General features: G+C 56.1%; 126 protein-coding genes, 1 tRNA gene and 3 riboswitches (2 of these 130 running past the window's edge). Of the genes, 118 read left to right on the top strand and 9 right to left on the bottom strand.

Features of this window, described 5'->3' with window-relative positions; all coding sequences use genetic code 11:
- The 25 genes from accC to E5161_RS03345 all read left to right on the top strand — a co-directional run.
- Positions 1 to 450: the 3' end of an acetyl-CoA carboxylase biotin carboxylase subunit gene (gene accC / locus E5161_RS03465; protein ID WP_136776258.1), read on the top strand. 918 nt of this gene lie to the left of the window's left edge; the window shows 450 of its 1,368 coding nt (coding positions 919–1,368); its start codon lies beyond the left edge, outside the window; its stop codon occupies positions 448 to 450.
- 115 nt (positions 451 to 565) lie between these two features.
- Positions 566 to 964: an Asp23/Gls24 family envelope stress response protein gene (locus E5161_RS03460; RefSeq protein WP_425456443.1), complete on the top strand. Its 399-nt coding sequence runs from the start codon at positions 566 to 568 to the stop codon at positions 962 to 964.
- A gap of 151 nt (positions 965 to 1,115) precedes the next feature.
- Positions 1,116 to 1,676: an alkaline shock response membrane anchor protein AmaP gene (amaP, locus tag E5161_RS03455; RefSeq protein ID WP_136776256.1), complete on the top strand. Its 561-nt coding sequence runs from the start codon at positions 1,116 to 1,118 to the stop codon at positions 1,674 to 1,676.
- A 13-nt stretch (positions 1,677 to 1,689) separates the two neighbouring features.
- Positions 1,690 to 1,920: a DUF2273 domain-containing protein gene (locus tag E5161_RS03450; protein ID WP_136776255.1), complete on the top strand. Its 231-nt coding sequence runs from the start codon at positions 1,690 to 1,692 to the stop codon at positions 1,918 to 1,920.
- A 156-nt stretch (positions 1,921 to 2,076) separates the two neighbouring features.
- Positions 2,077 to 2,538 (top strand): transcription antitermination factor NusB, encoded by a 462-nt coding sequence (nusB, locus tag E5161_RS03445; protein ID WP_136776254.1) that lies wholly within the window; start codon positions 2,077 to 2,079, stop codon positions 2,536 to 2,538.
- Positions 2,535 to 3,392 (top strand): bifunctional methylenetetrahydrofolate dehydrogenase/methenyltetrahydrofolate cyclohydrolase FolD, encoded by an 858-nt coding sequence (folD, locus tag E5161_RS03440; protein WP_136776253.1) that lies wholly within the window; start codon positions 2,535 to 2,537, stop codon positions 3,390 to 3,392. The genes nusB and folD overlap by 4 nt, the downstream gene beginning before the upstream one ends.
- Positions 3,393 to 3,428: 36 nt before the next feature.
- On the top strand, positions 3,429 to 4,772 hold the full coding sequence (xseA, locus tag E5161_RS03435; RefSeq protein WP_169306568.1) for an exodeoxyribonuclease VII large subunit: 1,344 nt from the start codon (positions 3,429 to 3,431) through the stop codon (positions 4,770 to 4,772).
- Positions 4,765 to 5,049 (top strand): exodeoxyribonuclease VII small subunit, encoded by a 285-nt coding sequence (gene xseB, locus E5161_RS03430; protein ID WP_246042079.1) that lies wholly within the window; start codon positions 4,765 to 4,767, stop codon positions 5,047 to 5,049. The genes xseA and xseB overlap by 8 nt, the downstream gene beginning before the upstream one ends.
- Positions 5,050 to 5,051: 2 nt before the next feature.
- Complete coding sequence (locus E5161_RS03425) at positions 5,052 to 5,966, top strand: polyprenyl synthetase family protein (RefSeq protein WP_136776251.1); 915 nt, start codon at positions 5,052 to 5,054, stop codon at positions 5,964 to 5,966.
- Between the two features lie 96 nt (positions 5,967 to 6,062).
- Positions 6,063 to 7,958 carry a 1-deoxy-D-xylulose-5-phosphate synthase gene (gene dxs / locus E5161_RS03420; RefSeq protein ID WP_136776250.1) on the top strand — a complete coding sequence of 632 codons (1,896 nt, stop codon included), beginning with the start codon at positions 6,063 to 6,065 and terminating at the stop codon, positions 7,956 to 7,958.
- Positions 7,955 to 8,800, top strand: a complete 846-nt coding sequence (locus E5161_RS03415; protein WP_136776249.1) for a TlyA family RNA methyltransferase — start codon at positions 7,955 to 7,957, stop codon at positions 8,798 to 8,800. Before dxs ends, E5161_RS03415 begins: the two co-directional genes overlap by 4 nt.
- Before the next feature lie 258 nt (positions 8,801 to 9,058).
- A complete protein-coding gene (locus E5161_RS03410) occupies positions 9,059 to 9,526 on the top strand; it encodes a hypothetical protein (RefSeq protein WP_136776248.1) in 468 nt (155 codons plus the stop codon).
- Positions 9,523 to 9,972, top strand: a complete 450-nt coding sequence (ahrC, locus tag E5161_RS03405; protein WP_136776247.1) for a transcriptional regulator AhrC/ArgR — start codon at positions 9,523 to 9,525, stop codon at positions 9,970 to 9,972. Before E5161_RS03410 ends, ahrC begins: the two co-directional genes overlap by 4 nt.
- 30 nt (positions 9,973 to 10,002) lie before the next feature.
- Entirely contained in the window at positions 10,003 to 11,688 is a 1,686-nt protein-coding gene (gene recN, locus E5161_RS03400; RefSeq protein WP_136776246.1) for a DNA repair protein RecN, read from the top strand.
- A 127-nt stretch (positions 11,689 to 11,815) separates the two neighbouring features.
- Positions 11,816 to 13,141: a SpoIVB peptidase gene (gene spoIVB, locus E5161_RS03395; RefSeq protein ID WP_246042078.1), complete on the top strand. Its 1,326-nt coding sequence runs from the start codon at positions 11,816 to 11,818 to the stop codon at positions 13,139 to 13,141.
- 233 nt (positions 13,142 to 13,374) lie between these two features.
- Positions 13,375 to 14,190 (top strand): sporulation transcription factor Spo0A, encoded by an 816-nt coding sequence (spo0A, locus tag E5161_RS03390; RefSeq protein WP_136776244.1) that lies wholly within the window; start codon positions 13,375 to 13,377, stop codon positions 14,188 to 14,190.
- Positions 14,191 to 14,673: 483 nt separating this feature from the next.
- Positions 14,674 to 15,762 (top strand): peptidylprolyl isomerase, encoded by a 1,089-nt coding sequence (locus tag E5161_RS03385; protein ID WP_136776243.1) that lies wholly within the window; start codon positions 14,674 to 14,676, stop codon positions 15,760 to 15,762.
- Positions 15,763 to 15,885: 123 nt separating this feature from the next.
- Positions 15,886 to 15,983, top strand: a riboswitch (glycine riboswitch).
- Between the two features lie 3 nt (positions 15,984 to 15,986).
- Positions 15,987 to 16,087, top strand: a riboswitch (glycine riboswitch).
- A gap of 99 nt (positions 16,088 to 16,186) precedes the next feature.
- Complete coding sequence (gcvT, locus tag E5161_RS03380; RefSeq protein ID WP_425456439.1) at positions 16,187 to 17,320, top strand: glycine cleavage system aminomethyltransferase GcvT; 1,134 nt, start codon at positions 16,187 to 16,189, stop codon at positions 17,318 to 17,320.
- Entirely contained in the window at positions 17,317 to 18,663 is a 1,347-nt protein-coding gene (gene gcvPA, locus E5161_RS03375) for an aminomethyl-transferring glycine dehydrogenase subunit GcvPA (RefSeq protein ID WP_136776242.1), read from the top strand. Before gcvT ends, gcvPA begins: the two co-directional genes overlap by 4 nt.
- Positions 18,660 to 20,114, top strand: a complete 1,455-nt coding sequence (gcvPB, locus tag E5161_RS03370; protein WP_136776241.1) for an aminomethyl-transferring glycine dehydrogenase subunit GcvPB — start codon at positions 18,660 to 18,662, stop codon at positions 20,112 to 20,114. Before gcvPA ends, gcvPB begins: the two co-directional genes overlap by 4 nt.
- Positions 20,115 to 20,178: 64 nt before the next feature.
- Positions 20,179 to 20,568, top strand: coding sequence for a glycine cleavage system protein GcvH (gene gcvH, locus E5161_RS03365; protein ID WP_136776240.1), 390 nt, complete (start codon positions 20,179 to 20,181; stop codon positions 20,566 to 20,568).
- A gap of 188 nt (positions 20,569 to 20,756) precedes the next feature.
- A complete protein-coding gene (locus E5161_RS03360; protein ID WP_136776239.1) occupies positions 20,757 to 21,950 on the top strand; it encodes a glycine C-acetyltransferase in 1,194 nt (397 codons plus the stop codon).
- Between the two features lie 16 nt (positions 21,951 to 21,966).
- Positions 21,967 to 22,938: an NAD-dependent epimerase/dehydratase family protein gene (locus E5161_RS03355; RefSeq protein ID WP_136776238.1), complete on the top strand. Its 972-nt coding sequence runs from the start codon at positions 21,967 to 21,969 to the stop codon at positions 22,936 to 22,938.
- Between the two features lie 205 nt (positions 22,939 to 23,143).
- The gene (locus E5161_RS03350) at positions 23,144 to 23,842 is read left to right on the top strand and encodes a response regulator transcription factor (RefSeq protein WP_136776237.1); all 699 of its coding nucleotides are present in this window, start codon (positions 23,144 to 23,146) and stop codon (positions 23,840 to 23,842) included.
- Entirely contained in the window at positions 23,832 to 24,938 is a 1,107-nt protein-coding gene (locus E5161_RS03345) for a sensor histidine kinase (RefSeq protein ID WP_246042077.1), read from the top strand. The genes E5161_RS03350 and E5161_RS03345 overlap by 11 nt, the downstream gene beginning before the upstream one ends.
- A 564-nt stretch (positions 24,939 to 25,502) precedes the next feature.
- On the opposite strand, the gene E5161_RS03340 is transcribed toward E5161_RS03345, so the two are convergent.
- The gene (locus tag E5161_RS03340; protein WP_136776236.1) at positions 25,503 to 25,871 is read right to left on the bottom strand and encodes a VOC family protein; all 369 of its coding nucleotides are present in this window, start codon (positions 25,869 to 25,871) and stop codon (positions 25,503 to 25,505) included.
- Positions 25,872 to 26,059: 188 nt separating this feature from the next.
- Between E5161_RS03340 and E5161_RS03335 the strand changes: the two genes are divergently transcribed.
- Both E5161_RS03335 and E5161_RS03330 read left to right on the top strand, forming a co-directional pair.
- A complete protein-coding gene (locus tag E5161_RS03335; RefSeq protein WP_246042076.1) occupies positions 26,060 to 26,947 on the top strand; it encodes a D-alanyl-D-alanine carboxypeptidase family protein in 888 nt (295 codons plus the stop codon).
- Complete coding sequence (locus E5161_RS03330) at positions 26,944 to 27,165, top strand: hypothetical protein (RefSeq protein WP_136776235.1); 222 nt, start codon at positions 26,944 to 26,946, stop codon at positions 27,163 to 27,165. Before E5161_RS03335 ends, E5161_RS03330 begins: the two co-directional genes overlap by 4 nt.
- Positions 27,166 to 27,606: 441 nt before the next feature.
- Here E5161_RS03330 and E5161_RS03325 read toward each other — a convergent pair whose 3' ends face one another.
- A complete protein-coding gene (locus E5161_RS03325) occupies positions 27,607 to 27,936 on the bottom strand; it encodes a DUF2627 domain-containing protein (RefSeq protein WP_136776234.1) in 330 nt (109 codons plus the stop codon).
- A gap of 176 nt (positions 27,937 to 28,112) precedes the next feature.
- Here E5161_RS03325 and lpdA point away from each other — a divergent pair, with 176 nt between their 5' ends.
- The 5 genes from lpdA (at position 28,113) to lipB (ending at position 33,934) form a co-directional block, all read left to right on the top strand.
- A complete protein-coding gene (gene lpdA / locus E5161_RS03320; RefSeq protein ID WP_136776233.1) occupies positions 28,113 to 29,543 on the top strand; it encodes a dihydrolipoyl dehydrogenase in 1,431 nt (476 codons plus the stop codon).
- A 164-nt stretch (positions 29,544 to 29,707) separates the two neighbouring features.
- A complete protein-coding gene (locus tag E5161_RS03315) occupies positions 29,708 to 30,736 on the top strand; it encodes a thiamine pyrophosphate-dependent dehydrogenase E1 component subunit alpha (protein WP_136776232.1) in 1,029 nt (342 codons plus the stop codon).
- Between the two features lie 2 nt (positions 30,737 to 30,738).
- Positions 30,739 to 31,725: an alpha-ketoacid dehydrogenase subunit beta gene (locus E5161_RS03310; protein WP_136776231.1), complete on the top strand. Its 987-nt coding sequence runs from the start codon at positions 30,739 to 30,741 to the stop codon at positions 31,723 to 31,725.
- 35 nt (positions 31,726 to 31,760) lie between these two features.
- Entirely contained in the window at positions 31,761 to 33,083 is a 1,323-nt protein-coding gene (locus E5161_RS03305; RefSeq protein WP_136776230.1) for a dihydrolipoamide acetyltransferase family protein, read from the top strand.
- 155 nt (positions 33,084 to 33,238) lie between these two features.
- Positions 33,239 to 33,934 (top strand): lipoyl(octanoyl) transferase LipB, encoded by a 696-nt coding sequence (gene lipB, locus E5161_RS03300; RefSeq protein ID WP_136776229.1) that lies wholly within the window; start codon positions 33,239 to 33,241, stop codon positions 33,932 to 33,934.
- Here the strand turns inward: lipB and prli42 are convergent.
- Positions 33,906 to 34,001 (bottom strand): stressosome-associated protein Prli42, encoded by a 96-nt coding sequence (gene prli42, locus E5161_RS20665; RefSeq protein WP_169306564.1) that lies wholly within the window; start codon positions 33,999 to 34,001, stop codon positions 33,906 to 33,908. The two genes, lipB and prli42, sit on opposite strands and share 29 nt — an antisense overlap.
- Before the next feature lie 73 nt (positions 34,002 to 34,074).
- Here prli42 and E5161_RS03295 point away from each other — a divergent pair, with 73 nt between their 5' ends.
- On the top strand, positions 34,075 to 35,211 hold the full coding sequence (locus E5161_RS03295; protein ID WP_136776228.1) for a M20/M25/M40 family metallo-hydrolase: 1,137 nt from the start codon (positions 34,075 to 34,077) through the stop codon (positions 35,209 to 35,211).
- A 59-nt stretch (positions 35,212 to 35,270) separates the two neighbouring features.
- Here the strand turns inward: E5161_RS03295 and E5161_RS03290 are convergent, their stop codons facing one another.
- Both E5161_RS03290 and mciZ read right to left on the bottom strand, forming a co-directional pair.
- Positions 35,271 to 36,794, bottom strand: a complete 1,524-nt coding sequence (locus tag E5161_RS03290) for a DHA2 family efflux MFS transporter permease subunit (RefSeq protein ID WP_136776227.1) — start codon at positions 36,792 to 36,794, stop codon at positions 35,271 to 35,273.
- A gap of 289 nt (positions 36,795 to 37,083) precedes the next feature.
- Positions 37,084 to 37,233, bottom strand: a complete 150-nt coding sequence (mciZ, locus tag E5161_RS03285) for a Z-ring formation inhibitor MciZ (RefSeq protein WP_136776226.1) — start codon at positions 37,231 to 37,233, stop codon at positions 37,084 to 37,086.
- Positions 37,234 to 37,389: 156 nt separating this feature from the next.
- Between mciZ and E5161_RS03280 the strand changes: the two genes are divergently transcribed.
- The 4 genes from E5161_RS03280 to fur all read left to right on the top strand — a co-directional run bounded on the left by E5161_RS03280 (position 37,390) and on the right by fur (position 40,417).
- A complete protein-coding gene (locus tag E5161_RS03280; protein ID WP_246042075.1) occupies positions 37,390 to 37,962 on the top strand; it encodes an NUDIX domain-containing protein in 573 nt (190 codons plus the stop codon).
- Positions 37,959 to 39,149: an endonuclease Q family protein gene (locus tag E5161_RS03275; protein WP_136776224.1), complete on the top strand. Its 1,191-nt coding sequence runs from the start codon at positions 37,959 to 37,961 to the stop codon at positions 39,147 to 39,149. The genes E5161_RS03280 and E5161_RS03275 overlap by 4 nt, the downstream gene beginning before the upstream one ends.
- A gap of 62 nt (positions 39,150 to 39,211) precedes the next feature.
- Positions 39,212 to 39,871: a stage II sporulation protein M gene (spoIIM, locus tag E5161_RS03270; RefSeq protein ID WP_136776223.1), complete on the top strand. Its 660-nt coding sequence runs from the start codon at positions 39,212 to 39,214 to the stop codon at positions 39,869 to 39,871.
- Positions 39,872 to 39,946: 75 nt separating this feature from the next.
- Positions 39,947 to 40,417, top strand: coding sequence for a ferric iron uptake transcriptional regulator (fur, locus tag E5161_RS03265; RefSeq protein ID WP_136776222.1), 471 nt, complete (start codon positions 39,947 to 39,949; stop codon positions 40,415 to 40,417).
- 41 nt (positions 40,418 to 40,458) lie between these two features.
- On the opposite strand, the gene E5161_RS03260 is transcribed toward fur, so the two are convergent.
- Positions 40,459 to 40,938 (bottom strand): glutathione peroxidase, encoded by a 480-nt coding sequence (locus E5161_RS03260; RefSeq protein ID WP_136776221.1) that lies wholly within the window; start codon positions 40,936 to 40,938, stop codon positions 40,459 to 40,461.
- 83 nt (positions 40,939 to 41,021) lie between these two features.
- Between E5161_RS03260 and E5161_RS03255 the strand changes: the two genes are divergently transcribed.
- From E5161_RS03255 to E5161_RS03075, 37 genes are all read left to right on the top strand, one after another.
- Positions 41,022 to 41,504, top strand: a complete 483-nt coding sequence (locus E5161_RS03255) for a glutathione peroxidase (protein WP_136776420.1) — start codon at positions 41,022 to 41,024, stop codon at positions 41,502 to 41,504.
- A 123-nt stretch (positions 41,505 to 41,627) separates the two neighbouring features.
- The gene (ald, locus tag E5161_RS03250; protein WP_136776220.1) at positions 41,628 to 42,743 is read left to right on the top strand and encodes an alanine dehydrogenase; all 1,116 of its coding nucleotides are present in this window, start codon (positions 41,628 to 41,630) and stop codon (positions 42,741 to 42,743) included.
- Between the two features lie 64 nt (positions 42,744 to 42,807).
- A complete protein-coding gene (locus E5161_RS03245; RefSeq protein WP_136776219.1) occupies positions 42,808 to 43,041 on the top strand; it encodes a DUF4227 family protein in 234 nt (77 codons plus the stop codon).
- A gap of 31 nt (positions 43,042 to 43,072) precedes the next feature.
- Positions 43,073 to 43,969: a site-specific tyrosine recombinase gene (locus E5161_RS03240; RefSeq protein ID WP_136776218.1), complete on the top strand. Its 897-nt coding sequence runs from the start codon at positions 43,073 to 43,075 to the stop codon at positions 43,967 to 43,969.
- Between the two features lie 42 nt (positions 43,970 to 44,011).
- Positions 44,012 to 45,187: a phosphopentomutase gene (locus E5161_RS03235; RefSeq protein WP_136776217.1), complete on the top strand. Its 1,176-nt coding sequence runs from the start codon at positions 44,012 to 44,014 to the stop codon at positions 45,185 to 45,187.
- Between the two features lie 22 nt (positions 45,188 to 45,209).
- Positions 45,210 to 46,034, top strand: coding sequence for a purine-nucleoside phosphorylase (locus E5161_RS03230; protein WP_136776216.1), 825 nt, complete (start codon positions 45,210 to 45,212; stop codon positions 46,032 to 46,034).
- Between the two features lie 127 nt (positions 46,035 to 46,161).
- Positions 46,162 to 49,401 (top strand): DEAD/DEAH box helicase, encoded by a 3,240-nt coding sequence (locus E5161_RS03225; RefSeq protein WP_136776215.1) that lies wholly within the window; start codon positions 46,162 to 46,164, stop codon positions 49,399 to 49,401.
- Between the two features lie 580 nt (positions 49,402 to 49,981).
- The gene (locus E5161_RS03220) at positions 49,982 to 50,902 is read left to right on the top strand and encodes an ABC transporter ATP-binding protein (protein WP_136776214.1); all 921 of its coding nucleotides are present in this window, start codon (positions 49,982 to 49,984) and stop codon (positions 50,900 to 50,902) included.
- Between the two features lie 2 nt (positions 50,903 to 50,904).
- The gene (locus tag E5161_RS03215; RefSeq protein WP_136776213.1) at positions 50,905 to 51,696 is read left to right on the top strand and encodes an ABC transporter permease subunit; all 792 of its coding nucleotides are present in this window, start codon (positions 50,905 to 50,907) and stop codon (positions 51,694 to 51,696) included.
- Between the two features lie 24 nt (positions 51,697 to 51,720).
- Positions 51,721 to 52,305 (top strand): TetR/AcrR family transcriptional regulator, encoded by a 585-nt coding sequence (locus tag E5161_RS03210; RefSeq protein ID WP_136776212.1) that lies wholly within the window; start codon positions 51,721 to 51,723, stop codon positions 52,303 to 52,305.
- A gap of 78 nt (positions 52,306 to 52,383) precedes the next feature.
- Positions 52,384 to 53,625, top strand: a complete 1,242-nt coding sequence (locus E5161_RS03205) for a D-alanyl-D-alanine carboxypeptidase family protein (RefSeq protein WP_136776211.1) — start codon at positions 52,384 to 52,386, stop codon at positions 53,623 to 53,625.
- Between the two features lie 155 nt (positions 53,626 to 53,780).
- Positions 53,781 to 54,134, top strand: coding sequence for an anti-sigma F factor antagonist (spoIIAA, locus tag E5161_RS03200; RefSeq protein ID WP_136776210.1), 354 nt, complete (start codon positions 53,781 to 53,783; stop codon positions 54,132 to 54,134).
- Positions 54,131 to 54,577, top strand: a complete 447-nt coding sequence (spoIIAB, locus tag E5161_RS03195; protein ID WP_136776209.1) for an anti-sigma F factor — start codon at positions 54,131 to 54,133, stop codon at positions 54,575 to 54,577. Before spoIIAA ends, spoIIAB begins: the two co-directional genes overlap by 4 nt.
- A gap of 26 nt (positions 54,578 to 54,603) precedes the next feature.
- Positions 54,604 to 55,365, top strand: a complete 762-nt coding sequence (gene sigF / locus E5161_RS03190; protein WP_136776208.1) for an RNA polymerase sporulation sigma factor SigF — start codon at positions 54,604 to 54,606, stop codon at positions 55,363 to 55,365.
- Positions 55,366 to 55,811: 446 nt separating this feature from the next.
- The gene (locus E5161_RS03185) at positions 55,812 to 56,321 is read left to right on the top strand and encodes a hypothetical protein (RefSeq protein WP_136776207.1); all 510 of its coding nucleotides are present in this window, start codon (positions 55,812 to 55,814) and stop codon (positions 56,319 to 56,321) included.
- A gap of 376 nt (positions 56,322 to 56,697) precedes the next feature.
- Positions 56,698 to 57,339, top strand: a complete 642-nt coding sequence (locus tag E5161_RS03180) for a stage V sporulation protein AA (protein WP_136776206.1) — start codon at positions 56,698 to 56,700, stop codon at positions 57,337 to 57,339.
- Entirely contained in the window at positions 57,332 to 57,757 is a 426-nt protein-coding gene (locus E5161_RS03175; protein WP_136776205.1) for a stage V sporulation protein AB, read from the top strand. The genes E5161_RS03180 and E5161_RS03175 overlap by 8 nt, the downstream gene beginning before the upstream one ends.
- A 137-nt stretch (positions 57,758 to 57,894) precedes the next feature.
- The gene (gene lysA / locus E5161_RS03170; RefSeq protein WP_136776204.1) at positions 57,895 to 59,226 is read left to right on the top strand and encodes a diaminopimelate decarboxylase; all 1,332 of its coding nucleotides are present in this window, start codon (positions 57,895 to 57,897) and stop codon (positions 59,224 to 59,226) included.
- A gap of 68 nt (positions 59,227 to 59,294) precedes the next feature.
- Complete coding sequence (locus tag E5161_RS03165; RefSeq protein ID WP_136776203.1) at positions 59,295 to 59,720, top strand: peptidylprolyl isomerase; 426 nt, start codon at positions 59,295 to 59,297, stop codon at positions 59,718 to 59,720.
- 110 nt (positions 59,721 to 59,830) lie between these two features.
- Positions 59,831 to 60,003: riboswitch (FMN riboswitch) on the top strand.
- Positions 60,004 to 60,292: 289 nt separating this feature from the next.
- Complete coding sequence (gene ribD, locus E5161_RS03160; RefSeq protein ID WP_246042074.1) at positions 60,293 to 61,414, top strand: bifunctional diaminohydroxyphosphoribosylaminopyrimidine deaminase/5-amino-6-(5-phosphoribosylamino)uracil reductase RibD; 1,122 nt, start codon at positions 60,293 to 60,295, stop codon at positions 61,412 to 61,414.
- A 4-nt stretch (positions 61,415 to 61,418) separates the two neighbouring features.
- Positions 61,419 to 62,087, top strand: a complete 669-nt coding sequence (locus E5161_RS03155; RefSeq protein ID WP_136776202.1) for a riboflavin synthase — start codon at positions 61,419 to 61,421, stop codon at positions 62,085 to 62,087.
- 19 nt (positions 62,088 to 62,106) lie between these two features.
- Positions 62,107 to 63,390, top strand: a complete 1,284-nt coding sequence (locus tag E5161_RS03150; protein WP_136776201.1) for a bifunctional 3,4-dihydroxy-2-butanone-4-phosphate synthase/GTP cyclohydrolase II — start codon at positions 62,107 to 62,109, stop codon at positions 63,388 to 63,390.
- Positions 63,391 to 63,395: 5 nt separating this feature from the next.
- Entirely contained in the window at positions 63,396 to 63,866 is a 471-nt protein-coding gene (ribH, locus tag E5161_RS03145; RefSeq protein ID WP_136776200.1) for a 6,7-dimethyl-8-ribityllumazine synthase, read from the top strand.
- A 25-nt stretch (positions 63,867 to 63,891) separates the two neighbouring features.
- Entirely contained in the window at positions 63,892 to 64,683 is a 792-nt protein-coding gene (locus tag E5161_RS03140; protein WP_136776199.1) for a segregation and condensation protein A, read from the top strand.
- Positions 64,652 to 65,269, top strand: coding sequence for an SMC-Scp complex subunit ScpB (scpB, locus tag E5161_RS03135; RefSeq protein WP_136776198.1), 618 nt, complete (start codon positions 64,652 to 64,654; stop codon positions 65,267 to 65,269). Before E5161_RS03140 ends, scpB begins: the two co-directional genes overlap by 32 nt.
- 66 nt (positions 65,270 to 65,335) lie before the next feature.
- On the top strand, positions 65,336 to 66,025 hold the full coding sequence (locus E5161_RS03130) for a DUF2953 domain-containing protein (protein ID WP_169306563.1): 690 nt from the start codon (positions 65,336 to 65,338) through the stop codon (positions 66,023 to 66,025).
- Positions 66,026 to 66,117: 92 nt separating this feature from the next.
- Complete coding sequence (gene ytfJ, locus E5161_RS03125) at positions 66,118 to 66,675, top strand: GerW family sporulation protein (RefSeq protein WP_136776196.1); 558 nt, start codon at positions 66,118 to 66,120, stop codon at positions 66,673 to 66,675.
- A gap of 119 nt (positions 66,676 to 66,794) precedes the next feature.
- A complete protein-coding gene (locus E5161_RS03120; protein WP_425456437.1) occupies positions 66,795 to 67,979 on the top strand; it encodes a D-alanyl-D-alanine carboxypeptidase family protein in 1,185 nt (394 codons plus the stop codon).
- Positions 67,980 to 68,021: 42 nt separating this feature from the next.
- Positions 68,022 to 68,606, top strand: a complete 585-nt coding sequence (locus E5161_RS03115; protein ID WP_136776194.1) for a nucleoside recognition domain-containing protein — start codon at positions 68,022 to 68,024, stop codon at positions 68,604 to 68,606.
- Positions 68,607 to 68,612: 6 nt separating this feature from the next.
- A complete protein-coding gene (locus E5161_RS03110; protein WP_136776193.1) occupies positions 68,613 to 69,152 on the top strand; it encodes a spore maturation protein in 540 nt (179 codons plus the stop codon).
- 59 nt (positions 69,153 to 69,211) lie between these two features.
- Positions 69,212 to 69,976, top strand: a complete 765-nt coding sequence (locus tag E5161_RS03105; protein WP_136776192.1) for a pseudouridine synthase — start codon at positions 69,212 to 69,214, stop codon at positions 69,974 to 69,976.
- Positions 69,977 to 70,100: 124 nt separating this feature from the next.
- Complete coding sequence (locus E5161_RS03100) at positions 70,101 to 70,646, top strand: redoxin domain-containing protein (RefSeq protein WP_425456436.1); 546 nt, start codon at positions 70,101 to 70,103, stop codon at positions 70,644 to 70,646.
- Between the two features lie 21 nt (positions 70,647 to 70,667).
- Entirely contained in the window at positions 70,668 to 72,329 is a 1,662-nt protein-coding gene (resB, locus tag E5161_RS03095) for a cytochrome c biogenesis protein ResB (RefSeq protein WP_136776190.1), read from the top strand.
- Positions 72,326 to 73,588, top strand: coding sequence for a cytochrome c biogenesis protein CcsA (gene ccsA, locus E5161_RS03090; RefSeq protein WP_281279836.1), 1,263 nt, complete (start codon positions 72,326 to 72,328; stop codon positions 73,586 to 73,588). The genes resB and ccsA overlap by 4 nt, the downstream gene beginning before the upstream one ends.
- 23 nt (positions 73,589 to 73,611) lie before the next feature.
- Positions 73,612 to 74,325, top strand: coding sequence for a response regulator transcription factor (locus tag E5161_RS03085; RefSeq protein ID WP_136776189.1), 714 nt, complete (start codon positions 73,612 to 73,614; stop codon positions 74,323 to 74,325).
- 3 nt (positions 74,326 to 74,328) lie between these two features.
- The gene (locus E5161_RS03080) at positions 74,329 to 75,786 is read left to right on the top strand and encodes a HAMP domain-containing sensor histidine kinase (RefSeq protein ID WP_136776188.1); all 1,458 of its coding nucleotides are present in this window, start codon (positions 74,329 to 74,331) and stop codon (positions 75,784 to 75,786) included.
- A gap of 38 nt (positions 75,787 to 75,824) precedes the next feature.
- On the top strand, positions 75,825 to 77,099 hold the full coding sequence (locus E5161_RS03075) for an MFS transporter (protein ID WP_136776187.1): 1,275 nt from the start codon (positions 75,825 to 75,827) through the stop codon (positions 77,097 to 77,099).
- A gap of 31 nt (positions 77,100 to 77,130) precedes the next feature.
- On the opposite strand, the gene serA is transcribed toward E5161_RS03075, so the two are convergent.
- Both serA and E5161_RS03065 read right to left on the bottom strand, forming a co-directional pair.
- On the bottom strand, positions 77,131 to 78,723 hold the full coding sequence (gene serA, locus E5161_RS03070) for a phosphoglycerate dehydrogenase (protein WP_136776186.1): 1,593 nt from the start codon (positions 78,721 to 78,723) through the stop codon (positions 77,131 to 77,133).
- A 205-nt stretch (positions 78,724 to 78,928) separates the two neighbouring features.
- Positions 78,929 to 79,852, bottom strand: a complete 924-nt coding sequence (locus E5161_RS03065; protein WP_136776185.1) for a hypothetical protein — start codon at positions 79,850 to 79,852, stop codon at positions 78,929 to 78,931.
- Between the two features lie 105 nt (positions 79,853 to 79,957).
- Here E5161_RS03065 and E5161_RS03060 point away from each other — a divergent pair, with 105 nt between their 5' ends.
- Together E5161_RS03060 and E5161_RS03055 are read left to right on the top strand one after the other, a co-directional pair.
- On the top strand, positions 79,958 to 80,554 hold the full coding sequence (locus E5161_RS03060; protein ID WP_136776184.1) for a CPBP family intramembrane glutamic endopeptidase: 597 nt from the start codon (positions 79,958 to 79,960) through the stop codon (positions 80,552 to 80,554).
- Positions 80,551 to 80,847: a hypothetical protein gene (locus tag E5161_RS03055; protein WP_136776183.1), complete on the top strand. Its 297-nt coding sequence runs from the start codon at positions 80,551 to 80,553 to the stop codon at positions 80,845 to 80,847. Before E5161_RS03060 ends, E5161_RS03055 begins: the two co-directional genes overlap by 4 nt.
- 56 nt (positions 80,848 to 80,903) lie before the next feature.
- On the opposite strand, the gene E5161_RS03050 is transcribed toward E5161_RS03055, so the two are convergent.
- Positions 80,904 to 81,536, bottom strand: a complete 633-nt coding sequence (locus tag E5161_RS03050; RefSeq protein ID WP_342773807.1) for a polysaccharide deacetylase family protein — start codon at positions 81,534 to 81,536, stop codon at positions 80,904 to 80,906.
- 31 nt (positions 81,537 to 81,567) lie between these two features.
- Here E5161_RS03050 and E5161_RS21325 point away from each other — a divergent pair, with 31 nt between their 5' ends.
- From E5161_RS21325 to trpD, 42 genes are all read left to right on the top strand, one after another.
- Complete coding sequence (locus E5161_RS21325; protein ID WP_342773806.1) at positions 81,568 to 81,864, top strand: hypothetical protein; 297 nt, start codon at positions 81,568 to 81,570, stop codon at positions 81,862 to 81,864.
- A 119-nt stretch (positions 81,865 to 81,983) separates the two neighbouring features.
- A complete protein-coding gene (locus tag E5161_RS03045) occupies positions 81,984 to 82,340 on the top strand; it encodes a hypothetical protein (RefSeq protein ID WP_136776181.1) in 357 nt (118 codons plus the stop codon).
- 192 nt (positions 82,341 to 82,532) lie between these two features.
- Entirely contained in the window at positions 82,533 to 83,129 is a 597-nt protein-coding gene (locus E5161_RS03040; protein WP_136776180.1) for a genetic competence negative regulator, read from the top strand.
- Between the two features lie 172 nt (positions 83,130 to 83,301).
- Positions 83,302 to 83,994 carry a glutamic-type intramembrane protease PrsW gene (gene prsW / locus E5161_RS03035; RefSeq protein WP_136776179.1) on the top strand — a complete coding sequence of 231 codons (693 nt, stop codon included), beginning with the start codon at positions 83,302 to 83,304 and terminating at the stop codon, positions 83,992 to 83,994.
- Between the two features lie 55 nt (positions 83,995 to 84,049).
- A complete protein-coding gene (locus tag E5161_RS20660; protein WP_169306562.1) occupies positions 84,050 to 84,211 on the top strand; it encodes a hypothetical protein in 162 nt (53 codons plus the stop codon).
- A 105-nt stretch (positions 84,212 to 84,316) separates the two neighbouring features.
- On the top strand, positions 84,317 to 85,681 hold the full coding sequence (gene ypeB, locus E5161_RS03030; RefSeq protein WP_136776178.1) for a germination protein YpeB: 1,365 nt from the start codon (positions 84,317 to 84,319) through the stop codon (positions 85,679 to 85,681).
- A 75-nt stretch (positions 85,682 to 85,756) separates the two neighbouring features.
- Positions 85,757 to 86,410 (top strand): flagellar brake protein, encoded by a 654-nt coding sequence (locus E5161_RS03025; RefSeq protein ID WP_169306561.1) that lies wholly within the window; start codon positions 85,757 to 85,759, stop codon positions 86,408 to 86,410.
- A 360-nt stretch (positions 86,411 to 86,770) separates the two neighbouring features.
- Positions 86,771 to 87,478 (top strand): (d)CMP kinase, encoded by a 708-nt coding sequence (cmk, locus tag E5161_RS03020; protein ID WP_136776176.1) that lies wholly within the window; start codon positions 86,771 to 86,773, stop codon positions 87,476 to 87,478.
- 3 nt (positions 87,479 to 87,481) lie between these two features.
- Positions 87,482 to 88,069: a lysophospholipid acyltransferase family protein gene (locus E5161_RS03015; protein ID WP_136776175.1), complete on the top strand. Its 588-nt coding sequence runs from the start codon at positions 87,482 to 87,484 to the stop codon at positions 88,067 to 88,069.
- A gap of 155 nt (positions 88,070 to 88,224) precedes the next feature.
- The gene (gene rpsA / locus E5161_RS03010) at positions 88,225 to 89,457 is read left to right on the top strand and encodes a 30S ribosomal protein S1 (protein WP_136776174.1); all 1,233 of its coding nucleotides are present in this window, start codon (positions 88,225 to 88,227) and stop codon (positions 89,455 to 89,457) included.
- A 261-nt stretch (positions 89,458 to 89,718) separates the two neighbouring features.
- Positions 89,719 to 91,074, top strand: coding sequence for an Nramp family divalent metal transporter (locus E5161_RS03005; protein WP_136776173.1), 1,356 nt, complete (start codon positions 89,719 to 89,721; stop codon positions 91,072 to 91,074).
- A 129-nt stretch (positions 91,075 to 91,203) separates the two neighbouring features.
- A complete protein-coding gene (locus E5161_RS03000) occupies positions 91,204 to 91,821 on the top strand; it encodes a hypothetical protein (protein WP_136776172.1) in 618 nt (205 codons plus the stop codon).
- Positions 91,821 to 92,738, top strand: coding sequence for a YIEGIA family protein (locus E5161_RS02995; protein WP_425456442.1), 918 nt, complete (start codon positions 91,821 to 91,823; stop codon positions 92,736 to 92,738). The genes E5161_RS03000 and E5161_RS02995 overlap by 1 nt, the downstream gene beginning before the upstream one ends.
- The gene (locus E5161_RS02990; RefSeq protein ID WP_211246673.1) at positions 92,731 to 92,922 is read left to right on the top strand and encodes a capping complex subunit for YIEGIA; all 192 of its coding nucleotides are present in this window, start codon (positions 92,731 to 92,733) and stop codon (positions 92,920 to 92,922) included. The genes E5161_RS02995 and E5161_RS02990 overlap by 8 nt, the downstream gene beginning before the upstream one ends.
- A gap of 73 nt (positions 92,923 to 92,995) precedes the next feature.
- Positions 92,996 to 94,318, top strand: a complete 1,323-nt coding sequence (gene der, locus E5161_RS02985; RefSeq protein ID WP_136776171.1) for a ribosome biogenesis GTPase Der — start codon at positions 92,996 to 92,998, stop codon at positions 94,316 to 94,318.
- 11 nt (positions 94,319 to 94,329) lie between these two features.
- Positions 94,330 to 94,944 carry a glycerol-3-phosphate 1-O-acyltransferase PlsY gene (plsY, locus tag E5161_RS02980; RefSeq protein ID WP_136776170.1) on the top strand — a complete coding sequence of 205 codons (615 nt, stop codon included), beginning with the start codon at positions 94,330 to 94,332 and terminating at the stop codon, positions 94,942 to 94,944.
- On the top strand, positions 94,934 to 95,980 hold the full coding sequence (locus E5161_RS02975; RefSeq protein WP_136776169.1) for an NAD(P)H-dependent glycerol-3-phosphate dehydrogenase: 1,047 nt from the start codon (positions 94,934 to 94,936) through the stop codon (positions 95,978 to 95,980). Before plsY ends, E5161_RS02975 begins: the two co-directional genes overlap by 11 nt.
- 103 nt (positions 95,981 to 96,083) lie before the next feature.
- Complete coding sequence (locus tag E5161_RS02970) at positions 96,084 to 96,359, top strand: stage VI sporulation protein F (RefSeq protein WP_136776168.1); 276 nt, start codon at positions 96,084 to 96,086, stop codon at positions 96,357 to 96,359.
- Positions 96,360 to 96,465: 106 nt separating this feature from the next.
- Positions 96,466 to 96,645, top strand: a complete 180-nt coding sequence (locus E5161_RS02965; protein WP_136776167.1) for a DUF2768 family protein — start codon at positions 96,466 to 96,468, stop codon at positions 96,643 to 96,645.
- A 16-nt stretch (positions 96,646 to 96,661) separates the two neighbouring features.
- Positions 96,662 to 96,955, top strand: a complete 294-nt coding sequence (locus E5161_RS02960; RefSeq protein ID WP_211246672.1) for a 2Fe-2S iron-sulfur cluster-binding protein — start codon at positions 96,662 to 96,664, stop codon at positions 96,953 to 96,955.
- A 93-nt stretch (positions 96,956 to 97,048) separates the two neighbouring features.
- A complete protein-coding gene (locus E5161_RS02955; protein WP_136776166.1) occupies positions 97,049 to 97,654 on the top strand; it encodes a nucleotidyltransferase domain-containing protein in 606 nt (201 codons plus the stop codon).
- Positions 97,651 to 98,010 carry a 2Fe-2S iron-sulfur cluster-binding protein gene (locus E5161_RS02950; protein WP_136776165.1) on the top strand — a complete coding sequence of 120 codons (360 nt, stop codon included), beginning with the start codon at positions 97,651 to 97,653 and terminating at the stop codon, positions 98,008 to 98,010. Before E5161_RS02955 ends, E5161_RS02950 begins: the two co-directional genes overlap by 4 nt.
- Before the next feature lie 23 nt (positions 98,011 to 98,033).
- Positions 98,034 to 98,756 (top strand): hypothetical protein, encoded by a 723-nt coding sequence (locus E5161_RS02945; RefSeq protein ID WP_136776164.1) that lies wholly within the window; start codon positions 98,034 to 98,036, stop codon positions 98,754 to 98,756.
- A 280-nt stretch (positions 98,757 to 99,036) separates the two neighbouring features.
- The gene (spoIVA, locus tag E5161_RS02940) at positions 99,037 to 100,515 is read left to right on the top strand and encodes a stage IV sporulation protein A (RefSeq protein ID WP_136776163.1); all 1,479 of its coding nucleotides are present in this window, start codon (positions 99,037 to 99,039) and stop codon (positions 100,513 to 100,515) included.
- Positions 100,516 to 100,676: 161 nt separating this feature from the next.
- Positions 100,677 to 100,949, top strand: coding sequence for an HU family DNA-binding protein (locus tag E5161_RS02935; RefSeq protein ID WP_136776162.1), 273 nt, complete (start codon positions 100,677 to 100,679; stop codon positions 100,947 to 100,949).
- An 88-nt stretch (positions 100,950 to 101,037) separates the two neighbouring features.
- Positions 101,038 to 101,114, top strand: a tRNA-Pro gene (locus tag E5161_RS02930).
- Between the two features lie 115 nt (positions 101,115 to 101,229).
- Positions 101,230 to 101,451, top strand: a complete 222-nt coding sequence (gene mtrB, locus E5161_RS02925) for a trp RNA-binding attenuation protein MtrB (protein WP_136776161.1) — start codon at positions 101,230 to 101,232, stop codon at positions 101,449 to 101,451.
- 88 nt (positions 101,452 to 101,539) lie between these two features.
- Positions 101,540 to 102,073 carry a hypothetical protein gene (locus E5161_RS02920; RefSeq protein ID WP_136776160.1) on the top strand — a complete coding sequence of 178 codons (534 nt, stop codon included), beginning with the start codon at positions 101,540 to 101,542 and terminating at the stop codon, positions 102,071 to 102,073.
- A gap of 102 nt (positions 102,074 to 102,175) precedes the next feature.
- Positions 102,176 to 103,054, top strand: a complete 879-nt coding sequence (locus E5161_RS02915; protein ID WP_136776159.1) for a heptaprenyl diphosphate synthase component 1 — start codon at positions 102,176 to 102,178, stop codon at positions 103,052 to 103,054.
- A gap of 5 nt (positions 103,055 to 103,059) precedes the next feature.
- Positions 103,060 to 103,782 (top strand): demethylmenaquinone methyltransferase, encoded by a 723-nt coding sequence (locus E5161_RS02910; protein ID WP_246042093.1) that lies wholly within the window; start codon positions 103,060 to 103,062, stop codon positions 103,780 to 103,782.
- On the top strand, positions 103,779 to 104,654 hold the full coding sequence (locus E5161_RS02905) for a UbiA-like polyprenyltransferase (protein ID WP_136776158.1): 876 nt from the start codon (positions 103,779 to 103,781) through the stop codon (positions 104,652 to 104,654). Before E5161_RS02910 ends, E5161_RS02905 begins: the two co-directional genes overlap by 4 nt.
- Positions 104,648 to 105,286 (top strand): UbiX family flavin prenyltransferase, encoded by a 639-nt coding sequence (locus tag E5161_RS02900; RefSeq protein ID WP_246042073.1) that lies wholly within the window; start codon positions 104,648 to 104,650, stop codon positions 105,284 to 105,286. Before E5161_RS02905 ends, E5161_RS02900 begins: the two co-directional genes overlap by 7 nt.
- Positions 105,279 to 106,160: a menaquinone biosynthetic enzyme MqnA/MqnD family protein gene (locus E5161_RS02895; RefSeq protein ID WP_136776157.1), complete on the top strand. Its 882-nt coding sequence runs from the start codon at positions 105,279 to 105,281 to the stop codon at positions 106,158 to 106,160. Before E5161_RS02900 ends, E5161_RS02895 begins: the two co-directional genes overlap by 8 nt.
- Positions 106,157 to 107,131, top strand: coding sequence for a polyprenyl synthetase family protein (locus tag E5161_RS02890; RefSeq protein WP_136776156.1), 975 nt, complete (start codon positions 106,157 to 106,159; stop codon positions 107,129 to 107,131). Before E5161_RS02895 ends, E5161_RS02890 begins: the two co-directional genes overlap by 4 nt.
- A 71-nt stretch (positions 107,132 to 107,202) precedes the next feature.
- Positions 107,203 to 107,646, top strand: coding sequence for a nucleoside-diphosphate kinase (gene ndk / locus E5161_RS02885; RefSeq protein WP_136776155.1), 444 nt, complete (start codon positions 107,203 to 107,205; stop codon positions 107,644 to 107,646).
- 26 nt (positions 107,647 to 107,672) lie between these two features.
- Positions 107,673 to 108,491, top strand: a complete 819-nt coding sequence (locus tag E5161_RS02880; RefSeq protein WP_136776154.1) for a CheR family methyltransferase — start codon at positions 107,673 to 107,675, stop codon at positions 108,489 to 108,491.
- 52 nt (positions 108,492 to 108,543) lie between these two features.
- Entirely contained in the window at positions 108,544 to 108,702 is a 159-nt protein-coding gene (locus E5161_RS20655) for a hypothetical protein (protein ID WP_169306560.1), read from the top strand.
- Between the two features lie 88 nt (positions 108,703 to 108,790).
- A complete protein-coding gene (gene aroC, locus E5161_RS02875) occupies positions 108,791 to 109,960 on the top strand; it encodes a chorismate synthase (protein WP_136776153.1) in 1,170 nt (389 codons plus the stop codon).
- The gene (gene aroB, locus E5161_RS02870; RefSeq protein WP_136776152.1) at positions 109,960 to 111,075 is read left to right on the top strand and encodes a 3-dehydroquinate synthase; all 1,116 of its coding nucleotides are present in this window, start codon (positions 109,960 to 109,962) and stop codon (positions 111,073 to 111,075) included. The genes aroC and aroB overlap by 1 nt, the downstream gene beginning before the upstream one ends.
- The gene (gene aroH, locus E5161_RS02865; RefSeq protein WP_136776151.1) at positions 111,072 to 111,440 is read left to right on the top strand and encodes a chorismate mutase; all 369 of its coding nucleotides are present in this window, start codon (positions 111,072 to 111,074) and stop codon (positions 111,438 to 111,440) included. Before aroB ends, aroH begins: the two co-directional genes overlap by 4 nt.
- A 289-nt stretch (positions 111,441 to 111,729) precedes the next feature.
- Positions 111,730 to 113,274, top strand: coding sequence for an anthranilate synthase component I (trpE, locus tag E5161_RS02860; protein WP_136776150.1), 1,545 nt, complete (start codon positions 111,730 to 111,732; stop codon positions 113,272 to 113,274).
- A 25-nt stretch (positions 113,275 to 113,299) separates the two neighbouring features.
- On the top strand, positions 113,300 to 114,083 hold the 5' portion of the coding sequence (gene trpD, locus E5161_RS02855) for an anthranilate phosphoribosyltransferase (RefSeq protein WP_136776149.1). The gene runs 281 nt beyond the window's last position; 784 of the gene's 1,065 nt are visible here — the first part of the coding sequence; the start codon lies at positions 113,300 to 113,302; its stop codon lies beyond the right edge, outside the window.

Below are 114,083 nucleotides of genomic sequence, written 5' to 3'. Positions count from 1 at the left end.
GTCGATCTTATCAAAGAAATGATCGCCGTTGCCGAAGGGGAACCGCTTTCTTTCCGGCAAGAGGACGTGCGGTTCGACGGCTGGGCCATTGAGTGCCGCATCAACGCCGAAGATCCGGATCGCAATTTTATGCCTTCTCCGGGCCGGATCGCTTTCTATCTTCCTCCGGGAGGACCGGGCGTCAGGGTCGACAGCGGTGCTTATACGAACTATATGATCTCGCCGCATTATGATTCGATGATCGCCAAGCTCATCGTATGGGCGCCTACGCGCGAAGAAGCGATTGCAAGAGCGCGGCGCGCGCTTGGCGAATTTATGGTGGACGGCGTGAAAACGACGATTCCGTTCCATATGAAATTGCTGGCGCATCCGGTATTTGCCAAAGGTACTTTCGACATCAAATTCCTGGAAGAATACGATCTGAACGCGGAGCCCGCCGAGACGGTCTGAGAGCAGGCCAAGCGTTTGTCATAATTATCCGGGAATGCTATAGTTATAGTAACGAGGGCGAACGGCCCGGCTTGCAAGTTTTGTAAGATGGGGGGTGCAGCGGCGCGTGGAAACGATGATCCCGGAGTACGAACGAACGGACATGGGTACGATCCAAATCGCTCCGGAAGTGATTGAAGTCATTGCCGGACTGGCGACGGTGGAAGTCGAAGGCGTAGCGGGCATGAGCGGAGGCATTTCCTCCGGCATTGCCGAGCTGCTTGGCCGGAGAAACTTGTCCAAAGGTGTCAAGGTCGAAGTGGGACAGCGGGAAGCTGCGGTGGACGTATCCATCATCGTCCAATACGGACGGCGAATTCCGGAAATATCCGCGGAAATTCAACGAAATGTCAAACGCTCCATCGAAATGATGACCGGACTGAGCGTGGTCGAAGTCAACGTACATATTCACGACGTCCACTTCAAAACGGCAGATAAGCCGGAAGAGGACGATTCGCACACGCGTGTCCGATAAGGCGGCGGCCGTCCGCGGAAGCCGGCGCGGCGCTGATATCACCGGTCCGCATTGAACCAGTCCTCCGGCGGGGAATTCCTGGCGAATTCCCCGAAGAGGACTTTCCGCGGGTCGGGGCATTTTTTCGTATCGGGAACAGGGGGACGCTCACTTGATCAAAATGTTGGACAGGCTGCTTCTGTTTTTATACAGCATCGCCATCGGAGCCGCTTCGATTTTCGCGATTTACGCGGTCAGCGGCGCCGCTTCGGTCTCCAGACTGCGGGATTGGATCAGCTACTTAAGAGAAGTGCCTTCCGCGCAAGGTACGGTTATCGGGATTTCCGTCATCCTCTTTTTGATCAGCCTGCGTTTTTTCATCGTCTCGATTCGCCGCAGCGGCTCTTCGGCGCCTTCGATCAATCAACGGACGGATTTCGGAGACATCCGGATTTCCGTGGAGACCGTTGAGAATTTGACGCTCAAAGCGGCTTCGCGCACGCGCGGCGTCAAGGACTTGAAAGCACGGGTCCGCGTGGCGGAATCCGGTCTGCAGATTTTGATCCGGGCGTTCATCGACGGCGAAGGGGCGATTCCCGTATTGTCGGAAGAGATCCAGCGCACCGTTTCCCAGCAGGTAGAGGAAGCGACCGGCATACCGGTGGCGGAAGTCTCGGTATTTATCGCCAATGTGACACAGGCGCCGACAACGTTTAAGAGCCGCGTGGAATAGGGGGGACCGCCCAATGTGGAAAGACTGGTGGGACACCTATGGGGGGCGCGCTAGCGGTGTTGCGTTCGGTTTGTTGTTCGGCCTCATTTATTTAATCAGCGGTTTTTGGGACATGCTGTTTTTCGCGCTGCTGGTCGGAGTGGGATTTTGGATCGGCAAACAGAAGGATCAGCATCAAGCACCGCTTTTTCCTTGGGAACGTATGACGGACTGGCTTTCGGACCGTTGGCGTTGGCCGCGATAACCCTGTGAAGCGTTCTTGCTTCCGGGCGGATGGAACCGCGAGTTGTGCGGCTTCCGCGAACCCCGCGTAAGAACGGGTCATAGGTTTTTTTGTTTTCGGCAAGTCCCATACTATGAAGATAGAAGGCACGTCGCACATCGCGATACGGGAGGACGCATGAAACGCAGATTGGCTAGGGAAATTGCGGTACAAAGCCTGTACCAGATGGAAATGAACGGAGTTGACGGCAACCAGGCCGTCGACATGGTGATGGAAGAAGCCAGGCAGGACAACGAAATCGGAGCCGAAGTCGCGGAGCTTGCCGCGGTGGACGGGCTTACCCGTGAGCTTGTGGAAGGCGTTTTTGCGCGTCGGGAGTCGCTGGACCGGATGTTGGCCGAATTTTTGACCGGTTGGCAGGTGGAGCGGCTTTCTCGTGTGGACCGGCAAATTTTGCGGCTTGCCGCATATGAAATGACCGAGCGCGACGTGCCGCCGAAGGTCGTGGTGAACGAAGCGATCGAATTGGCCAAACATTTTGGAACCGATGAGTCCGGCAAGTTCGTGAACGGCGTGCTCGGACGAATGATCCGTGAGCGGTCCGCGCAGAAGGCGGACGGACAGGAGGCACCGGAATGAGCGCGAACCTCATCGACGGTAAAAAAATTTCCGAGTCGATTCGGGAGGAAATTCTCGCCGAAGTGCAGCGTTTAAGCGAAAAAGGCATTCGCCCCGGACTAGTGGTCATTCTCGTGGGGGACGATCCCGCCTCGCAAGTCTATGTCCGCAACAAAGCCAAAACATGCGAGAAGCTCGGTTACCATTCGGAGGTCATGCGGCTTCCCGCCGAGACCGGCGAAGCGGAGCTGTTGACGGTCATCGAGCGCTATAACGCCGACCCGGCGTTTCACGGCATTCTCGTTCAATTCCCTTTGCCTAAGCATATACGAGAAAAAGCCGTAATAGACGCGATTTCGGTGGACAAAGATGTAGACGGCTTTCATCCGGTCAGCGTGGGCAATCTTGTCATCGGTGACGATGCCCTATTGCCCTGCACGCCGTCCGGTGTGATCGAGCTGCTGAAGCGCTCCGGTGTGTCGCCGGCCGGCAAACATGCGGTCGTAATCGGCCGCAGCAACTTGGTCGGCAAACCTTTGGCGATGCTGCTGCTCCGGGAGAACGCCACGGTCACCGTTTGCCATTCCCGCACCGCAAATTTGCCGGAAATGGCGAGACAGGCCGATATTTTAGTTGCTGCCGTGGGCGTGCCAAATATGGTCAAGCGGGATTGGGTGAAACCAGGCGCGGTCGTGATCGACGTGGGCATCAACCGCCTGCCGGACGGCAAGCTGTGCGGCGACGTCGATTTCGGGGAAGCGGCGCCGGTTGCCGGGGCGATTACGCCGGTGCCGGGCGGTGTCGGGCCGATGACGATCACGATGCTGATGGCCAATACGCTCAAAGCTTGTAAACTCGCACACGGACTCGGGTGATAGATTGGAGGGGAATTCGTGGATCAGCAAAAAGTGATGAGCATCCGGGACTTGAACCGGTACATTAAAGTGAGGCTTGAAGGGGATCCGGGGCTGCAGGACATATGGCTGAGAGGCGAAATCTCCAACTTCACCCACCATTCGAGCGGACATATGTACTTTACGCTGAAGGACGAAAGCGGCCGGCTCAAATGCATCATGTTCGCCTCGTATAACCAGCGGCTGCCTTTCGCTCCCAAGGACGGCATGAAGGTGCTGGCCCGCGGAGGCGTTTCTGTTTACGAGCGGGACGGCGCTTACCAGTTTTACGCCACGGCGATGCAGCCGGACGGTATCGGCAGTCTGTACCTCGCCTTCGAACAGCTGAAGAAGAAGCTGGAAGCCGAAGGCTTGTTCGCGCCGCATGTGAAACGGCCGATTCCCCGGTTTCCCCGGGCGATCGGCGTCATCACCTCTCCGACTGGGGCGGCGGTGCGCGATATTATCATTACCTTACAGCGGCGGCATCCGTCCGTACCCATCCTTCTGCACCCGGTGTCCGTTCAAGGCACCGCTGCGGCCCCTTCGATCGTGAAGGCGATCGAAACGATGAACAGGCTCGCCGAAGTCGATGTGCTGATCGTGGGCAGAGGCGGGGGCTCGCTGGAAGAGCTATGGGCCTTTAATGAAGAAGCGGTGGCCCGGGCCATCCGGGCTTCACTTATCCCGGTCATTTCGGCGGTCGGGCACGAAACGGATTTCACGATCGCCGACTTCGTGGCCGATTTGCGGGCCGCGACGCCGACAGCGGCGGCCGAGCTGGCGGTGCCGCATGCAGCCGAGCTGAGGCAGCATCTCAGCCATTTGGAGCAGCGGATGGGCAAGTCTCTCCGTCTTCTGGCGGGCAAATCGAGGGAACGTTGGCAGCATGCTGCCCGTTCCCCTTATTTCACAGATCCGCGTCGGATGCTGCTCGCTCAGGCGGAGAGACTTGACCGCCTGCGCGACCGGCTGACCTTCCGCGCCCAGTCGCAGCTCGGCCGGGCGGCCGAGAGAGCGGCCAGGCTGAATGGCAGACTGGCCGCTTCGAGTCCGACGGAGCAGGCCGCGTTTGCCCGCAAACGGATGACAGGCGCCGCCCGTGCGCTGGAATTGGCCATGTCGGGCACGCTGCGGTCATCGCGGAATGCGTACGTCTCGCTTGTGCGTCACTTGGATGCGCTCAGTCCGCTGAAAGTAATGGGCAGGGGATACAGTCTCGTTTATGACGAGAAAGAGAAAAATTTGATTCGAACGATCGGCGAAGTGCAGCCTGGCGATTTGGTGCGGGTGAGGCTCGCTGACGGCCGGCTTGATTGTCAAGTATGGGGGATTCAGGGGGAGGAGATTTCGAATGGCTGAAGACAAGAAGGCAGCGGCCGAAGAAGCCGCGGGCATGACGTTCGAGCAGGCGATGGAACGATTGGAGACGATCGTGACCAAGCTCGAAAGCGGCGACGTTCCTCTCGAAACGGCCATCGAGCTGTTCCAGGAAGGAATGTCTCTTTCCCGGTTGTGCGGGCAAAAGCTCGAGCAAGTGGAACACCGGATCGAAATGCTGGTGGAAGGGGAAGCGGGTATCGGCCGTAAACCGTTCGCACCGACCCGCGAAGAGACTAACGGGGACAAAGGGGAATAAGCGTGTCGACATCCGAAGAACTGCATCCATATTTGCACGAGCGGCGGGCGCTTGTCGAGTCCGCGCTACGGGACGCCATTCCTTCCGATTGGAGCATCCCGGCCAAGCTGCGGGAAGCGGCGGAGTACTCGCTTCATGCCGGGGGCAAACGCCTCCGGCCTATTTTGGTTCTGGCGTCCGCCGAAAGTGTCGCCGGGCATGCGGACGACATGCTGATGCGCGCGATGCCTTTTGCTGTTGCCGTAGAATTGGTACACACCTATTCGCTCATCCACGACGATCTGCCGGCTATGGACAATGACGATTTCCGCCGGGGACGTCCGACCAACCACAAGGTGTATGGAGAGGCCATGGCGATTTTGGCGGGCGACGGGCTGCTTACGCATGCCTTTTACGCGGCGTCCCGTGCGGTGGAAGCGGGCGTGCCGGCGGCGAGAGCGGTCAAGGTGATGGGAGAACTCGCACGGTTGGCCGGCTTGCCCGGCATGGTCGGAGGACAAGCCGACGACATGCTGGGAGAGCAGGGGATCACGACGCTGGAGCAGCTGGAGAACATCCACCTGCACAAAACAAGCGATCTTATCGTGTTCTCCCTGCTCGCCGGAGCTCATGCCGCGGAAGCGTCCGACAGCCAAGTGGAAGCGCTGGGTCTGTTCGGCCGGAATGTGGGTCTTGCGTTCCAAATTCAAGACGATATTCTCGATGTGACCGGCGACGAAGCGAAGCTCGGCAAATCCGTCAAAAGCGATGAAAAACAGTCCAAGGTCACTTATCCGTATTTGATCGGACTCGAGGAAAGCCGCCGCCGCGTGAAGAGGCTGACCGAGGAAGCGAAGGAAGCGGTCGCCTCGGCAGGCTTGGCCGATCCGAGGATGCTTCTGGAGATTGCCGACTATATGGTGGGACGCGACCACTGAGCCAGGTGGCGCCAATGTCGGTTGGGTAAAGAAAAGGGAATATGGTATAATAGCGTCACTACGTAAGACCCGTAAGGGAGAAAGCGGGGAAAACCCTTGTTGCTCGAACAGATCGGCAGTCCGGCGGATCTCAAACGGCTTTCGCCGTCCGAGCTTCCGCAGCTGGCAGAGGAAATCCGGCATTTTCTCATCGAGAAGCTTTCCGCGACCGGCGGTCATCTCGCGCCCAATTTGGGTGTGGTGGAACTGACGCTGGCGCTTCACTATTTATATGACAGCCCTTCCGATAAAATTATTTTTGACGTGGGGCATCAGGCATACGTTCATAAAATGTTGACCGGACGGAAAGACCGGTTCGATACGCTGCGGCAAAAGGACGGGTTATGCGGTTTCGTCAAGCGCAGCGAGAGCGAACACGACGTTTGGGAAGCCGGCCACAGCAGTACATCGCTGTCCGCTGCCATGGGGATGGCCATAGCCCGCGATTTGAAGGGCGGTTCCAACAAGGTGATCGCCGTAATCGGAGACGGTGCGTTAACGGGAGGAATGGCTCTCGAAGCGCTGAATCATATCGGACATGAGAAACGCAACCTGACCGTGGTGCTCAACGACAACGAGATGTCTATTGCTCCGAACGTCGGGGCGATCCACAATTACCTCGGTAAAGTTCGTTCGGATAAATCGTATCGGAAAGCGAAAGACGAGCTGGAATGGCTGCTTCGGAAAATTCCGGCCATCGGCGGGAAGCTTGCCAATACAGCTGAGCGGGTAAAGGACAGCCTTAAATACTTGATCACACCGGACGGTATGTTGTTCGAGGAATTCGGTCTCAAATATTTCGGACCGGTCGACGGCCACGACACGGCCAAGCTGATTGAGGCGTTCCGGCAAGCGGATAAGGTGAAAGGGCCTGTACTGGTTCATGTGCTCACGGTCAAAGGCAAAGGCTATGCCCACGCCGAGGCCGATTCTCATAAGTGGCACGGCATTACCGGCAGCTACAAGATCGAATCCGGTCAAGTGGTCAAACCGGTCGGACCGCCGATGTATACCGAGGTGTTCGGCAATACGCTGATCGAGCTTGCGGAGCGGGACGAGAGGATCGTCGCCGTTACGCCGGCCATGCCGGGCGGTTCGGGACTCCTAGGATTTGCGTCTAAATTCCCTGGACGGATGTTCGATGTCGGCATCGCCGAGCAGCATGCGGCGACCATGTCGGCCGCGCTTGCGATGGAAGGCATGAAGCCGGTTTTCGCCGTGTACTCGACATTCCTTCAGCGAGCGTACGACCAGGTCGTACACGATATTTGCCGGCAAAATTTGAACGTCGTCTTCGCCATCGACCGGGCGGGCTTTGTGGGAGCGGACGGCGAAACCCACCAAGGCGTATACGATATTGCGTTTTTGCGGCACATCCCGAACATGGTGCTCATGATGCCCAAAGACGAGAACGAACTTCGGAACATGTTATACACCGCAGTTGAATACAATGACGGCCCGATCGCCGTGCGTTATCCCCGCGAACCGGGCATCGGTGCGGTGTTCGACGCCGAGCCTTCACGGATTCCGATCGGCAAATGGGAAACGGTTCGGGAAGGCGATTCCGCTGCGATTCTGGCGCTTGGCCCGATGGTGAAGGTCGCGGAAGAAGCGGCCGAACTGCTCAAGCGTGAAGGATTGAGCATCCGGGTGGTCAACGCCCGTTTCGTGAAGCCGCTCGATGAGGCGATGCTGCTGGAGCTGGCGGAGGGGCGGATCCCGATGCTGGTGTTGGAAGAGGGCTCGGAAATGGGCGGTTTGGGCAGTGCCGTTCTCGAATATTACGCGAATCGTGAAATTCGCAACGTCCCGGTTCAAATTGCCGGCATTCCGGACGTGTTCGTCGAACACGCTTCTATTAAGGAGCAGCGCGAGGAAGTGGGCCTGACCGCTGAAAATGTGGCGCATCTGCTCCGGCGGGCAGCGGTGCGCAAAAGGCAGAAGGCGACATGACGGAGAAATCTGCGGCTAAAGAACGGCTGGATGTGCTGCTCGTGGAGCAGGGGTACTTCGAGAGCCGGGAAAAAGCGAAAGCCGCCATCATGGCGGGACTCGTCCTCATCGGTTCGGAACGCGTGGAGAAAGCGGGGACCAAAATTCCCCGCGATACCGAGCTGGTGGTGAAGGGAGCGCCTCATCCTTACGTGAGCCGGGGCGGTCTGAAGCTGGAGAAAGCGATCCGGCAATTCGGCATCGAACTTCGGGACGCCGTGATGCTCGACATCGGCGCCTCCACCGGAGGATTTACCGATTGCGCTCTCCAGCACGGCGCTTCTTATGTATACGCCATCGACGTCGGATACAATCAGTTGGACTGGTCGCTTCGCCAAGATGACCGCGTTCAGGTGATGGAGCGCACCAACTTCCGGCACATGACGCCGGATCAGCTGCAAGGGCCGAAGCCGGCATTCGCGACCATCGATGTATCCTTCATTTCGCTTAAGTTGATTTTGCCGACGTTGGCGACGCTTCTTGAACCAGAAGGAAGCACGGTCGCGCTCATCAAGCCGCAATTCGAGGCCGGGCGTGAGCAGGTTGGAAAATCGGGCGTCGTACGGGATCCCGATGTCCATGTCAGTGTGTTGAATGAAGTGCTCACTTTTGCCGACGGACTCGGGTTCACGCTTCAAGATCTCACTTTCTCACCGATTACCGGGGGAGAGGGGAATATCGAGTTTCTCGCCTACTGGGTTCTAACGGGCAAGCCGGCTTTGTCGGACACGTCCTTGAGGCAGTTGGAGCAACAGATCGAATCCGTGGTTCATGAAGCGGGCGCTTCGTTTCGACGAACTTGAACAACTGGAATCACCTCCGAAGCGTACCGTCACTTTTGGGGGATTATCACCTTCGAAGATTTCTTCACTTTTGGGGGGAATGAAGCCGGAGATGCCGAAGAACGGCCGGATCCACGGTACGTCCTGCGCGTCTTTCGGTTTTTTTGTCGTAAATGCCGAAAAAGGAAAAACGCGTGTCGAGCGAGAAAAAAGAATAGACGGGTCACGCAGCGTCGAATGAACCTCCAAGAGTTGGAAGACCCATAGGAGGCTGCGGTAGTGTCTCGGTTCGGGGATTGGCTTTTGATGCTCACGGCAGCAGGTGTGATGGTATGGTGGCTCATCCGGTGGTTCGACCGCTGGCTGCACGAACCGCCCGGCGCGAAGCTTCGGCGCTTGGCGCAAGCCGGGGGAGTCGAGCCGGACGAAGCGGTCTCGCTGCTGCAAGAGCACGGTTACGAGGTGCTGTCCGGCAAACACCGGGTGCCGCTCGGCGTCGTCGTGGATGAAGGTCCGGTCCAGCCGACCCGGTTATATTTTGATTATTTGGCGTCCAAAGACGACAAGTATTATTTGGTCAAGCTGGAGCGGGCAAGACAGCCGATGGACTGGACGGCCAGCGGGCTGCGGGAGAGGCTGCTCGTCTACGCGCTTCTGTTCCCGGATTGCGAAGGACTCATCGTGGCGAATCCGAAGGACAAGCTTCTCAGGACGGTACGATTCCAATTGGAGGATGGCGACGAATGAAAGGTCAGCGTCAGCGGAAAATCCGGGAACTGATCGGTACCCGGGAAATCGAAACCCAGGAAGAACTGGTCGAGGCATTAAGCGAGGCGGGCATGCAGGTGACACAGGCCACTGTGTCGAGGGATATCAAGGAACTGCAGCTCATCAAAGTGCCGTTGGAAGGCGGCCGCTACAAATATTCGATGCCGCAGGATCAGCGGTACAATCCGGCACACAAGCTGAAGCGAGCGCTGCTGGACCATTTTGTGAGCGTGGAAGCGGCTGAAAATCTCGTTGTACTCAAATGTCTGCCCGGTACGTCCGGCACCATTTGCTCGCTCATCGACGGGATGGACTGGTCGGAAATCATGGGCACGATCGGCGGGGACGACACGATCTTGCTCATATGCCGAACTAAGGAACACGGTGCGGTGTTGGTCGAACGGATTCACGAAATGCTTCGCTGACTTCCATTCATGAGGCAGAGGAGGGTTCCCATGCTGCGGGAATTGACCATACGAAATTTGGCGGTAATTGAGCATGTTTCGGTATCTTTTCATGACGGCTTCCACGTGCTGACCGGCGAAACGGGAGCCGGAAAATCGATCGTCATCGACGCGCTGGCGCTCGCAGCCGGCGGCAGAGGTTCCTCGGAAATGATTCGGCATGGCAGCGACCGCGCGGATGTAGAAGCGGTATTCGACTTGCCGTCCGGTCATCCGGTGTGGGAGACACTCGGGCGGCTCGGCGTGGAGGCGGATGCCGAGGAATCGCTCATCATCCGAAGAGAAATTCAGGTACATGGCAAATCGACCGCCCGGATTAACGGACAGAACATCACGCTGTCCATGCTGCGCGAAGTCGGAGAGCATTTGGTGAATTTGCACGGACAGCATGAGCATCAGTCGCTCCTTCGAACGGAACGGCATCTGGAATGGCTGGATCAGTTCGCGAACGAATCGATTCTGAAGGATAAAGCCGAATACCGCGAATGGTTCCGTCGTTATCAGGATGTGCTGCAGGAGCGCAAAGAATTAGAGGACAAGTCCCGTCAAGGGATCCAAATGCTGGATTTGTATCGTTTTCAGATCGAGGAAATCGAGAATGCCCGGTTGAAACCGGGGGAAGACGATTCTTTGGAGGAGGAGCGGCGCAAGCTTGCGCACGCGGAGAAGCTCGCCGAGGCCGTTTCGGAATCGTACGATTTATTATATGGCTCGAAGGGGTTGGCGGCAGTGTCGCGGGCACTGTCGAGGCTGCAGGATATCGTGAAGGTCGATCCGGCCACCCTGGAACCGCTTGTGGAACAATTGCAGTCTGCTTATTATGCCGTGGAAGACGCTTCGTTTCAGCTGCGGGATTACCGGGAAACGATCGAATTCAATCCACAAAGATTGGCGCAAATCGAACAGCGGCTGGACTTGCTTTTCGGTTTAAAGCGCAAATACGGCGAAACGGTGGAAGAAATTTTGTCGTATCAAGAGAAAATCTGTTCTGAAGCCGAGCGTTTCGAGAACCGCGACGAACGGCTGCGCGAGCTGGAGGCGCAAGAGCAAAGCCTGTTACAGGAGCTGACGGCCAAAGCGGCGAAATTGAGCGCCATCCGGCGAGAAGCGGGTCAAGTACTCTCCCGCGCCATCGTGCAAGAGCTCGAAGATCTGCAAATGAACCGCTCGGTATTTGAAGTGAAGCTCGACCAAGGCCCGCTCACCGCGAGCGGATCGGATAATGCGGAATTTTTGCTGTCCACCAATCCCGGAGAACCGCCGAAACCGCTGGCCAAGATTGCGTCAGGCGGTGAAATGTCCCGCGTCATGCTCGCGCTGAAAGCCATTTTCGCCCGGATCGATCAGGTGCCGGTGCTGGTGTTCGACGAAGTGGATACCGGTGTCAGCGGACGCGCGGCTCAGGCAGTAGCCGACAAGCTGTCCAAACTGTCGCGTCATTGTCAGGTTTTCGCTATTACACATTTGCCGCAAGTGGCATGTATGGCGGATCATCAGTACGAAATCAGCAAAGCAGTTAGCGGCGAAGGACGTACGGTCACCTCGGTCCGCGAGCTCTCCGGCGAGGAGCGCGTGGAGGAGCTGGCAAGGCTGCTCGGCGGAGTGGAAGTGACGGAAAAAACACGTCATCATGCACAAGAAATGCTTACGCTGGCGCAGCGCCAAAAAAACGCGTAATGACGCGAAAAATCGGGGTTTGAGGAAGCTTTTCGGGAACATAAAAGGGTGGGGGCACGGTTACCTTATAGGTACGCCATCGGCGGTTAGCGCAACGCCGGTCAAGACTGTAAGGGAGCGTGAGAACTTGTACCGTAAATCCCCCAGACGACGCCTCATCGGTCTCACATTCGTTCTCATCCTGTTCGTCGCCGTCTGCTCCGCCCCGATCCGTCATTTCGCATCCTTTCCCGAACAACTGCGGATGTTTGAGGGGCAAAGCAAAAAGCTCAATTACGCCATGCCGGTTCATGCCCAAGCGAGCGTCAATCCGATGGTGGCCAGCATCAATGGCCGAACGGACGCCTCATTTCCGGTCGATCTGAACCAGCCCTTATCCATTCACACGAAACAAAGCGGAACCACGGAACTGAAGCTTCGGCTTTTCGGTAAAATCCCCTTCAAGACGGTTAAGCTGCATGTATTGCCAGATTTGCACGTGATTCCGGGAGGTCAGACGATCGGTGTCAAAGTGAAAGCCGCGGGCATCATGGTCGTCGGGCATCATCAGGTCAAAACAGGTCCGGAAACGAGATCCTCACCCGGTGAAGATGCGAAGCTCAAGCTTGGAGACCTGATCGTTGAAATTAACGGGCAGCCGCTGAACGATGTCAGTAAAGTGGCACCTTTGGCCGACGCGGCCGGACAGCGTGGACATCCCCTGAAATTGCTCGTACAGCGCGGCAAGGAACGTTTTCGAACCGATTTGAAGCCGGTTTACGACCATGAAGACAAAGCGTGGCGCCTCGGCTTATATATCCGGGATTCCGCGGCGGGTGTCGGAACGCTGACTTTTTACGCGCCGGATCAGGGAGTGTACGGAGCCCTCGGACATATTATTACCGATATGGACACGCAAACCCCGATTGTTGTCGGAGGCGGTGAAATTTTGCACTCCAGCGTCACTTCGATTTCCAAAAGTCAGAACGGAGAACCTGGCGAGAAACGGGCAAGATTTATGGAAGGCCGCACACTGGGCAATGTAGAGCGGAATACCTCGTTCGGCATATTCGGTAAGATGAAGGAGATGCCCGCTCACTCGTTTCGTGCGGAGCCCGTCCCAGTGGCGTTCGCGGAAGAGGTCGAGGAAGGTCCGGCGGAGATGTGGACCGTTGTCGGAGGGCAGAAAGTCGAACGATTCGCCATTCGCATCGTGCACGTATCGAAACAGTCGGCGCCAGCAACGAAGGGACTGGTGATCAAGATCACCGACCCGAAACTGTTGGAGCGCACAGGCGGAATCGTCCAAGGAATGAGCGGAAGTCCGATTTTGCAAAAAGGGAAATTGGTCGGTGCGGTGACACACGTCTTCGTGAACGATCCAACGTCCGGATATGGCTGCTTCATCGAGTGGATGCTCAAGGACGCCGGAATCATCCTGAACCCTGAGCAAACGATATCTAAGGCGGTTTAACGCCTTAGATTTTGCTCATTTTCACGGTGGTCTAAATCCGAACATTTGTCGAAAATAAGTGAAAAATCACGCTAATTGACGTAAATTATTTATTATATGCGATTCGAACAAAAAAATAAAGAAAAAAATTTAATCCGGAAGGAATTTATTTCGGCAATGTCGAATTCGATTTAGCAGAGAAACGGTGAGCGTTCCTCGAGAAAATTTTCCCACTAGAAAGGGAGGACCTGACATTGCAACGGATCGAAGTTTTTCTTGCAGACGACAACCGAGAATTCACGAACCTTTTATCTGAGTATATCCAAGAACAGGATGATATGACGGTCATCGGAGTCGCTTATAACGGGGAAGAGGTCATACGTCAGCTCGAGGATTCCCGTCGTGTACCGGACGTCATGATCCTTGATATCATAATGCCGCATTTGGACGGCTTGGGCGTTCTCGAGAAGCTTCGGGACTTGAACTTGTCCCCGATGCCTAAGATCATCATGCTCACGGCGTTCGGCCAAGAAAACATCACGCAGCGCGCGGTTCAATTAGGTGCCTCCTATTACATACTGAAGCCGTTCGACATGGACGTGCTGGCGAACCGGATCCGACAGCTGGCCGGCGCAGCAGCACCGGCTTCCGTGTCGAGCTCCGTGAGCAACGGCGGCGGTATGCGCTCCAACAATGTGGTGGCCATCGGCAAACCGAAAAACTTGGACGCCAACATTACGAGCATCATCCACGAGATCGGTGTTCCTGCGCACATCAAGGGCTATCAGTACTTGCGCGAAGCGATCACGATGGTCTACAACAACATCGAGATCCTCGGCGCCATCACGAAGACTCTCTACCCAGCTATAGCTGAAAAGTTCAAAACGACTCCTTCCCGCGTCGAGCGCGCGATTCGCCATGCAATTGAAGTCGCCTGGACGCGCGGCAACATCGACAGCATCAGCCATCTGTTCGGCTACACGATCAACATCGCCAAGTCGAAGCCGACCAACAGCGAGTTTATCGCGATGGTGGCCGACAAGCTGCGCATCGAGCATAAGGTGAGCTAAACGGGCGACGTGTTAATGCACATTTACCAAGATTATTGCAGACTAAGATCGGGCGTATTTGCTCGATCTTTTTCCGTTTGTCGGCAGACAGAAGGAATTGTGGCAGTGGGGAGGCCTGACTACCGGGTAACATATAGACCGTGAAACTGCGCACCCTATCCCTTAACCTGGCAACCAGGAGGGAGACATAAAACCAATGGGATCTAAGCAGCAAGGACACGGAAGAAAGAACACCACAACGAGGACTTCGGACAAAAAAGGCAACTCATCCGGCAACAATCACTAACCAACACGAGGGGCGCCCCCAAGCGGGTGCCCTTTGGTTCATTTTTGGCTAGAAAATAAGGCCTTGCTGTAACGACATACTGCGAATTCGAACGTGAAGAAATTTTAATCCCTTTTTTACCTGCCTTTAAGGTACAGCGAGACCGGCGTTTGATATAGTGGACAAGTCGGTAGTCAATATGAGGAGGAAACCAGGGAATGAACGAAAATGATAACAAGCCGGTGGAACCGCAAAATGATGCGGGATTGCCGGAAAATCCGATAAACGAAGCAACAGAGGGAATGCGTCAAGCAGCTGCTGCCGCGGAGGCGGTGGAGCTGAAAAGCTTGCGCGCAGAACCGGAACGTAAATTCCCGCTCAACTGGCTGTGGATTGGCATAGCGCTGTTGGCTCTGGCTGCGCTCATTCTGGTCGTGGTGCTCAATCCCAAGAACACCGCCATGAACGAAGTCCTCGCCAAAATGGACGGGGCCACGATCACCAAAGCCGATTTGTACGACGACTTGTTGAAGCAGATGGGAGCTGAACAAGCCGGTTCGAGAGTGGACAATTTGATGGCCCTGAAGTTGATCGACCTTGAGGCGCAAAAGGTGAATGCAAAAGTGAGCGACGCGGACATTCAAGGCGAAATCGACAACTACAAGAAGGGGTTCCCTTCCGAGGATGAATTCAATTCCGCCTTGCAGCAAAGTAACATGACGCTGGATAACTTGAAAGAGCAAATTGCGATTCAAGTGAAGCTGCGGAAAATTTTCGAGCCCGAAATCAAGCCGACCGAAGATCAGTTGAAGAAATATTACGAGGACAACAAAGCCGACTTCGGCACAGCCGAGAAGGTCCGCGCTTCGCATATTTTGCTCGCGACTAAGGCGGAAGCGGATGCCGTGCTGGCCGAACTCAAGAAGGGTGCGGATTTCGCCACGCTCGCGAAGCAAAAATCTACCGATCCCGGGAGCAAGGACGACGGGGGCGACTTGAATTACTTCGGCCATGGCGAAATGAACGAACAGTTTGAGACGGCCGCGTTCAAGCTGAATGTGGGAGAAATCAGCGGTGTCGTCGAGTCGCCGAACGGTTTTCATATCATCAAACTGACCGATAAAAAACCGGCCGTGACACCTTCGTACGACCAAGTAAAGGAGCAAGTGAAAAACCGATATTTGGACGAACATCTGCAAAGTTTGATCGGCGATTGGCTGGACAAGCAGAAGAAAGCTTACCATTACGAAAACCTGCTTGCCCCCGCGTCCGCTCCGGCGCCGACCGCAGCCGCATCAGGCCAGTAAGAATGAACGCGCCCGCTGTCGCAATCCGTCATGATTTATAGATTTCATAAATTATTCGTTGACCGCGTCTGGATATTATTGTTTATAATGGAAGTACGACTGGCGTGACAATCGAATAAGCGGATGAAGGCAGCGGGAGAGATTACCGCTTGTAATCAGGTAACGCCGAAGGAGTAAGCCCTCGGGGTGAATCTCTCAGGCAAAAGGACCTCTGCCGGACGCAACTCTGGAGAGAATCCCGATATTCGGGATCACCAACGGGGAAACTTGCAGCCGAACAACGCCACGGCAGATGCAAGGCAACTCTCAGGTACCCAGGACAGAGCGAAAGGATCGAATACGCGCGTCCACGCGCGTGTATTCGGCTATCCTTTTGACCTGTCCTTTTTTTTGTTTCCTTCATCCAAGGTGAGAGGTGATCCGAGTGAGTCTGCAAAGAACGCCGCTGTTTCCTTACTATCAAGGTGAAGACATGCCGGCCGTACGCTGCATTGATTTCGGCGGCTGGGAAATGCCGGTGCAATTTTACAGCATTCAGCGTGAACATGATGCGGTTCGGAGCGGGGCGGGATTGTTCGACGTCTCCCATATGGGCGAGTTCGAAGTAACCGGACCGGTAGCCGAAGCTTTCCTGCAGCGAATGACCACCAACGATGTAAGCCGGCTGTTGCCCAATCAGGCGCAGTACACGCTTATGTGTTATCCGAATGGCGGAGTCGTGGACGATCTGTTGGTGTATAAGTTGTCGGAGGATCGTTTTCTGATTGTTGTAAACGCCTCCAATATCGCCAAAGATTTTGCATGGCTGCACGAACGGCTGCCGAAAGGCGTCACCTTGCGCGACCGGTCGGCGGATATGGCGCTGCTCGCGTTGCAGGGTCCGGCGGCGGAAAACATTTTGAGCCGCGTCACGGAGTCCGATTTGAAAAGGATTCAGCCTTTTCATTTTCAGGACGGTGTTCTCGTGTGCGGACGGAAAGCGCTGGTTTCCCGTACCGGATACACCGGGGAAGACGGATTCGAGATTTATTGCGAGGCGGCGGACGCGCCGGTTCTCTGGCAAGGTCTGCTGGCTGCCGGCGTCTCCGACGGGCTCATCCCCGCCGGTCTCGGAGCGCGGGATACGCTGCGGTTTGAAGCCCGGCTTCCTTTGTACGGGCAAGAGCTCTCGGACACGATTTCTCCTCTGGAAGCGGGACTCGGCATGTTCGTGAAACCGGGCAAAGGCGATTTTATCGGCCGGGATGCCTTGGTCGCCCAGAAAACCGCGGGACTGCAGCGAAAACTCGTCGGCATCGAAATGATCGATCGCGGCATTCCTCGCGCCCATTATACGGTGCATGCGGAAGACGGCCGTCAAATCGGAGAAGTGACCACCGGCACACAGTCTCCAACCCTGAAGCGGAATCTGGGATTGGCGCTGCTTGAGATTTCCCACACCGCGTTGCACACGGAAGTGTGGGTCGATATCAGAGGGAAAAAGCTCAAAGCCGAAGTGGTGCCGACGCCATTCTACAAACGGACGAAACCGAAAGATGAAGGAGCGGAAAACGGATGAAACACCGATATTTGCCGATGACCGACCGCGATCGCGCCGAAATGCTGGCAACCGTCGGCGTAAACTCCGTCGAAGAGCTGTTTGCGGATATTCCGGCTTCCGTGCGGTATAACGGCGTTTTGCCGATATCACCCGCACTCGACGAACCCGGCATGCTGAAGCATATGCGCCGCCTCTCCGACCGAAATGCCGATTCCGATCGCTTCACGAGTTTTCTCGGTGCAGGCATTTATGACCACCATATTCCCGTCGTGATTCAGCATGTCATCTCCCGATCGGAATTTTATACCGCCTACACCCCTTACCAGCCGGAAATCAGCCAGGGCGAGCTGCAGGCTATTTTCGAATTTCAATCCTATATTTGTGAACTGACCGGAATGAAGGTGGCGAACGCCAGTATGTACGACGGCGCCACCGCACTCGCGGAAGCCGCCGCGCTGGCACACGGGGCCACGAAGCGCAACAAGATCGTCATTAGCCGGACCGTTCATCCGGAAGCCCGGGAAATTGTGCGGACGACGGCGCGAGGCTTGGATTTGGAAGTGGTAGAGGTCGGCTTCCGTAACGGCGTCACGGATTTGCAACAGCTGGAGAACGCCGTCGACGATCAGACAGCCGCCGTACTCGTGCAGACGCCGAATTTCTTCGGATGCCTGGAAGATATCCGGGCGATCGAACCGCTGATTCACGCGCAAAAAGGACTGCTGGTCATGAGCGTGAATCCGATGTCGCTCGGACTGCTGGAGTCTCCCGGCAAGCTCGGAGCCGACGTGGTGGTCGGGGACGCCCAGCCGCTCGGCATTCCGACCTCCCTCGGTGGGCCGACGTGCGGTTTCTTCGCGGTATCGGAACCGCTCATGCGCAGAATTCCCGGCCGTATTGTCGGTCAGACGACGGACCGCGACGGCAAGAGAGGTTATGTGCTCACCCTCCAGGCGAGAGAACAGCACATCCGCCGGGAAAAAGCGACTTCGAACATTTGCTCGAACCAAGCGCTGCTTGCCCTGTGCGCATCGGTATATATGTCGGTGATGGGCAAATCCGGCATGCAGGAAGTGTCGCTGCAAAACATGCGCAAAGCGCATTATGCCGCAAGCCAATTCCCGGCCGGATCGCAGGCATTCTCGGCGCCGTTCTTTAATGAATTCGTCGTGAAATTACCTGCGAACGCCGACGTCAAAGCCGTCAACGCGAAGCTGCTCGAAGCCGGCTATATCGGCGGTTATGACTTGGGCGTCCACTACCCGGAACTGAAAGGCCATATGCTGGTTGCGGTTACGGAACGCAGAACGAAGAAAGAAATCGAAGAATTTGTCCGCGAATGGGAGGCATGTGCCGTATGAAGCCGGAAAAAGCGCTGATCTTCGAACTCAGTCAACCGGGCCGTGTGGCGTACTCGCTGCCGGAGTGCGACGTTCCGGATATCGAACCAGCCTCCGTCATTCCGCAAAGCATGCTTCGAGAGACACCGGCGTCGCTGCCTGAGGTGTATGAGGTGGATGTCATTCGTCACTACACCGAGCTGTCCCGGAGAAATTTCGGTATCGACAACGGGTTTTATCCGCTCGGCTCCTGCACGATGAAATACAATCCGAAAATTAACGAGGACGTCGCCCGGCTGCCCGGTTTCGCCAAAATCCATCCTTATCAGCCGGAAGAGAGCATTCAAGGCGCACTCGAGCTGCTATATACGCTTCAGAACGACTTGGCGGCCCTGTCCGGGATGGATCAGGTCACGTTGCAGCCAGCAGCGGGCGCGCATGGGGAATGGTCGGGATTGATGCTCATCCGGGCTTATCATGAAAGCCGCGGCGAGAAACGCACCAAGGTCATCGTGCCAGACTCCTCGCACGGAACGAACCCGGCGAGCGCGACCGTCGCCGGCTACGAAACGGTTACGATTCCGTCCAACGCCCGCGGATTGGTAGATCTGGATCAGCTGCGCGCGGCGGTCGGAAGCGACACGGCGGCGCTGATGCTGACGAATCCGAATACGCTGGGACTGTTCGAACAGCAGATCGAGGAAATCGCCCAAATCATTCACGATGCCGGCGGCTTGCTGTACTACGACGGAGCGAATTCGAACGCCATTATGGGCATTACCCGACCGGGCGACATGGGCTTCGACGTCGTGCATTTGAATTTGCACAAAACGATGAGCACGCCGCACGGAGGCGGAGGTCCGGGCGCCGGACCGGTCGGGGTGAAGAGCCGGCTGATCCCGTTCCTGCCGAAACCGGTCGTAGGCCGCAGAGAAGACGGAACCTACTATTGGGACACGGATCGTCCCGATTCGATCGGCCGCGTCAAAGCGTATTACGGAAACTTCGGCATTCTCGTGCGCGCCTATACTTATATTCGCACATACGGCCCCGAAGGTCTCCGGCAAGTGTCCGAAAATGCCGTTCTGAACGCCAACTACATGTTGAAGCGTCTGGCGCCGCATTTTGAAGTTCCGTACCCCGGCGTCTGCAAACATGAATTCGTGTTGTCGGGCAAACGGCTGAAGGAATACGGCGTGCGTACCCTTGACGTCGCCAAACGGCTGCTGGATTTCGGCTATCATCCGCCAACCGTTTACTTTCCGCTGAACGTAGAGGAATGTATCATGATCGAACCGACCGAAACGGAAAGCAAGGAGACGCTGGATGCTTTCATCGATACGATGATTCAAATCGCCCGGGAGGCGGAGTCCGATCCCCAGCTCGTGCTGAACGCGCCATATACGACAATTGTGAAGCGGCTGGACGAAGCGACGGCCGCCCGCAAGCCGGTGCTCAACTGCTCTTGCTGACTTGACCGTTACAAACGACTTTTTCGTGGTTTCATTTCCCATTCCAAGAAAAGAGGCGTAACCGATGAGCGAGGTAAGAGATCATTTGTTTTATAGCGAAGAACATGAGTGGGCGCTGCCCGCCGGAGGCCAAATCGTACGCGTAGGCATTACCGATCACGCGCAATGCCAGCTCGGCGACATCGTATTCGTCGAGCTGCCGGAGGTCGGATCCACCGTCGTGGCGGGCGACAGCGCCGGTTCGATCGAATCGGTCAAAACCGTATCCGAGCTTTACTCTCCGGTCAGCGGGAAAGTGGTCGGTGTGAACGACAAGCTGGTCGACGCCCCGGAAATCGTCAATACCTCCCCGTATGAAGACGGTTGGATTTTGGAAGTGGAGATCGACGGAAGCTTGGACGAAGCACTGAGCAAGCTGCTCACACCGGATCAGTACCGGGCCATCGCGGACTGACGTGGAGCAATATCCGGCAAACTGGCAAGCGCCCTTACCGCACGCAGCGTGAAGGGCGCTGTTCGTCGCATTTTGGGGTAAGGGTTAGCATAGAAGGCGTACGGATTGGAGACGGTCCGGAATATATTTCAAGAGTCAGGCGATCATCTCCGTTTTCATGAGACGCCTACCGCTGGGAGGAAGGTAATATGGCGAGCAAATCATTGGAAGCTTTTCTGGAGAAAAATATCGCCGAATTGAAAGCACAGGGTCTATATAACACGATTGAACCTTTAGAGAGCTCTAACGGACCTGTCATTCATATCAAGGGCAAAGAGTTTGTGAATCTTTCGTCCAACAACTATTTGGGGTTGTCGACCGATGCGAGACTTGAAAACGCGGCCATTCAGGCGACCCTCAAATTCGGTGCCGGAAGCGGGGCCGTACGCACCATTAACGGTACGCTGTCGCTGCATGATGAACTGGAGGAGAAGCTGGCCGCTTTCAAACATACGGAAGCCGCCATCTCGTACCAATCCGGCTTTAACTGCAACATGGCGGCGATTTCCGCGGTCATGGGAGACAAGGACGCCATTCTCTCGGACGAATTGAATCACGCGTCGATCATCGACGGGTGCCGGCTGACGAAGTCGGCGGTTATTCGCTACGCCCATTCGGATATGGACGATTTACGGCGCAAAGCTCGTGAGGCGAGAGAGTCGGGTAAATACGAAAAAATGATGGTAATCACGGACGGCGTGTTCTCGATGGATGGCGATATCGCCAAGCTGCCCGACATTGCGGAGATTGCCGAAACGTATGATCTCATCACTTACGTCGATGATGCGCATGGAACGGGTGTGCTCGGCGGCGGCGCAGGAACCGTGAAACATTTTAGCCTGTCGGACCGGATCGACTTTCAAATCGGCACGCTGTCGAAGGCGGTCGGCGTCGTCGGAGGTTACGTGGCGGGCAGACAAAGCTTGATTGACTGGCTGAAGGTGCGCAGCCGTCCGTTCTTGTTCTCTACGGCGGCGACTCCAGGGGCTGTGGCGGCATGTATCGCAGCAATCGAAGTGATCCAGAGCAGCCAAGAGCTGCAGGATCGGTTATGGGAGCATGCGGCTTATTTGCAAAAAGGATTGAAGCAGCTCGGATTTTCCGTCGGCCGTACGGAAACGCCGATTACCCCTTGCATCATCGGCGACGAGGAAACGACCCAGAAGTTCAGCCGCAGGCTGTATGAGGAAGGCGTTTACGCCAAAGCCATTGTTTTTCCGACTGTTCCGAAAGGCACCGGCCGTGTGCGCAACATGCCGACCGCCGCGCATACGACGGAGATGTTGGACCGGGCGCTGACGGCGTACGAAAAAGTGGGGCGCGAGCTCGGATTGATCGGCTAAGGGGCGGAGGCAGACGATGAAGAGAATTATGATCACAGGCGCGCTCGGTCAGATCGGTTCTGAGTTGACTGTTCGGCTGCGCCAAGTTTATGGAACGGACGCCGTCCTTGCGACGGATATTCGCCAAAATGACAGCGAAGCCGCGTTAGGCGGTCCGTTCCGGCTGCTCGACGTCTCGGACGCCGCCGCGTTCGGGGAGACGGTCAAGGAGTTCGGGGCCGACGCCGTTCTTCACCTTGCCGCGCTGTTGTCGGCCACTGCGGAATACAAGCCTCTCCTCGCCTGGAATCTGAACATGGGCGGGGTGCTCAACGCGCTGGAAGCTGCGAGAGAGCTGCGCTGCCAGCTTTTTACACCCAGCTCGATCGCGGCGTTCGGAACGGGTGCCCCGACAATCGCTACACCTCAAGACACGATTCAGCGGCCGCTGACGATGTATGGCATCAACAAGGTGTCGGGAGAGTTACTCTGCGACTACTATTTTCATAAATACAGCGTCGACACGCGGGGACTCCGCTTCCCGGGACTCATTTCTCATTCGGCTCCTCCGGGCGGCGGAACGACCGATTACGCGGTGGAAATGTACGAGGAAGCCGTTCGGACCGGCCGGTACACCTCCTATATCGACAAAGGAACGTTCCTCGACATGATGTATATGCCGGATGCGATCGAGGCGGTCATCCAACTGATGGAAGCCGACGCCTCACGGCTCAAGCATCGGAACGCCTTTAACGTCACGGCGATGAGCGTCGATCCGGAAACGATCGCGGCCAGCATCCGCGCGCATTTGCCGAATTTTGAACTGACCTATCGGATCGATCCCGTCCGTCAGGCGATTGCCGAAGGCTGGCCGGATGCCATCGATTCCACGGCCGCCCGCGAAGAGTGGAATTTCCGGCCGGTGTACGATTTGGACCGGATGACGGAAGACATGCTGGTTCACCTGCAAGCGAAAGCCGCTCCAGGCCAGCAAGTAAATTTCGGATGATGCAGGATCCGTTGAATGCGCGAGCGTTCGGCGGTTAGGTCTTCGATAAAAACGACTTCTATGTGCCGCGAGGACGACGAAGTCGTTTTTACTTTTTTCTAAAGAATACCTTAGGATTTGTGAAGATTGCGCCTGGCCCGGAGACAAAGCCGGGTCGATCGGGTAAAGTGGAGACAAGATCAAGCGGCAGGGAGAGGGACATCGGGTGGATCACCGTATTTTGATCGTGGACGACGACAAAGAAATCGCCGGTCTTGTGGCCATCTATTTGAAAAACGAAGGTTATGAAACCGAACTGGCGCATGACGGCCAAGAAGCGCTGGACAAGCTGGCGGCTTCTGAATTCCATCTCGTGGTGCTCGACGTCATGATGCCGCGAATGGACGGCTTAGAAGCATGCCGGCGTATACGGGAAAAAGCGGAAATTCCGATTCTCATGCTGAGCGCCAAGGCGGAGGACATGGATAAAATTTTGGGTCTGATGACGGGCGCAGACGATTACTTAGTCAAACCCTTTCATCCTCTGGAGCTGACGGCGAGGGTCAAATCGCTGCTTAGAAGGGCGTACCGATACAGCCCGGTTTCACCGGAATCGGCCGATGGGTCCGCCGTACTCAGGATCCATGGGCTGACGATTAATAAGGCCACTCACACCGCGGAGTTCGACGGGCGGACGATCAAGCTGACCTCGACGGAATTCGGGATTTTACATTTGCTCGCGGGCCATCCCGGCCGGGTGTTCAGTGCGGAAGATATTTTCCAGCAAGTGTGGAAAGAGAAATATTTCGAATCCAACAACACGGTGATGGTGCATATCAGCAAGCTTCGGGACAAGCTGGAGCAGGAAACAGGCAACAAGCTGATCACTACGGTTTGGGGGGTCGGCTACAAAATTGACGTCTAGCATCGCATGGAAATTGGTGCGGCGGTTGATCGGGCAAATTTTGCTGAGCATTGTGCTTGGCATTCTAAGCTTCGGACTGCTGATTGTCGTCCTGGAGCAGGTCTCTCAAGGCTTTTACGGTTTCCGGAGTATGGCACACAGTCTGCTTCGCACATTCGGTACGGTTCCTGTTTACGTGATGGGCAGCTTCTGTTTTTTTCTGCTGTTTATGGTGTTGTTGAACTGGCGCCGCTTCCGGTATATCCAGGAAATAAGCGAATCGGTGGAGCATATTGCCCAAGGAAATTTCAACGATGAAATACCAGTCCGGCAAAACAACGAAGTGAAGCTGCTCGCGGAAAATATGAACCTGCTGGTCGGCCGGCTCAAGTGGTCGATGGAGGAGGAGCGGAAAGCGGAACGATCCAAAAACGAGCTCGTTACGAACGTGTCGCACGATTTGCGTACGCCGCTGACCTCTATCATCGGATACTTGGGGCTGATCGATCAGGACCGGTACCGCGACGAAATCGAGCTCCGCCATTATGTGCAAATCGCTCACGCGAAGGCGCAGCGCCTCAATTCGCTGATTAACGATTTGTTTGAATACACGCGGATGAGCGGCGGCAACCTGCCTTTGCGAAACACACACGTCAATCTCGTCGAACTGATGAACCAGTTGCTTGAACATTATCGGCTGCCGCTTGAGGAGGCCGGCATGCAAGGACATCTGCATACGGATACTGGAGCGATCCGCGTATGGGCCGATCCCGACAAACTCGTGCGCATCTTCGAAAACTTGCTGGCGAATGCCATGACCTACGGACGGGATGGCGGCAAAGTCGACATCCGGCTGCGCGTCGAAGCCGGCCACGCAGTGTCGGAAGTGATCAACTATGGCGAACCGATTCCGGCAGGGGATCTTCCGTATTTGTTCGATCGGTTTTACCGGGTCGACAAATCCCGTACCGGCAACGAGCGCGGCTCCGGCCTCGGGCTGGCGATCGCGAAGGGTCTGGTCGAAAAACACGGAGGCTCGATTCGCGCGGCCAGCGACGACCGCTGTACGTTGTTCGAAGTCCGGTTTCCGTTGATGTCGGAGATTCGTCGAGAATAAGCAGCACAGAGCTGCAATGTACCGTGCAAACCCGGATGATTGAGCGGAATAAGTAGCAGCGTGCTACTATGCATCGAGCAAACCCAGCCGAACGAAGAGAATAAGTAGCAGCGTGCTACTATGCATCGAGCAAACCCAGCCGAACGAAGAGAATAAGTAGCAGCGTGCTACTATGCATCGAGCAAACCGAGCCGATCGAGGAGAATAAGTAGCAGCGTGCTACTACGCACCGAGTAAACCCAGCCAAACGAGGGAAATAGGTAGCAGAGAGCTACTACGTACCGTGCAAAACCATCCAATCGAGGGAAATAGGTAGCAGAGAGCTACTACGTACCGTTCAAACCCATCCGATCGAGGGAAATAGGTAGCAGAGAGCACTATGTGCCGTAAAACAAAGCTCTCGCTTTGCGGGTTTTTGGCGTTTAAGCGGGCCACACCCGCTTAAACCTACCGCCACCTCAGCTTCGGAGAGACTTAAGCGGGCCACACCCGCTTAAACCTACCGCCACCTCAGCTTCGGAGAGACTTAAGCGGGCCACACCCGCTTAAACATACTCTGCCATCTTACTGCCACTCCAAAAATTCCAATCGGTTGCCGAATGGGTCGTCCACATAGAACCGGTCGGCACCTTCCAAGGCGTCGTCGTCCTGGAGCCTCACGTCTTGCCCGAGCAAATGTTTGCGGAAATCCGCCAGGTTTTGCACGTGGAACGCCGGATGCGCTTTGCGCGCCGCGACAAAATCCTCCTGCACCCCGATATGCACCTGATGCGTGCCGCATTGAAACCATACGCCTCCGCGGACTCTCAGCGTTTCGGGCTTCGGAATCTCATCCATCCCCAGCGTTTCGCCGTAAAATTTTCTCGCTAGCTCTTCGGATCCTTTTGGTGCCGCCAACTGCACGTGATCGATTCCGAGAAACTGATAGAGCATCCCATCCACACCCCTCAAGGACGTTTATACGCCATCCCAAGAACGGCGTCATTTGTCTACTCGCATTATTACCTCGTTAGAACTCCTTCATCTCATATTAAGGAAATATTATGAAATGGTTGCGGTTCCCTTAAACAAACTCCTCTACACTGACAAACAGGAAAGCGAATGGTTGGAGGGAATGGAAAATGAAACGTGTATGGCTGCTGCTGCCGCTTATTATGCTTCTCGGCTGGACAACCGTACATTTTGCGAAAAAGGATGTAGGCGGAACGGCGGGTTTGCATATGGAGGCCGAATCCGCGGTGATGCTGGACGCCGGAACCGGCGAGTGGTTGTTCGTACATAACGGGGACGAACCGCTTCCGCCAGCCAGCATGTCCAAAATGATGACCGAGCTTATGGTACTGGATGCCGTACAAGCCCGTAAAATGAAATGGAGCGACGAAGTACGGATTAGTGAATATGCCGCCGGAGTGGCGGGAGCGGGAATGGGTTTGCAGGCCGGTCAAAAGGCGACTGTCCGCGAATTGTTCGAAGCGATGGCGATTCACTCCTGCAACGATGCGGCTGTGGCGTTGGCCGAGAAGATTGCGGGAACGGAAACTGCCTTCGTGAAACGCATGAACAAGAAAGCCCGGGACATCGGCTTGTCCCGCGGCACGCGGTTTGCGAATGCGACGGGCCTGTCGAGCGGTGATCTGAAAGGATTCGCCACGGCGGCAGCCGAAGAAGATACGGTCATGACGGCGAAGGATGTCGCGTTGCTGGCGGAACATTTGATCCGGTCCTATCCGGAAGTGCTCGACACGACGCGCAAGCCGGAAACATTGTGGAGAGGCTCTTCCACGGCCCTGCGCACGACGAATGAAATGCTGCCCGGACAACGATTCGGCACGAAAGGAAATGACGGGCTCAAAACGGGATACACGAAGCGTGCAGGCTACTGTTTTGCAGGAACAACGGAGCGCGGCGGCAGGCGTCTGATCACGGTGGTCATGGGCACGGCAACGCCGGAGGCAAGGTTCGAGGAGACGAAAAAGCTGCTGGATTACGGATGGAGGGTCAAAGCTTGAATCATGAGCGGATAGCGGAGCTGCGCGCTTTGGAAGCGGACTGTTACGGCGTGTGCTTCTACATGCTGCAGGAAGAAAAAAGCGCTCTGCAAGCGGCGCAGGCGGCTTTGGCCGATCTTTATCGGGATGGAGAGTTTTGGAGACTCCAGGTACAGGAGCGGGAGCGGCAGTTGTTTCGTGTTGCTGTATCACGGGCTCTGAAGCAATGCGGACAATGAAATAGCGCTTTTATATCCAGCTATTCTGTAAAATGTGCCAGGCTAAATAAATACATAAAACCGCGAGTGCAAAAAAGATAACAGAAGTTTGCAGATTTCTCCGCATCTTGATCCCATAAGCACAAAAGAAGATAGCCGCAGCTAACTTGGCAATACTTTGATAGAACGGATTGTCTGAAAAAATTGAACTGCTAAATAGGATGGAGAGGAGTAAAGACGTAGAAATTAAAATTTTAAACCACAGCGGTTCCCTTAAAAATTGTCTATACATAAATTTAATCCATTGCATGTCAGCAGCTGCTCCATCCTTAGTTTCTTTTTATATCCATATTAGCATACTAAGACCAATTGAACATCATCATTATTGAGCCAAATAAAATGGCGGCCAATACGGCCGCCATTTTAAGCAAAACACTTTATTCTCTTTTTCTTCCATACGCTTCAATCCGCGCGGCGCTCGCTCGCTTGGCTTTCAGTATCGCTTGCGCGGGGCGGCCGGGGCCGCTTGGGGCGAAAGCGAGGTGCCAAGTAGTTGTGCTTGCGGTCGCGGAAAAAAATCCAGCCGCCGATAAACCCCACACCAACCAAAAACAATATAAAGCCGAGCACAAAACCCCACCAATCAAAATGGGGAGTTTGCACATGTACGTCGCCCATATCGGCGAAATAGCGGAAAATCGCGTCTTTCATCTTCAAGAATCCGTAAGCGGCGCCAATTCCGGGAATGACCAGAAGCAGGATGGCGATCAGGCGCGAAAGGATGAGTTTCACGGAAAAGGCCCTCCTTTGTTCTCTCTCATCATACCTTTTTCCTAGAGGGTTGTCCACGCAAGGTCGAACAGTGACGATCATTTTGGTTTGTTCCCGGCTGAAAAAAAGGTACAATAGGGGGAAATGAACCAGTTTTCATGGGGTTTACGAGGATAATCGATCGCGGAGGGACTATCATGCCAATTGAAACCGACGTCGCCGTATTGGGCGGCGGACCGGGCGGCTATACGGCAGCCGTGCGCGCGGCACAAGCCGGCAAGAGCGTCGTCATTATCGAAAAAGATAAGCTCGGCGGAACATGTCTTCATCGAGGATGCATTCCAAGCAAAGCGCTTCTTCGGAGTGCGGAAGTATTCTCCACGCTGCGAAATGCAACCGATTACGGCATCGCCGTCAACCCATCGGAATTTTCCGTCGACTGGACCGCGGTGACGGCCCGCAAAAACAACATCGTGGAACAACTGTATAAGGGCGTACAGGCCTTGATGAAGCAAAATCGCATCCAAGTTCTGAACGGAAACGGCAGAATTATCGGCCCTTCTATTTTCTCGCCGAAGAGCGGCGCCGTGGCGGTGGAACTCGCGGACGGCGAATCCGAGACAGTCGTGCCGAAACACGTGATTATCGCGACGGGATCCCGTCCCCGGCGGCTGGAAGGCTTGCCGTACGACGGACACACGGTCGTCACAAGCGACGAAGCGCTGGAGTGGAGCGACAGGCCGACATCCGTACTGATTGTCGGCGGCGGTGTGATCGGTGTGGAATGGGCGTCCATGTTGGGTGACTTCGGAACGGAAGTGACGCTGCTCGAGACGGCGGACCGGCTGCTGCCGGCGGAAGACAAAGATGTGTCCCGCGAAATCGCCAAGGCGCTTACGAAGCGCGGCGTGCGCGTGATCACGGGCGCCAAGCTGCAGGCCGCGACCTGCTCCGTCTCGGAAAACGGGGTGACCGTGGAGGCGGAAACGACCGGCGGAACCGTGACGTTGTCGGCGCAGCGAATGATGGTATCCGTGGGACGCCAGGGCAATGTGGAAGGCATCGGTCTGGAAAATACCGACGTGAAGAGTTTGGGCGGATTCATCTCGGTCAATCCGGATACGCTGCAGACTGGCGAACCGCATATTTATGCGATCGGCGATGCGATCGGCGGCGTCCAGCTCGCCCACGCGGCGATGCACGAAGCGGCGGTTGCGGTGGAGCATTTGACCGGCGGAACACCGGTGCGTTGTGCGGATAGAGACATTCCGCGATGCATTTATTCCCGGCCGGAAGCGGCATCCATCGGGTGGACCGAAGAGGCGGCCAAAGCAGCGGGCTTGAAGGTCAAATCGGCGCGCGTTCCGTATCGGGTATCCGGCAAAGCGCTGGTATACGGGGAGAGCGAGGGCTTCGCGAAAGCGGTGGCGGATTCGGAAACCGGCGATTTGCTGGGCGTTCACCTCGTAGGCGCTCACGCGACGGAACTCATTGCGGAAGCCTCGCTCGCGAAGCTGCTGGATGCGGTGCCGTGGGAAATCGGCCGGACGATTCATCCGCATCCGACTTTATCGGAATTGATGCAGGAAACAATGCTCGGCTTGTCCAGTATCGGCGGTCACGTCTGACGGGCGTGCTTCAAAAGTTTGGCTTTCTTACGGCCAACAGGAGATGATGAGGCACACTTCTCCCGTTGGGCGTTTCTTTTTGTGCGCCGGGGGAGTATAATAGGTTTTAGATTCAAGTATTAAGACCAGGTTATAAACTATCCGAAAGCCAGGAGGGACGAGCCATGAACCAGACAGGCACCGTCCGGCAAACGATGCGGCACACCCAGCTCGGCATCACGGACGAGCAAGCGGTAGCGATGTACGAAATGATGATGCTGGCCCGTCGTTACGATGAGCGGTCGCAATTGCTGCAAAGAGCAGGCAAAATCAACTTCCACATTTCCGGAATTACACAGGAGCCTTCACAGGTGGCCATGACGTTCGCCATGGATCGCGAGCGGGATTGGTTCCTTCCTTATTACCGCGACTATGGAGTCGTGTTGTCCGTGGGCATGACCGTCAAGGAGCTCATGCTTTCCTTGTTTGCGAAAGCCGAAGATCCGAATAGCGCGGGCCGCCAAATGCCGGGGCATTTCGGCTCGAAAAGATTGCGCATCGTGACCGGTTCGAGTCCGGTGACGACGCAGGTTCCTCACGCGGTGGGATTTGCGCTCGCCGCCAAAATGCGCGGAGAGAAGTCGGTGTCGATCGTCTCGTTCGGCGAAGGCTCGAGCAACCAGGGAGACTTTCACGAAGGATGCAACTTTGCGGGCGTGCATAAGCTTCCGGTTATTTTCATTTGTCAAAACAACCAGTATGCCATTTCCATCCCGTTCTCCAAACAATCGGCCGGCCGTATCGCCGACCGGGCGATCGGATACGGTTTTCCGGGATTCCGGGTGGACGGCAACGATCCGCTCGAGGTGTACCGGGTCGTCAAAGAAGCGCGCGAGCGTGCCGAAGCCGGAGAGGGACCGACCCTGATCGAAATCATGACGTACCGGGTCACTCCGCACTCCACATCCGACAATGATTTGGCTTATCGGACGAAGGAAGAAGTCGAGGAGCACAAACGGAAAGACGCCATTCCGGCTTTCCGTCAATATTTAACCGAAGCCGGTCTTTGGTCGGATGAGAAGGAAGCGGAACTGCAGGCGCGTCAGCGCGCCATCATCGACGAAGCGACCGAGTATGCGGAGCGTGCGCCGTTCCAGCCGGCAGAAGAATCTTGGCGTTACGTATACGCGGAAGAAGACGGGGGGAGTCGCTGATCATGCCCGTAATCGAATATATTGAAGCCATTCGCACGGCGATGAAGGAAGAGATGGAGCGGGATCCGTCCGTATTCGTACTGGGTGAGGATATCGGCTTGAAAGGCGGCGTTTTCGGCACGACCAAAGGGCTGCAGCAGCAGTTCGGCGAGGACCGTGCGCTCGATACCCCGCTGGCCGAATCGGCCATTGCCGGCGTCGCCATCGGGGCGGCCATGGCCGGGATGAAGCCGATCGCGGAAATGCAGTATTCCGACTTCATGTTTCCGGCAACGAACCAAATCATCAGTGAAGCCGCGAAAATCCGGTACCGCTCGAACAATGATTGGGATTGCCCAGTGGTGATCCGCGCGCCGATCGGCGGCGGTATTTTCGGAGGCTTGTATCACTCGCAGTGTCCGGAATCGGTATTTTTCGGAACGCCTGGCCTCAAGATTGTAGCCCCGTCCACGGCTTACGACGCGAAAGGCTTGCTGAAAGCGGCCATCCGCGACCCGGATCCGGTCATCTTTTTCGAAAATAAAAAATGCTACCGCCTGATCACGGACGAGGTGCCGGAGGACGATTATGTCGTGCCGATCGGCAAATCCAAAGTCATGCGCGAAGGCAGCGATATCACGGTAATCGGCTACAGCATGCCGCTGCATTTTGCCATGCAGGCCGCGGAAGAGCTGTCCCGCGAGGAAGGCGTCGAAGCGCACATCCTCGACTTGCGCACGCTGCAGCCGCTGGACCGCGAAGGGATTTTGGAAGCCGCGGCGAAAACCGGCAAAGTGCTGATCGTCCATGAAGATAACAAAACCGGCGGTGTCGGAGCGGAAGTGTCCGCGATCATCGCGGAAGAGCTGCTGTACGACCTTGATGCTCCGATTCGCCGTCTATGTGCGCCCGATGTGCCGGCTATGCCGATCAACCCTCCGGGCGAGAAGCATTTTCTGCTCAACAAGGACAAGCTTAAAGCGGCGATGCTGGAGCTTGCCCGCTACTAATCGCTCGAAACCGTGCTGGGGAAGGGTTGGAATCGATGCCGAAACAAATTGTGGAAATCATCATGCCGCAGCTTGCCGAATCGCTCGTGAACGCGACCATCGACCGCTGGCTGAAGCAGCCCGGCGATATGGTGGACATGTACGAGCCAATTTGTGAACTGATAACCGATAAAGTAAACGCCGAGTTGCCTTCCACCGCCCGCGGAAAATTGGTGAAAATTTTGGCGGGCGCCGGCGAGTTGGTGGATGTGGGCACTCCAATCGCGCTCGTGGAGACGGAAGGCGCCGCTTCACCGGCAGCCGAAATGCCGACTGCTCCCGCCGAGCCCATGCCTGCTTCGGAGCCGGTGAATCGTCCGGCCGCCGTACAGGCTTCACCGGCTGCAGCATTCGATCCGGACGCGCCGATGCGTGCCCGCTATTCGCCGGCCGTACAGAAGCTCGCTGCGGACAACGGCGTGGACTTGTCCCGGATCGCGGGCAGCGGGATGGGCGGGCGCATTACGCGTAAAGACGTGCTGGACGCCGTAACTGCGGGGAACCGCGGCAACGCATTTTCCGCTGCCGCGCCGGCCGCTCCTGTTGAGGCAATGGCCAGGATGCCGGAGCCGCCCCGGATTCCCATCGTCGAGGTCGACGAAGGACAAGCGGCGCCGGGCAGCCGCGAATATGCGATCGATGTCACGCCGATCCGCAATACGATCGCGAAAAATATGCGCCAAAGCGTCAACGAGATTCCGCATGCCTGGACGATGGTTGAAGTCGATTTAACCAACCTCGTCGAGCTGCGCAACCGGCTGAAAGACGGTTTCAAAAAACAGGAAGGCATCAACCTCACGTTCATGCCGTTCCTGCTGAAAGCCGTCGTCGGCGCGATCAAGGAATATCCGCTCATGAACTCGGTGTGGGCGGTGGACAAAATCATCGTGAAACGTGATATCAACTTGTCGCTGGCGGTCGGTACGGAGGACTCCGTGCTGACGCCGGTCATCCGGAACGCGGACCAGAAAACGATCACGGGCCTCGCGCACGAGATCCACGAGCTGGCCCGCAAGACGAGAGAAGGCAAGCTGAAGCTGTCGGACATGCAGGGCGGCACGTTCACCGTGAACAATACGGGGACGTTCGGATCCGTGCTTTCGTATCCGATCATCAACTATCCGCAGGCCGCGATTCTGACGTTCGAAGCGATCGTGAAACGCCCCGTCGTCATCGGCGATATGCTCGGCATCCGCTCGATGGTCAACCTGTGCTTGTCCTTCGACCACCGGATCCTGGACGGGATCATTTGCGGTCGTTTCCACCAGAAGGTCAAGGAAATTCTCGAAGGCTTCGGTCCCGACACGAAACTTTACTAACTACTCACCCCCAAAAAGTGACGTTTATCTTCGAAGCGTAGTCCGATTACTTTTTGGGGACCCCTGACAATCTCTGTGTAATGAAGAGCGCTGTTTGCGGACAGCGCTTTTTAACTCTACAATAGACGGGAAAGCAGCATGCGAGGAGGGGCGGGATGAAACCTTTACATACGGAGTGGCTGTCTCGAATCGGATACCAAGAGGCTTGGGATTTGCAAAAACGGCTGGTGGGGGAAATTGACCGCGAGGAGCGCGAGGACACACTGCTGCTGCTCGAGCATCCGCCGACCTACACGATCGGTTCCGATCGTCATCCCGAACATTTGCTGTTCGGCACGGACGAATTGAAGCGCAGAGGAATCGAAGTTTTTGAAATCGACCGCGGCGGAGATATTACGTACCATGGTCCCGGACAGTTGGTCGGCTATCCGCTGCTTTACCTGGATGCGGTCGGGCTTGATTTGCACCGTTATTTGCGGGATCTTGAGGAATCAATCATCGGATTGCTGGCGGATTTCGGGCTGCAGGCCGGTCGAAAACCGCAATACACCGGCGTATGGGTCGGGGACGAGAAAATTGCCGCGATCGGCGTCAAATTCAACAAAGCCCGCACGAGACGCGGTTTCGTGACCAGTCACGGCTTTGCGTTCAATGTGAAACGCGGCGTAGAGCGGGAAGGTTTCCAGGGAATTGTACCCTGCGGAATTTCGGAATACGGTGTAACCTCGCTCGAGGCGCTCACTGGGCAATCGTACGGCACGGAAGAAATCGGACGGCTGATCGTGTCGCATTTCAGCCGCGTTTTCGGTTACGAGCCGGTTGTTACTGAAACAGCGAGCCCACACTCATGAGAAGCGTGGAGAGCAGCATGGCTAAAAGCGTGACGATGACAATGATTTTGAACCAGCGGGTATTCAAGGAAAGGTCTTCCTTTCTGCAGTAAGCTTGTATACCATTATTGTAACGAAGATATCGTCGGGAGGAAAGCGCTATGGTACAACGCGAACGGCTATTGTCGGAGTTTATGGAATTGGTCAAAATCGACAGCGAAACGAAGCACGAGCAAGAGATCAGCAAGGTGCTGAAGGACAAGTTCGGACAACTGGGACTGGAAGTCACCGAGGACGATACGGCCGCCAAAACGGGCCACGGCTCCGGCAACTTGTTTGCTTGGTTACCGGCATCGTCCGGCTCGGAGAATGCGCCGGGGTTGTTGTTCACCTCACATATGGATACTGTCGCACCGGGCAAAAGCATCAAGCCGCGGCTCGATGACGACGGATATATCCGCAGCGACGGGACGACGATTCTCGGCAGCGACGACAAGGCCGGACTCGCCGCGATTTTCGAAGCGATCCGTGTGCTGAAGGAGAAAAATCTTCCTCACGGCTCCATTCAAGTCGTCATTACGGCGGGCGAAGAGTCGGGGTTGATCGGGTCCCGCGCGATGGACGGCTCGCTGCTCCGCGCGAAATACGGCTATGCGCTTGACTCCAACGGGGAGATTGGGGCTATTGCCGTGGCGGCTCCGACGAACTCCCGTCAGTATATCACCATCCAGGGAAAAGCGGCACACGCCGGCGTCAATCCGGAAGACGGCATCAGTGCCATCCAAGTGGCGTCCAAAGCGGTGTCCCGTATGAAGCTCGGGCGCATCGACCATGAGACGACCGCCAACATCGGCAGGTTCGAGGGCGGCGGGGAAGTGAACATTGTCGTTGATAAAGTGACGATATACGCGGAAGCCCGCAGCCGTGACGATTCTAAAATGGAACGTGTGGTCGACTCCATGCGCGAAGCGGTGGACAGCGCGGCCAAAGAACACGGGGCCAAAGTGGATTTCCGGCATGAAGTGATTTATCCGGCTTATCGTTTCGGAGACGGTGATGAGGTCGTTGAGATTGCCAAGGCGGCGATTCGTGAGATCGGATGCGAGCCTCGCCAGTTCGAATCGGGCGGCGGCAGCGACGCCAATATGTTCAACGGCAACGGCGTGCCGACCGTCAACCTTGCTGTAGGTTACGAGGACATTCACACGACCAACGAGCGGATTAAAGCCGACGACATCGTCAAAGTGACCGAGCTCGTGCTCGCTATTGTGGCGGAGACGGTAAAGCGGGGAGCATAACCCTTAAAGAATAAAAAAACGGAGTGCAGACTGGTAACAGTCGGCACTCCGTTTTTGCATCAAGCCACGTGCTGTACGGAGGCTTCTTCCCCTTTTTTCTTTGTGTCCAATTTGGCCGGCCTGACCAGCAGGGCGATGACGGCGCCCGCAGCCATGAAGCACAAGGATACGATAAAACCGTGGCTGATGGCATGCCCCATCTCCGTGCTGTAATACTGAACAAGGTCCGGGCTGAATTGATTCGCGGCGCGGAACACTTGATCCGGATTGGTGGCTGCGGCAACCTGGTCGGGCGGAATTTGAAACCTGGAAATCGCTTGAGCGGCGGCAGAGGTCATGTCGCGATTCACGATCACGGCCATAATCGAGGCACCCAAGACGCCGCCGATGCTGCGCCAGAAGCCTACGACTGAGGAGGACACGCCGATATACCGCTGCTCCACGCTGCCGGCGATGGAGTTTTGCGCAACGCTCATCAGCGGGCCAACGACCCCGAGGCCTAGCACGACGACAAGGGTGATGATCTGCCAAAACGGATCGGTGTTCGACATGTTCATGAATAGCGCCGATACGGCCACACCGATCGACATGTTTGCGACCATGATCGTGCGGAATTTGAAGAACGCCTGCAGAAATCCGAACGAGATGGCGCCAACAATGACGGAGGCCATCATCGGGGTCAGGAGAGCGTTCGAGTTGGATTTGCCCAGCACGAAGGTGGCGTAATACGGCATGTAAGCAACCGCAGAAAACATGATCGCGCCTTGGCAGAACACAACGAAGCTCGTTCCCGACACCATCCGGCTTTTGAAGATGCTCAAAGGCAGCATCGGTTCCTCCGCTTTGCGTTCCACCATAATAAACAGAGCGGTTGCGACCGCCGCGAGCGCGAACAAGCCGATGATTGGCCAGGAAGCCCAAGCATAATCTTTGCCGCCCAGCTCCAAAGCGAGCATGACCGATACCGTGGACACCACTAGGAGGAAGGCACCGAGAAAGTCGATTTTCGGTTTATTTTCTGCCTTCGACTCACGCAAAGAGAAGAGCAGCACGAGGAAGGACAAGATGCCGATCGGCAAATTCACGTAAAAGCACCAGCGCCAGCCCAGCGTATCCGCGATCCAGGTGCCGAGCTGGGGCCCTGCCACGGAGGACAAGCCGAATACGGCTCCGAATACCCCGGACATTTTGGCCGCGTCTTTTTGGTTGTTAAACAGCGTGTAAATAATCGAAAAAGAAATCGGGAAAATCGAACCGGAACCGATGCCTTGAATGACCCGGTAACAAATGAGCTGGTAGATGTCAGTCGCGGTTCCGCAAAGCGCGGATCCGATCAAGAACAGTCCGATCCCGATCAAATAAAATTTTTTGCGCCCGAACATGTCTGAAAGCTTGCCGAAAATAAGCATGGTGCTGGTCGCCGCGAGCATGTAGGAAGTAAACACCCACGTGTTCTTGTCGATCCCGCCGATGTCGTTCACCACTTTATTGATACATGCCGATACGATCGTATTGTCCAATGAGGACATTAACAGGCCGAGCGCCATCGATAAAATGATCAGTCCTTTGGACTGTTTGGCCATTGGTTACTTCTCCTCCACTCTCTCTTTGTTAGGTGCCGAGCGCGTCGTGCTTGCCCAGCCCTTCTTCTAATACTTTGATCTTGATGCGGTATCGCTCGATGCCCAAGCGGGCCCGGATTGGAAAATAATACCGAGTGACTTTGAGATTATATCGATTCGGTAGATATCGAGTCAATACATTTCCAAGGTAAAATTTACCTAAAAAATTCCTTCCCCGGTGCGGGGAAGGACCTGTTGAGAGGTTTCTTGGTGTCTGATTGCGTGGCGGCGGTCGAGATGAAGAACTGTGTCATTTCCCTTGCTTGGCACGCGCAGCCGCGATATCCGTTACACGGGCGTTAGCGCCTCTGCGTTTCATTTCCTGACGCAATGCGCGGCGGATTTCCCAAGCTTTGCCGACCCAACGAATATGATCGCGCGCTTCGTAACGTTTCAGCATCACAGTTCCTCCTCAGCATCCGACGCAGCCGGTACCGTGAGCCGATGATCACCGGCGCTTGCTTTCGCACGGACAAGCCTTTATTTTGAAGGTATGAAGCTGAACGCTTTTCCATACCGCCGGTTATCGGGGTTAGAAGAAGGAGGAGAATGCGCCGTGACAGAAAAAAAACCGACGAAACATCCTTTTTACGAAGAAACGCTGGAGACGAAACCGATATTTCAAGGGCGCATCATCTCTTTGCAGGTCGATACGGTCCGGCTGCCGAACGGCGGCACGGCCACCCGTGAGATTGTAAGGCATCCCGGCGCGGTGGCGGTGCTGGCGCTGCTCGACGGCAAAATGCTGGTCGTCGAACAGTTCCGCAAAGCGCTGGAGAAGGTGCAGGTCGAAATTCCGGCCGGCAAGCTCGAACCCGGCGAAGATCCGATGGCAGCGGCCGGGCGCGAATTGGAAGAGGAGACGGGCTACCGGACGAACAAGCTGAAGCTGCTTCAGTCCTTCTCCACTTCTCCGGGCTTCGCGGAGGAGATCATTCATCTGTACTATACGGATGAGTTAACGAAAAGCGAAGTCAGTCTCGACGAGGATGAGTTCCTCACCTGTGAAGCGATTACGCTCGATGAGGCTTGGCAATATATCCGCGAGGGCCGGATCTGCGACGCCAAAACGCTGTTGGCCGTTTACGCCTGGCAGCTTAAGCAAAATACGGGATCGCTTCCAGCATGAGCGGTCTTCAGCCATTCTTCGCAGACCTGCATGTGCATATCGGCCGTTCCGACAGCGGCCAGCCGGTGAAAATCAGCGCGAGCAAAGATTTGACGTTCCGCTCGATCGCCAAGGAAGCCTCGGAACGCAAAGGCATTGGGCTGATCGGCGTGATCGACTGTCATTCTCCGGCGGTTCAGGCCGACATCGAACGCTGTCTGGACTCGGGTGAAATGGAAGAGGCCGAGGGCGGCGGGATCCGTTACGGAAACACCGTGATTTTGCTGGGCGCCGAGATGGAAGTGCGGGAGCCGGGCGGCGGTCCGTTTCATCTGCTGGGTTATTTGCCCGATTTGCGCGCGATGAAGCAGTGGACGGAGTGGATGAAGCCGCGGATGAAAAATGTGCTGCTCAGCTCCCAGCGCATCCGCGTAACCGCGCGCGAGCTGCAAGCGGAGCTGCTGGCACGAGGAGGATTGCTCGTCCCGGCGCATGTGTTCACGCCGCACAGAGGCCTGCTGGGCTGCTCGGCCGACAGGCTGTCGGACCGGCTGGAACCGGATGGCATCTCAGCGGTGGAGCTGGGACTCAGCGCCGACACCGACATGGCGGACCGGATATCGGAACTGTCCGTTTACCCGTTCCTCACCAACTCGGACGCCCATTCCACCGGCATGATCGGCCGGGAGTGCAACGAACTGCGGCTGTTACAGCCGTCGTTCGCCGAATTCGCCAAAGCGCTCAGTAAACAAGAGGGCCGGGAGGTGACGGCCAATTACGGCTTGCATCCCCAACTCGGCAAATACCACTCCACTTTCTGCTCCGCCTGCAAGAAAGCGGTCAACAGCCGTACCCGGGAGGAGACGGCGGAAGCTTGTCCTTCCTGCGGGAGCCGCAAGCTTATCCGCGGCGTTGCCGGACGGATCGACCAGCTCGCGGACCGCGAAGAGCCGCTGCATCCTGCAGGCCGCGCTCCGTACCGTCAGCAAGTGCCGCTCACCTTTTTTCCCGGTGTCGGCAAAAAAATGCTCGAACGTCTCCTGACCGAGGCGGGGACGGAAATGGACATCCTGCACCGCATACCGCGAGAGCAGATCGCCGCTGTTGCCGGCGAACGGATCGCCGCCGCCATTATCGCGGCCAGAGAAGGGAAGCTCTCCTTCCGGGCGGGAAGCGGAGGCGCCTACGGCACCTTGGAGCCATTCTAAAATCCCCTTGTCCGGCATACAGATAGGCACAAGACGTGCCGTCGGACGAGGGGGAGGGTTCCGTGCGCTTTCGATTTTGGAATTTGTCGGCTCGGGACAACGTGAATTTGTATTTGTTTATCGGCGTGCTGTTCGTTGTGGGGGCCGTATTCGGAGGATTGCTCGTTCGGGCGCTTACCTTCGAACAGCAGCAGGATTTGGCGGAGACGCTCGGGTTATATATGCAAAATGTCGGAGGCGGTACGGGGCTGCATCCGGCAGCGGTTTTTTGGGACGGGTTTGTTTTTTATGCAAAATGGATTCTGCTCATCTGGCTGCTGGGCATGTCGGTGATCGGAGTTCCGCTTGTGCTGGTGCTGGATTTTTTAAAAGGGGTGCTGGTCGGTTTTACGGCCGGTCTGCTCGTTCACGAGTTCGCCTGGAAAGGACTGTTATTCTTCCTTGCTACGGTGGCTCCCCCGAACGCCTTGGCAGTTCCCGCGCTCATGATTGCCAGCGCGTCGGCCGCACGCTTTGCCTATTTTATTGTGAGAGAAAGGTTGTTTCGCCGCAAAGGGCGGATGATGCCGCCGTTCCTCGCGCATACCGCGGTGGCGGCTCTGATGCTGATCATGGTCGGGCTCGCCTCTATATATGAAGCCTATGTTTCACCGCTTCTTCTGGAGCGCGTCACGCCGCATACGACGCCGGCGAGTCACTCTAGCGCGGCCGTCCGACTCTAGCAGGAACGTTTGACTTCCGGAATCGCCTCCCCCTATAATGGAACCAAGTGTACACACGACCGGAGGGGGAAACGAATGGAAGCCCGCATTGAAAAAGTTAAGCAGCAGCTGCAATCCCAGGGCTACAAACTCACCCCCCAACGGGAAGCGACGGTCCGCGTCCTGCTTGAGAACGAGGAAGACCATCTGAGCGCGGAAGACGTGTTCATGCTCGTCAAAGAAAAATCGCCCGAAATCGGGCTGGCTACCGTGTATCGGACGCTGGAGCTTTTAAGCGAAATGCATGTCGTCGAGAAAATGAACTTCGGTGACGGCGTGGCCCGGTACGACTTGCGGGCGGACAGCAACAAGCATCATCACCATCACTTGATCTGCGTACAATGCGGATCGATGTCGGAGATTATGGAAGACTGGCTTCTCCCGCTGGAAGAACGGTTGGAGAAGGAATACGGCTTCACGGTGCTGGATCACCGTCTCGATTTCCAAGGCATTTGCGCCAAATGCAAAAACGCCGGGAAATCTCCGGAGCCCGGTTCCGAAAGCTGAATAAGCCTAAACGCACATCGAGCGGCCTTCGGGTCGCTTTTTTATTTCAGGTATTTGCGAATATACGGTTCGATTTTTTCCGGCGCCACGTTCGGGGCAAAGCGCTTTACGACGCGCCCGCGGCGGTCGACGAGAAACTTGGTAAAATTCCACTTAATGACTTTGGTGCCGAGAAAGCCGCGCGCTTCCGAGGTCAGGTGACGGAACAGCGGGTGAGCGTTCGGCCCTTTGACCTCCGTTTTGGCGTGCAGCGGGAAGGTCACGCCGTGATGGAGCAAGCAATTCCGCTCAATCGTCCCTTCGTCGTCGGGCTCTTGCCCTGCAAACTGATTGCTCGGAAAGCCGAGTACTTGTAAGCCTTGATCGGCATACTTTTCATGGAGCTGCTGCAAACCTTTGTACTGGGGGGTGAACCCGCACTTGCTTGCGGTGTTGACGATGAGCATCACTTTTCCTTCATATTCGGCCATCCGTTTCGTTTCTCCCCGAATGGTCGTCACCTCGAAGTCATAGAGAGACACGCGACATTCCTCCGCTCGGCAAATATTGGTATAATTGAGGTATAACACGAGTACCAACGGAATTACAAGGAGGATCACTTGTGATGACTTCGATCTACGAATTCAAAACCCGCACGCTGAGCGGGAAAGAAACGGACTTGTCCGCTTATCGGGGCAAGGTGCTGGTCATCGTCAACACGGCGAGCCAATGCGGTTTAACGCCGCAGTACGCGGACTTGCAAAAGCTGTACGAGCAATATCATGCTCAGGGACTGGAAATACTGGGCTTCCCCTGCAATCAATTCGGCGGGCAAGAGCCGGGCAGCAACGAGGAAGTGGCGGAGTTTTGCCAGGTCAATTACGGCGTCACGTTCCCGATGTTCGAGAAGATTGACGTGAACGGACCGGAGGCTCATCCGCTGTACCGGTATTTGAAGCAGCAAGCTCCCTTGGAGGGTTCCGAGGATAACGGCATTCAGTGGAACTTCACCAAATTTGTGGTCGACCGGGAAGGCCGTGTCGTGAAACGGTTCGAGCCCGGTGTGCAGCCGATGGAAATGGAGTCCGAAATCCGGCGTCTGCTATAATGCGGGAGACTTTATTCCTGCAACGCGGAAACTTGCCATAATATTCCATGCCACATCTTCCCATTCGTCGACGCGCAATATACAATGGCAAGGTATGGAACAAATAGAGGGGGAAGTTACGTCGTGATCGTAGGCATTCCGAAGGAAGTCAAAAAACAGGAAAATCGCGTCGCCATGACGCCGGCCGGCGCCGGCATGCTTCGCCAGCAAGGGCATGAGGTGATCGTGCAGACAGGAGCCGGGGCGGGAAGCGGGTTTACGGACGAAGAATATACGGCGGCGGGTGCTGTTGTGGTCGGACAAGCCGAGGAAGTATGGCGGCGTGCCGAGATGATCGTGAAAGTGAAGGAGCCGATTCCGGAAGAATTCGGATTTTTCCGCTCCGGCCAAATTTTGTTTACCTACTTGCACCTGGCCGCGGCACCCCAATTGGCCAAAGCGCTCGCAGACGCCGGTGTGACGGCGATCGCCTATGAGACGATCCAGCTGCCGAACCGCACGCTGCCGCTGCTCACGCCGATGAGCGAAGTGGCGGGACGCATGTCCGTTCAGGAGGGAGCCAAGTACCTCGAGTCTTTCTTCGGAGGACGCGGCGTATTGCTTGGCGGCGTACCCGGCGTACCGCCGGCGGAAGTCATCATTATCGGCGGGGGCATCGTCGGCACCAACGCCGCGAAAATGGCGCTCGGTCTTGGAGCGGATGTGGTGGTGCTGGAGAAAAGCGCGGAACGCATGCGGTATTTGGACGACGTGTTCCAAGGCCGTCTGCGGACGCTGACCAGCAATCCGCATAACATTGCCAGCGCCGTCCGGAAAGCGGATCTGCTCATCGGAGCCGTACTCGTGCCCGGCGCGCGCGCTCCGCGGCTCGTGACCGAAGAAATGGTGAAGACCATGAAAAAAGGCGCCGTGATCGTGGACGTGGCGGTCGACCAAGGCGGTTCGATCGAGACGGTGGACCATGCGACGACGCACGAAAATCCGGTATATGAGAAACACGGCGTCATCCACTATGCGGTGGCCAACATGCCGGGAGGCGTTCCTCGCACTTCTACGCTTGCGCTGACCAATGTGACGATCGACTATGTGATGCAGCTCGCGTCCAAAGGTTTCGGCCCGGCAGTCGCCAAAGATGCCGCGCTGGCGCTCGGGGTCAATGTACATAAAGGTGCGATCACGCATCCGCAAGTCGCCGAGGCGATCGACCTGCCGTTTACCGCATTGGAATCACTGCTGTGACATGAATCGTCCCCCGTCCACATACGGTGTAACGACAAGCCTTTAACGGACGGGGGAATATCGCATGAAACAAACGTACGATAAGGGGTGGGGGCGTCTTCAATTTACGCTCCTTTTTTTGGTGCTTGCCGTTGTGGTCCACAGCTTGTTCGGCTGGTTCCACAACTGGCTCCGGCCGGAAGATCCCTACAAGGTGCCGGACGGCCGGGCCGCCAAAGTGTTTCTTTCCGGTGAAGGCGGCGATCCGGCGGCTTCGCCGGGCGACCGGCTCCGGTTGTTTTTTTGGTATGGCGAGTGATCAGGTGCGAAAAGAGGGATGCGGCAACATCATGGAAAAATGGGTACAAGCCTATGAGCGGTATTTGTCGGAAGACCGTTCGGTCAGCGGGAATACGCGTCTCGGCTATTCGCGTGATTTGCGCCACTTTTCGGATGCCATGGAAGCCCAAGGACTGAAGACGCCGCAGGACTTGCAGCCGTTTCACATACAAGCCTATTTGAACCGGCTACGGCAGGAGGGCAAGTCGGCGGCCACGTTGGCGCGGCGGCTCGTGTCGGTCCGCGGGCTGTGCAAGTTCGGCATCATCGAGCGGTACATCGACCGGGATCCGACGCTGCAGCTGGAAATCCCCAAGCCGGAACGCAAAGCTCCCCGGGTTTTAACGCTCGCGGAAGTGGAAAAGCTTCTTGATGCTCCCGAGGCGTCGACGCCCCAAGGGCTTCGAGACAAAGCGATGCTGGAACTGTTGTATGGAACGGGTCTGCGGGTATCCGAGCTGATGGCGCTGGATGTTGCAGATGTGCATTTGGAGATGGGATTTTTGCAATGTTCGGCAGGAAGCGGCCGGGAACGGATCGTGCCGGTAGGCGGAGCATCCGTTCACTGGCTTCGGGAGTATTTAAAGCAGGCGAGACCGGTTTTGGCGAAAAACGAGCGTTCCGGTTCCATCCTGTTTCCGAACCACCTCGGAACCCGGATGACCCGGCAAGGATTTTGGAAAATCGTTAAAAAATATGCATCCGAATCGGGGATTTCCTCCGAGTTGACACCGCACAGTCTGAGGCATTCTTTTGCGGTACATTTGTTGGACAACGGCGCGGACGTACGGGCCGTCCAGGAAATGCTCGGCCATGCGAGCCCGCAAACGACGCAGAAATATGAGCCTTCGGTGCGTTCGAAAGTGAAGGAAGTGTATGACCGCACACATCCGCGGGCTCGTTCTTGATGGACCCCGGGTGGATTTTGCCGCAGAAAAGAGGAACCGAAAATGAACTTTGAAAGAGTCGCCGTCATTGTGCTCGACAGCGTCGGCATCGGCGAATTGCCGGACGCCGCAGAATATGGAGATAAAGGCGCGCATACGCTCGGCCACATTGCCGAGACCGTGCCGTCCGTGTCTCTTCCGAACATGCGGCGCCTGGGGCTTGCCAATATCGCCCCAATCGGCGATTGGCAGCCCGAGTCTAAGCCGACGGCCCATTTTGGCAAAATGACTGAGGTTTCCGCCGGCAAAGACACGATGACCGGCCATTGGGAACTCATGGGGCTTCGCATCGAGACACCGTTCCGCACGTTCCCTGACGGATTTCCCGCGGAGTTGATTTCCGCTTTCGAACGGGAGACGGGCCGCAAGGTGATCGGCAACAAGCCTGCGTCCGGCACGGAAATATTGGACGAGCTGGGCGAAGAGCAAATGAACACCGGCGCGTGGATCGTCTATACGTCCGCGGACAGCGTGTTTCAGCTTGCGGCTCATGAAGAGATTATTCCGCTGGACGAACTGTACGAAGCTTGCCGGATCGCACGCCGTCTCACGATGAAGGATGAATGGTCGGTCGGCCGGGTGATCGCCAGACCGTACGTCGGGAAGCCGGGTGCTTTTCAGCGAACGCCGAACCGGCACGACTATGCGTTAAAACCGCCGAAGCCTACCGTGCTCAATGCGCTGAAAGAGGAAGGATTCGATGTCATTGCCGTCGGCAAAATCAACGATATTTTCGATGGTGAAGGCGTCACGCAAGCGCTGCCGACCAAGAGCAACGCGTACGGGATCGAGACGACGCTGGAGCAGCTGAAAACGCCTTTCCGCGGACTTTTGTTCACGAACCTTGTCGACTTCGATTCGCTGTACGGGCATCGGCGCGATCCTGACGGTTACGCGCGTGCGCTGGAGGAGTTCGACCGTGCGGTTCCGGCGCTGCTGGACACGCTCGGCGAGCGTGATGTGCTGGTCATTACCGCGGATCACGGCAACGATCCTACGCATGCCGGTACCGATCATACGAGGGAGTATGTGCCCGTATTGGCGTATAGTCCCGCTTTCCGGCAGCCTGGCGACTTGGGCACCATGAGCACCTATGCGGATTTGGCGGCGACCATCGCGGACAATTTCCGTGTCTCCATCTCGACCCATGGCCACAGCTTTCTTGCGAAACTACTATGAAAGTCAAAGGGGAAAACATGCGATGACACACGTTACGAAAGCGATTATTGAAGAAACGGCGGACTACATCGCCTCCCGCACGAATATCCGCCCGGAGATCGGGCTTATTCTCGGATCCGGTCTCGGCGTGCTCGGTGACGATCTCGACGATTCGGTGACCATCCCGTACGCCGATATTCCGCATTTTCCGGTGTCCACGGTGGAAGGCCATGCGGGCGAGCTCGTGCTCGGACGCCTGCAGGGGCGCCAGGTCGCTTTGATGCGCGGACGGTTTCATATGTACGAAGGCTATGAAGCCGAGCGCACCGCGCTGCCGATCCGCGTCATGAAGGCGCTCGGCGTGAAGACGCTGCTCGTCACGAACGCGGCCGGAGGGGTGAACCTCGATTACGAGCCGGGTGACCTGATGGTCATCTCCGACCATCTGAACCTGACCGGCCGGAACCCGCTCGTGGGTCCGAACGACAATGCGCTGGGCGTCCGTTTTCCCGATATGTCCGAGGCCTACAGCAAGCGGCTCCGGGAAGTGACCCGGACAGCGGCGTCCGAGCTCGGCTTCCAAACGAAGGAAGGCGTGTACGCCGGCCTGCTCGGACCGAATTACGAGACGCCGGCGGAAATCCGCATGCTGCGCACGCTGGGAGCCGATGCAGTCGGGATGTCCACCGTCGCGGAAGTGATCGCGGCCCGTCATTCCGGCTTGGAGGTGCTGGGCATCTCGTGCATCAGCAACATGGCGGCGGGCATTCTCGACCAGCCGCTCTCGCACGAAGAAGTGATGGAAACTTCGGAAAAAGTGAAGGAACGTTTTATTTCGCTGGTGCTGGCCGTACTCCCGCAAATGTAACGCGTTATTTCCGCTGCATAGGACAGTACCGGAATCCGTTCCGGCCGCTGTCCTTTGTTTTTGTTCGTATATGCTATAATGAAGGGATATTGAATGGCCGGATGGCCATCGGAAAAGCGGGGCGTTTATGATCCATCCGATCACCTTGGAAGATATCCGCAATTGGTGCGGTGACGATATTTTTCAGCGGGGCCAAAATTATTTCAAGCAAAAAAGGGTGATTCGCTTCGAGCGGGATCCGGACGGCCGGCTTTTTGACGCGGTCGTCAGCGGCACTCGGCGTTATCCGGTGCACATCGAGCTGCAGGACGGCGGCGTCGCGTCCGCGGTATGCGAATGTGCTTTTTACGAATCGAACGGCGAATATTGCAAACATATCGCCGCCGTGCTGCTGCGTATTCATGAACTGCAGCGAGGCACTGCTCAGCCGGAATCCGAGGCGGTCATCACGAACGAACACGTCTATTTGGCGCGCAGCATGATTTCCATTTTCGACAAGGCTCCCGCCGTTGATGACTCCGAGCAGCATTACTTGCTGGAACAGCGGGAACCGCTTCAAGTCGAATATACGTGCACGGCGATTACGAATACCCGGAAGCCCTCGCTGACTATTGAGCTTAAGCTCGGGACGAAAAGGCTGTACACGATTCAAAAGCTCAAGCAGCTGCTGACCCACTATGAACTCGGCACCGCCTACGATATCGCCAAGCTGTTCACGTTCGATCCGACGATCCAGACGTTCTCGGAGACGGATCGCGCGATTATGGAGGTACTGGGTGACATCGCCCGGAACGAAACGGCTTACCGGGAATCGCATCTGATGTACGCTTTCTCCGGTTATTCCAACAACGAGCGGATGCTGTTCGTACCTCCATACGCTTGGGAAAGGCTGCTGCCTTTGCTGCTGAAGGGGAACGTCCGGTTTGTGCACGGAGGCCAAACGTATACCGGACTTCATGAAGAGCAGGGAAGCGTTCCGCTTTCGTTCCGGTTCAATCAACCGAGTGCGGACGTGTACCGCGTCGTGGTGGAAGGATTGCAGCATGTAACGGTATTGGAGCCGTATGAAGCGGCTTTGGAAGGAAACCGCATCTATCGAATGGATGCCGCCGCATGCAAGCAGATCGCCGAGCTGAAGAGCTTGTTCACTCGTACTTCCGAACACCAAGTGCTGATCTCGCCTTCCCACCTGGAATTGTTTTTGGCGCGTGTCGTCCCCGGACTGAAGCATCTCGGCCCGGTGACGTTCGACGAAGATGTGCAGAACCGGATCGTGACGGCGCCGTTGGAGGCGAAGTTGTATTTGGACCGCGAGGGCGAGCGGCTGAAGGCCCGGCTGGAGTATGTGTACGGAAACGTTACGCTCGATCCGTTTGCCGCGCGCAGCGGCCAATCGTTGCCAAGCGATCGCATCCTGCTGCGAGACGGTGAAAAAGAAAACCGGGTCATGACGCTGATGGAGCAAATCCCGTTCCAATACAACGGGAAAACGCTGCACCTCGATCACGAAGACGATATTTACCACTTTTTGTTCCGGACGCTGCCTCAATTAAATAAGTGGACGGAAGTGTACGCCACACCGTCCGTCGAGATGATGCTGGCGGCGCCTCCGCGTCCGCCGAAAGTGCTGGTTGACTTGGAGCCCGGCACCGACTGGCTGGAGGTCCGGTTCGACATAGACGGGATCGACGACGACGAAATCCGGGAGCTGCTGCGGCATTTGGTGGAGAAGAGAAAGTACTACCGGATGCCGAGCGGAGCGTACGTGTCCCTCGAAGAAGAGGGATACGCGTCGATCGGCCGGATGCTGGAAGAGATGGACTTGCGCAAAAACGACCTGCAGCACACGAAGCTTCATTTGTCGGTGGCGAGGGGGCTTCGTTTCCTCGATCCGGAAGACAAGGTGGCGGGGGTAAAGCTCGGGCAGCGTTTCCGTGAGATGCTGGACAATATGAGGAATCCGGACAGCCTCGATTTTCCGATACCGGAAGCCGTGGCGCCGATTTTGCGGGATTATCAGAAGTTCGGATTCCAGTGGATGAAAACGTTGGCTCACTATCATTTCGGGGGCATACTTGCAGACGACATGGGACTCGGCAAAACACTGCAGAGCATCGCCTTCCTCCTCTCGGAACTGCCTCAGATCCGGGAACAGAAAACGCCTGCGCTGATTGTCTGTCCGGCTTCTCTTACGTACAACTGGTGGAACGAGTTGAAGAAGTTCGCACCCGACATTCGGGCGGTCGTCATGGAAGGGGACAAACCGACACGCGGCGGGATTTTGGATGACTTGTCGGAAGTCGACGTGCTCATCACCTCGTATCCGTTGCTGCGGCGCGACTCCGCGGACTACGCCGACCTGCGCTTCTCCGTGCTGATTTTGGATGAGGCACAGGCGATCAAAAATCATGCGACCCAAACTGCGCAAACGGTGAAGGACATCCGTGCCCAGCACCGGTTCGCACTGACGGGAACTCCGGTCGAAAACCGGCTCGAAGAGCTTTGGTCCATTTTTGACGCCGTGTTCCCGGAGTTGTTTTGGAGCCGGAAGCGGTTTATGGATTTACCTCAGGAGCAGGTGGCCAAGAGAGTGCGCCCGTTCTTGCTGCGCAGGTTGAAGTCCGATGTGCTGAAAGAGCTGCCGGACAAAATCGAAACCGTGCACACGTCCGAGCTGCTGCCGGAGCAGAAGAAGCTGTATGTCGCTTACCTGACGAAGCTGCAGGAGGACGCATCGCGCAGAATCCGGGAAGAAGGATTCCAAAAGAGCCGGATGCATATTTTGGCGGGCATGACGCGGTTGCGACAGCTATGCTGCCACCCCGGCGTGTTCGTGGAAGGATACGACGGGGATTCGGGAAAATTGGAGCAGCTGCTGGAAATCGTGGAAGAATGCCGCGGCTCGGGCAAGCGTATGCTGGTGTTCTCACAGTTTACAGAGATGCTGGGTATTATCCGCAGCGAGCTGGAGAAGCTGGGCGTCACGTATTTTTATTTAGACGGCAGTACGCCGGGACGCGAGCGTGTGGAGCTGTGCCGGCGGTTTAACGATGGGGAGGGCGAGCTGTTCCTGATCTCTCTGAAGGCCGGAGGAACGGGCTTGAACTTGACCGGCGCGGACACCGTGCTGCTGTACGACTTGTGGTGGAATCCGGCCGTGGAGCAGCAGGCTGCGGACCGTGCGCACCGCATCGGCCAGAAAAAAGTGGTCCAAGTGATCCGGCTCGTCACGCAAGGAACGATAGAAGAGAAGATGTACGCGCTGCAGCAGCGCAAGCGCGATTTGATCGACGCCATCGTCCAGCCGGGCGAAGAGGCTTTCACCTCTCTCGGCGAAGAAGACATCCGCGAGCTCCTCATGATTTGAATCGAACGGCCTGGGACCCTGCTCCCGGGCCGATTTTTTTGCGGTCAATTTCACTTTGGATTCCACTCAGGTGCTCTAACGATACTTTCGAGCGTTACAGCCCGCATCCTCCGTAACTCGGGAGCTCTAACGATACTTTCGAGCGTTACAGCCCGCATCCTCCGTAACTCGGGTGCTCTAACGATACTTTCGAGCGTTACAGCCCGCATCCTCCGTAACCCAGGTGCTCTAACGATACTTCCGAGTGTTGCAGCCCGCTTCCTCCGCAACCCGGATGCTCTAACGATACTTCCGAGTGTTGCAGCCCGCTTCCTCCGCAACCCGGATGCTCTAACGATACTTCCGAGTGTTGCAGCCCGCTTCCTCCGCAACCCAGGTGCTCTAACGATACTTCCGAGTGTTGCAGCCCGCTTCCTCCGTAACTTTGGTACTCTAACGATACTTTTCGAGCGTTACAGCGTCCTTTATCGATGTCTTTTTCTTTCGATTTTTAAAAGTATAATTTTGTTGACATTTTAGCAGTACCAGGCGTATAAATTATACTGTAATGGTTTGTTAAGTATAATTTAGGAGGCGCGACATGTCGGCGATTCAGGCCCGAAGTTTGAACAAGCGCTATGGCAGCAAGCGTGGTGTAACGGATTTGAATCTGGAGGTAGGCAAAGGAGAAATATTCGGTTTTATTGGACCGAACGGGGCGGGCAAGTCAACTACGATACGGATGATCATGCAGCTGATCGCCCCGTCATCCGGCGAATTGACCGTTCTGGGGAGCCGTATAACCGGAGACGACCCGAAGCTGCGAAGTCGAATCGGATATTTGCCTTCCGAAATCCGGCTGTACCCGGACTTGACCGGGCGCCAGGCGCTCGAGCTGGCTGCCGGCATTCATGGAATCGACCTCAAAAAATCCCCGGTTCTCGATTACGCGGAGCGACTGCAGTGGGATATGAAACCGAAGATTAAATCTTACTCGCTCGGAAACCGTAAAAAACTTGGCATTTTAATGAGCCTCGTTTACGAGCCGGAGCTGCTCGTCTTGGATGAACCGACCTCCGGCTTGGATCCGTTGGTGCAGCATCAATTTTTCGAGATTGTTCGGGAATGGAACGCCTCCAAAGGAACGACCGTCTTTTTCTCTACGCATGTGCTGACGGAAGTGGAGCGGCTTTGTCAGAGGGTGGCCATTATCCGGGAAGGACGGCTGATTCGCGTGTCGTCCGTATCGGAATTGACGGCAGCGGGAGGTCACATCGTCGAAGTGACGTTCGCGGAACCGGGCGACCGGCGCGACGTATACGGCTTGCACAGCTTGGATCCGGCCGCGGCATTCACGGATGGCGTGCACCGGATGCATGTTAGCGACAATAAGCTGCAGGCGATGCTCGGTATGCTGACGGATAAGCCGATCGCAGACCTGAATGTGCGCAGACCTTCGCTTGAAGAAAGATTCATGGACGAATACCGTTCGAAATCGTCGACGGAAGCGGGGGGACAATAGGCATGAATAAGCTGTTAGGTTTTGAATGGCGTCAAAACAAGCGGGGGTTCTGGATCGCCTTTGCCGTCGTGGTTCTTCTCCAAGCCATGTTCGCGGGCAGTGCCCAGTCGTATATCGGCAATCCGAGCATCGGCGACATGATGAAATCGATGCCGCAGGGCATGCTGGAAGGCTTCGGCATTCATCCGGAAAGCTTGTCTACGTATGAAGGATGGATATCCGGCGAACCGTTTACCTTTTTCGTCCTGCTGCTCGGCTTTTTTGCGATGAATTGGGCGATCGGCTCGATCGTGAAAGAAAGAGACCGGCAGACCGCGGAGTTTTTGTTTACACTGCCCCGCAGCCGCAGCGAGATTTATTGGAGCAAATGGGGCGCCCACCTGATTCAGGTTTTGCTCGTAGCCGTCGTGTCGACTGCGACTGTTCTAGTTCTCGGCGCCTCGTCCGGTTTGATGGAGCATTCCGGCGCGGTGATGGCGGTCACGACTTCCGGATTTCTGACGACGCTCGGTTTCATGGGCATCGGCTACGCTCTAACACCTTGGCTGAATTCGGAACGCGGAGCGCTATCGATCGGAATCGGGCTTGTGCTGTTGATGTTTCTTTTCAACATGCTCGCCAGTTTCGGTGACAACTTGAGTTGGCTGGCCGATCTGAGCTTGTTTCATCTGTTCGATCCCTTTGCGCTCAGCCAAGGAAGCGGTATGCCGGCGGCACCGATTGCGACCGCGCTGGCGTTGTACGCAGCGGGAAGCTTGGCCGGCTGGGTTGCGCTTCTTCGGAGGGACCTTTAACATAGACCCAAAGGAGAGAATTCCGTGGGCCGAAAAAGAGACGCCGTGGTGGAAACCGGCAAACGATTGTTTTTAGCGCAAGGGATTGCGGGTACGAGTATGGATCAGATCGCAGAGGCGGTTCCGGTATCCAAAATGACGCTGTACAATATTTTCGGCAGTAAGGAAGGTTTGCTGGAGGCGGTTTTGGACAGCATTCTCGAGGAAGGAGTCGCTTCTTTTGACAAGGCCATGAGCGAAGCGGCCGATCCTCTTGATGCTCTCAACCGGCTCGCTTCGATAGAAGGTGTCGAGAGGGAAATGTCGGTGGCTTTCCTGCAGGATTTACAAGCTTTCCCGGAACTGTTGGATAAGCTGGTGCGGCTGGGATCCGAGCATGTGATGCCCCGTTTCCACCAAGTGATTTTGGAAGGGCAGCAGAAAGGGCAAATCCGCAAAGATTTGTCTCCGATCGTGATCGTATCCTTTTTGCAAGCGATGAAAGATTTTTTGACCCGTTCCGAAGCGCTGCTGGGTGTGGGGAATCCGCAAACGATCGGCCAGCAGCTCACCACCATTTTTTATCACGGGATTTTAACGAATGAATCTAAGGAAACGTCCGATGGGTGAAGAGCGCCCCCGGGCGTTTTTTGCTGCGAAGTTTCAAAGACTGGAATAATTTGCATCCCCTTCGGACAGACTGGTTGGATGAAGAAACCATGGCTGAAGACAGGCCTGCAGGAAGGGGAAGCCCATTTGACCCGACAGCGTTTTCGTTTTCCGATTTGGATCGTCGCACTGACGATCGCAGCGGTCTTCGCAGCCGCACCTGCCGCTCTCGCGAAGGAAAAAGTACCGGCGAAGCCCGTTACGGATTTGGCGCCAGGCGCGCGGTCCGCGATTTTGATGGATGCCGACAGCGGCACCGTGGTATACGAGAAAAACATTCATGAGTCGCTACCACCCGCCAGCATTACGAAAATTATGACGATGCTTCTGGTCATGGAAGCCATTGATCAAGGTCGCTTGAAGATGACCGACAAAGTTTCGACGAGTGAGTACGCGGCCTCCATGGGCGGCTCGCAGATCTTCCTTGAGCCGGGGGAACAAATGACGGTCGAGGAAATGCTCAAAGGCGTCGCGCTTGCTTCGGGGAATGATGCTTCCGTCGCGCTGGCCGAGAAATTGGCGGGCACGGAAGAAGAGTTCGTGCGCATGATGAACGAGAGGGCGGCCGAACTCGGATTGAAGAACACGAAGTTCGTAAACTGTAACGGTTTGCCTGCATCGGGCCACGTGTCTTCGGCTTATGATATCGCCGTCATGTCGAAGGAGTTGCTGAAGTACGAGCAAATCACGAAGTTCACCGGATTGTATCAGGATTATCTAAGGAAAGACAGCGAAAAGCCGTTTTGGCTGGTCAACACGAACAAGCTTGTTCGATTCTATCACGGAGCGGACGGTCTCAAAACGGGTTTTACCAGTGAAGCGAAGTTTTGTCTGTCTGCTACCGCGCGCCGCGACAATCTGCGAATGATCGCTGTGGTGATGGGCGAACCCAATACCAAAACGCGCAACGCCGAAGTTTCCCATATGTTCGATTATGCTTTTGCGCAATATACGAATGTGCCGATTTACAAGAAAGGCGATGCGATCGGCATGCTCAAGGTGGAAAAAGGCAAGAAAGCCGAAATTGCGCTCACGGCCAAACATTCCTACAGTGTATTAGTGAAAAAGGGTGACAAAGGCAAAGGAATCCGCCACGAGCTTATGCTGGAAAAGCAGGTCAAAGCGCCGATCAAAGCCGGTCAGCCGGTAGGCAAGCTAATCGTCTACCGCGGAGAAGAAGTGTTGAAAGAATTCCCGGTGGAAGCGCCGATGTCGGTCGGCCGGGCAGGATGGTGGACGCTGTTCAAGCGTTCGGCCGGTCATCTGTTCCTCTTGAATTAAGGTTCGCGCAAGGGCGGTAAGACGGATTTGCGTCACCGCCTCTTTGCCGTGTTTTGTCGGGGATTCGGGCGTTCCTTCTAGTTTTGTCGGGGGGCAGGAAAGCCCGTAACCGCCGTAGAATTGGTCATTCAAGCTTGAAGGGGGAGGAGACCCGCATGAGTTTGCAAGTCGAGCTGGAACAGCATCGCAATGTGCTGATTGTTCGTCTCAAAGGGGAATTGGATCACCACACCGCGGACATCGTCCGTTTCAAAATGGAGGATGCGATCCTGAGAGGCCGGTGCGAACACGTCGTGCTCAGCCTGAAAGATTTGCAGTTTATGGACAGCTCAGGGCTGGGCGTCATTTTGGGCCGATACAAGCTTGTGAAAAGCCGCGGAGGCAAAATGGTCGTCTGCGACGCGCAGGCGAGCGTGAAGAGGTTGCTAGAGTTATCCGGCTTGTTCAAAATTTTGTCGCTGCACGATTCCGAACGTTCGGCGATCGCCAGCCTGGAGGTCGTATCATGAGCGGACACAATTTCATGAAGCTGTCGTTTGCCGCCAAATCCGAAAATGAAAGCTTTGCGCGCGTCGCGGTTGCCGCGTTCGTCTCGCAGCTCGATCCGACGATGGAGCAGCTGGACGAAATCAAGACCGTCGTGTCCGAAGCCGTGACCAACTGTATTATTCATGGGTATGACAATCGTCCCGACGGCATAGTTAGTCTAGAGATGGAGATCGACGGGGACACGGTTTCTCTAACGATCAGCGATCAAGGACGCGGCATCGAAGATCTCGATTTGGCCCGCCAGCCGCTGTTCACGTCTCGACCGGAGCTGGAGCGCTCCGGCATGGGGTTCACGATCATGGAAAATTTCATGGACGAATTCGAGGCGGCTAGCGTTCCCGGAGGCGGAACAAAGCTCGTCATGAAGAAACGGATCGAGTCCAAAAAAGCGCTTTTTAACTAAATCACCGTGCGGCAGGGGTTGGAGGCATGGAATGGGAATGGAAACGTTCGTCGTCGCCGCCGGCATTTCTGGATGACACGGAGGTCAAACGGCTGATTGCGCTCAGCCAATCCGGCGACACGACGGCGCGCGATACGTTGGTCAACAGTAACATCCGGCTTGTATGGTCGGTGGTGCAGCGCTTCGCGAACCGCGGCTACGACAGCGACGATCTGTTCCAGATCGGCTGTATCGGGCTGCTGAAATCGGTAGATAAATTTGATCTGTCGTACGACGTCAAATTTTCCACCTACGCGGTTCCGATGATTATCGGGGAGATCCAGCGGTTTCTACGGGACGACGGGACTTTGAAGGTGAGCCGGTCTTTGAAGGAAATGGCGAATAAGGTGCGCAAAGTGAAAGATGAGCTGGCTAAGCGCTACGGCAGGGCGGCGACCATCGGAGAAATCGCCGACGAGCTCGGCGTCACGGCGGAAGAAATCGTCTTCGCGCAGGAGGCGAACAAGCCGCCAGCCTCGATTCACGAGACCGTGTTCGAGAACGACGGCGATCCGATCACGCTGATGGACCAAATTGCGGACGATTCGCAAGAGCGCTGGTTCGACAAGCTGGCGCTGACGGAAGCGATCCAATCGCTCTCCGACCGCGAGCGGCTGATCGTCTATCTTCGTTACTTCCGCGACCAGACGCAGTCCGAAGTGGCGAGCCGGCTCGGCATCTCTCAGGTTCAGGTAAGCCGGCTGGAAAAGAAAATTTTGCAGAACATCAAGGACCAGATTGCTCAGTAGCATGTGGGTGCCGCATTGGCGCCGGTGTTGCTCGCGAAGACACTTCGCGGCCGTTACAAATGGTGAGGTTGAAGCAGTTTTCCGGCCGGATGGAGATCGCGCCCACTCCATTCTTTCCCATTATGCCAAGGAACCGCTCTGCGCTTCTACCTTGGGAAGTCTGGCCGTTAGTAGACAAAGCGTATAATATTTTGGTACATTTAACCAAATATCGAAACAGTGTGAAGAACACGCCGTTTGCTCAAATCCGAGCAGGCGGCGTTTTTATTTTGTGCCTATAGGAGGCGTTTGTGATGTATGAATTGGAATTTGAAACCTTGCTTGCTCAGCAGAAAGCGTCCGCGAAAGGTCAGCGTTTGGAGATGCTGAACTAAGATAAGACGGGTGAGCAGAAGCTATTTTGTTCTGTGCTATTTCCGGTATTGCAGACAAACGAAGGTTTGGAAGTGGAACATGAGATGGTGAGTTTGTCCGGGGTTAGAATCTACGGTGATTACTTCTGGCGGGACTTTCGGTTGATCGTGGAAACGGATGGTTTCGCCGCGCATGCTGAAAACATGACGCGAGACCGCTTCTCTTTTGAAAGAATGAGGATCCGCACTTTTGCACTTTACGGTTATCGATATATGCCGTTCAGCTGGGACGAACTCGATAAGAAGCCTGAAATGTGCCGCCGAACACTCTACGAACTTCTAGGCAGATATTCAACCAATACTGGTGAGGACTTCATGGAACTGCTCGTGTATGAGCGGGAATTGCTTCGGTATGCGTTACGTTTAGGCCGCCCATTTCGGATGACGGATGTCTGTTATTGCTTGCAGTTAGGTCATATAGCAAGCAGAAGAGTCGTACGTTCGATGTTAAACAAGAAACTCATTGTTTCAACTGGACAGGGTACTCAACGGCTTCACGAATTTCAATTAACCGCGAAAGCGGCAGATTTATTACTGCTGTAGGAGATGGATAGTCATAACACTCAAAAGTATCGTTAGAGGCGAGTCGGTGGGGTGAACGGCGGCTCTAACACTCAAAAGTATCGTTAGAGGCGGTGTGGCGGGGTGAACGGCGGCTGTAACACTCGAAAGTATCGTAAGAGGCGGGGCGGTGGGGTGAACGGCGGCTCTAACACTCGAAAGTATCGTTAGAGGCTGTACGGTCGGGTGATCGACAGTTGTAACACTCAAAAGTATCGTTAGAGGCGGGGCGGTGGGGTGAACGGCGGCTGTAACACTCAAAAGTATCGTTAGAGGCGGAAACGTGGGTAATCGAGGTGACTACACCGCACCTCTCTGATTCATACTAACCGGAAAGGCGATCCAAGGGAGGGTGCACATGGAAACGCCCGTTGTGTATGTGAGATTGCGCCGCCGCGTACTGGCGAGACCGGAAACGGTCATAACACTCGGCCTTGTGGCGCGGCTCGTCACCGATACGCCGGAGTCCGAACAGCGGTTGAGCCGGCTGCCGCTTCATCGGATCGTTCCTCAGGACGGCAATATGATCGTGATCGACATGCTCCAGATCGTCAAGGCGGTGCGGGAAGAGCTGCCCCACACGACGGTGGAGACGTTCGGCGAGCCCCATGTGCTGGTCGAGGTGGCCCATCCGGATACGAGCAAGCCGCGTCCGCTCATGCTGGTGCTGGCATGGGTGCTGCTCTTTTTCGGATCGGGCATGGCGCTGATGAATTTTCACGCCGATGTGAACATGCCGCTCGTGCAAGAGCGGATTACCGAATTGATCACCGGAAAGCCGGACAGGCATCCGTGGCTTTTTCAGATTCCCTACTCCCTGGGTGTCGGGCTCGGCATGCTGCTTTTCTTCAACCGGCTGCTCCGTAAAAAAATGCCTGACGAACCGAACCCGCTCGAAGTGGAAATGTTCATGTATCAAGAAAATGTGAACCACTATATCATAACGGAGGAATATCGCAAAAAGCACGCGGAGGAGGAGGCGAGAAAAAGAGGTGGCTGACTGGCTGTCTCACATCCTGCTAGCGGTCGTGGGACTGTCGGGAGGCTTTGCCGTAGGCAGCGCGTTCGTCGCCCTTTTGATCGTTCTCGACCTGATCCCGAGGCTTGTTCAATTAACCAAAGCGCACCGTCGGTCCGTCTTGTTCGAAACGGCCATCATTTTCGGATCGATCTATTGGGGCTGTGCCGATATGTTCGATTGGGAATTCGCTTTACCCGCCGGCCTGCTGCTGCTTCCCGCCGTCTTTCAAGGCGTGTTTGTCGGCATGTTCGCCGCCGCGCTCACCGAGGTGCTGAACGTCATCCCGATTTTGGCCAAACGATTAAGGCTCAACCGCTACTTGTTTTCTTTGCTGATCTCGATGGTTCTAGGGAAAGTGGTCGGCTCGCTGATCGAATGGTTATGGTTCGAGAGGTGACACCGAGTGCAAATGATCGGGCATTTCCTCCATGTCTTCGCGCTGTTTATTTGGCTATACTCACTGTAAAATGTACAAATACGGATGGCGGTCCGAACGGGCAAATCCGAATAAATAGGCACAAAGGGGAAAAGCCGATGTTTTTACATGGTACGAGCCGAATCAACGCCGAAGGGCATCTGGAAATCGGAGGATGCGACGTTACCGAACTTGCGAAGGAATTCGGTACGCCGCTTTATATCGTTGACGAGGCGTTGGTACGCCAGCGTGCGCGCGAATTTATGGAAGCGTTCCGTAAAACGGGTCTGAGGCACCAAGTGGCCTACGCATCCAAAGCATTCTGCACGATGGCGATGTGCCGTCTGACGGAAGAGGAAGGGTTAAGCCTCGACGTCGTCTCCGACGGCGAATTGTATACGGCGCTGCAAGCCGGATTTCCTGCGGAGCGCATTCACTTCCATGGCAATAACAAGACGCCGGATGAAATCCTCATGGCGCTGGACGCCAATATCGGCTGCTTCGTGGTGGACAACTTCATCGAAATGCAGCTTCTAAACACCCTCGCGTCGGACAAGGGCAAGCGCGTGAACGTGCTGCTCCGGATCACGCCAGGTGTTGAAGCGCATACGCACGAATATATATCTACCGGACAGCAGGATTCGAAGTTCGGTTTTGACCTCGGGAACGGCACCGCATTCCGCGCGGTGGAGCAGGCTCTGGCCCAATCCAACTTGAAGCTGCTGGGCGTGCATTCCCATATCGGATCGCAAATTTTCGAAGTCGAAGGGTTCCGTATGGCGGTCGAAAAGGTGGCAGCATTCGCCATCGAAGTTCGTGCGAAGCTCGGCGAAACGTTCTCGGTCATCAACCTTGGCGGCGGATTTGGCATCCGTTATGTGGAAGGCGACACACCGCTGCCGGTCGGCACCTATGTGCAAGCTATCGCCGATGCGATGATCTCGACGTGCCTGGAAGCGGACTATCCGCTGCCGGAAATCTGGATCGAGCCGGGCCGCAGCATGGTGGGCGACGCCGGAACGACGCTGTATACGGTGGGCACAAGCAAGCATATTCCCGGCGTCCGCAAATATATCGCGGTCAACGGTGGTATGACCGACAATCCGCGTCCCGCACTTTACGGCTCCAAATACGAAGCCGTACTGGCGAACCGGGCGAATGAAGCCCCGACCGAAGTCGTATCGGTGGCGGGCAAAGCCTGCGAAAGCGGCGATATGCTCATTTGGGATTTGAACGTGCCGGAAGTACGCTCCGGGGATCTTCTCGCGGTATTCAGCACCGGCGCTTACAACTACGCCATGGCAAGCAACTATAACCGCATCCGCCGTCCAGCCGTCGTGTTCGTCAAGGACGGCAAAGCGGACCTCGTCGTCGCCCGGGAATCTTTCGACGACATCATCGGCAACGACATGATTCCGGAGCGTTTGCGCAAGCAGGCGGTTTCGAAGTAAAATGGCAGGAGAAAAGACGGGCGCAAGCCCGTTTTTACTTGGTGATTTTGAAAGGGGAGTGCCCATTCATGAGTAAAGAAGCGGTAATCAAAATGGAAGGCGGCCAGGAAATCAAGCTGGAGCTGTACGACAAGGACGCGCCGAACACGGTCGCCAACTTCGAGAAATTGGCCAATTCCGGCTTTTATGACGGGGTTGTGTTTCATCGCGTCATTCCGGGCTTCGTCGCCCAAGGCGGATGTCCTGTCGGAAACGGAACAGGCGGACCCGGGTACGAAATTAATTGTGAAATCAACCCGAACAAGCACGAGCGCGGCAGTCTCGCCATGGCTCACCGCGGTCCGAACACGGGCGGAAGCCAGTTCTACATTTGCTACGCGCCTCAACCGCATTTGGACGGCGTGCATACGGTATTCGGCAAAGTCATCTCCGGCATGGAGCATGTGGATGAGCTCCGCGGCCGCGACAAAATGGAGTCGATCCGCGTAAGCTGATCGCGAACAACCCGGCATCGGATGATATATCCGATGCCGGGTTTTCGTTAGCGGGAGAATGGCCTGACTTGCATTTTCCATGATCGGGTGGTACACTTTCAGACAAATCAGCTTACCTTCGGGGCGGGGCGCAATTCCCCACCGGCGGTGATCGGCAAGCGCGTACGATGAGGTTCGAAGCGCGGCCGTCAGTCCGTGACCCGGCTCTTCCTTCGTGGAAGATACGGTGGACCCGGTGCAACTCCGGGACCGACAGTAACAGTCTGGATGGGAGAAGGAAGCGCAGCACGGCCATGCCGTGTTCTTTTGCCGAGCTCTCGGTTTCGGGAATCGTGTTTGTGGGAACGGATGACAAAGTTCTTTTTTTCACAAACGCGCCCTCTGCCCGGGAACTGTGCAATCGAACCCGGTGTTAAGGTCTGTTTTAAGCTGTGTTTCAAGCCCCCGGGAAGCGGCCGGGGGCTTTTTTTATGTTACAAGCTCCCATGAAGGCACGGAGTCCCCAGAAAGTAATCGGAATGTGCAGCGAAGGATAACTCCACTTTTTGGGGTGAAGCAGGGAGAGGGACAGTTTGGAACTGCTGAACGACGAATTTTATATGCGATTGGCACTGGATTTGGCCCAAGGCGCGGCCGGCCAGACCGGCATCAATCCGGCGGTCGGGTGCGTAGTGGTCAAGGACGGGCGGATCGTCGGACTGGGCAGCCATTTAAAAAGAGGGGAAGCGCACGCCGAAATTCACGCGCTCAATATGGCCGGTGCCGAAGCGGCCGGTGCCACTGTGTACGTGACACTCGAGCCGTGCAGTCACCACGGACGTACGCCGCCGTGCTGCGATCGGCTCATTGCCGAAGGAGTTGCGCGCGTTGTAGTGGCCGCCGCCGATCCCAACCCGCAGGTGGCTGGGAAGGGGATCCAGCGTCTGAATGCCCACGGAATCGAGACGGAGGTCGGCCTGCTGGAAGACCGGTCTCACACTCTGAACGAAGCTTTCCGGAAATACATTGCCACCGGATTGCCTTTCGTCACGCTGAAAACCGCGCTGACACTCGACGGCCGAATCGCCGCGCGGGGCGGACACAGCCGCTGGATCACCGGCCCGCAGGCCAGGGAAGCGGTTCATACGCTCCGTCACCGCCATCAGGCGATCATGGTCGGCGTCGAAACGATACTTTCCGACGATCCGGAGTTGACCACGCGACTGCCCGTCCCCGCGCTTCATCCGGTTCGGCTGATTGTCGATTCGAGACTTCGCACGCCTATAGGGGCGCGCGTGCTGAACGAAGAAGCGCCGACGTGGATCTTGACGACCACCTCCGCTGATCCGGCGGCGGCCGAAAGTCTACGGAAAGCCGGCGCGGAACTCATCGTATGCGGCGAAGGTCCTCGGGTGGACCTGACCGAAGCCATGAAAGAGCTCGGCAGACGGGAAATCGGTTCGGTCCTGCTGGAGGGAGGCGGCGTTTTGAACGGCGCCATGCTTCAGACCGGATTGGTCGATAAGCTGATGTTGTTTTACGCGGCGAAGATTGTGGGATCCGAAGAAGCGCCGCCCGCGTTTGCCTTCAGAGGTCCGGATCGGATGACGGACGCCTGGCCGCTCAAGGGTGTCTCCATCGAGCATTACGGCGATGATTGGTGCGTCACCGGTTACCCGGCAAGCTTGGGGCAGCCGCCGGATGGAGGGGGATGACGGCATGTTTACCGGATTGATCGAAGAAATCGGAACGCTCCGCAGCGTGCAAAGGCGCGGCGAAGCGATGGTTCTGCAAGTGGCGGCGAGCAAAGTTTTGGAGGATGTCAAGCTGGGGGACAGCATATCGGTGAACGGCGTGTGTCTCACCGTAATCTCTTTCGACGGGAGCACCTTCTCTGTAGATGTGATGCCGGAAACGTACCGCCTCACGACTCTCCGGGATTTGTCTCCGGGAAGCCCGGTAAATCTGGAACGCGCGATGATGGCCGGCGGGCGGTTCGGCGGGCATATCGTGCAGGGCCACGTGGACGGCACAGGTACCATCCGTTCGCGCTCGTCGCAAGCGAATGCCGTCGTGTTCGCGATCGAACCCCATAGGGAGGAGATTTTGCGGCCGATCGTTCCCCAAGGCTCGATCACGCTGGATGGAATCAGCCTGACGGTAGTCGATGTAAATTACGATGCTGGATATTTTTCCGTCTCCATCATTCCGCATACGCTGCGGGAAACGGTGCTCCAATACAAAAATACCGGCGACACGCTGAATATTGAAAACGATATTCTCGGCAAATACGTGGACCATCTGCTCGGAATTCGGGAACGTTCGCCGGCCGGCAAGCGCGGCGGACTAACCGAAGCTGTGCTGCGGGAAAACGGGTTTATGCTTTAAACATAAGGGGGGACGCGGCATGGACCGTTATGCATTTGACGCGATAGAAGAAGCCATTTACGATCTGATGCGAGGCAAACCGATCGTCGTCGTCGACGACGAGGACCGCGAGAATGAAGGCGATTTGATCGCGCTCGCGGAGAAAGCGACGCCGGAAGTGATCAATTTCATGATCACCGAAGGACGGGGTCTCGTATGTGTGCCGTTAATGCCGGAACGTGCGGCTGAGCTGGATTTACCGCCGATGGTGAATCATAATACGGATTATCACGGCACCGCCTTTACGGTGTCCGTCGACCACGTGACGACGACGACCGGCATTTCCGCGCACGAGCGCGCGATGACCGTAAAAGCGTTGATCGATCCGCAATCCCGCCCATCGAGCTTCCGGAGACCGGGACATATTTTTCCGCTGATCGCCAAGAAAGGCGGAGTGCTCCGCAGAGCCGGCCACACGGAAGCGGCTGTGGATCTGGCCAGAATGTGCGGCTCGACTCCGGCGGCGGTCATTTGCGAAATCATCAAGGAAGACGGAACGATGGCAAGGCTGCCGGACTTGGTCGAATTTACGAAGAAGCATTCGTTGAAGCTGATCACGATCCAGGATTTAATCCGCTACCGCAACGAGAAAGAAAAGCTGGTCAAACGCGAAGTCGAAGTCCGCATGCCCACCGATTTCGGTGTTTTCCGGGCCATCGCCTATACGAACGAGGTCGACTCCAAAGAGCATGTCGCTTTCGTGAAAGGAACGATCGACGGTAAACAGCCCGTGCTCGTTCGCGTCCATTCGGAATGCCTGACCGGCGATGTGTTCCACTCCCACCGCTGCGACTGCGGACCGCAGCTGGAGGCGGCTTTGCGCCAAATCGAAGAGGCTGGAACCGGCGTTCTGTTGTACATGAGACAGGAAGGCCGCGGGATTGGGCTCCTCAACAAATTGCGCGCGTATCAGCTTCAAGAGCAGGGATTCGACACGGTCGAGGCGAATATGAAATTGGGTTTTGCTCCCGACCTGCGAGAATACGGCATCGGAGCGCAAATTCTCAAAGATGTCGGTGTGCGGCAAATGCGGCTGATGACGAACAATCCCCGCAAGATCAAAGGCTTGGAAGGCTACGGCTTGGAAGTGGTCGAGCGGGTTCCGATTCAAATGAAAGAGAACGAAGACAATACCCGCTATTTGCACACGAAAAAAGCGAAACTGGGACATATGCTGTCTTTTTCGGACGATCCCGATGAAGCCGGCGTGCTGGAACCGCTTGAACAAAACGAACAACCTGAATTGCAGCCGAAGAGAGGATGAAGGACATGGCAGTCGTATACGAAGGAAATTTGGTCTCGAAAGGATTAAAATACGGGATCGTGGTCGGCAGGTTCAACGAGTTTATTACGTCCAAACTGCTGGGCGGCGCGATGGATGCGTTGAAACGTCATGGCGCGGGAGACGAGGACGTGGATATCGCCTGGGTGCCCGGCGCTTTCGAAATCCCGCTCATCGCACAAAAGATGGCGGAAAGCGGTAAATATGACGCGGTCATTACGCTCGGTGCGGTCATCCGCGGTTCCACTCCGCATTTCGATTACGTTTGCAACGAAGCGGCTAAAGGCGTGGCGGCCATCGCGCTGAAAACCGGCGTACCGACCATTTTTGGCGTGCTTACGACGGACAGCATCGAGCAAGCCGTGGAACGTGCGGGTACGAAAGCCGGCAACAAAGGCTGGGACGCCGCATCATCCGCCATCGAAATGGCGAATTTGACGCGAGCTTTGAAAGCTTAACTCGTTCTAAGGGAGAGACGCCGGCGTGACGGTGCTTTATAAGCTGGAGACGTTCGAGGGCCCGCTGGACTTGCTTCTCCATTTAATCGATAAAGCCGAGATCGATATTCAAGATATCTCGATCAATGAAATTACCGATCAATACATCGAGTACCTGGACGCCATGCAGGAGCTCGAGCTCGACATCACGAGCGAGTTTCTCGTCATGGCGGCCACGCTGCTCTCTATGAAAAGCCGCATGCTGCTTCCGAAGCCTCCCGTGACGGACGAGCCATGGCTGACGGCCGACGAAGACGGGGATCTCGATCCCCGCGAAGAACTGATCCGCAAGCTGATCGAATACCGGAAAATCAAATCGGTTGCCGGCCAGCTGCGGGAGCGCGAGTGGGAGCGCAGTCAGGTGTTTACGCGGGAAGCGGCGGATTTGACCCCTTTCCGGCCGGACATCCCGTCGAATCCGGTGGAAGGCTTGCACGTGGACGACCTCGTCCGCGCGTTTCGCAAAGCGATGCGCAGGCTGGAAGGACGCAACCGGATCGCTTCCATTCATCGGGACGAAATCTCCGTGAAGGACCGGATCAACGACATCATTCTCACCCTGAAAAAAAACGGTGTCGGCGGAAGAATGCTGTTCTCCCAAATGATCGGGGGCGGCTTGGACCGGCAGGAGATCGTGGTTACGTTCCTTGCGCTGCTGGAACTGATGAAGAGGCATTGGATTTCTTGTCATCAAAATCAATTGTTCGACGATATCGTGGTCACTTGGACGGGAAAGGAGGGGGAAGATGGATTATTCGACGTTGAAATCGGTTCTTGAAGGACTGCTGTTCGTATCCGGAGAAGATGGGCTGAATATCAAAACGCTCGCCGAAGTGGTCGAAATGGACGCCGATGTCGTGCACAGCGTGATGGAAGATCTGCGGCAGGATCTCGTCCGCGACGGCAGGGGACTTCGAATCGCCGAAGTGGCCGGCGGATTCCGGCTGACGACGGCGCCCGAACATGCGCCGTTTTTCGAGAAACTCGCGTATTCGCCTTCTCGCTCTTCCTTATCTCAAGCGGCTTTGGAGACATTGTCGATTGTCGCTTACCGGCAGCCGATCACCCGGGTGGAGATCGAGGAAATTCGCGGCGTGAAAGCGGATCGGGCCATTCAATCGCTGGTGGCCAAAGATTTGATTGAAGAGGTAGGACGCGCTGAAGCATTGGGACGCCCGATTCTATATGGCACAACGAAATCGTTCCTGGACTATTTCGGACTGTCCGGGCTCGAACAATTGCCGGATCCGGTCGTGGCGGACGGCGATGACGAACTCGAGGAGCGCACGAAAATGCTGTTCGAGCGCATCGAAGGACGCCAGCTGTCGCTGGAAGATATGCAGCGAGAGCTGGAAGCGAACTGAAGCGATGCCAGCCGAATGAAGCATTCCCAAAAGGCCATACTATCCCCGAGGAAAGGCGGGGTTGGTATGGCCTTTTGGCGGTTTGGCACAGGATTGGCCTTTTGGCTGATTGTGTTGGCGGCGGCGATCGTCGCTTTGATTGTTGCGGCATGGGTGTCCCGCATCCGGATTCGCGTCCGCTATTCCCGCAGCGGAAATAATGATCAGCTCGTCGTCATCGTCCGGGCGTTGTACGGCGCAGCCGGGTTTCAAGCCGAGATCCCGGCGATCATGCTCCAGAGCTGGAATTTGATTTACCGGCAGGAGTTGGAGGCCACGATCGGAAACCGGCTCGTTACGCGCAAGGTCCGATGGAAAGTTGGCGGCGGGGCTGGCCGTCTGCTAAAGCTGTACCGGGATAATCGGCAAGTACGAATATGGCTGCTGGACACCTTGAAAAAAGTGGACTGCACCCGATTTCGGCTCGATTTCCGCGTCGGAACCGGGGATGCCGCCTCCACGGCCGTGGTCAGCGGCTTGTTATGGACCGTATACGGCGCAGCTATCGCGATTGCCGGACGGTTCATGAGGCTGAAGGCGCATCCTCACGGAGCGGTGGCTCCCGTTTACGACGGGCAGGAGTTTTCGGTCGTTTGCGAAACGGATATGGAGCTTCGCTTAGGAACGGCCCTGTTATCTCTAATGAAATTAGGCACCAAGGCGATCCGCATGGGACGGACGATTAACTACTGGAGGCGCAGCTTGGCCGGGCCCTGAGGCTTTATTTATAAAAGACCGGGTCCGGGCGCATGCTAAGAAATGCTTGAGAACACGTAAAATTCACGATTCCAGACAAAGGAGGAACATCAATGTCCGAGCATCCGATTAACGGCCTCATGCAGACTGCCATGGAAAATATCCGGGACATGGTGGATGTGAATACGATTGTCGGCGAACCGGTGGAAACCCCGGACGGTTCAGTTATCATGCCGATTTCTAGAGTCGGCTTCGGCTTCGCCGCAGGCGGCAGCGAGTTTCAGGCGGACGGAGCGATCAGTGGGAACCGGGTGTTGACCGAAGCGCATAACGCGTCGGTACAATTGCCGTTCGGCGGCGGCAGCGGCGGCGGGGTATCGATCACACCGATCGCTTTTCTTGTGGTGGGGGCGCAAGGCGTGAAGATTGTTCCGCTGGACAACCAGACGCATATTCTCGAGCGGTTGATCGAATCGGCACCGTCTTGGGTGGATAAGATCAAGAACTTCATGCAAGGCGGCACGCAGCAAGCCGGTATGATGCAAGGCGGTACGCAAATGCAAGGCGGCTCGATGCCGAGCGGCATGACGCAGCAAACCGGAAACGCACAGCAGCAAAAAAGCTCGACCGTCCCCATCGCACCTTCACCTACGTCCGATAAACTCATGTAACGAAAAAAACCGGTCCGCGCGGACCGGTTTTTTGCTGCTCATTTTCCCGTCTTCATACTTCCGGACACGCCTACATAAATTGTATGGAATCGTTGAAATGCAGCGGAGGAGGTAACGTTGTGACCACCCGAGGCGACCGCCTGAAAACCAAATGGCTGGCATTCTTGTTGGCCGCCGGCTTACTGCTGTCCCTGCCCGTACCCGCGGGGGCGAAGGCGGGACCGCCCCCGGCGCCGGGCAACCACGCGAAAGCCGTCTCGCTGATTGATGTGACCTCCGGCCGGATCCTGTTCAGCCAGCGTGGGGACGAGCCCATGAAAATCGCCAGTCTCACCAAAATCATGACCGCCATCGTCGCCATCGAGTATGGCAAGCTGGACGAAATGGTCACCGTGAGCAGCCGTGCGGCGGGTAAAGAAGGGTCGTCCTTATATCTTCAGTCCGGCGAAAAGATTTCGCTCCGGAACTTGCTTTACGGGCTCATGCTGCGCTCCGGGAACGACGCCGCCGTCGCGATTGCCGAGCATGTCGGGGGCTCCCTGGACGGGTTTGTGTACATGATGAATCGCAAAGCGGAAGAGCTCGGGCTCTCTCACAGCCATTTTACAAATCCTCACGGTTTGGATAATCCGCTCCATTATATGTCGGCGAACGATTTGGCGAAGCTGACGGCCTATGCGCTGCACAACCCGGACTTCCGCGCGATTGTGAAAACACGGGTAAAAACAGCTCCTAAGGAAGGTGAAAAATGGGGCTACAAATGGGTGAACAAAAATAAGATGCTGGACATGTACGAAGGGGCGGACGGCGTCAAAACCGGCTACACGAAGCAAGCGTTGCGAACGCTCGTGAGTTCCGCCACGAGAGGCGGCCAGCAGCTCGCCGCGGTCACGCTGAATGACAGAGACGATTGGGAGGATCACCGGAAGCTGTTGGATTACGGCTTTGCGAATTATCCGCTTTCCGACGTGGTGAAACAGGGAGAGCCGATAGCCGGATATCCTTACGCGGCGGCCGACGATTTTCGTTATGCTTTCGCGAAAGGCGAGCTTGAATTGGTTCGGATGCAAATCGTTCCATTGAACCCATCCACACTGGATTACAGGCTCGGACACCGCGGAGAGCTCCGCTTCTCGTTGCAAGGCCAGTTGATCGGCAGCGTGCCGATCGTCGACCTCGCTCTTCCGCAGCAAGCGATGAAATCTACCGCCGAGTATCGGACGGATTCGTCGGTATCCCATGACGCTGCCCGCTCGTTCGCGGACGTTTTCCGCTCTGTCATTCGGGCACTGCTTTTGCGTTAATGCCCGTACCGGCTGAAGCAGCGTATTAAGGAGGCCTAGCCGATGGTCAACTGGATTTGGCTCGGGATGATTGTCGTGAGCGTAATATTCGGCGCCGCCAACGGTCGGATGGAGGAAGTGGCGGAGGCGGCGTTCGGGGGTGCCCAAACAGGCGTCACCGTATGTCTCGGTCTTGTCAGCATCCTCGTGTTCTGGATGGGGCTTATGAAAATCGCGGAGAACGCCGGTCTGGTTCTCGCGTTATCGCGCATACTGGCCCCTGTGGTCAGGCGGCTGTTTCCCGACGTGCCGGCCGAACATCCGGCCATGGGGTACATCTTATCCAATATGAGCGCCAACCTGCTCGGGTTGGGCAACGCCGCGACGCCGATGGGCATCCGGGCGATGCAGGAGCTGCAAAAGTTGAATCCGGACAAGTCGGTCGCCACACCGGCCATGTGCACGCTGCTCGCGCTCAATACGGCCAGCATTACGCTTGTCCCGACGACGATGATCGCGATCCGGATGAATTTCGGATCGCTTCATCCCGCCGATATCGTCGCCTCCACACTTCTCGCGACGGCCGTCGCGACCGGAGCCGCCCTGGCGGCTGACCGCTGGTACCGGTGGACGAGCAGGGGAGGGTAACCCGGGATGCTGGCATGGATCGAGCTGTTATCCGCCTGGATGATCCCGATGCTGATTGCCTTCATTCCTCTTTATGCCGCCTACCGCAAAGTTCCCGTTTATGAGACATTCATCGACGGGGCCAAGGACGGATTCGGGACGGCGGTGTCCATCATCCCGCATTTGGTCGGCATGCTGACCGCCATCAGCATGTTTCGGGCTTCCGGCGCCCTGGATACCATCATTCAATCCATTCGTCCGTTTCTTGAGCTGCTTGGGGTTCCCGGAGAAGTGCTGCCGCTTGCACTGCTTCGTCCACTGACCGGAGCCGGCTCGCTCGCCTTTGTGACGGATTTGATCAAAACACAAGGGCCCGATACGTTCGCCGCCAAGGTGGCAGCCACCATCCAAGGGAGCACCGACACGACCTTGTACGTGCTCACCGTTTATTTCGGCGCCGTCGGCATTCGGAACTCCCGTTATGCGCTCAAGGTCGGACTCTTTTCGGATATTGTCGGATTTTTCGCCGCGGTCGCCGTCTGCTGGCTCTTGTTCGGCCAATCGTGAGCTCAACTTGTGTCATCCCCTGTAAAAACGGTATGATGGGGAATGAGGTGAGCATCTCCGTGGAGAGACTGCAGAAAATTTTGGCGAACGCAGGCATAGCGTCCCGCCGCAAATGTGAAGAACTGATCGCCGCCGGTCATGTGACCGTCAACGATAAAGTGGTGACCGAGCTTGGCGCCAAAGCCGATCCGAATGTGGACGTCATCGCCGTGAAAGGCCGGCCGATCAAGCGCGAGAACAAGCTGTACATTTTATTCAACAAGCCCAAGGGTGTCATCACGACGATGACCGATCCCAAAGGCAGAAGTACCGTCCACGATTACTTGAAGAAGGATATCAAGGAACGCGTATATCCGGTGGGCCGTCTGGACTACGATACCGAGGGCCTGCTGCTGCTGACCAACGACGGCGATTTGGCCCATATGCTCACGCACCCGAAGCATCACGTGCCCAAAACGTATCACGCGACGGTCGAGCGCGTCCCGCACGGCAACGATCTGGAGAAGCTGAAACGGGGCATCAAGCTGGAAGACGGGATGACGGCCCCCGCCGAAGCCGAATATCACGACGTCGACCCGGACGGGAAATATGCGACGATTTCGCTGACGATCCGGGAAGGGCGGAACCGGCAGGTCCGTCGTATGTTCGAAGCGATTCATCATCCGGTGATCCGGCTGAAACGCATATCGTTCGCCGGTTTAACGCTCGGCGGGCTCCAGCGCGGCAAACACCGCAAGCTGACACCGGCAGAAGTGCAGAAGCTGCGAGATGCGGCGAACGGCATCGAGACAGCGGTGGAACCCGACAGCGAGCCGGAACATTAAGCTCATGGCACACCCGCAGCCAACCTGTGTGCGAGTGGACACAAAACGTTCAAAACCGGAGGTCGGGCCCCATTGCCCTTGACCCCGGTATTTTCGTTATAATGAAAAGAAAGCGGTTATGGTGGTGAAAAAGAACGTCATGCGCCGGAACAAAACGCTGCAATTTGTCATCCTAGCGGCGGTCCTGGTCATTGGGGGATACGCTGTTTTTCAATCGTTATTTCAGACGACGGCCGTCATGAAAGCGGGCAATAAGCCGCCGGAATTCCGGCTGCTCGGCCTCGACGGAACGGCGCACGATTTGTCGGAATATAAGGGCAAGCCGCTGATCCTGAATTTTTGGGGCACCTGGTGTCCTCCGTGCCGGGCTGAAATGCCGGCCCTCCAATCGGTTTATGACCGATGGAAGGATAAAGGCGTCCAGCTGGTCGGCATCAATCTCAGTGAAGAGAAGCTGACCGTACAAAATTTTGCGCGCGAGGTGGGAGCCTCTTTCCCGATTTTACTCGACCGCAACAGACAGACCGAGAAGAAATACGGCCTGAAGCAATACCCGACGACTTTCTTTATCGGCGCCGACGGGAAAATCCAGGACATCATGATCGGCGGACCGCTCAGCGAAAACGACATCGAGTCACGGATCGCCAAGCTGATGAACGCGAAGTCGTAACGGCAAGGAGGTTCACTCTTTTTGATTTCCAACACCAAATGCGAATGCGGCCATCAGAACCATATCGGCACGGTGCTTTGCGAGGCGTGCGGCAAGCCGCTGATCGAGCTGCCTGACGACGGTCAAATGCCGGCCGAGATGCGCTACGACGGCGTGGCCAGACGCTCGCAAAAGGCAAATCCAAGCTGGATCGACCGGATCTGGAACTTTTTCTCCTCGGTGAAGGTCGCCGTCTGGCTCATTATACTCACCCTGATCGGTGCTTCTTTGGGAACGATCTATCCGCAGGAAGACACGTTCATCAATCTCGACGATCCGGCAGCTTATTATAAGCAAAATTACGGCAACTTCGGCGTGATCTATCACGCCCTCGGCTTGTCGAGAACCTATCAATCGTGGTGGTTCATCGGACTCTTGGTCATGATCGGAACTTCGCTCGTGATTTGCAGCCTGGACCGGGTGCTTCCCTTGTATCGCGCGCTGGCCAAGCAGCAAGTGCGAAAGCACCTTCAATTCTTGACGCGGCAGCAGGTCGTGTACGCGGGAGCCGTTCCCGGCGACCAAAATACTTGGCTGGACGGCTTCGCGAAGCAATTGAAGAAAAAAAGATACCGGATCTGGCGTGACGGCGACGCGCTGTTGGCGGAGAAAAACCGGTTCAGCCGGTGGGGGCCGTATATCAATCACATCGGTCTCATCATCTTTCTGCTGGCCGTGCTGGGCCGCGGGATTCCCGCATGGCACATGGACCAGTACATCAGCATCGACGACGGTCAGACGGTACCGATTCCGGGCACGAATTTTTTTGTCAAAAACGAGAAATTTACCGTCGAATATTATACCGATGCGGAGCTGCCACCGACATTAAAGGGAAGCGTGCGTCCCAAAATGTTCAACACCAAAGCCACGCTCTATCAATGTACCGCAGCGTGCGACGACCCGACCCGGGACCCCGTTCTCGAAAGGGTGAAAACGCATGACATCCAGGTCAATCATCCGCTGGCGTACAAGGGCCTGAAGCTGTATCAGTACGATTTCTCGGAGCAGCTCCGGCTGATCTCGGTCTCTCCGGTGATCGTCAACAAGAAGACCGGTGAGCAGTTCGGCCCGTTCAAGCTGCCGATGCGCAATCCTGCATTGACTTATCAGGTAGGTCCTTATACCCTGGAACTGAAAGACAAATTTATGGATTTCGGCCTGGACGAGCAGGGGCGTCCGATGACCAAATCGCGCGATCCGAACGCTCCGGCCTTTGTATTCCTGATCAAAGGACCGGATTTGTCGGCCGGCGGGGAGCCCTATATTTACTTCCCGAAGCAGAATGACAAGGTCAAATTCGGTCAGGACGTGCTGAACCGTGCTGTCGCAGATAAGCTCGACATTCGCGTGAACGCCATGAAAGACGTGAGCTTTTCCGAATATACTACGTTTTTGAACGTCAGAGTCGACAAGGCGATGCCGTTCATATGGACGGGAGCCGCGATCTTCATGATCGGAGTCGTCATCGGATTCTACTGGCAGCACCGCCGGATCTGGCTCCGCTTTGACGGCGGCACCCTCACGCTCGGGGCGCATACGAACAAGAACAATTTCGGGCTTCGGAACGAAGTGGCGGCCGCGCTTAACCGGACCGGCATCGACGTTCCTGCCAAGTCGCTCGACAACAGGAGGAAAACCCATTGAACCACCTGCTGGACTTCAGCGGCGGCGCCTTGATCGCCGCATTGCTTATCTATAGCCTGTCGTTCGTGTTCTTCGCGATCGCCGTCGGCGGCAAAAAATGGAGCAACCGTGAGCCGGCGGAACACGGCAGACGCTGGGGATGGATCGCTTTCGGCGCAGCCTTGGCCGGCACGGCTGCACACGTGACGTTCTTCGTCACCCGCTGGATTGCCGGCGGTCACATTCCGACCAGCAATATGTATGAGTTCATGACGATGCTCGCCATGGCCGTCATGCTCGCATTCATCGTGATCTATCTGATCTATCGAAATATCCTTCTCGGAGCGTTCACGCTTCCGCTGGCCGTTATTTTGATCGCCTATGCGTCCGTGTTTCCGTCGGAGATCCAGCCTTTGATCCCGTCGCTCAACTCGATCTGGCTCCGCGTTCACGTGACGACGGCCGCGCTGGGAGAAGCGTTTTTCGCCGTCGGTTTCGCGGCGGCGCTCGTCCAGCTGCTCCGCGTCGTGGATTTCACGCGCACGGACAAGGCCGGCAGAAAGGCGCGGCGCTGGACGGAATATACGCTGGTCGTCATTATTATCGTCATCGGCTTCTTGGTCTCGGTATTCTCTTTCCGCGCGGCGGGTTATGAGGCGGATTTTCAACAGACCGTCGTGAAGACCGTCAATGGCCAGGAGCAGACATACGTACAGAAAGTAAAGTACGGCTTGCCCCCGTTCGTGAAGCCGCATAACAGCGAGACGGTATCCGTGAAGCCTTTTCTCGGCATGGAGAAACCGCTGTTTGAAGCGCCTTCCTGGATGAACGGCGTGAATGCCGGCCGCAAATTGAACACGATTATATGGTCCCTCCTTTCGGGCTTGATTTTGTACGGAATTTTAAGACTAGTCGCCCGGAAGCAGCTGGGAGCCGTCATCTCGCCTCACCTGTCCGACATCGATCCGGAAGATTTGGACGAGATCAGTTATCGGGCCATCGCCATCGGGTATCCGATTTTTACGCTGGGTGCGCTCATCTTCGCCATGATTTGGGCGCAGATCGCCTGGTCGAGATTTTGGGGCTGGGATCCGAAAGAAGTATGGGCGCTCATTACCTGGCTGTTTTATACCGCTTATTTGCATCTCCGGCTTTCAAGAGGCTGGCAGGGATCGAAATCCGCGTGGCTCGCCGTCATCGGATTCCTGGTCGTATTGTTTACGTTAATCGGGGTTAATCTCGTCATTGCAGGTTTACATTCGTACGCAGGTGTTTCTTAATCCGAGTGAAGGAGTGTTTGCGCATGAGTACGGGCAACCGTATTTTGGTGGTTGACGATGAAGAGCGGATTCGCCGTTTGATTCGCATGTATTTGGAGAAGGAAGGCTACGCCATTGAGGAGGCCGAGGACGGGGAGACCGCTCTTCGCATGGCGGTTCAAGAAGATTACGATCTGATCGTGCTGGACTTGATGCTTCCGGGGATCGACGGGGTCGAAGTATGCACCCGGCTCCGCCAGCAGAAGGCGACTCCGGTGCTGATGCTGACGGCCAAAGGCGAAGAGGTGAACCGCGTGCAGGGCTTCGAAGTGGGGGCCGACGACTATGTCGTCAAACCGTTCAGCCCGCGTGAAGTCATTTACCGCATCAAAGCGATTTTACGCCGCTCGTCTGCGACGGCATTTTTGGCCAAGGACACGAATGCGAGCAACAACATCGTCTTCCCGCACCTGGTGATCGAGCACGACGCGCACCGGGTGTCGGCCGGAGGCCAAGAAGTCAACCTGACTCCCAAAGAATACGAGCTTCTTCATTATTTGGCGAGTTCTCCGGATAAGGTGTTCTCCCGCGAGGAGCTGCTCCGCGACGTCTGGAATTACGATTTTTTCGGCGACCTGCGGACCGTCGACACGCACGTGAAACGGCTGAGAGAGAAGCTGAACCGCGTCTCGGCCGAGGCCGCATCGATGATTACGACCGTGTGGGGCGTCGGCTATAAATTGGAGGCGGCGAAATAAGCGATGGCGATTTGGAGAACGGTCGTCGGCAAACTGTGGCTGACCATCATCGCCCTCGTCGCGGTGGTTATCATTACGGTAGGCGTGTTCCTGATGCAGTATGTCGGCGATCTGCAGCTGGCGGACACGAACAGAATCAAACATTTGTTCATTTATACGGGGGTCGTGGGCTTTTTGCTGACGACCTTTTTTGCCTTTTTCCTGCTCACGAAAATTACCCAGCCGCTCAGAGAGATGAAAGAGGCGGCGGACCGCGTCTCGCAGGGTGACTATGCCGCTCGGGTGGCGATCCGGTCTTCGGACGAAATCGGCGAACTGGCGAATACGTTTAACCAGATGGCGTCGGAGCTCAACGCCTTGATCCGGGATTTGCAGCACGAAAGGGACCACTTGAGCAGCGTGCTCCGAAGCATGACCGACGCGGTCATCTCGTTCGACGCGGACGGCGGCGTCATCCTCACCAATCCGCAGGGCGATCATCTGCTCGACGAATGGAGTGCGGTTCATTGGGAAGAGGAAGCGACCGAGCAGCTCGGTCTTGTGCCCGTTCCTCTGCGGGACACATTCCAAAGAGTGTTGTCGACCGGCAGAGAGCTGACGGACAAAATCCATGTCCAAAGCGGCGTATGGTCGGTGGTGATGACGCCGCTTGCGGCGACGGACGAGGTGCGCGGCGCGGTCGCGGTGTTTCGGGACGTGACGGAAGAATTCCGCATCGACAAGATGCGCAAAGATTTCGTGGCTAACGTATCCCATGAAATCCGGACGCCGCTGTCCATGGTGCAAGGTTACAGCGAAGCGCTGCTGGACGATATCGCCGGTTCTCCCGAGGAACGCAAAGAGCTTGTGCAGGTCATTCACGACGAGTCGCTGCGGATGGGGCGTCTGGTGAAAGACTTGCTGGACTTGGCGAGAATGGAAGCCGGCTATCTCGAAATGACGTTTCAGCCGGTCGATGTGAACGCCCTCATGAGCCGCGTCTACCGAAAATTTTCCGTGCTTGCGAAGGATGCGGGGATCACACTCACCCGAATGGAGGAAGATGCTGCCCTTCAGCTTCAGGCGGCGGATCCCGACCGTCTCGAACAGGTGATGACGAATTTGCTGGACAACGCGATTCGCCATACGCCTTCCGGTGCGTCGATCCGGATGGGCGTGGAACGCAAATCCGGATCGCGCGGGCCGGTACTGGAATTGACGGTGGAGGATGAAGGACAAGGCATTCCGCCGGAAGACCTGCCTTATATTTTCGAACGGTTTTACAAAGCGGACAAAGCCCGGAAGCGCGAGACCAAGGGCGGCGGCGGAACGGGACTCGGCCTTGCCATCGTCAAAAACCTGGTGGAAGCGCACGGAGGCAAAATCCGGGCGGAAAGCGAGCCCGGCCGCGGCACCCGGTTCACGATCTCCTTACCGATGAGCAGCAAAAGAGCAACGACAGGTTCAACGCTTAATAGATAATATGGGGATGGAGATTTGCGTCGGGGAGGGAAACCGGCATGAGCTTAAGACAACGATGGATTGCAACCTTTGCCGGCAATAATGGGGCGAAGAATGGTTTATCCAAGGAAGCCTATGTGGCCCTTTTTATTCACGGATGCTTTCAAATCGGGGCTTCCATGTCGGGGCTGTTCCTGAACTTGTACTTATGGCGGCTGACGGAGAATTTGTGGATAAACGGCGTATTCAACATCATCGTCTACGGAATGACACCTGTCGCCTTCGCCCTGGGGGGATGGATCGCCAAAAAGAAAGACCGGATGGTGACTTACCGGCTGGGCATCGTGCTGATCGCCGTATTTTTTCTGATCGTCGTTTTCGCGAGGGAGCAGGTCGTAACTTATTATCCATGGTTTGCTCTATTTAACGGAACGGCGCTGGGGCTCTACTGGACGGGGTATTTGGTCCTGATGTACGACGTCACGAATGAAGAAAACCGGGCCAAATTTTTGGCGGTCAACATGATCGTGTTTAACTCGGCGGGATTGGCCGGTCCGGCGATCTCGGGATTTCTGATCAGCCGGTTCGAGGGATTGCACGGTTACATGATTACGTTCGCCGTCGCGTGCGCCTTGTTCGCCGTCGCATCGCTCTTCAGCACGAAAATACGCAAAATCGAATCCAACCGGCGCACCTATTATTTGAAGTTCACCGTTCTGATGATGAAGCGCGAGCCGACCTGGTTGAAATCGCTGTTCAGCTTCGTTTTTCTCGGACTGTTTCAGGGCATTATGCTCTTTCTCCCGAATATATTGCTTTTCCAAGCCGTGAAGAGGGAGGACTGGGTGGGACTGCTTGCCGTCTTGTTCTCTTTGCTCACGATTTTGACGGGGTTCCTCATCTCCAGGCAAAAAGACCGGAGCCGGGTGCGCACCGAGCTGTTCTTGTCTTCGGCTTTCGTCTTCATGGCCGCGTCTGTGCTGATGGCGGGCGTAAACACGTGGACGGTCATATCGTTCATGGTCATATTTTCGTTATTTAATCCGTTGACCATTAACACGTTGACGTCTTACTACTACCGGATGATGGACTTTTTACCGCTGAAAGGGCACTTTCGCATCGAGTCGGTGGTGCTGCGCGAAGTGTTCTTGAATACCGGCCGAGTGATCTCGATTTATTTGCTGATTCTCTTCGTAGGCAATCCGGAGTCTCCTGCGCTGCCGATCGTGCTGGTCGTGACGGCCGCGATGCAGTTCGGCATGATCGGCTTAGTCACAAGGCGCAATTCTGTCAGGGTCAAACAGACGCTGACGCAAAAACCTCCCGCCGTGTAAACGGACGGGAGGTTTTGTCGTCAGCGACGAATTAGTACAACTGGATTTCCTTCGCGTTGTTCAAGTCCGGCAGGGCGGTTAATTGCGCCAAAACGTCTTTCGTCACGCCTTTGTCGACTCCGAGTACCATGATGGCCGCGCCGCCTACGATCGTACGGCCGACCTGCATCGTCGCGATGTTGACGTCGTTGGTTCCCAGCAGGGTGCCTACACGGCCGATGATGCCCGGTTTGTCGTGGTGTGAAACGAGGAGCAGGTGTCCTTGCGGCTCGACGTCCACCGGGAACTTGTCCACTTGCGTAATGCGTGCTCCGAATCCGTTCAGCAGCGTGCCGGCGACCAAGCGTTCTTCTTTGGTCGTGCGGAGGGTCACGCTTACCTGGTTGGTGAAGCCCTTGGTGGCCTGCGTTTTGGAGACGACGATGTTCACGCCGCGGGACTTGGCCAGATGCATAGCGTTCACCACGTTCACTTGGTCGGAGCCGAGATGGCAGGCCAGCACGCCTTGTACGACGTAGCGGTTTAACGGCTGGGTATCGACGTCCGCAAGCTCGCCCGCATAATTGATGACGATTTCCTTGACCGGACCTTCGGCGATTTGCGCGGCGAAGCTGCCCAGTTTTTTGCCGAGGGAAAAGTACGGCTCCAGCTTCGAGAGCACATCCGCGGGAACGGGCGGCATGTTGACCGCGTTCTTGAACGGTTCGTCGCGCAAAATATGCAGCAGCTGCTCGGAGACGTCGATCGCCACATTTTCCTGGGCTTCCACGGTGGAGGCACCCAAATGCGGAGTCACGATAATTTTAGGATGGCTAAGGAACGGATGGTCAGGCGCCGGCGGCTCTTCTTCGAACACGTCGAATGCGGCTCCCGCGACGATCCCGGCGTCGATGGCTTCCACCAGCGCTTTCTCGTCGATGATTCCGCCACGGGCACAGTTGACGATACGAACGCCTTTTTTAATTTTCGCAAACTGTTCCTTTCCGATCATATGGCGGGTTTCGGGAGTAAGCGGCGTATGCACGGTGATAAAGTCCGCGTCCCGGATAATGTCTTCGACGGATGCGAGCTTCACGCCCAGCTTCTCCGCGCGTTCTTCGGTCAGGAAGGGGTCGTAGCCGTAAACGTCCATCCCGAAAGCTTTGGCCCGCGCGGCGACTTCGCTGCCGATGCGTCCCATGCCGAGCACGCCCAGCACTTTGTTGCGAAGCTCGACGCCGACGAACGATTTGCGATCCCAGACACCGCCCACGGTTTTTAAATACGCTTGCGGAATATGGCGGGCCAGCGCCATCATCATGGCGAAGGTGTGTTCACATGTGGTAATGGTGTTGCCGTCCGGCGCGTTGATGACGATAATGCCCCGTTTCGTAGCGGCGTCCAAATCGATATTATCGACGCCGACACCCGCACGGCCGATCACCTTCAGCTGTTTCCCGGCGCTCATGATCCGCTCGGTCACTTTCGTTTGGCTGCGGACGAGCAGTGCGTCGTATTCTCCAATAATGCCCACGAGCTCGTCTTCGGTCAGCCCGGTTTTTTTGTCGACCGCGATATCCGATGCCTCAATCAGCAACGAAATCCCCAGATCGCTGATCGGATCCGACACCAACACTTTAAACATGCGAAATCCCCCTTCGAAATCCTCTTTTCTGCAGACCCCCTGGAAAAAGAAAACACCCTCGGCTCCGCATCCGCTTCCGGGCGGACAACGGCGCATTGAGGGCGGCCTGCGCAACTTCAGTCACTTCGGATGTTCCTATTATTTTATAGCAATAAGACATGTTATGGCAATCCAATATGCGACAAAAAACGAAAACTTGCGTATATTACTTGTCCGGTACGAAGAAAGGCAGCTGGGGGAGCTGCTCGCGGCCGTAAAGTTTCGTTTTGCTGTCCAGAAAATCGCCGCTGCGGACGGCGTCCGTGCCGGTGAGAAGCTCCGCGATGGAGCGGAGCGAAGTCTGCTTCATTTTGGCCGCTTGGCCGGAGCGGATGAACTCGTCGATCCGTGCAGTGAGATCCTGCGGCAGAAACTCGGTGAACAATGCATTTTCGGACAAGTAATCGGCGATCACTTTGTTTTTCACCAGGAGAGACAGCGTCTTCCAACGGCTCAGATCCAAGGACGCGGGACTTTTGAAATCATCCGGAAACTCCGTGTTGACCGTAGCGCCCCATTTGAGCATCGACCGGTAATAGGCGTTTTGACCGGACAGCGCATACCGGAGACCGTCCGTGTAAAAGGCATTCGCTTGCAGGTTTTTCATGAGTTTCGCCGCGTCGGCTTTATTCGCCCCGCTTGCTTGGGAAGCGAAGCTTTCGGAGAAAAGCTTCAAGCTTTTGAGATAGTCGTTCTGCGCGTCCTTCAGCAGCGGGGAGGAAACCGGGACATAAGCTGTGCTGATCGTTTCATATTTGGCGTCGGCCGTCTTCGCCAGCTCCTTCAGGGAAGCGGACAAATCGGCGGACGGATCTCCCGACCACTTGCTTTGCGCCTTGAAGAAATCGGATTGAAATTCACGGTAAGGCAAAAATACGGTATGATAAAAAGACACGAGATCTTGCTGCTGGTAAGCGTTCGGAGCTGGTTTGGCTGTGGTGTCCTTCGCTGCATTCTGCTCTTGCTGTTTGGCTGCGGCTCTCTCGGTCCCAACTTTCACTCCATAAAAAAACGCTCCGATCGCGATGACGAGCATAAGCAGAAAGGCAAGTGAGAAGCCAAGGTCGGTACGGTTCAAACGCTTTTCCATGATTACTCCTTTGAATGTCTCGGGTTTTGGTCGTGAATGTCGTCTCTAGTATAGAAAAAGTTTCCGGTGTTGAACATACAAAAATTGACGGTTTTCAGAGGGATAATGAGAAAATTCGACATGCGCAAATTGAAACTTCGCAGTGTGTCCGTCGACGATTTAAGCGACCGGATGCTGCTTGTCAATTTATATCTGACTCAACTGCTTACTTTGATTATCGGCTCCGTCTGGCTTTTTTTGCAGAGTCGAAATCCGTTTCGGCTTATGGAGTTTCCGTCCAGCTTGAATTTTTTGGGGTGGGGAGCCGGACTGGCCGCGGCGGTATTGCTTGCGGATGTTGCGATTTCTCGCTGGGTGCCGGATGAAGTATCCGACGACGGCGGCGTCAACGAGCGGCTTTTTAAGGCCAGGCCGGTGTGGCATATTGCGTTGATTTCTTTGATCGTGAGCATTTGTGAGGAAGTTTTATTCCGCGGCGCGATCCAGCATGCGATTGGTCCCTATTGGACCAGCATCGTATTCGCGGCGATTCATGTCCGCTATTTGCGGCATTGGATCCCGACCGGACTCGTTTTCTCTATCAGCTACGGACTGGGCTGGATTTTCATTCAATCCGGCACCATTTGGGCGCCTATTGCCGCGCATTTTCTCATCGATTTGATTATGGGCCTCATTATTCGTTTTCGGAGGGAGAAAGAATGAACGACCAAGATACCTCTTCGGTATGGAGCCGGTATCGGGATGCAAAGAAGCATGCCTTGAGTGAGGCGGCAGAAAATAATGACGAACCGATGACGCTGGAAGAACTGGAGAAGGCAATCGCCGAAACGGCGGCAGCGTCCGGCATTCCGGAAACCGGTATGCCTCCCAGAGCGGCCGTGCATCCGTCTAAACGAGTCCAATTAACCCGCTGGTTTTACCGCGTACTTCTGGTATTGTTTGTCGGGCTCGTCGCCGGCTTGGTGTGGTGGGGAAGGCAGCATTACGGCGCATAGGCAAACTAAACCAAAAATCCCCTTCACCGGAGTGAAGGGGATTTTGCGTTGTCTATTTACTTCACATTCACTTCAATCGTGTTCGGGTCGACGAAGGAGTAGCCCTTAGCTTCGAGCTGGGTCAGCAGGCTGTCCAGCGCTTCACCTGTCCAAGGGAGCTCGTGCATCAGGATGTTCGCGCCGGGGTGAAGCTGCTTCATGACGTTGTCGATAACCGCTTGTGGCTTGTTCGTCACCTTTTTGCCCAAATCCCAGTCGAGCGAGCCGTTCGACCAGGTCATGAACAACAGGCCGTTTTCTTTGGACACATTGCGCACTGCGTCATTGGAAGAAGCGAACGGGGGACGGAAAAATTCCGGTGTTTTGCCCGTCAATTCTTTGACCTGACTTTGAACGCGTTCGATTTGATCGCGGATTTTAGGTTCTTTCTCCTTGCCCAGCATGATGTGATCATAAGAATGATTGCCGATGATTTGCCCGCGTGCGTCAATTTCCTTCAGAAGCTCCGGATGTGCTTTGATGCGATAACCGTTGACAAAGAAAATGGCTTTGGCATGGTGTTTATCCAAGGCGTCAAGCAGCGGTTTCAACGTTGCTTCTTCCTTCGGACCGTCGTCGAACGTGAGCAGCACGACTTTGTCCGGCGATTTCGTTTTATCGATCGGCACGATGTTATAGGCTTTGTTCATCCGGTATGTCTTTCCTGCTGCAGTGTCTACGGTGTTGGGAGCTGACGAAGCGGATGGAGTCGGGTTCGCGGCGTTTGTATCCGTCGAGGCCGATGCCGATGCCGATGCGCTGGGGGCCGGCTGTGAAGCCGTTGCCGAAGGCGTTGCGGAAGCCGAGGCGGCCGGAGAAGCGGAGGGACTCGACGGTTGGGCCGCCGGCGAGTTTTGGGAACCGCAGCCGGTCAATGCCATCAGTAAAGTCGCCGCGCATGCGGTGGTGGTCCAGAGAGAAGCTGAGCGTCGTCGAGTCATGGTTGTTCTTAACCTCCGTAAATTTGAGAAAATCTAAATTCGTCCCGATTGTAACACATCCTTCATGGTTCGACACGGGACCGTCTTCCTTATTTTGATGGAGCATGACCTAGGCTCACCCGGTCACAATAAGGATAAAGACAAGGAGGTGGCAATATGAGACTCGGGACTTTCGTGATGGGCGGTCTGGCGGGGGCGGCTTTGTGCATGATGATTCAGCGCAACCGGAACATGTCCGCGATCGCCGACGGAGTCGGGCAAATGCTCAGGCAGCGGATGAGCGACATGAAAGAGAACGTGATGCAAAAAGGTATCGATTTGAAATTTTCCGGCGGCTTCTTGGGTTCGTCGTCCGGCAAAAGCAATTCGCATCATGCGGGCAGCAGCAATTCGGCCGTCTCGAAGTCCGGCACCGCCGGACTCGACGAGGTGGAGCATCTTGCTTCCCGCGACCCCCATGTCAAACAAGAAATCAACGAAATCTTGTCCCAGAACAATCAGCACAGCATATAATCCAGGCTTTTCGTCAGCGGCCCTCGGCTTCCGGATTTACGGACGCGGGGCCGTTTTTTCCTGTCTGTGGGTTTTCCCTAGTGCATTTCGATGGGAGAAGTGATAACATGTTGTCAAAGCAGATTTCAATCACACATTATATGCTCGATCATACGCTGTTATCACCCATCGTGCACAAAGGAGGGTCCTGTGATGAGGATGGAACGGCTCGGCCAAGACAAAATTCGAATTTTCCTCACGTTCGACGATTTGACGGAACGCGGGATCCAGAAGGAAGACATGTGGCGCGAAATTCCAAAGGTGCATGAATTGTTCAGCGAAATGATGGATCAGGCTTACAATGAGCTCGGTTTCGACGCTTCCGGACCCCTTGCGGTGGAAGTGTTCGCCATGCCCGCTCAAGGTATGGTCGTCATCGTCACAAGAGGCAAGCAGGAACGCGACGCTTCCTCGGAAGACGAGCTGGACGAAGAAGTTTACGAATTGGAAGTTACGCTTGAACAAAGCGAGGCTATTATATATCGATTCCGTGACATCGAAGACGCCATCGGCGCGGCCAAGACATTGGCGGGCCGTTTGACGGAAGAAGGACAGTTGTACCGGTATCAGGGGCAATGGATTTTATGCTTCGATCCGGCAGGCATGGACAGCTCTGCTTATCAGGCGTTGATCGCCGTACTCGCCGAATACGGAGATGCCACATCGGTTACTCCAGCGGTGCTGGAGGAGTACGGGCAGTTGGTGATTCCGTCTCAAGCGGTGAAGGTGTTGGCCGATCATTTCGGCTGAACCTGCGGAAATCTGCATCAATCTGAGGGCATTTTGTTGAAAGCGGTGACGCTTTTCGCAAAATGTCCTTTTTTTGTTCGCCGGAAGTTGCTGGGAAGAGGGTGTGTAACCATTCCGGGCATTGTATAATGAAACGTATGTCACCGCCCGCGGGAGAAAGGAGGTACATCTCATGCTGTGGTCGGTGTTGGCGGCCGCACTGGCGCCTGGTCTTGCGCTGCTGGCTTATTTTTATTGGAAGGACCGCTACGATGCCGAGCCGCTGCCCATGGTGGCGAAGCTGTTCCTGACCGGCGTGCTGATCGTGCTTCCGGCCATGATCTTACAACGCGGTCTAACGTTGTGGCTGGGCGAGTCCCCATTCGTATTTTCCTTCGTCATCTCTTCCGGAGTCGAGGAGCTGCTGAAATTTTTCGTGCTATATCATATGATTTTCAACCATACCGAATTTGACGAACCGTACGACGGGATCGTCTATGCGACGGCCGTATCGCTCGGATTCGCCACCCTTGAAAACGTTTTGTATTCTTTTCTTCAGCCTGTTTCGTTCGGATCTTTAATGATTCGCGCTCTGCTGCCGGTTCCGGGTCACGCGTTGTTCGGAGTGTTTATGGGATATTCGATGGGGCGCGCGAAGTTTTCAACCGGACGGCAAGTGCGCTACCACTTAGGGTTAGCGCTGCTGCTGCCCGTTTTGTGGCATGGACTGTACGATTATATGATGGTGTCCGTCCCCACAGGATGGATCTGGGTGGCGGTTCCCTTCATGTTCGTCCTCTGGTTTCGCGGCATCCGGCGCGTCAATCGCGCCAACGCGGTATCGCCGTTCCGCCTGCTTAAACGCGAGGAAGAGATTAATTCGTGAGCAATCCGCCCATAATGGGTTATGTTACACCTCGCTCGGAAGCAGGAGGAGAGACATGCCGAACCAGGACAGAATCAAAGTCGTCATTCGCTGCAATCGCTGCGGAGAAAAATTCACGCTTCGGGGCCGCAAGGAAAGAGGACGTGTGGATACCGGATTCAAGCAATGCCTCTGCGATAACGTCCACGATTTCGAGATTCAGGAAGAGCTTCCTTGAGAAGCCGCCGCGCCGGCGGTTCTTCACGGGTCGCGCATAAAGCCGCTCCCTTTATCCCACACTAACGCCAAACCGGAGTCTGGGAATGAAAGGGGTCGGCTTTTCATGTATGCACGCTTAAGTTCGGTCTTGTTTCCGGTCGCAGCGATTTTGTTGATCGGAGCCGCAATCTGGGGTTATCAAGAACATCAGGAAAAAAACTCGATTTTGATTAAGGCGGAAAACCAGTATCAACGCGCTTTTCACGACCTAAATCATCATATGAACCGGCTGCACGACGAGCTGGGTCAAACGCTGGCCGTTTCTTCGGCTTCCCACGATATGCAGCGCAAAGGACTTGTGAACGTTTGGCGGCTGACGAGCCAGGCCCAGAACGAAGTGAATCAGCTTCCGCTTGCCTTGCTCCCCTTTGACAAAGCCGAACAATTTCTCGCCCGGATCAACAATTTCGCCTATTCGGTTTCCGTTCGCGATCTCACCAAAAAACCGCTCACCTCGCATGAAGTGAAGACGCTAAAAACGCTGTATGCCAATTCGAAGGACATTAACCAAGACCTTGGCCGGGTGCAGGATGCGGTCATTTCGAACCGTCTGCGCTGGATGGATGTCGAAACGGCCATGGCGTCGGAGAAAAATCCTCACGACAATACCATTATTGACGGATTCCGTACGGTGGACAAAAAAATCGGCACTTATCCGGAGACGGACTTCGGTCCCGCCGCCTTGGCCGCCAGCCGCAGGCTTTCCACTTCGAGTCTGACGGGACGGGATTTGTCAACCGCCGAGATCCGCGATCGGGCCGTGAATTTCCTAGGGCGGCGCGGACTTGGATCTCAAAATCTCAAAGTGTCGGAATCCGGCGCGCGCACCGATTTCCGCACCTTTTCCGTCACCTCGGACGGCAAAGACGGCAACCGCATCCAGATGGCATTCACGCGAAAAGGCGGACAGCTTCTCTGGTATATGAATCCGCGCGAAGTAAAATCCCGCAGACTCAGCTTCGGAGCCGCCCAAAGCAGCGCATCCGGATTTTTGAACCAGCGCGGCTATCGGGATATGACACCGGTAACCTATGACGAATATGACCATGTCGCCGTATTCGCTTTCGTAAGGACGCAAGGCGGCGTGAGATATTACCCGGATAAAGTGACGGTCCGCGTGGCGCTCGATAGCGGAGAAATCGTCGGCCTTCAAGCCACGGATCATGTGTTTGCCGCCCAGCGCCTAACGACACAGGGCAAGCCGAAAATCAGCCGGGAGAAAGCCGCCAAAGGATTGAATCCGGAGCTGAAGGTACAAAGCTACTCGCTGGCCGTCATCGACAACGATACCCGGCAGCCGGTGCTCTGTCACGAATTTACCGGGAAAATCAACGGAGCCATTTACCGGATCTACATGAATGGCGAAACCGGCGTCGAAGAAAAGGTAGAACGTATCCCCGACACGGCCAAACCGATTTACCGGACCTGACCCCTTCATGCTATAATGGGGATAAAAACGGGAATCGTTTCCTGTTCTTATGCCTACTTGATGGGGGTTTTACCGGTGCTGCCGAAGATCAATCAAACGACTTACATGCAGTTGATGCCGGTTACGGACCCGGACTCGGCGACCACATTCCGCTCCAGAGTGGCGGATATGGATAAAGAATTCATTTGGCTGGAAATCCCTTTGGACGAACAGAGCCGCAAGTATCACCGCACGCATGTCGGCGACGAATTCCGGATCCTTTTCTTCACGCCGGAAGGGGTAAAGTACCAATTCGCCGCCGCGATTGCCGAAATGAAAAAAGAACCTGTACGACTTATTGCGGTGCCCACCCCGAAAACGGAACAGATAGAAAGGGAGCAGCGGCGGAATTTTCTTCGTGTGGAAGCGGAGCAGGAGATCGCCGTCCGCATCGGGGACAGGGTGCGTTTCACCGCCTTGACCGACGATGTGGGGGGCGGCGGTCTCTCTTTTCGATGCAACAGGAGCTGGCCGCTGGTGCCGGGGATGACGCTGAGCTGCTGGCTGTTGCTCAATTATCGCAACGGCAGTCTCGGCCATGCCAAATTTGAGGGTGAAGTCGTCCGGATTGTCCCGGAAGAACCGAATCAGCACACTGTCATGTTGCGGTTCCGGGATATTCACGATTCGGACCAGCAGCGGATCATCCGCTTCTGCTTCGAACGTCAGCTTGAGAAACATAAAGGATAATCCCGCTAGACCGATTTGTTAGGAGGACCCCGCCCTGATCTTCAAACCCCCAAAGCAGGCCTCCGCCTTCCCCGAGTGGTCGGACCGTATTGAGCAACGCCTGAAAAGGGCCGTTTGGCTTCTTGCCGCAGCGCTCCTGATCAGCCAAAGCGCCTTGCAAATTCCCGCCGTCCGTTCGTGGCTCATCCCCACTGAGAAGTGGGAAGGCGTCCCATTCGAACGAAACAACCCTTAAAGCCCCCCATGCTTTTTGCATCGGGGGGCTTTGCTATGGTATAATTTTTTCGCCAAGCAGGCCGAGCCTGCCTGTTTTTCTTTCCGACCTAATCGCAGCTGCCAGTAGGAGGCCTCTCGTTCTCGATGAACTTGTCAACATCGCCCTCACGCATCAATATCGCCATCGACGGTCCCGCCGGAGCCGGTAAAAGCACGGTAGCCAGACTCGTCGCCTCAACCCTTCATTACATATATATCGACACCGGGGCGATGTATCGGACTTTAACGATGAAAGCGCTGGAAGCGGGATTGACGGCGGAGGACGCGGAGCAAGTGACGAGGCTTGCCGAGCGGCTCGATATAACGCTTTTGCCCGGCCCGGAAGGACAACGGGTATTGGCCGACGGAGAGGACGTCACTTCGCACATCCGGTCGCTTGATGTGAACCGGAACGTCTCGCATTTCGCCAAAATCGAAGGCGTCCGCAGCCGAATGGCCGCTTTGCAAAGGTTAATGGCGCAGCAGAAAGGCGTAGTCATGGACGGCCGGGACATCGGCACCCATGTGCTGCCCGACGCAGAGCTCAAAATATTTCTCACGGCTTCGCCGCGCGTACGCGCAGAACGGCGTTTCCAGGAGCTGGGCGAGAACCCCGGCGTTACGCTCGAGGAACTGGAGCGTGACATCGCGGAACGGGACCGCCTGGACGAGGAAAGGGAAATCGCTCCGCTTTCCCGCGCACCCGACGCCCGGCTTGTCGACTCAGACGGCCGCACGGCGCAGGAAGTGGCGGACGAGATCGTGCAATGGGGACAACAGATTGCACGAACCATTTCGCCGGAGGAGAAGTAGACTATGATATACCGCTTCTGCAGATTTTTGCTGCGTATCCTTTACGCACTTATGTACCGTTTGGAAACCCGCGGGCTGGATAATATTCCGGATGCAGGCCCCGTCGTTTTATGCAGCAATCACAAAAGCCTGCAAGATCCCATTACGTTAGGCATCTGGGTGCCCCGAAAGGTGCACTATATGGCCAAAGCGGAGCTGTTCGGCATTCCGCTGCTCGGTCCGTTGATCCGGGCGCTCGGCGCTTTTCCGGTCAAACGGGGAGGCGTCAGCAAGGAAGCGATCCGGACCGCCATCCATTTGCTGGAACAGGGCAACGTGATGGGGATTTTTCCGGAAGGGACGAGAAACCAGTCCCTCGGCATGGGCAAGCGCGGAGCGGTGACGATGGCGCTCAGGTCTCGTGCCGTTGTAGTTCCCGTCGCGATTGTCGGCGAATATCGGATGTTCCGCAAAATGATTGCGGTCTACGGGGCACCTATCGACATGAAGCCGTTCGCGGACGCGGGCACGGCCGAGAGCATGGAAGAGGCCACCGAACAGATCATGTCCAAAATCAAAGAAATGCTTCAGACCGGCAAACCTTCGGCATAATGCTCTCATGCATGTTTCGCTAGTCGAACTCTCATACTATAGACATTCTTTAAAGGCATGATTTGGTTGGGCATCATGGGGTTCGGGTAAATCAGATTTAAACGCCGCAAAGCGGGTTTAAATAAAGTTGGGGTAGAACTGAGGAGGTTATTTTCATGTCTGATGAAACCAAAGTACAAGAAACGGAAGCCGCCGAAGCGGTCACGGAAAGCAAGGATACGTCCTCTCAGGAGGAAATGGACAATCTCGTAACCCTGAAAAAGGGCGACACCGTCAAAGGGACGGTCGTCAAAATCGAGGACAACCAAGCATTCATAAGCCTTGGATATAAATATGACGGTGTCATTCCGCTTCGCGAACTGTCATCCGTTCAGTTGGAGAACGCTTCGGACGCCGTGCAAATCGGTCAAGAAGTGGAAGCCAAAGTGGTCAGCATCGACGATGCCAAGGAGAAACTCGTACTCTCCAAGCGGCAGGTGGACAGCACCCGTGCTTGGGAAGACCTGCAGGCTAAATTCGATAACGGAGAAGCTTTCGAAGTCACCGTGGCCGACGTGGTCAAAGGCGGCTTGGTGGCCGATGTCGGCGTGCGCGGCTTCATTCCGGCTTCTATGGTCGAGCGTCATTTCGTAGAAGATTTCAGCAGCTATAAAGGCCGCAAGCTCCGCGTCAAAGTGAAAGAAATCGACCGCGAGAACAACAAGGTCATTCTCTCGGCCAAAGACGTGCTGGAAGCTGAATACGAGCAGCAAAAACAACAGATCATGAACAATCTGCAGCCTGGCCAAGTGCTCGAAGGTACCGTACAGCGGCTGACTCCGTTCGGAGCGTTCGTGGACATCGGCGGCGTGGACGGTCTCGTGCACGTATCCGAGATGGCCTGGCAGCACGTGGCTCATCCGGCGGACGTCGTATCCGAAGGGCAGTCCGTCAAAGTAAAAGTGCTGAAAGTGGATCCTTCCGTGGGCAAAATTTCGCTCAGCATCAAAGCGGCGCAGCCGGGACCTTGGGAAAATGCGTCCGGTCAATTCCGCACAGGCGACATCGTAACCGGCGTCGTGAAGCGCCTGGTCAGCTTCGGCGCCTTCGTGGAAATCGCGCCGGGCGTGGAAGGCTTGGTGCACATTTCCCAAATCGCCCATCGCCATATCGCAACTCCGCATGAAGTGCTGAAGGAAGGGCAGGAAGTGCAAGCGAAAGTGCTGGACTTCAACCCTGCCGAGAAGCGCGTGTCTCTCTCGATCAAGGAGACGGAAGAAGCGCCGGCTCGTCCGGAGCGGGAGCGTGGACCACGCGCGCCGAAGGAATCCGCGAATTTGCCGGAGCCGGAAAGCATGAGCTTTACGCTCGGCGAGAAGTTCGGCGATAAACTGAGCAAATTCAAGTAAATCAAAGCTTATTTAAGATGCCGCTCGTTCCGGCTGCCCAACGCTGCAAACCGGAGCAGCGGCTCTTTTTATGCCGGAATGTTGCCTTTGACAAACTTTATTGTGCGTATACAATAAAAGTAGGGAACAATCCCGTTATTCGCCGCATAACCTATGGTTACCGATAGACGCATCTTTTTTTTTAATCAAAAAGTTGATCGAAGGCAACATTTTAAGTTGGACGCCACAAATCGGCGTACAAACCGAGCGAGGTGAATTTCCATGCAGGAGCATACAACGCAGCTTGTCAGGGAAGACGGCTGGCGGCGCCAAAGAACACAGATGACGATGCCGGAAGTATACCGGAGTTTAAAAATACCGAAGAACGGTTCGGTGATCCGCAAGTTTTTGGCATTCGCCGGACCCGGCTACTTGGTTGCCGTAGGCTATATGGATCCCGGTAACTGGGCCACGGATTTGGCGGGCGGATCGCTGTTCGGCTACACGCTGCTCTCGGTGATTCTGCTCTCCAATCTGATGGCCGTCATTTTGCAGGCGCTGGCCGGGAAGCTGGGGATCGTCACCGGCCGGGATTTGGCGCAGGCTTGCCGGGATCATTACAGCAAACGCGCGACTTATGGCCTCTGGTTCCTCTGCGAGCTGGCGATCGCCGCGTGCGATTTGGCAGAAGTGATCGGGACGGCCATTGCGCTGAATTTGCTGTTCGGCATTCCGCTTATTTACGGGGTCATCATTACCGTGCTCGACGTTCTTGTCATTCTCTTGTTGCAGAACAAAGGCTTTCGTTATATTGAGGCGATGGTCATCACGCTGATCGGAACCGTCGGCATTTGTTTCGTGGCGGAACTTATCATGTCGCAGCCGGCGATGGCGGAAGTGTTCAAGGGGTTCGTGCCGAATACGGAAATCATCCGCAACCCGGAGATGCTTTACATTGCCATCGGTATTTTGGGTGCCACCGTCATGCCCCATAATTTATACCTGCACTCTTCCATCGTGCAGACGCGGCAGTTCGACCAGACGGAAATCGGCAAGCGTCAGGCGATCCGATACGCCACTGCGGACTCCACTATCGCTTTGTTTTTTGCATTATTCATTAACGCCGCCATTCTCATCGTGGCATCGGCCGCATTTCACACGGCCGGATACACGGATATCGCCGAAATCGGGGACGCCTATCATTTGCTCGCGCCGATCCTCGGTTCGTCGATGGCTAGCATCCTGTTCGGCGTGGCCTTGTTGGCCGCGGGGCAAAACTCTACGCTTACCGGCACGATGGCCGGCCAAATCGTGATGGAAGGTTTCCTGAACATTCAGCTGCCCGCTTGGCTGCGCAGGCTCATCACGCGGATGATCGCCATTATCCCGGCCGTGATCGTGACCGCGATCGCCGGGGAAAGCGGAACGGCGCAGCTGCTCATACTGAGCCAGGTCATTTTGTCGCTTCAGCTGTCGTTTGCGGTCGTCCCGCTTGTGAAGTTTACGAGTGACAAGAAAAAAATGGGCGTATTCGTGAACCCGCTATGGCTGAAAATCGTGGCTTGGACAGTGGCCGGTTTAATCGCCGTACTCAACGCCTATCTCTTGTACCAGACGATCGCCGTCTGGTTGTCCTAGTCGGCCGCCAGACCCACAATTCGAGAGACACGAAACACCCCGAATTCCGGATGTCCGGAATCCGGGGTGTTTCCTATTTTCCGGCGCATACTACTGAAGCGGACAGTCACTTCGAGGAGGTGCCGGCGGATGCCGCCCGGATATGCTGCATTTTTCTTGTGGACCGCCGCGGCGATTTTATGGTGGAGCGGCTGGAGGGAGGAAACCGCAGACGGTATTCCGGAACGTGCGGTTGCGGTATTTTTGGCCGGCTGGCCGCTGACGGCATGGATGAAAACCGGACTGGGGCACGCCGCTTCCGTACAGGTCAACGGGGCCTTTATGTGGACGGCCGTCGCGATGATCGTCCTCGCGCTGACGATGACTCCGCCGGCTGCATGGACGGCTTTGTCTGCCGGCATTTTGGCCGGCTCCTTTGCGGTCATGCTCTCGTTTTCCCCGCACTTCTATTTGACGGCTCCTGACTGGCTCGCCGGAAGAGGCGCGGCGCTGGTCGTCGGGATGATGTCGGCCGCCTTGTGCCGGGGAGCGTCCGGACAAATCGTGGCGGCCTCGGCCGCTTTGTGCTTGTGCGAGGGGCTATCCAACTTGTGGCTGCGGGAGTCGGGGCCTTTCGTGATCGGGACGGAACGGTGGATGGAAAGCTGGTGGACTTCTGTGCTGACCGCGCGGCTCGCTTCTTATTTGGCTTCTGCGGCCTTCAGGGTCGTGCGAAGCCCCTGGAGAAGGGGAGGGCAGCAAACTTGATCTGGCATTGGATGCACACACACCGGGATTTGACCGGTGTGCTGCTCGGAACCTTGTTCGGACTCGGAGCAAGACTGATCTTGATGCGAAGCGACTACAGACAGTATCCCGCCTACCCGCACGGCCGGATCGTACACATCGCGCTTGGCTTAATTGCCGCGGCACTCGGTTCGGTTGCGGTGCCCTCCTTATATCACAAAAATTACACCGCCATTACGTTTCTTTCGCTTGCCGCCCAACAGTTCCGGGAAGTTCGGAACATGGAAAGAACGACTTTGAACGCCATCGACAAGATGGAACTCGTGCCGCGGGGGGCGGCCTATATCGAAGGAATTGCAGTCGCCTTCGAAGGACGGAACTATTTGGCGATATTCGCGGCGTTGATCACTTCCATGACGTCGATCATTTTTCCGTGGTGGACAGGCTTGGCAGCCGGCTTCCTTTCGCTGCTTGTCGTTTTCCGGTTCATGCGAGGCAAAACCATTCGGCATATCGCCGACGTACAGACGGCCCCCATCCGGTTCGACGGCCACAATATGTATGTCGGAGACGTATACCTCATGAATGTGGGATTGAAAGAAAACCGGGAAATTATCGAAAAGCGGGGGATCGGTATTGTGATCACCCCCAAAAACGGAAATGCGCGGGTTACGATTGCGAATTTAGGGCAGCGTCAGGCCATTTTGTACGATGTGTCGACGCGGCTCGGCGTGTACCGGGATACGGGGGAACCGCTGCTGATTCCGCTCGGCAAGCTGGCCCTCGACACGGGACAACTGGCGTTAGTCACGCTCCCGAGGGAGTATGATCCGCGGATGGCGATTGCGGCCGTGGAGTCTGTCCCTTTGCTGGAGGCGGCTGTCCGGATGCCGGTCGAAGCGAATCGACAAGGAGAAGGGCGGGCGGATCATGGCTAGAATCGTCGCGCTGATCACGACGCGGAAAGAGGATGTAGCGGGAGGAGCTCCCATTTTCATAGCCGGGAACCGCGCCGAATTGGAGAAGACCGCGTTCATGCTGGAGAAGCTGCTGGATTGCGGCGCTCACGAATTGAACCACTCTTTGTTTCTTCTGGTGGACAGGAATACCGGCGATCATTAGTTAGCCAATACGCCCGATATTTGTTATGATGGGATTTGCGAATGTTTGTGGAGACAGCAAAAGGAGTGAAAATATGGCAAGACCCGTAATCGCCATCGTCGGGCGTCCGAATGTTGGCAAGTCCACGATTTTCAACCGGATCATCGGCGACCGGCTGGCCATCGTGGAGGATAAACCCGGCGTCACCCGCGACCGGATCTACGGCACGGGAGAATGGAACGGGATTTCCTTCAGCGTTATCGATACCGGAGGGATCGAGATCGAGGGAGAAGACGAACTCATTCGTCTCATCCGGGTGCAAGCCGAATTGGCCATTGAAGAAGCGGACACGATCATTTTCATGGTCGACGCCAAAGCCGGCATTACCCGTGCGGATGAAGAGGTCGCCCAGCTGCTGTACCGGTCTCAAAAACCGGTCGTATTGGCGGTCAACAAGGTCGACAATCTTCAGCGGATGGACGACATATATGAATTTTACGGGCTGGGCTTCGGCGATCCCGTCGCCTTGTCCGGCGCTCACGGCACCGGCATCGGAGATTTGCTGGACGCCGCCGTGGCGAAGCTGCCTGACGCCCAAGAGGAAGAGTACGACGAGGACGTCATCAAAGTGGCCCTGATCGGACGCCCCAATGTGGGCAAATCGTCTCTGGTGAACGCCATCTTGGGCGAAGAACGCGTCATCGTGAGCAACGTGGCCGGCACGACCCGCGACGCGATCGACACGCCGTTCGAACATGACGGTCAGCGTTATGTGCTGATCGATACCGCAGGCATGCGCAAGCGCGGCAAGGTGTACGAAACGACGGAGAAATACAGCGTCATGAGGGCGATGAAAGCGATCGAACGCGCGGATGTCGTGCTGGTCGTCATCAACGGGGAAGAAGGCATCATCGACCAGGACAAACACATTGCCGGTTACGCTCACGAGAACGGGAAAGCGGCCGTCTTCGTCGTCAACAAGTGGGATGTCGTGGAGAAGGACGACAAGACGATGCAGCAGTTCACGAATACGATCCGCGATCATTTTCTGTTTATGTCGTATGCGCCGATCGTGTTTTTGTCGGCTTTGACCAAGCAGCGGTTGGGCAAATTGCTGCCGGTGGTGAACCGGGCAGCCGAACAGCATGCGATGCGCGTGCCGACTCACCTGCTCAACGAAGTCGTGGCCGACGCCGTGGCCGTCACGCCGCCTCCGACCGACAAGGGCCGCAGGCTTCGCGTCAATTACGTCACTCAGGTGGCCGTCAAGCCGCCGACGATTCTCATTTTCGTTAACGAGCCGGAATTGATGCATTTTTCCTATGAGCGGTATCTGGAAAATAAAATCCGCGCCGCCTTCGAGTTCGAGGGCACGCCGCTGCGTCTGTTCACCCGGCGCAAATCGGATCAGGAATAGGAGAGACCGGATTGTTCACCTCCCTCTTAGCGGTTGTTATCAGTTATTTACTAGGCTCCATATCGTTCAGCATCCTGCTTGCCCGCTGGCTGCGCAAGATCGATATCCGCCAACATGGGAGCGGTAACGCGGGCGCCACCAATACGCTGCGCGTACTTGGCAAAGGTCCGGCCATCGCGGTTTTTGCGCTTGATGTGGCCAAAGGCATCGCCGCCATCCTGCTCGGCAGGCTGCTCGGGGATGCCGAATGGGTACCCGTCGCTTCCGGATTGGCTGCCATCATCGGCCATAATTGGCCCGTCTTCTTCCGGTTTAAAGGCGGCAAAGGAATCGCCACCACGATCGGCGCGGTGGCGATGTGGGCATTTCTGCCGTCTCTTGCGGCCGGAATCGTCGCCATTCTTACCATTGTCTTCACACGTTATGTTTCTTTGGGATCCATTGTATTTGCGATTCTTCTGCCGGTGAGCTTCGCCGTGTTCGGCTTGGATCCTGTATACATATGGGGAGCGGTCGCGATTACGCTGCTCGCGGTATACCGCCATCGGAAAAACATCGTAAAGCTTTATAAGGGGACGGAAAACAAGCTGGGCGGCAGCAAAAAGGGTGAGCCTCATGGAGCATAAACGGACGGCCGTGCTCGTCGCGGGCAGCTGGGGCACGGCCTTGGCGCGCGTACTGGCCGATAACGGACATCAAGTGAACCTTTGGACGCGCAATCCCCAGCAAGCCGAAGAAATCAATACGAAACGCCGGAATGAGAAATATCTTCCCGGAGCCGAGCTGCCGTCCGGCATGAAGGCTACCGCGGACATCGCGCAAGCGCTGGAAGGCGCCGACCTGGCCCTGTTCGTCGCTCCTTCTTCGGCCATGCGGGATGTCGCCCGTATGGCGGCCCCTCACCTGAGCAGTGACACGTTGGTCATTCATGCTACCAAAGGCTTCGAGACCGGCTCGCGAAAGCGGATGTCCACCGTGCTGGCCGAAGAACTGGACAAAGACGAGCGCTGCGTCGTCGTTTTGTCGGGTCCGAGCCATGCGGAGGAAGTGATCAACCGCCAGCCGACGACGGTCGTGGTGGCTTCCAAGGATTCTGCCTGCGCCGAAGCCGCGCAGGATTTCTTCATGAATGAAGCGTATTTTCGCGTTTATACGAATCCGGATCTGATTGGCGTGGAGACGGCTGGAGCTGTCAAAAACATCATCGCGCTCGGCGCCGGGCTTTCGGACGGTCTCGGCTTCGGCGATAACGCCAAGGCGGCGCTCATCACGAGAGGTTTGGCGGAAATCGCGAGACTCGGCTCCGCAATGGGCGCCAATCCGCTGACCTTCGCCGGACTGGCGGGTGTCGGAGATTTGATCGTGACTTGCACAAGCCCCCACAGCCGCAATTGGCGCGCCGGCTCCATGCTCGCCAAAGGGCTTCCGCTCGCGGAAGTGCTTGAACGTATGGGCATGGTGGTGGAAGGCGTTCGTTCGACCAAAGCCGTACACGAGCTTGCGGCTCATTACGGCGTCGAAATGCCGATCACCGAACAGCTGTTTTCCGTCCTGTTCGAAGGCAAATCGCCCGAACAGGCGGTCGGCGATCTGATGGGCCGCGTCCGCCGGCACGAGATTGAGGAAATTGCGGCCGCATCCCGTGATAAATGGTTAAAATGAACAAGTTTCCGCGCAATTGAACGACAGCCGCCCAAGGCTGTACGCACCTTATGCTCTCCCTCCTCATAGGATACATTGCACCGTGGACTTGAGGAGGGGAAACATGGATAAAAACTTGTCCAAGAATTTACTCGGCATGGTAAACAAAAGAACCGGAAAAAACATTACCGAGAATTCGATTAAAAAAATCGCGAGCGGCGTCACCGCCGACACGTTGAAAAACGAGGATGAGCTTCGCCAGCTGATCAAACAGGTGTCTAAAATGGCCAACGTACCGGTGTCGGAAGAGACGGTGAAGGAAATCGTGGCTGCCGTGAGAAAAAGCGGCATGAACATCAACAATCTCGAAGGACTTATGAAAATGATGCTGCCGAAGTGACGGCCGAGCGGATCCCCGAACCGAAGGGGGTCTTTTTTTTGTCAACCTTCCGGACCAGTGGTATAATTTGTAGCGTTTTGAGGACGGATAGGATGGGGGAACGAAGTTGGATCCGATGACCAAAATGTGGGTGTCGTTCATCGGCATCGGCCTTATGGCGCTGGCGGCGGCCTTGATCACCTTCGCCCGGCTGAAAACGAAAGGCTGGATTCGGTTCGTCCTGTCTCTGGCCGCATTCGTCATGCTGCTGGCAGGGCTGGTGTACGGCGTCGCGGCGATGGCTTAGGAGGTTTACAACAGAGTTGCTGATCTTAACGGGAAGAACCCGAACGAAGGAAACGGAAAGCCGAACCGGCATCAGCCTGCTGGAGCATGCGCTGCGTGCGGATGTGGATTGGGGCTTTAACTGCTCGAGAGGCACTTGCGCCAGATGCCGGTGCTATATTGCGGAAGGCTCGGATCTGCTCGAGGAGCCGACGGACGCCGAGTGGGACCGGCTCGGTCCGGACGAGCTGGATGCCGGGTTCAGGCTGGGATGCCAGGCGAAAGTAGCGCGAACCGGAACGATTAAAGCCGTCAACCGGACCTATTTTTAGAGTGAATATATTACGGGGTCCCCAAAAAGTAATCGGATTACGCTCCGAAGCTTCACGTCACTTTTTGGGGTGAAAGGGAGGGGGAAATCCCTCATGCATCAAGGATATCCTGCGGCGGCTATCGCCGTGCTCGCGGAACGGCTGCAAAATTGCGGCGGCGTCTGGGTGGTCGGCGGGAGTACCGGATTGGCGGTAAGAGGCGCGCGTTTGGACCGACCGCCCCGGGATTTGGACATTTATGCGGATGAAACAGATATGGATGCGATTCACCGGCGTTTGACCGAATATGCATTGGACACGCCCACGCCGAGCCAAACCGGGCAATATCGTTCCAGACTGTCTCATTATTCGGTTGAAGGCACGGTCGTAGAGCTCGTCGGAGGATTTGAGGTTCGAGCCGGCGGAAGTCTATATCGGACGGAAGTACGTGAGATGCTGGACCCGTATGGCGAGGATTTTCACGTGAATGGGCAGAAGGTGAAAGTGGTGCCGCTTGCACACGAGCTGCTGTTTAACGTGCTGCGGGAACGCGGTGACCGGACCGAATTGGCCGCTTCCTTGATCCGGGAGCAGCCGGACCGCCATTTGCCGGTGTTGAACATCTTGCTCGAGCGCAATGACCTATCGGCGGAAACGGCGGAACGGCTCCGGCGGCTGACTGCCGGCGCCGGACGCAGCATGAAGGCGGGAGCGGAATGAGCGGGAACCGCAGAGTCACCTTCCTGCCGGAGGAACGGTCGATAGAAGTCAGGCCCGGAACGACGCTGCTCGACGCCTCCAAGCGAGCCCGCGTGGCCGTTCGTACCCGGTGCGACGGAATGGCGTCGTGCCTCATGTGCAAAGTGAACGTGGACCCGGATCAAGCTGCGGCGCTTCAGGAACCGACTCCTGCGGAGAAGCGCATGCTCGGCGGACTGCTCGGCCAAGGGATCCGACTTTCGTGCCAGGCGCGGGTAAAGGCGGACGTTACGGTAACGGTGCCGGAAGACCCGCTGAAATCGGTCATTCGCCAAAAACTGGCCGAGCAGCAGCGGGAGAAGGATGAATTGTGGTGAAGACATACGGGGGAAGCACAAGAATGAATCGAAAACGCACCTTATTATTGGCTTTATGTACGATGATTTTGCTGCTCATTTCGGGCTGTCTGTATCCGAAAGACCAGACGCCGGGTCAAGACGCATCCGCGCGCGAAGCGGTACTGACCGTTCAAGATGCGGTCAACCGGTATAAGGAATCGACCGGTCTGCTTCCGATCCAGAATGCGGAAGCTTCCGTGCCGGTATATGAGAAATACCGCATCGATTTCGGGAAGCTCAAACGAATGGGCTACCTGTCGGCCATCCCGCCTGCGGCATTCGAGAACGGCGGCGGCTATATTTTTTTGATCATCGATGAAGAGACCGACCCGCAGGTGAAGCTGCTCGATTTGAAAGTGTATCAAGGGATCACGGCCATGCAGAGCAAGGTCGACGATTACCGAAGCGCCCACGGCGGAAGCAATCCGGCGGCAGAGGAAGCTTTCCCCGGTTATCTTGATCTTGATTATGACAAGCTGGGGGCTTCCAGACCGGATCTATCCAGCATGTATTCGCACCGTCCGCTGGAGCTCATGTTGAGCGGTGATGGCGAAGTATTTGCGGACTATGCCGCGGACATCGCAGCCGCCGTGCAAAAGACGGGGGCCGCACCGAAGCCGGACGAAGATCTCCGTCACCGGCTGGCGGAGGCTTCCTACTATGTGCCGGTTAAAGCTCCCGTTTACCGGTGGCAGGGGGAAGAACCCCGGCCGGTCGCACCTTAATAAATGGAACAGAACAGAGGACATTCGGCCTACACGCCGGATGTCCTATTTGTCATGGAAGAATAGAAACCGAAGACATACGGATTCCGTTCCGTTCATATGCTTGTTGAGGATACAACCGAGCGCCGGCGGGCGTACGCCGGCATGGCAAACATTTGGTCGCGGGCGGCATATTTCGGTCCGGCGAACATACAATGTTACCAGTCCAAGTTCGTGTACGAGTTCCGTCGCGCTGGCGGGTCACGAAGGGTTCGCGATTACGATGGGAGGGGAAATCTCAGTGGAAAAAGTGGACATTTTCAAAGATATCGCCGAGCGCACAGGCGGCGATATCTACCTCGGGGTCGTCGGCGCCGTACGGACGGGCAAATCGACCTTTATCAAACGGTTTATGGAAACCGTCGTGCTTCCGAACATCACGCACGAGGCAGACCGCGTGCGCGCGATCGACGAGCTGCCGCAAAGTGCGGCCGGCCGCACGATCATGACGACGGAGCCGAAGTTTGTTCCGAATAACGCGGTGCAAATTAAAGTGGCTGACGGGCTGGAAGTGAACGTCCGGCTTGTCGATTGCGTCGGATATACGGTGGAAGGGGCCAAAGGCTTCGAGGACGAAAGCGGGCCGCGCATGATTTCGACGCCTTGGTTCGAGGAGCCGATTCCGTTCCAGGAAGCGGCTGAAATCGGAACGCGCAAAGTCATTCAGGAGCATTCCACGCTCGGCGTTGTGGTGACCACGGACGGCTCGATCGCGGAAATTCCGCGTCACGCCTACGTGGACGCCGAAGAGCGGGTGATCAACGAGTTAAAAGAAGTCGGCAAACCGTTCGTGCTCGTGATCAACTCGGCGCGGCCGAGGAGCGAAGAAGCGCAGACGCTCCGCAGCGAGCTTTCCGTCAAATACGATATTCCGGTCATGACGTTGTCCGCCGCGAACATGGGCGAAGATGAAGTCATGGGCGTGCTGCGGGAAGTGCTGTACGAATTCCCGGTTCATGAAGTGAACGTCAACCTTCCCAGCTGGGTCATGGTGCTGAACGAATCGCACTGGCTCCGTTCCAGCTATGAAAATTCCGTCCGCGAAACGGTCAAAGACATTCGCCGTCTCCGGGATGTCGACCGCGTGGTCGCCCAGTTCATGGAATACGATTTTGTGGCGCGCGCCGGCCTCAGCGGCATGAACATGGGGCAGGGCGTTGCGGAAATCGATTTGTACGCACCGGACGAATTGTACGACAGAATCCTGATGGAGGTTGTCGGTACCGAAATCCGGGGCAAGGATCACCTGCTGCAGTTAATGCAGGAGTTCGCGCATGCCAAACGCGAGTACGACCGATTCGCGGAAGCGCTGGAGATGGTGAAGACGACGGGTTACGGCATCGCCGCTCCGACGCTGGCGGAGATGGTGCTCGACGAGCCCGAGCTGATCCGGCAAGGCTCCCGGTTCGGCGTCCGCCTGAAAGCGACAGCGCCGTCCATTCATATGATCCGGGTCGACGTGGAGTCGGAGTTCGCCCCGATTATCGGAACCGAGAAGCAAAGCGAAGAGCTGGTCCGCTATTTGATGCAGGATTTCGAGAAGGATCCGATCAAAATTTGGGAGTCCGATATTTTCGGCCGGTCGCTGCATTCGATCGTCAGAGAAGGCATTCAAGGCAAAATCGCCATGATGCCCGACAACGCCCGCTACAAGCTGCAGGAAACGCTCGGCCGCATCATCAACGAAGGCTCTGGCGGCTTGATTGCCATCATCCTCTAAACCGGAAAACACCCTTTTTCACGAAAGGGTGTTTTTATATTTGGAGGAAAAAAGACGTGAATCTCGCGCCACGCTTGAAACTTCGGATTTTTCCCGTGTATAATTTCTGATGAAACGGATAAACAGATAACAAGCCAGATTCCGTTGTGGGAGGTGAAGGCATGAACAAAACCGATCTGATTGCGAAAGTCGCGGAAATGACGGACTTGTCCAAAAAGGATGCTACGCAAGCGGTTGACGCGGTATTCGACGTTATTTCAGAGGCGCTCCAAAACGGAGACAAAGTACAACTCGTCGGCTTCGGAAACTTTGAGGTTCGCGAGCGTTCCGCCCGTAAAGGACGCAACCCGCAAACCGGTGACGAAATCGAGATCCCGGCCGGGAAAATTCCCGCGTTCAAACCGGGAAAAGCGTTGAAAGAGGGCATTAAATAATAAGGTTATGTCGAACGCCAAGCGACAGCCTGAAATAAGGTTGCGCAGCTATTTGGGCATGTGCTATACTCAATCTCGTACTTTTCGTCGGGACGTAGCGCAGCTCGGTAGCGCGCACCCTTGGGGTGGGTGAGGTCGAGAGTTCAAATCTCTCCGTTCCGACCATTACTTACGCAAATACTGCTCCTTCACGGCCTGCCCGGGGAGGAGCAGTTTTTTTGTTTGACAGTGATCCGGATTATCCCTCATAGTGTATATAAAAAAAGGAGGCCGGCGGCGAATGGAAGCGAACCAGTCGGACTACGTGGTCATCAAGGCCAAAGAAGGCGGCGTTCAAGTCATCGGACTGACCCGCGGGCAAGACACGAAATTTCACCATATGGAAAAACTCGATCGGGGCGAAGTGATCATTGCGCAATTCACCGAGCATACGTCGGCCATCAAAATTCGCGGCAAGGCGACCATCATGACCAAGTATGGGACCGTCGAAACCGACAACTAACCTCGATCCCGCACCGTGCAGGCATAGCCTGCCTTTTTCATTTGTACAATGGTGTAGGAACCCGTCCGTGACGGAGGAGGACACCGCCATGCCTTATTGGAAATCGACCGCTTATTTGATTGTGGCCGGCATGATCGCGATTCTCGTGCTGGGACGTTTGCCGCTGTGGGAACACGCCGCTCAGGAGCTTCGGGCGAAAACGGCGATGTCGGTCCCGAGACACATGCTCTCGGACGACAATTTGGCCGACGCGATGGCCGGACTGCGGCTGCAGGAAAGATTGACGAGGGTCGAGTGGGATCATTCCATTTTGACCGTCGATCTGACGCTGCGCTCCGATAAGGGAAACGGTCAAGGAGCGCTGCGGGATTTGACGTCGCTCATCCGGTTCACGTTCCTCGAAGCCGGCAACGTCCGGCAGCTCCTCTTCCGGGTGTACAGGGAGAACGGCGATCAACGCCTGCTGCTGTTTTACGGGAACGGCCGACGGGATGAATGGACCCGGGATGAGCTGAGTTCCTTACAGCCTCCGAATTTCGTGGACGACGAAGCCTTTGGCGGCAAATTGCGCCTGGCGGTCACGCCAGCAGGCGAGCGATGGCTCCGAAATATATCAAATTGATGAACATGAGGGGCGTCTTATGCGGTGTTACCGGGGTTATGTTATAATAAGTAAAATCATAACGCCGTTCAGGTGTTCGGCATCAGGCTCGGAGGCTGCAGCATGACACGATACCGGGTTGAGCAATTGGCCCATAAATATATGAACCATGATATGATCGCGCTTCATACCGAACTCCCGGATTTCCCCGATGGCCGCATCCGTCTGCTGTATGCGGTGCTGGGGCAGCAGCCGGCCGCCGCGTCCGACAAAGAACTGCTGTCGCTCGTGACTTCGCTTATTCAGGTCGGACTCGACACGCACGATATGGTGGATAACCGCTCCGCCGAATCAGGCGGCGGCATGCCGGCGATGCGGTCCCAGCAGCTCAAAGTGCTCGCCGGAGATTATTTCAGCGGGCGTTTCTATCATCTGTTATCTCAAGCGGGCCATATTGACGCGATTCGCCGTTTGAGCGAAGCAGTATCCGAATTGAACCGAATCAAAATGACGCTCTATTTAAAAACAATAAGACGCGAACTGGACCCGGAGCAGTATGTGAAGTATGGAACGGATTTGAAGTCCGGTTTATTCCTGTCTTTTACAGGTTTCATGCACGGACTCTATGAACGGGTGTGGCCGGAGCTGATCGAGCGGTTCAGCCGCTGCGAGGTGCTGCTCCAAGAACTCAGAAAAGCGGACAATCCTTGTCCACCCGGCGGAAACTGGGTTTTTTGGCACATCTGGCAAGAAGGTACGGAGGAAGAGCGCCGGCAATTGACGGATCGCCGCGAAGACATCGGCATGATCCGGCATCTGCTGGACAAATACGAGGTCAAAGACAAGCTCGCCGCGCTCCTTCACCAATCCGCCGCACAGCTGCAAGGACTTCTCGGGCGGCTGCAATCGGACAAGTTGACGCGCGAGCTGCAGCCGTTGATCGAGCCGTTTCTCGCGGCTGGCGGCACAAGACCGGCCGCGGCATTGAAGGAGTTGGGGTGAGCGCAATGGCAATGGACGCCGAATCGAAACAACAGCATGTACACGCCGTGTTTGAAAGCATCGCGCCGAAATACGATTTCATGAACGACGTTCTCAGCTTCCGCAGGCACAAGGCCTGGCGCCGGTTCACGATGCGCAAGATGGAGGTGCAGCCCGGGCAGAAATCGCTCGATTTGTGCTGCGGCACCTGCGATTGGACGATCGCACTTGCCAAGGCGAGCGGCGGAGAAGCCGTCGGTCTCGATTTCAGCCGGAATATGCTGAACATCGGACAAGCCAAAGTGGATAAACTCGGACTCGGCGGACAAATCAAGCTGGTTCAGGGCAACGCGATGGAACTGCCCTTCGCCGACAATTCGTTCGACTACGTGACGATCGGCTTCGGGCTTCGGAACGTGCCCGATCTGATGCAGGTGCTGCGGGAGATGAAACGTGTCGTGAAGCCGGGCGGCAAAGTGGTCTGTCTCGAGCTTTCCAAGCCGTCTTGGCAGCCCTTTAAGGGCCTTTATTATTTTTATTTCGAGAAACTGCTTCCGCTGCTCGGCAAGTGGCTGGTGAAGAGGTACGAACAGTATCGCTGGCTTCCGGAATCGCTAGCGGCTTTCCCTGATTTGCAGGACCTGGCCGAACGGTTCCGCCAGGTCGGGCTCCGCAACGTGCGGGCGTACCCGCTCACCGGAGGGATTGCCGCTCTGCATATCGGGACGAAGGGGAATGACGGGGCATGATACGCAAAATCCGCGTTTTTTTAGAAATGATTAAGTTCGAACATACGATTTTTGCACTTCCATTCGCGTTCGTAGGGGCAATATTAGGTGCAGTCAGCGTACAGCACAGACTGCCGGAATGGAGCGAGATCGGCTGGATTTTGCTCGCCATGGTCGGCGCACGCAGCGCGGCGATGGGGCTGAACCGGCTGATCGATAAGGCGATCGACACGCGCAACCCGCGCACCGCGATCCGGGCGCTGCCAGCGGGGCTGCTTCGTTCGGGCGAAGTGCTCCTGTTCATCGTCATCTCGTTCGTTTTGTTGTTTTGGGCGGCGTCCCAGTTAAACAGCCTGTCGGTGAAATTGCTGCCGATCGCCGTATTTATGACGGTTTTTTATTCTTATACGAAAAGATTTACTTGGCTTTGCCATGTGGTGCTCGGCTTGACGATCGGACTGGCACCGCTCGGCGGCTGGGTTGCCGTGACCGGTCAGGTGACGTGGCCGTCTATTATTCTTTATTTGACGGTCGCCTTGTGGACCGCAGGCTTTGACGTCATTTACGCCTGCCAGGACGTGGAATTCGACCGCAAAGAAGGGTTGTTTTCCATCCCTGCCCGTTTCGGCATCTCCCGTGGGCTCGGCATCGCCCGCATGTTTCATGCTTTGACCGCAGTGGGCTTCTCACTGCTGCTCTTGCTTACCGATTTGAGTTGGTGGTACTGCGCCGGCATCGTGGTGGCAGGGGCGCTCATGCTTTATGAGCACCGGCTGGTGAAGCCGAACGACTTGAGCAAGCTGAACGCCGCATTCTTCACCATGAACGGAATTCTCAGCGCAGTCGTGTTCGCGTTCACGTTCATCGACCTGGTGGTGGTGAGAACTTGGTGACATCGGCTCAGGAACGTACAACAGCGGCGCCAAGACGCTGGGTAGTCGGCATCACGGGGGCCAGCGGCGCCGTATATGGCGTCACGCTTTGCCACCGGCTGCTGGAAGCCGGGTACGAGCTTCATCTCGTGGTGTCCGACGCAGGGTGGCGGGTGCTGAAAGAAGAGCTCGGATGGGACGCGGCCCGGCGCAGCGACGCGCTGCAAGCCGCCTTCGGCGAAGCGGCGGTGTCCGGCCGGCTGATTTATCACCCGCTTGGCGATATCGGAGCGGGGATCGCCAGCGGATCTTTCCGCTGTGAAGGAATGACCGTCATCCCTTGCTCGATGGGAACATTGTCCGCGATTGCGGCAGGTTCCTCGACGAACTTGCTGACTCGGGCGGCAGATGTCATGCTGAAAGAAGGGCGTCCGCTGCTGCTTGTTCCGCGGGAGACGCCGCTTCACGCGATTCATTTGGAAAATATGCTCAAGCTGGCACGGCTCGGCGTACGGATCATTCCGGCTATGCCGGCCTTTTACCACGGTCCGCAGACGCTGGACGACCTGGTCGCCTTCCTGGTCGGCAAAGTCATGGACAGCATGGGCGTGTCCAACAACTTGTTCAACAGATGGGGAGAAGACAATGACTGACGGCCTGTCGCGGCCGATCCGAATCGGACGCATCGATTATACGAATGTGTGGCCTGTAGTTCACCATTTCGATCCTGCCGCACTGAAGCACCCGGCCGAGCAAGTTCAGGAGATGCCGGCTGTGCTGAACCGGAAACTGCGGGAAGGCGAGATCGACCTGGCGGCGATTTCGTCGTTCGCCTACGGAGATTCTTCGGAGTCCTACTATTTGCTTCCCGATTTATCGGTGAGCGCGCTCGGCCGCGTTCAGTCGATTTTGCTGTTCTTGAAATCTCCGCTCGAGAAAGTCGTGAACGGCAAAATCGCCTTAACGACCACTTCGGCCACTTCCGTTAATTTGCTCAAAATCATTATGGAAAAATTTTATGGCGGCAAACCGATCTACGAAGACGCCGAACCGTCACTGGAGAAAATGCTCCAGGGAGCGGATGCCGCCCTATTGATCGGCGATCATGCCATCCGGGCGTCGTGGCAAAACCACGGCTACCGCGTGCTGGATCTCGGCGAAGTATGGAACCTGTGGACCGGGCATTGGATGACGTTCGCCGTGTGGGCGGTCAGAAGGGAAGCGGCGCGTCGGAATCCGGAGGCGGTCCGGGACATTTTCGAGGGCTTGACGGTGAGCAAACGCATGGCTTACCGGGATCTGGAGCCGATCGTTTCGAAGGCACAAAGTCAAATCGGAGGAACCCGCGAATATTGGCAAGGGTATTTCCGCAATCTGTACCACGGATTCGGACCGGAGCAGCAAGCGGGACTCAAGCTGTATTATCAATACGCGCACGAACTCGGCCTCATCGATCATGAAGTGAACCTGACCGAATGGCCGGTGGCCGTTGCCGGCAATTTTGCAGAGCCGCAGGTGAGGAAATGAAAATGATGCAGCTGTACGCCGCCTTGAAATCCGACTTGCAGGCGATCGAAGACGAAATGGCCCGTTCGGTTATGTCCGAAATGCCTCTCCTCAGCGAAACTTCGCTGCACCTGCTGAAGGCGGGAGGCAAGCGGATTCGCCCCGTATTTGTCCTTTTGTCGGGCAAATTCGGCGAGTACTCTCTGGAGACGCTCAAGAAAGTCGCTGTTCCGCTTGAGCTGATTCATATGGCCTCGCTGGTACACGACGATGTGATCGACGATGCCGAAACCCGGCGCGGGCAGTTGACCGTGAAGTCCAAGTGGGACAACCGCATCGCGATGTACACCGGGGATTACATACACGCGAAAGCCCTCACGGTGATCACGCAGCTGAACAATCCGAGAATTCACCGGATTTTATCGAGTGCCATCGTACAAATGTGCATCGGTGAAATGGAGCAGATCCGGGACTTTTTCAATGTGGATCAAAATATCCGCACTTACATGCGTCGGATAAGACGCAAAACGGCGATGCTGATCGCGATCAGCTGTCAGCTCGGTGCTTTGGCGACGAACGCCCCCGCCAAGATTAGCGATGCGCTGTACCGTTTCGGCTACAATGTCGGTATGGCTTTTCAAATTACCGACGACCTCCTGGACATATGCGGAACGGAGAAAGCGATCGGCAAACCGCCCGGAAGCGATCTTCGGCAGGGCAATATCACGCTGCCTGTGTTGTTCGCGCTGCAGGACGAGTCGATTCGGGGCGCCCTATTGGACGAAATCGCGGCTATCCGCGCTAGCGAAGGACCTGTGGATTCGTCGCCTGCGGTTCGCCTCGTTCGTTCGAGCCGTGGAGTTCAAGCGTCGGAGGAGCTGGCGGACCGGTACATCGTCAAAGCGTTGAAGGCGCTCGAGGCGCTGCCGGATTTGCCGGCCAAGCGCAACTTGGCCGAAATCGCCCGGTTCGTGGCGCATCGCAGTTATTAAGCCTTTACGGTGTGGTAAAATGAGGAATATAACGCTTGTACGATCCGATAAAACCGAAAAGGAGAGCGTTTATGGAACGAACTTATTTGATGGTGAAACCGGATGGCGTGCAGAGAGGTCTGATCGGCGAAATCGTCGGGCGCTTCGAGCGCAAAGGCTTGAAGCTGGTCGGCGCGAAGCTGCTGAACGTTCCGCTCGAAACGGCGGAGCTTCATTACGCTGAGCACCGGGGCAAAGATTTCTACGATCCGCTGTTGACCTTTATTACGTCCGGCCCGGTGTTCGCCATGGTTTGGGAAGGCGATCACGCCGTCGAACTGGCCCGGCTGATGATCGGCAAGACGAACGCGCTGGAAGCGGCGCCCGGCACCATTCGCAGCGACTTCGCGATCCATACGAGGTTCAACCTCATCCATGGCTCCGATTCCGCGGCAAGCGCCGAACGCGAAATCGGCATTTGGTTCAAGCCGGAGGAACTGGTTTCCTACGAGAAGTCGATCGATAGCTGGATTTAAATCCTATCACTAGAGGAGTCCGATTCATGGGGGAACTGATTCCGGCCGGCGGCTTAACGGAAGATGAGGATTTTGCCCGTTTCGTGGCGGACATTCACCGCAGCCTGTCGATCGACTTGTCGCAGTATAAAGAGGGGCAAATGCGCCGCCGGCTCACAACTTTGCGAATGAAGCACGGGTTCGGCACTTTCGCGCTTTATTACAAAGCGTTGATGGGCGATGCCAAACTGCGTGAGGAATTTCTCGACCGGATGACGATTAACGTCTCGGAATTTTGGCGGAACGCGAACCGCTGGCAAGTGCTGTCGGAACGTTTTTTGAAACCGATGCTGAGCTCGTCGCCCCGCTTGAACGTGTGGAGCGCCGCGTGTTCCACGGGAGAAGAGCCTTATACATTGGCGATGATTCTGGATTCGTTCGGCGCGCTCGAACGCTCATCTATACTGGCGACGGATATCGACGACGGTGTACTTGCCAAAGCCAAGGAAGGATTGTACCCGGTACGTTCGGTTCGGGAAGTTCCGGCCGATTATTTGAAGCGGTACTTCGAAGCAGCGCGAGACCATTATCGTGTGGTGGAACGCCTGAAGAAAGCGGTCAAGTTCCAGAAGCAAAATTTGCTGCTCGATTCCTTCGGCTCCCAGTACGACCTGATCGTCTGCCGCAACGTTATGATTTATTTTACGGAAGAAGCCAAGTCGGCACTGTATCACAAATTTTCTCGGGCGCTCAAACCGGGCGGGCTGTTGTTTGTCGGCAGCACGGAACAAATTTTCTCCCCGGGGCAGTACGGACTCGAGCCGGCCGACACGTTTTTTTACCGACGCGTTTCCGCGGGGGTATGAGACGCGGGTTCCCACGCGATACTAATGATAACCATTCCACGCGGAGGGAACCATGGACAAGCGAAAAGTAATCACCGCCTACCGGCGAGGTTTGATTTCCGTGCAGGAATGCGCGCAGATTTTGGGCGTCGACAATGTGAAGCTCATCGCCATGATGCGGGAAAGCAAAAACACCAAAAGAGCCGCGGCACATAAGCAGTCCGTCCGATAAGGGCGGGCTTCTTTTCTTGTCAAACGCTTTAACGCTGTAATATAATGAGCGAAAGACAGATGAGGTTTCAGGGTAGGAGGAACGGAATGTGAGTTTACGATATTTGACCGCAGGAGAAACGCACGGTCCGCAGTTGACGGCCATCATTGAAGGGCTGCCGAGCAACCTCGAGCTGGATTTTGAAGCTTTGAATTTTCAATTGCAGCGCCGGCAAAAAGGACACGGACGCGGGCGCCGCATGCAAATCGAAAAGGATACCGCCCAGATCGTCGGGGGAGTGCGTCACGGACGAACGACAGGCGCGCCCGTGGCGGTCGTGGTCGAAAATAATGACTGGAAGCATTGGACCTCTGTCATGAATGTGGAACCGATCGAGGGGAACGACGAGGCCAAACGCCGCGTTAACCGTCCCCGGCCGGGGCACGCCGATCTGAACGGCGGACTGAAATACAACCTGAAAGATTTGCGCAACGTGCTGGAGCGCTCGAGCGCCCGTGAAACCGCGGCGAGAGTGGCAGTCGGAGCGATTGCAAGGCAGCTTCTTGAGAAATTCGGCATCAAGGTGGCCGGACATGTCGTGTCGATCGGCGAAGTGACGGCCGAAACGCCGAACTTGCCGCTTGACGAGCTCGTCCGCGTAACGGAACAATCCCCGGTGAGGGTCGCGGACAAGGCGGCCGAACAACGGATGATCGAGCTGATCGACCGCACGAAGACGGAAGGCGACTCGATCGGCGGAATCGTCGAATGTATCATAGAAGGTGTTCCTGTCGGTCTCGGCAGCCACGTGCAGTGGGATCGTAAGCTGGACGGCCGCATCGCGCAGGCGGTGATGTCGATCAACGCGTTCAAAGGCGTAGAGATTGGCCTCGGATTTGAAGCTGCACACCGTCCGGGCTCCCAGGTGCACGATCCGATTCATTATGACGGCGACCGGGGTTTCTACCGCGCTTCGAATAACGCCGGCGGATTTGAAGGCGGCATGACGACCGGGGAACCGATTGTTGTCCGCGGGGTCATGAAACCGATCCCGACCTTGTATAAACCTTTGGCCAGCGTCGATATCGATACGAAGGAGCCCTTTACCGCACAAGTCGAACGGTCCGACGCATGCGCGGTGCCTGCGGCCAGCGTCGTTCTTGAGCATGTGGTCGCTTGGGAAGTGGCCAAAGCCTTTTTGGAAAAATTCGGCGGCGACTCGATAGAAGAAATCGAGGGCAACCTCGAAAATTATTTGCGCCAGCTGGCGGATTACTGATGGAGGCTGCGGTCAGGGAACTGACGGTCGAACTGGGGGAACGCGCTTATCCGATATGGATCGGTTCCGGTTTGCTCAGCAGAACCGGGGAGTTGTTCGCGGAGCGGGGGTTTCCGGAGAAGTCGCCGGTTCTGTTGGTTACGGATGCCGCGGTGGCCCATTTGTACGCGGAGACCGTCGAAACTTCGCTTCGTGCTTCCGGATATGAAGTGCAGCGGGCCGTCGTAACCGTCGGAGAAGCTTCCAAATCGCTCTCGGTATTTGACGGTTTGATCGAAGCTGCGCTGGAAGCCGGACTGGACCGCAAATCCACGGTGATCGCGCTTGGCGGCGGGGTTGTCGGGGATTTGGCGGGCTTTGTCGCCGCCACGTACATGCGAGGCGTGCGTTTCGTGCAAATGCCGACTACCATTTTAGCGCACGACAGCAGTGTCGGCGGCAAGGTGGCGGTCAACCACCGGCTGGCGAAGAACATTATCGGGGCTTTCCATCAGCCTGAGTTCGTCCTCTACGATCTCGATACGCTGCTGACTTTGCCGCCCAGAGAAGTGCGCGCCGGCTTGTCCGAGGTAATCAAGCACGGCTTGATCTGGAACGCGGATTTCGTGCGCTGGTTCGACGAACACGCGGAGCGGCTGCTGGGCCTCGATCCGGAAGCGCTCGGCTATGCTCTATATGAAGGATGCAAAGTAAAATCCATTGTTGTTTCGCAGGATGAACGGGAGAACGATCTTCGGGCGATTTTGAATTTGGGGCATACGATCGGTCATGCCTTGGAAGCGGTGGCCGGTTACGGCGAGCTGCTTCACGGTGAAGCGATCGCCATCGGCATGGCGGGAGCCGCGCGCCTCGCGGTCCGCTTCGGCTACGATCCGGCCATCGCGGCGGAGACGGAACGGATTTTCCGCAAATTCGGCCTTCCTGTGCGGATTCCGGCTGATATCAATCCGGATGCCGTCATGAAGGCCATGATGCACGACAAAAAGTTTAAAGAAGGCCAAATGGTATTTATCGTTCCCACTTCCATCGGCAGCGTGGAAATCCGCCAGGACGTGCCGTCGGATTGGGTAAGGGAAATTGTGGAGCAACTGCGGGAGGGAGCCGGAGAAGCATGAGCACAAGAGGCATACGCGGCGCCATTACGGTGGACGCCAACGAAGAGAATGTGATACTCGGCGCCACGGTCGCCTTATTGAATGGCATCGTAGACGTAAACCGCTTTAGTCCGGAAGATATCGCTTGCGTTTGGGTGACCGTGACTCAGGATTTGGACGCCACATTCCCGGCGAGAGCCATCCGCCAAATGCCGGGCTGGGAGCTCGTTCCGCTTATGTGTTCGCTGGAAATTCCGGTGAAGGGAAGCCTCGAAAAATGCATTCGGCTGATGGTCCTGGTCAATACCGATGCTTCGCAAACCGAAATCCGCCATGTATACATGGGCGACGCTCAGTCGCTGCGGCCCGACTTGTCGGGCAAATAAAGGCGTTGACGCCTTCCGGCGTCGGTGATATAGTAGGAACAAGTTACGCGTCGCGGAACGGTCGACCGGAGGGTCGATCACTTACGCGAGCGAGATGAGCAGAGTAGAGCGGAGTCGAGCGGAGACAGCCGTGTCCCGGGAATCGTCATGGGGCAGACGGCAGAAGTCCGGTTTATTTGCGCACCTTTGGGTGACGCAGGAGGCGGACCATACATCTCTATCGAACTTAAAGCATCTCTGCGGAGATGCTTTTTTTGTTTAATTTGGCAATTGAAAAGGAGGCAAACCGATGGACCGGCAGGAGCTGCAAAATGTGATCGCGCTGGCGGGAAGCTATAATGTCATACCGATTGTACGGAGATTGCTGGCGGATACGGAAACGCCGATCCGGGTATTCCAGCAGTTCATCCGCGACAAGCGGGCGTTCCTGCTCGAAAGCGTCGAAGGCGGCGTCAAATGGGCGCGTTATTCGTTCATCGGCACCGATCCTTTTTTGGTGCTCCGTTTGAAACAAGGCCAAGTGACGCTGGAGCAGGGCGGCCGCACGGAAACGCTGACCGCGGACAACCCGCTGCAGCTCATCCGGGAGAAGCTGCGGTCGTACCGCAGCCCGGCGCTGCCGGAGCTGCCCCCGTTCACCGGCGGCGCCATCGGGTTTTTCGGATACGATTTGCTGCAGTATTACGAGAAGAAGCTGCCGCGGCACCGGACAGACGATTTGAATATGGACGACATGCAGTTTATGTTTTGCGACCGGATCGTCGTGTTTGATCATTTGAAGCAGCAGGTGCTGGTGATCGGCAATGTGCATGTGAAGGACGGTGCCACCGACGAGGACATCGAAGCCTCCTATCGCGAAGCATTAAAGGCGATCGACGACACGATCCGCAGACTTCAGCGGCCGCTGCCGCAAGTGATGTCGAGAGGCGCTCCGCCGGCGGATCCGGATTTGGGCCATGTTTACTCGAATCTGACGAAAGAACAGTTTATCGCCAATGTGGAACAAGCCAAAGAATATATCCGGTCCGGCGACATTTTCCAAGTGGTGTTGTCCCAGCGTTTTCACATCGAAACTGAAGTGGATCCATTGCAAGTGTACCGCGTGCTGCGCACCATGAATCCTTCTCCGTACATGTACTGCCTGAAGCTCGACGATGAAATGATCGTCGGCACGTCGCCGGAGCTGCTCGTGAAGGTGGATAACGGCAAAGTCGAGACGCGGCCGCTCGCCGGAACCCGTCCGCGCGGACGGACGCCGGAGGAGGACGAGGCGCTCGAGAAGGACCTGCTGGCCGACGAGAAGGAGCGTGCGGAACACGTCATGCTCGTCGATTTGGGCCGCAACGATCTCGGAAGGGTATCGGAGTTCGGTTCCGTCAAAGTCGACAGCTACATGGAGATCGAACGATACTCGCATGTGATGCATATTGTCTCGAACGTCTCGGGACGAATCCGCGAAGACCGGGACTTTTTCGATGCTTTCCTTTCCTGCCTGCCGGCGGGCACATTATCAGGCGCGCCGAAGCTGCGGGCGATGCAAATCATTGCGGAGCTGGAATTGGAAGCGAGAGGCGCATACGGCGGCGCCATCGGATATCTCGGATTTTCCGGCAACCTCAATACATGCATCACGATCCGCACCATCATTTTCAAAAACGGAAAAGCTTATGTGCAGGCAGGAGCGGGTATTGTATGGGATTCCGTTCCGGAAATGGAATATGAGGAGACGGTCAACAAGGCGAAAGCGATGCTGAAAGCGATCCGTTCGGCGGAAGCGGCATTTCCTCCGCTGGCCGTGGCCTTGGATCGCCACACGAATTTGGATTATGATTAAAACCCATGAACAGGAGGAGATCGGAATGGAAGCAGTGAAAAGCGGGCAATCGGCCGGCGGTATCACGATTCCGGATGCACTGGGAGCCATTATGGAAGGCAGAGACTTGACGCGGGACGAGGCATTCGGTATCATGACCACCATTATGCGGGGGGAAGCGACTCCTGCCCAAATCGGCGCAATCATCATGGCACTTCGCATGAAGGGCGAGGGCGTCGACGAAATCACCGGTTTCGCGGAAGCGATGAGGTCGTTCTCCAACCGGGTGACGACGGAAAATCACGATCTGCTCGATACGTGCGGCACCGGCGGATCGGGTATTCATAAATTCAACATTTCCACCGCTTCCGCCATAATCGCGGCAGCAGCAGGAGCGCGTGTGGCCAAACACGGCAACCGGGCGATGTCCGGCAAAGCGGGAAGCGCCGATGTGCTGGAAGCGTTGGGTGTGAACATCCAGCTGAGCGCGGAACAAGCGGCGGTGTGCCTGGAACGCAACGGCATCTGTTTTATGTTCGCGCAGCTGTACCATCCGGCACTAAAGCATGCCGGGGCGCCCCGCCGGGAGCTGGGCGTGCGGACGATTTTCAACATGCTCGGTCCGCTGGCCAATCCCGCCAATGCGGACCGTCAACTGATCGGCTTGTACGATCGCAGACGTACCGCGACGGTGGCGGAGGTGCTGGCTAGGCTCGGCCTGAAGCGGGCGATGGTCGTGGGCAGCCATGACGGGCTGGACGAAATCAGCCTGTCCGCTCCGACTCAGGTGTCCGAACTTAAAGACGGTGTAGTGACCACCTACGACATTA

The organism is Cohnella pontilimi, from assembly GCF_005049045.1.
GTDB classification, from domain to species: domain Bacteria; phylum Bacillota; class Bacilli; order Paenibacillales; family Paenibacillaceae; genus Cohnella; species Cohnella pontilimi.
The sequence above is the reverse complement of the archived record's forward strand: the minus strand, read 5'-3'. Positions and strand labels throughout refer to the sequence as shown.

Bases quoted from the DNA above. Each gene is read 5' to 3' on its own strand.
- aroB (WP_136776152.1), top strand. From the start codon at position 109,960: ATGGAGGCTGCGGTCAGGGAACTGACGGTCGAACTGGGGGAACGCGCT.
- E5161_RS03310 (WP_136776231.1), top strand. From the start codon at position 30,739: ATGCCCGTAATCGAATATATTGAAGCCATTCGCACGGCGATGAAGGAA.
- ribH (WP_136776200.1), top strand. From the start codon at position 63,396: ATGGCAGTCGTATACGAAGGAAATTTGGTCTCGAAAGGATTAAAATAC.
- xseB (WP_246042079.1), top strand. From the start codon at position 4,765: ATGGCTGAAGACAAGAAGGCAGCGGCCGAAGAAGCCGCGGGCATGACG.
- fur (WP_136776222.1), top strand. From the start codon at position 39,947: ATGGAAGCCCGCATTGAAAAAGTTAAGCAGCAGCTGCAATCCCAGGGC.
- E5161_RS03335 (WP_246042076.1), top strand. From the start codon at position 26,060: ATGAAACGTGTATGGCTGCTGCTGCCGCTTATTATGCTTCTCGGCTGG.
- E5161_RS03005 (WP_136776173.1), top strand. From the start codon at position 89,719: ATGCAGGAGCATACAACGCAGCTTGTCAGGGAAGACGGCTGGCGGCGC.
- E5161_RS03000 (WP_136776172.1), top strand. From the start codon at position 91,204: ATGCCGCCCGGATATGCTGCATTTTTCTTGTGGACCGCCGCGGCGATT.
- E5161_RS03085 (WP_136776189.1), top strand. From the start codon at position 73,612: ATGAGTACGGGCAACCGTATTTTGGTGGTTGACGATGAAGAGCGGATT.
- E5161_RS03235 (WP_136776217.1), top strand. From the start codon at position 44,012: ATGAACTTTGAAAGAGTCGCCGTCATTGTGCTCGACAGCGTCGGCATC.
- gcvPA (WP_136776242.1), top strand. From the start codon at position 17,317: ATGAAACACCGATATTTGCCGATGACCGACCGCGATCGCGCCGAAATG.
- xseA (WP_169306568.1), top strand. From the start codon at position 3,429: ATGAGCATCCGGGACTTGAACCGGTACATTAAAGTGAGGCTTGAAGGG.
- E5161_RS03315 (WP_136776232.1), top strand. From the start codon at position 29,708: ATGAACCAGACAGGCACCGTCCGGCAAACGATGCGGCACACCCAGCTC.
- ndk (WP_136776155.1), top strand. From the start codon at position 107,203: ATGGAACGAACTTATTTGATGGTGAAACCGGATGGCGTGCAGAGAGGT.
- aroH (WP_136776151.1), top strand. From the start codon at position 111,072: ATGAGCACAAGAGGCATACGCGGCGCCATTACGGTGGACGCCAACGAA.
- E5161_RS03450 (WP_136776255.1), top strand. From the start codon at position 1,690: ATGTGGAAAGACTGGTGGGACACCTATGGGGGGCGCGCTAGCGGTGTT.
- serA (WP_136776186.1), bottom strand. From the start codon at position 78,723: ATGTTTAAAGTGTTGGTGTCGGATCCGATCAGCGATCTGGGGATTTCG.
- E5161_RS03240 (WP_136776218.1), top strand. From the start codon at position 43,073: ATGGAAAAATGGGTACAAGCCTATGAGCGGTATTTGTCGGAAGACCGT.
- E5161_RS03055 (WP_136776183.1), top strand. From the start codon at position 80,551: ATGAACGACCAAGATACCTCTTCGGTATGGAGCCGGTATCGGGATGCA.
- lpdA (WP_136776233.1), top strand. From the start codon at position 28,113: ATGCCAATTGAAACCGACGTCGCCGTATTGGGCGGCGGACCGGGCGGC.
- ytfJ (WP_136776196.1), top strand. From the start codon at position 66,118: ATGTCCGAGCATCCGATTAACGGCCTCATGCAGACTGCCATGGAAAAT.
- lipB (WP_136776229.1), top strand. From the start codon at position 33,239: ATGAAACCTTTACATACGGAGTGGCTGTCTCGAATCGGATACCAAGAG.
- nusB (WP_136776254.1), top strand. From the start codon at position 2,077: ATGAAACGCAGATTGGCTAGGGAAATTGCGGTACAAAGCCTGTACCAG.
- E5161_RS02895 (WP_136776157.1), top strand. From the start codon at position 105,279: ATGACTGACGGCCTGTCGCGGCCGATCCGAATCGGACGCATCGATTAT.
- E5161_RS03385 (WP_136776243.1), top strand. From the start codon at position 14,674: ATGAACGAAAATGATAACAAGCCGGTGGAACCGCAAAATGATGCGGGA.
- mtrB (WP_136776161.1), top strand. From the start codon at position 101,230: ATGGAAGCGAACCAGTCGGACTACGTGGTCATCAAGGCCAAAGAAGGC.
- E5161_RS02935 (WP_136776162.1), top strand. From the start codon at position 100,677: ATGAACAAAACCGATCTGATTGCGAAAGTCGCGGAAATGACGGACTTG.
- E5161_RS03015 (WP_136776175.1), top strand. From the start codon at position 87,482: ATGATATACCGCTTCTGCAGATTTTTGCTGCGTATCCTTTACGCACTT.
- E5161_RS03130 (WP_169306563.1), top strand. From the start codon at position 65,336: ATGGCCTTTTGGCGGTTTGGCACAGGATTGGCCTTTTGGCTGATTGTG.
- E5161_RS03225 (WP_136776215.1), top strand. From the start codon at position 46,162: ATGATCCATCCGATCACCTTGGAAGATATCCGCAATTGGTGCGGTGAC.
- E5161_RS03065 (WP_136776185.1), bottom strand. From the start codon at position 79,852: ATGGAAAAGCGTTTGAACCGTACCGACCTTGGCTTCTCACTTGCCTTT.
- E5161_RS03360 (WP_136776239.1), top strand. From the start codon at position 20,757: ATGGCGAGCAAATCATTGGAAGCTTTTCTGGAGAAAAATATCGCCGAA.
- E5161_RS02945 (WP_136776164.1), top strand. From the start codon at position 98,034: ATGAATCGAAAACGCACCTTATTATTGGCTTTATGTACGATGATTTTG.
- E5161_RS03180 (WP_136776206.1), top strand. From the start codon at position 56,698: ATGGAAACGCCCGTTGTGTATGTGAGATTGCGCCGCCGCGTACTGGCG.
- ahrC (WP_136776247.1), top strand. From the start codon at position 9,523: ATGAAAGGTCAGCGTCAGCGGAAAATCCGGGAACTGATCGGTACCCGG.
- E5161_RS03295 (WP_136776228.1), top strand. From the start codon at position 34,075: ATGGTACAACGCGAACGGCTATTGTCGGAGTTTATGGAATTGGTCAAA.
- E5161_RS03075 (WP_136776187.1), top strand. From the start codon at position 75,825: ATGAGCTTAAGACAACGATGGATTGCAACCTTTGCCGGCAATAATGGG.
- E5161_RS02955 (WP_136776166.1), top strand. From the start codon at position 97,049: ATGCATCAAGGATATCCTGCGGCGGCTATCGCCGTGCTCGCGGAACGG.
- E5161_RS03340 (WP_136776236.1), bottom strand. From the start codon at position 25,871: ATGCTCTATCAGTTTCTCGGAATCGATCACGTGCAGTTGGCGGCACCA.
- E5161_RS02910 (WP_246042093.1), top strand. From the start codon at position 103,060: ATGGCAATGGACGCCGAATCGAAACAACAGCATGTACACGCCGTGTTT.
- E5161_RS03215 (WP_136776213.1), top strand. From the start codon at position 50,905: ATGAATAAGCTGTTAGGTTTTGAATGGCGTCAAAACAAGCGGGGGTTC.
- E5161_RS20660 (WP_169306562.1), top strand. From the start codon at position 84,050: ATGCCGAACCAGGACAGAATCAAAGTCGTCATTCGCTGCAATCGCTGC.
- E5161_RS03165 (WP_136776203.1), top strand. From the start codon at position 59,295: ATGAGTAAAGAAGCGGTAATCAAAATGGAAGGCGGCCAGGAAATCAAG.
- gcvH (WP_136776240.1), top strand. From the start codon at position 20,179: ATGAGCGAGGTAAGAGATCATTTGTTTTATAGCGAAGAACATGAGTGG.
- E5161_RS02950 (WP_136776165.1), top strand. From the start codon at position 97,651: ATGAGCGGGAACCGCAGAGTCACCTTCCTGCCGGAGGAACGGTCGATA.
- E5161_RS03220 (WP_136776214.1), top strand. From the start codon at position 49,982: ATGTCGGCGATTCAGGCCCGAAGTTTGAACAAGCGCTATGGCAGCAAG.
- E5161_RS03150 (WP_136776201.1), top strand. From the start codon at position 62,107: ATGGACCGTTATGCATTTGACGCGATAGAAGAAGCCATTTACGATCTG.
- ypeB (WP_136776178.1), top strand. From the start codon at position 84,317: ATGTATGCACGCTTAAGTTCGGTCTTGTTTCCGGTCGCAGCGATTTTG.
- E5161_RS03255 (WP_136776420.1), top strand. From the start codon at position 41,022: ATGACTTCGATCTACGAATTCAAAACCCGCACGCTGAGCGGGAAAGAA.
- der (WP_136776171.1), top strand. From the start codon at position 92,996: ATGGCAAGACCCGTAATCGCCATCGTCGGGCGTCCGAATGTTGGCAAG.
- E5161_RS03355 (WP_136776238.1), top strand. From the start codon at position 21,967: ATGAAGAGAATTATGATCACAGGCGCGCTCGGTCAGATCGGTTCTGAG.
- E5161_RS03305 (WP_136776230.1), top strand. From the start codon at position 31,761: ATGCCGAAACAAATTGTGGAAATCATCATGCCGCAGCTTGCCGAATCG.
- E5161_RS03115 (WP_136776194.1), top strand. From the start codon at position 68,022: ATGGTCAACTGGATTTGGCTCGGGATGATTGTCGTGAGCGTAATATTC.
- mciZ (WP_136776226.1), bottom strand. From the start codon at position 37,233: ATGCTGAAACGTTACGAAGCGCGCGATCATATTCGTTGGGTCGGCAAA.
- E5161_RS02990 (WP_211246673.1), top strand. From the start codon at position 92,731: ATGGCTAGAATCGTCGCGCTGATCACGACGCGGAAAGAGGATGTAGCG.
- E5161_RS02915 (WP_136776159.1), top strand. From the start codon at position 102,176: ATGACACGATACCGGGTTGAGCAATTGGCCCATAAATATATGAACCAT.
- recN (WP_136776246.1), top strand. From the start codon at position 10,003: ATGCTGCGGGAATTGACCATACGAAATTTGGCGGTAATTGAGCATGTT.
- scpB (WP_136776198.1), top strand. From the start codon at position 64,652: ATGGATTATTCGACGTTGAAATCGGTTCTTGAAGGACTGCTGTTCGTA.
- spoIIAB (WP_136776209.1), top strand. From the start codon at position 54,131: ATGAGCGGACACAATTTCATGAAGCTGTCGTTTGCCGCCAAATCCGAA.
- lysA (WP_136776204.1), top strand. From the start codon at position 57,895: ATGTTTTTACATGGTACGAGCCGAATCAACGCCGAAGGGCATCTGGAA.
- E5161_RS03245 (WP_136776219.1), top strand. From the start codon at position 42,808: ATGAAACAAACGTACGATAAGGGGTGGGGGCGTCTTCAATTTACGCTC.
- E5161_RS03155 (WP_136776202.1), top strand. From the start codon at position 61,419: ATGTTTACCGGATTGATCGAAGAAATCGGAACGCTCCGCAGCGTGCAA.
- E5161_RS02890 (WP_136776156.1), top strand. From the start codon at position 106,157: ATGAAAATGATGCAGCTGTACGCCGCCTTGAAATCCGACTTGCAGGCG.
- E5161_RS03460 (WP_425456443.1), top strand. From the start codon at position 566: ATGATCCCGGAGTACGAACGAACGGACATGGGTACGATCCAAATCGCT.
- E5161_RS02970 (WP_136776168.1), top strand. From the start codon at position 96,084: ATGGATAAAAACTTGTCCAAGAATTTACTCGGCATGGTAAACAAAAGA.
- E5161_RS03050 (WP_342773807.1), bottom strand. From the start codon at position 81,536: ATGAACAAAGCCTATAACATCGTGCCGATCGATAAAACGAAATCGCCG.
- E5161_RS20655 (WP_169306560.1), top strand. From the start codon at position 108,544: ATGGACAAGCGAAAAGTAATCACCGCCTACCGGCGAGGTTTGATTTCC.
- E5161_RS03040 (WP_136776180.1), top strand. From the start codon at position 82,533: ATGAGGATGGAACGGCTCGGCCAAGACAAAATTCGAATTTTCCTCACG.
- E5161_RS02880 (WP_136776154.1), top strand. From the start codon at position 107,673: ATGGGGGAACTGATTCCGGCCGGCGGCTTAACGGAAGATGAGGATTTT.
- E5161_RS03290 (WP_136776227.1), bottom strand. From the start codon at position 36,794: ATGGCCAAACAGTCCAAAGGACTGATCATTTTATCGATGGCGCTCGGC.
- gcvPB (WP_136776241.1), top strand. From the start codon at position 18,660: ATGAAGCCGGAAAAAGCGCTGATCTTCGAACTCAGTCAACCGGGCCGT.
- E5161_RS03230 (WP_136776216.1), top strand. From the start codon at position 45,210: ATGACACACGTTACGAAAGCGATTATTGAAGAAACGGCGGACTACATC.
- trpE (WP_136776150.1), top strand. From the start codon at position 111,730: ATGGACCGGCAGGAGCTGCAAAATGTGATCGCGCTGGCGGGAAGCTAT.
- E5161_RS03275 (WP_136776224.1), top strand. From the start codon at position 37,959: ATGAGCGGTCTTCAGCCATTCTTCGCAGACCTGCATGTGCATATCGGC.
- E5161_RS03205 (WP_136776211.1), top strand. From the start codon at position 52,384: ATGAAGAAACCATGGCTGAAGACAGGCCTGCAGGAAGGGGAAGCCCAT.
- E5161_RS03415 (WP_136776249.1), top strand. From the start codon at position 7,955: ATGACGGAGAAATCTGCGGCTAAAGAACGGCTGGATGTGCTGCTCGTG.
- prsW (WP_136776179.1), top strand. From the start codon at position 83,302: ATGCTGTGGTCGGTGTTGGCGGCCGCACTGGCGCCTGGTCTTGCGCTG.
- E5161_RS02975 (WP_136776169.1), top strand. From the start codon at position 94,934: ATGGAGCATAAACGGACGGCCGTGCTCGTCGCGGGCAGCTGGGGCACG.
- E5161_RS02905 (WP_136776158.1), top strand. From the start codon at position 103,779: ATGATACGCAAAATCCGCGTTTTTTTAGAAATGATTAAGTTCGAACAT.
- rpsA (WP_136776174.1), top strand. From the start codon at position 88,225: ATGTCTGATGAAACCAAAGTACAAGAAACGGAAGCCGCCGAAGCGGTC.
- E5161_RS03045 (WP_136776181.1), top strand. From the start codon at position 81,984: ATGAGACTCGGGACTTTCGTGATGGGCGGTCTGGCGGGGGCGGCTTTG.
- E5161_RS02920 (WP_136776160.1), top strand. From the start codon at position 101,540: ATGCCTTATTGGAAATCGACCGCTTATTTGATTGTGGCCGGCATGATC.
- E5161_RS03110 (WP_136776193.1), top strand. From the start codon at position 68,613: ATGCTGGCATGGATCGAGCTGTTATCCGCCTGGATGATCCCGATGCTG.
- E5161_RS03080 (WP_136776188.1), top strand. From the start codon at position 74,329: ATGGCGATTTGGAGAACGGTCGTCGGCAAACTGTGGCTGACCATCATC.
- folD (WP_136776253.1), top strand. From the start codon at position 2,535: ATGAGCGCGAACCTCATCGACGGTAAAAAAATTTCCGAGTCGATTCGG.
- spoIIAA (WP_136776210.1), top strand. From the start codon at position 53,781: ATGAGTTTGCAAGTCGAGCTGGAACAGCATCGCAATGTGCTGATTGTT.
- cmk (WP_136776176.1), top strand. From the start codon at position 86,771: ATGAACTTGTCAACATCGCCCTCACGCATCAATATCGCCATCGACGGT.
- E5161_RS03060 (WP_136776184.1), top strand. From the start codon at position 79,958: ATGAGAAAATTCGACATGCGCAAATTGAAACTTCGCAGTGTGTCCGTC.
- sigF (WP_136776208.1), top strand. From the start codon at position 54,604: ATGGAATGGGAATGGAAACGTTCGTCGTCGCCGCCGGCATTTCTGGAT.